Annotated in this window: 100 protein-coding genes, 1 tRNA gene and 5 pseudogenes (2 of these 106 running past the window's edge); 51 read left to right on the plus strand and 55 right to left on the minus strand. The window is 69.5% G+C overall.

Annotated elements, in window-relative coordinates; translation table 11 throughout:
• The 5 genes from H9L41_RS07475 to glpD all read right to left on the minus strand — a co-directional run.
• A protein-coding gene (locus tag H9L41_RS07475) for an ABC transporter ATP-binding protein (protein ID WP_308419617.1) crosses the window boundary here: on the minus strand, positions 1-846 show its 5' portion. Its footprint begins 93 nt before the window's first position; the window shows 846 of its 939 coding nt (coding positions 1-846); it begins with the start codon at positions 844-846; its stop codon lies off the left edge, out of view.
• A 12-nt stretch (positions 847-858) separates the two neighbouring features.
• The gene (locus tag H9L41_RS07480) at positions 859-1,953 is read right to left on the minus strand and encodes an ABC transporter ATP-binding protein (protein ID WP_028446385.1); all 1,095 of its coding nucleotides are present in this window, start codon (positions 1,951-1,953) and stop codon (positions 859-861) included.
• Between the two features lie 387 nt (positions 1,954-2,340).
• A complete protein-coding gene (locus H9L41_RS25610; protein WP_308419618.1) occupies positions 2,341-2,703 on the minus strand; it encodes a glycerol-3-phosphate dehydrogenase C-terminal domain-containing protein in 363 nt (120 codons plus the stop codon).
• A complete protein-coding gene (locus H9L41_RS25615; RefSeq protein WP_308419619.1) occupies positions 2,586-3,023 on the minus strand; it encodes a hypothetical protein in 438 nt (145 codons plus the stop codon). The genes H9L41_RS25610 and H9L41_RS25615 overlap by 118 nt, the downstream gene beginning before the upstream one ends.
• 41 nt (positions 3,024-3,064) lie before the next feature.
• Positions 3,065-3,874: a glycerol-3-phosphate dehydrogenase gene (gene glpD / locus H9L41_RS25620; RefSeq protein WP_308419620.1), complete on the minus strand. Its 810-nt coding sequence runs from the start codon at positions 3,872-3,874 to the stop codon at positions 3,065-3,067.
• 351 nt (positions 3,875-4,225) lie between these two features.
• Between glpD and H9L41_RS07490 the strand changes: the two genes are divergently transcribed.
• The 3 genes from H9L41_RS07490 to H9L41_RS07500 are packed head-to-tail and all read left to right on the plus strand — an operon-like array spanning position 4,226 to position 7,857.
• The gene (locus H9L41_RS07490; protein ID WP_308419621.1) at positions 4,226-5,104 is read left to right on the plus strand and encodes a DeoR/GlpR family DNA-binding transcription regulator; all 879 of its coding nucleotides are present in this window, start codon (positions 4,226-4,228) and stop codon (positions 5,102-5,104) included.
• Positions 5,101-6,654: a DUF1800 domain-containing protein gene (locus tag H9L41_RS07495; protein WP_028446387.1), complete on the plus strand. Its 1,554-nt coding sequence runs from the start codon at positions 5,101-5,103 to the stop codon at positions 6,652-6,654. Before H9L41_RS07490 ends, H9L41_RS07495 begins: the two co-directional genes overlap by 4 nt.
• Before the next feature lie 9 nt (positions 6,655-6,663).
• The gene (locus H9L41_RS07500; RefSeq protein WP_034607072.1) at positions 6,664-7,857 is read left to right on the plus strand and encodes a DUF1501 domain-containing protein; all 1,194 of its coding nucleotides are present in this window, start codon (positions 6,664-6,666) and stop codon (positions 7,855-7,857) included.
• A 154-nt stretch (positions 7,858-8,011) separates the two neighbouring features.
• On the opposite strand, the gene hslO is transcribed toward H9L41_RS07500, so the two are convergent.
• The 4 genes from hslO to orn form a co-directional block, all read right to left on the minus strand.
• The gene (gene hslO, locus H9L41_RS07505) at positions 8,012-8,890 is read right to left on the minus strand and encodes an Hsp33 family molecular chaperone HslO (RefSeq protein WP_028446389.1); all 879 of its coding nucleotides are present in this window, start codon (positions 8,888-8,890) and stop codon (positions 8,012-8,014) included.
• Between the two features lie 33 nt (positions 8,891-8,923).
• On the minus strand, positions 8,924-9,502 hold the full coding sequence (locus H9L41_RS07510) for an MFS transporter (RefSeq protein WP_028446390.1): 579 nt from the start codon (positions 9,500-9,502) through the stop codon (positions 8,924-8,926).
• Between the two features lies 1 nt (position 9,503).
• A complete protein-coding gene (locus H9L41_RS07515) occupies positions 9,504-9,989 on the minus strand; it encodes a CinA family protein (RefSeq protein WP_505625081.1) in 486 nt (161 codons plus the stop codon).
• Between the two features lie 210 nt (positions 9,990-10,199).
• Positions 10,200-10,754 (minus strand): oligoribonuclease, encoded by a 555-nt coding sequence (orn, locus tag H9L41_RS07520; protein WP_028446392.1) that lies wholly within the window; start codon positions 10,752-10,754, stop codon positions 10,200-10,202.
• Between the two features lie 85 nt (positions 10,755-10,839).
• Here orn and H9L41_RS07525 point away from each other — a divergent pair, with 85 nt between their 5' ends.
• From H9L41_RS07525 to H9L41_RS07570, 10 genes and pseudogenes are all read left to right on the plus strand, one after another.
• Positions 10,840-12,090, plus strand: a complete 1,251-nt coding sequence (locus H9L41_RS07525; RefSeq protein WP_028446393.1) for a M48 family metallopeptidase — start codon at positions 10,840-10,842, stop codon at positions 12,088-12,090.
• 49 nt (positions 12,091-12,139) lie between these two features.
• Positions 12,140-12,451, plus strand: a complete 312-nt coding sequence (locus tag H9L41_RS07530) for a 4a-hydroxytetrahydrobiopterin dehydratase (RefSeq protein ID WP_028446394.1) — start codon at positions 12,140-12,142, stop codon at positions 12,449-12,451.
• Positions 12,451-13,323: a ribosome small subunit-dependent GTPase A gene (gene rsgA, locus H9L41_RS07535; RefSeq protein ID WP_034607074.1), complete on the plus strand. Its 873-nt coding sequence runs from the start codon at positions 12,451-12,453 to the stop codon at positions 13,321-13,323. The genes H9L41_RS07530 and rsgA overlap by 1 nt, the downstream gene beginning before the upstream one ends.
• Positions 13,324-13,472: 149 nt before the next feature.
• Positions 13,473-13,685, plus strand: coding sequence for a 30S ribosomal protein S21 (gene rpsU, locus H9L41_RS07540; RefSeq protein WP_028446396.1), 213 nt, complete (start codon positions 13,473-13,475; stop codon positions 13,683-13,685).
• A 96-nt stretch (positions 13,686-13,781) separates the two neighbouring features.
• Positions 13,782-14,222 (plus strand): GatB/YqeY domain-containing protein, encoded by a 441-nt coding sequence (locus H9L41_RS07545; RefSeq protein WP_028446397.1) that lies wholly within the window; start codon positions 13,782-13,784, stop codon positions 14,220-14,222.
• A 39-nt stretch (positions 14,223-14,261) separates the two neighbouring features.
• Positions 14,262-16,142 (plus strand): DNA primase, encoded by a 1,881-nt coding sequence (gene dnaG / locus H9L41_RS07550; RefSeq protein ID WP_028446398.1) that lies wholly within the window; start codon positions 14,262-14,264, stop codon positions 16,140-16,142.
• A gap of 201 nt (positions 16,143-16,343) precedes the next feature.
• Positions 16,344-18,286, plus strand: a pseudogene (gene rpoD / locus H9L41_RS07555) (RNA polymerase sigma factor RpoD).
• Positions 18,287-18,294: 8 nt separating this feature from the next.
• A tRNA-Ile gene (locus H9L41_RS07560) sits at positions 18,295-18,371 on the plus strand.
• Positions 18,372-18,969: 598 nt separating this feature from the next.
• On the plus strand, positions 18,970-19,578 hold the full coding sequence (locus H9L41_RS07565; protein WP_028446400.1) for a hypothetical protein: 609 nt from the start codon (positions 18,970-18,972) through the stop codon (positions 19,576-19,578).
• A gap of 142 nt (positions 19,579-19,720) precedes the next feature.
• On the plus strand, positions 19,721-20,032 hold the full coding sequence (locus H9L41_RS07570; RefSeq protein WP_245589211.1) for a PepSY domain-containing protein: 312 nt from the start codon (positions 19,721-19,723) through the stop codon (positions 20,030-20,032).
• Here the strand turns inward: H9L41_RS07570 and H9L41_RS07575 are convergent.
• Complete coding sequence (locus tag H9L41_RS07575; RefSeq protein WP_028446402.1) at positions 20,010-21,623, minus strand: methyl-accepting chemotaxis protein; 1,614 nt, start codon at positions 21,621-21,623, stop codon at positions 20,010-20,012. The genes H9L41_RS07570 and H9L41_RS07575 overlap by 23 nt on opposite strands.
• Before the next feature lie 357 nt (positions 21,624-21,980).
• Between H9L41_RS07575 and H9L41_RS07580 the strand changes: the two genes are divergently transcribed.
• Both H9L41_RS07580 and H9L41_RS07585 read left to right on the plus strand, forming a co-directional pair.
• Positions 21,981-23,303 carry a diguanylate cyclase gene (locus H9L41_RS07580; RefSeq protein ID WP_028446403.1) on the plus strand — a complete coding sequence of 441 codons (1,323 nt, stop codon included), beginning with the start codon at positions 21,981-21,983 and terminating at the stop codon, positions 23,301-23,303.
• A 96-nt stretch (positions 23,304-23,399) separates the two neighbouring features.
• Positions 23,400-23,639, plus strand: a complete 240-nt coding sequence (locus H9L41_RS07585) for a hypothetical protein (RefSeq protein ID WP_028446404.1) — start codon at positions 23,400-23,402, stop codon at positions 23,637-23,639.
• A gap of 279 nt (positions 23,640-23,918) precedes the next feature.
• On the opposite strand, the gene H9L41_RS25625 is transcribed toward H9L41_RS07585, so the two are convergent.
• The 4 genes from H9L41_RS25625 to H9L41_RS07600 all read right to left on the minus strand — a co-directional run bounded on the left by H9L41_RS25625 (position 23,919) and on the right by H9L41_RS07600 (position 27,373).
• Entirely contained in the window at positions 23,919-24,056 is a 138-nt protein-coding gene (locus H9L41_RS25625) for a hypothetical protein (protein ID WP_308419622.1), read from the minus strand.
• Positions 24,053-25,159, minus strand: a complete 1,107-nt coding sequence (gene egtB / locus H9L41_RS07590) for an ergothioneine biosynthesis protein EgtB (protein WP_308419623.1) — start codon at positions 25,157-25,159, stop codon at positions 24,053-24,055. Before egtB ends, H9L41_RS25625 begins: the two co-directional genes overlap by 4 nt.
• A complete protein-coding gene (gene egtD / locus H9L41_RS07595; protein WP_051319040.1) occupies positions 25,156-26,169 on the minus strand; it encodes an L-histidine N(alpha)-methyltransferase in 1,014 nt (337 codons plus the stop codon). Before egtD ends, egtB begins: the two co-directional genes overlap by 4 nt.
• 316 nt (positions 26,170-26,485) lie before the next feature.
• Positions 26,486-27,373: an SDR family oxidoreductase gene (locus H9L41_RS07600; RefSeq protein ID WP_028446407.1), complete on the minus strand. Its 888-nt coding sequence runs from the start codon at positions 27,371-27,373 to the stop codon at positions 26,486-26,488.
• A 556-nt stretch (positions 27,374-27,929) separates the two neighbouring features.
• Between H9L41_RS07600 and H9L41_RS07605 the strand changes: the two genes are divergently transcribed.
• Positions 27,930-28,796 (plus strand): YihY/virulence factor BrkB family protein, encoded by an 867-nt coding sequence (locus H9L41_RS07605; protein ID WP_034607077.1) that lies wholly within the window; start codon positions 27,930-27,932, stop codon positions 28,794-28,796.
• Between the two features lie 200 nt (positions 28,797-28,996).
• Here H9L41_RS07605 and H9L41_RS07610 read toward each other — a convergent pair whose 3' ends face one another.
• Positions 28,997-29,260 carry a hypothetical protein gene (locus H9L41_RS07610; protein WP_034607079.1) on the minus strand — a complete coding sequence of 88 codons (264 nt, stop codon included), beginning with the start codon at positions 29,258-29,260 and terminating at the stop codon, positions 28,997-28,999.
• Between the two features lie 184 nt (positions 29,261-29,444).
• Here H9L41_RS07610 and H9L41_RS07615 point away from each other — a divergent pair, with 184 nt between their 5' ends.
• A complete protein-coding gene (locus H9L41_RS07615; protein ID WP_028446408.1) occupies positions 29,445-30,485 on the plus strand; it encodes a DNA topoisomerase IB in 1,041 nt (346 codons plus the stop codon).
• Between the two features lie 120 nt (positions 30,486-30,605).
• On the opposite strand, the gene katE is transcribed toward H9L41_RS07615, so the two are convergent.
• The 4 genes from katE to H9L41_RS07635 all read right to left on the minus strand — a co-directional run bounded on the left by katE (position 30,606) and on the right by H9L41_RS07635 (position 35,349).
• On the minus strand, positions 30,606-32,720 hold the full coding sequence (gene katE, locus H9L41_RS07620) for a catalase HPII (protein ID WP_051319041.1): 2,115 nt from the start codon (positions 32,718-32,720) through the stop codon (positions 30,606-30,608).
• A 181-nt stretch (positions 32,721-32,901) separates the two neighbouring features.
• A complete protein-coding gene (locus H9L41_RS07625) occupies positions 32,902-33,849 on the minus strand; it encodes a hypothetical protein (protein ID WP_028446409.1) in 948 nt (315 codons plus the stop codon).
• 463 nt (positions 33,850-34,312) lie between these two features.
• Positions 34,313-34,981, minus strand: a complete 669-nt coding sequence (locus H9L41_RS07630; protein WP_051319042.1) for a DUF4142 domain-containing protein — start codon at positions 34,979-34,981, stop codon at positions 34,313-34,315.
• A 65-nt stretch (positions 34,982-35,046) separates the two neighbouring features.
• Positions 35,047-35,349 (minus strand): hypothetical protein, encoded by a 303-nt coding sequence (locus tag H9L41_RS07635; protein ID WP_028446411.1) that lies wholly within the window; start codon positions 35,347-35,349, stop codon positions 35,047-35,049.
• Positions 35,350-35,721: 372 nt separating this feature from the next.
• Here H9L41_RS07635 and H9L41_RS07640 point away from each other — a divergent pair, with 372 nt between their 5' ends.
• The gene (locus tag H9L41_RS07640; RefSeq protein WP_028446412.1) at positions 35,722-36,159 is read left to right on the plus strand and encodes a hypothetical protein; all 438 of its coding nucleotides are present in this window, start codon (positions 35,722-35,724) and stop codon (positions 36,157-36,159) included.
• A 267-nt stretch (positions 36,160-36,426) separates the two neighbouring features.
• Here the strand turns inward: H9L41_RS07640 and H9L41_RS07645 are convergent, their stop codons facing one another.
• Positions 36,427-36,948, minus strand: coding sequence for a hypothetical protein (locus H9L41_RS07645; RefSeq protein ID WP_028446413.1), 522 nt, complete (start codon positions 36,946-36,948; stop codon positions 36,427-36,429).
• A 275-nt stretch (positions 36,949-37,223) separates the two neighbouring features.
• Here H9L41_RS07645 and H9L41_RS25630 point away from each other — a divergent pair.
• Positions 37,224-37,316 (plus strand): annotated as a pseudogene (locus H9L41_RS25630) (helix-turn-helix domain-containing protein); the annotation flags it as partial.
• Between the two features lie 195 nt (positions 37,317-37,511).
• Here the strand turns inward: H9L41_RS25630 and H9L41_RS07655 are convergent.
• Positions 37,512-37,856 (minus strand): antibiotic biosynthesis monooxygenase family protein, encoded by a 345-nt coding sequence (locus H9L41_RS07655; RefSeq protein ID WP_028446414.1) that lies wholly within the window; start codon positions 37,854-37,856, stop codon positions 37,512-37,514.
• On the minus strand, positions 37,853-38,200 hold the full coding sequence (locus tag H9L41_RS07660) for an NIPSNAP family protein (protein WP_028446415.1): 348 nt from the start codon (positions 38,198-38,200) through the stop codon (positions 37,853-37,855). Before H9L41_RS07660 ends, H9L41_RS07655 begins: the two co-directional genes overlap by 4 nt.
• A 74-nt stretch (positions 38,201-38,274) precedes the next feature.
• Here H9L41_RS07660 and H9L41_RS07665 point away from each other — a divergent pair, with 74 nt between their 5' ends.
• Positions 38,275-38,973 carry an ArsR/SmtB family transcription factor gene (locus tag H9L41_RS07665; protein ID WP_028446416.1) on the plus strand — a complete coding sequence of 233 codons (699 nt, stop codon included), beginning with the start codon at positions 38,275-38,277 and terminating at the stop codon, positions 38,971-38,973.
• A 635-nt stretch (positions 38,974-39,608) separates the two neighbouring features.
• Here the strand turns inward: H9L41_RS07665 and H9L41_RS07670 are convergent.
• The 3 genes from H9L41_RS07670 to H9L41_RS07680 form a co-directional block, all read right to left on the minus strand.
• A complete protein-coding gene (locus H9L41_RS07670) occupies positions 39,609-40,781 on the minus strand; it encodes an O-succinylhomoserine sulfhydrylase (protein ID WP_028446417.1) in 1,173 nt (390 codons plus the stop codon).
• 237 nt (positions 40,782-41,018) lie between these two features.
• Complete coding sequence (locus tag H9L41_RS07675) at positions 41,019-41,621, minus strand: LysE family translocator (protein ID WP_028446418.1); 603 nt, start codon at positions 41,619-41,621, stop codon at positions 41,019-41,021.
• A 193-nt stretch (positions 41,622-41,814) separates the two neighbouring features.
• On the minus strand, positions 41,815-42,942 hold the full coding sequence (locus tag H9L41_RS07680) for an aromatic ring-hydroxylating oxygenase subunit alpha (RefSeq protein WP_028446419.1): 1,128 nt from the start codon (positions 42,940-42,942) through the stop codon (positions 41,815-41,817).
• Between the two features lie 849 nt (positions 42,943-43,791).
• On the opposite strand from H9L41_RS07680, the gene H9L41_RS07685 reads away from it, so the two are divergent.
• Positions 43,792-45,183 (plus strand): DEAD/DEAH box helicase, encoded by a 1,392-nt coding sequence (locus tag H9L41_RS07685; RefSeq protein ID WP_051319043.1) that lies wholly within the window; start codon positions 43,792-43,794, stop codon positions 45,181-45,183.
• Between the two features lie 10 nt (positions 45,184-45,193).
• On the plus strand, positions 45,194-45,361 hold the full coding sequence (locus tag H9L41_RS07690; RefSeq protein ID WP_157461992.1) for a hypothetical protein: 168 nt from the start codon (positions 45,194-45,196) through the stop codon (positions 45,359-45,361).
• Between the two features lie 624 nt (positions 45,362-45,985).
• On the opposite strand, the gene H9L41_RS07695 is transcribed toward H9L41_RS07690, so the two are convergent.
• Complete coding sequence (locus tag H9L41_RS07695) at positions 45,986-47,605, minus strand: diguanylate cyclase (RefSeq protein WP_051319044.1); 1,620 nt, start codon at positions 47,603-47,605, stop codon at positions 45,986-45,988.
• A 135-nt stretch (positions 47,606-47,740) separates the two neighbouring features.
• Between H9L41_RS07695 and H9L41_RS07700 the strand changes: the two genes are divergently transcribed.
• The 9 genes and pseudogenes from H9L41_RS07700 to H9L41_RS07740 all read left to right on the plus strand — a co-directional run bounded on the left by H9L41_RS07700 (position 47,741) and on the right by H9L41_RS07740 (position 56,138).
• Complete coding sequence (locus H9L41_RS07700; protein WP_084300395.1) at positions 47,741-48,358, plus strand: response regulator; 618 nt, start codon at positions 47,741-47,743, stop codon at positions 48,356-48,358.
• Between the two features lie 73 nt (positions 48,359-48,431).
• Positions 48,432-48,875, plus strand: a complete 444-nt coding sequence (locus H9L41_RS07705; RefSeq protein ID WP_028446421.1) for a hypothetical protein — start codon at positions 48,432-48,434, stop codon at positions 48,873-48,875.
• 215 nt (positions 48,876-49,090) lie between these two features.
• Positions 49,091-49,453 (plus strand): response regulator, encoded by a 363-nt coding sequence (locus H9L41_RS07710; RefSeq protein ID WP_034607080.1) that lies wholly within the window; start codon positions 49,091-49,093, stop codon positions 49,451-49,453.
• A 21-nt stretch (positions 49,454-49,474) separates the two neighbouring features.
• On the plus strand, positions 49,475-51,241 hold the full coding sequence (locus H9L41_RS07715; protein ID WP_051319045.1) for a chemotaxis protein CheA: 1,767 nt from the start codon (positions 49,475-49,477) through the stop codon (positions 51,239-51,241).
• Entirely contained in the window at positions 51,238-51,720 is a 483-nt protein-coding gene (locus tag H9L41_RS07720) for a chemotaxis protein CheW (RefSeq protein ID WP_028446423.1), read from the plus strand. Before H9L41_RS07715 ends, H9L41_RS07720 begins: the two co-directional genes overlap by 4 nt.
• Positions 51,721-51,729: 9 nt before the next feature.
• A complete protein-coding gene (locus tag H9L41_RS25635; protein ID WP_028446424.1) occupies positions 51,730-53,442 on the plus strand; it encodes a methyl-accepting chemotaxis protein in 1,713 nt (570 codons plus the stop codon).
• Positions 53,443-53,450: 8 nt separating this feature from the next.
• A complete protein-coding gene (locus tag H9L41_RS07730; RefSeq protein WP_084300290.1) occupies positions 53,451-54,401 on the plus strand; it encodes a CheR family methyltransferase in 951 nt (316 codons plus the stop codon).
• The gene (gene cheD, locus H9L41_RS07735; RefSeq protein WP_034607203.1) at positions 54,376-54,984 is read left to right on the plus strand and encodes a chemoreceptor glutamine deamidase CheD; all 609 of its coding nucleotides are present in this window, start codon (positions 54,376-54,378) and stop codon (positions 54,982-54,984) included. Before H9L41_RS07730 ends, cheD begins: the two co-directional genes overlap by 26 nt.
• Positions 54,985-55,107: 123 nt before the next feature.
• Positions 55,108-56,138, plus strand: a pseudogene (locus H9L41_RS07740) (protein-glutamate methylesterase/protein-glutamine glutaminase).
• 235 nt (positions 56,139-56,373) lie between these two features.
• Here the strand turns inward: H9L41_RS07740 and H9L41_RS07745 are convergent.
• Positions 56,374-57,663, minus strand: a complete 1,290-nt coding sequence (locus H9L41_RS07745) for an NAD(P)/FAD-dependent oxidoreductase (protein WP_028446426.1) — start codon at positions 57,661-57,663, stop codon at positions 56,374-56,376.
• A 121-nt stretch (positions 57,664-57,784) separates the two neighbouring features.
• On the opposite strand from H9L41_RS07745, the gene H9L41_RS07750 reads away from it, so the two are divergent.
• Positions 57,785-58,918 (plus strand): type III PLP-dependent enzyme, encoded by a 1,134-nt coding sequence (locus H9L41_RS07750; RefSeq protein ID WP_028446427.1) that lies wholly within the window; start codon positions 57,785-57,787, stop codon positions 58,916-58,918.
• A 196-nt stretch (positions 58,919-59,114) separates the two neighbouring features.
• The gene (locus H9L41_RS07755) at positions 59,115-59,870 is read left to right on the plus strand and encodes a 3'-5' exonuclease (protein WP_211236880.1); all 756 of its coding nucleotides are present in this window, start codon (positions 59,115-59,117) and stop codon (positions 59,868-59,870) included.
• Positions 59,871-60,019: 149 nt separating this feature from the next.
• Here the strand turns inward: H9L41_RS07755 and H9L41_RS07760 are convergent, their stop codons facing one another.
• Complete coding sequence (locus tag H9L41_RS07760; RefSeq protein WP_028446429.1) at positions 60,020-60,952, minus strand: transporter substrate-binding domain-containing protein; 933 nt, start codon at positions 60,950-60,952, stop codon at positions 60,020-60,022.
• A gap of 72 nt (positions 60,953-61,024) precedes the next feature.
• Entirely contained in the window at positions 61,025-61,918 is an 894-nt protein-coding gene (locus H9L41_RS24445; protein WP_265583960.1) for a hypothetical protein, read from the minus strand.
• Between the two features lie 475 nt (positions 61,919-62,393).
• Between H9L41_RS24445 and H9L41_RS07770 the strand changes: the two genes are divergently transcribed.
• Entirely contained in the window at positions 62,394-63,896 is a 1,503-nt protein-coding gene (locus H9L41_RS07770) for an adenosine deaminase family protein (RefSeq protein WP_028446430.1), read from the plus strand.
• A 508-nt stretch (positions 63,897-64,404) separates the two neighbouring features.
• On the opposite strand, the gene H9L41_RS07775 is transcribed toward H9L41_RS07770, so the two are convergent.
• From H9L41_RS07775 to H9L41_RS07795, 5 genes are all read right to left on the minus strand, one after another.
• Positions 64,405-64,920, minus strand: a complete 516-nt coding sequence (locus H9L41_RS07775) for a MinD/ParA family ATP-binding protein (protein ID WP_187523744.1) — start codon at positions 64,918-64,920, stop codon at positions 64,405-64,407.
• Entirely contained in the window at positions 64,872-65,174 is a 303-nt protein-coding gene (locus H9L41_RS07780; RefSeq protein ID WP_187523745.1) for a MinD/ParA family ATP-binding protein, read from the minus strand. The genes H9L41_RS07775 and H9L41_RS07780 overlap by 49 nt, the downstream gene beginning before the upstream one ends.
• Entirely contained in the window at positions 65,098-67,011 is a 1,914-nt protein-coding gene (gene flhF, locus H9L41_RS07785; protein WP_265583961.1) for a flagellar biosynthesis GTPase FlhF, read from the minus strand. Before flhF ends, H9L41_RS07780 begins: the two co-directional genes overlap by 77 nt.
• A 222-nt stretch (positions 67,012-67,233) precedes the next feature.
• Positions 67,234-69,309 (minus strand): flagellar biosynthesis protein FlhA, encoded by a 2,076-nt coding sequence (gene flhA, locus H9L41_RS07790; RefSeq protein ID WP_028446432.1) that lies wholly within the window; start codon positions 69,307-69,309, stop codon positions 67,234-67,236.
• A gap of 67 nt (positions 69,310-69,376) precedes the next feature.
• Positions 69,377-70,177: a TetR/AcrR family transcriptional regulator gene (locus H9L41_RS07795; protein WP_187523746.1), complete on the minus strand. Its 801-nt coding sequence runs from the start codon at positions 70,175-70,177 to the stop codon at positions 69,377-69,379.
• A gap of 209 nt (positions 70,178-70,386) precedes the next feature.
• Here H9L41_RS07795 and H9L41_RS07800 point away from each other — a divergent pair, with 209 nt between their 5' ends.
• The 5 genes and pseudogenes from H9L41_RS07800 (at position 70,387) to H9L41_RS26420 (ending at position 75,381) form a co-directional block, all read left to right on the plus strand.
• Positions 70,387-72,000 carry a methyl-accepting chemotaxis protein gene (locus tag H9L41_RS07800; protein WP_028446434.1) on the plus strand — a complete coding sequence of 538 codons (1,614 nt, stop codon included), beginning with the start codon at positions 70,387-70,389 and terminating at the stop codon, positions 71,998-72,000.
• 230 nt (positions 72,001-72,230) lie between these two features.
• A complete protein-coding gene (locus H9L41_RS07805) occupies positions 72,231-72,845 on the plus strand; it encodes a chemotaxis protein CheC (protein ID WP_028446435.1) in 615 nt (204 codons plus the stop codon).
• Between the two features lie 5 nt (positions 72,846-72,850).
• Positions 72,851-73,813, plus strand: coding sequence for a GGDEF domain-containing protein (locus H9L41_RS07810; RefSeq protein ID WP_051319048.1), 963 nt, complete (start codon positions 72,851-72,853; stop codon positions 73,811-73,813).
• A 35-nt stretch (positions 73,814-73,848) separates the two neighbouring features.
• Positions 73,849-74,283: pseudogene (locus H9L41_RS26415) on the plus strand (Tar ligand binding domain-containing protein); the annotation flags it as partial.
• Positions 74,284-74,601: 318 nt separating this feature from the next.
• A complete protein-coding gene (locus tag H9L41_RS26420) occupies positions 74,602-75,381 on the plus strand; it encodes a methyl-accepting chemotaxis protein (protein WP_444542007.1) in 780 nt (259 codons plus the stop codon).
• 20 nt (positions 75,382-75,401) lie between these two features.
• Here the strand turns inward: H9L41_RS26420 and H9L41_RS07820 are convergent, their stop codons facing one another.
• From H9L41_RS07820 to H9L41_RS07835, 5 genes are all read right to left on the minus strand, one after another.
• Positions 75,402-76,598 (minus strand): DUF5009 domain-containing protein, encoded by a 1,197-nt coding sequence (locus H9L41_RS07820; RefSeq protein WP_028446437.1) that lies wholly within the window; start codon positions 76,596-76,598, stop codon positions 75,402-75,404.
• Positions 76,599-76,773: 175 nt separating this feature from the next.
• Positions 76,774-79,530 (minus strand): TonB-dependent receptor, encoded by a 2,757-nt coding sequence (locus H9L41_RS07825; protein WP_028446438.1) that lies wholly within the window; start codon positions 79,528-79,530, stop codon positions 76,774-76,776.
• Positions 79,531-79,615: 85 nt separating this feature from the next.
• On the minus strand, positions 79,616-79,720 hold the full coding sequence (locus H9L41_RS26090) for a carbohydrate-binding protein (RefSeq protein WP_373282102.1): 105 nt from the start codon (positions 79,718-79,720) through the stop codon (positions 79,616-79,618).
• Positions 79,717-80,682, minus strand: coding sequence for a glycosyl hydrolase family 8 (locus tag H9L41_RS07830; protein ID WP_187523747.1), 966 nt, complete (start codon positions 80,680-80,682; stop codon positions 79,717-79,719). Before H9L41_RS07830 ends, H9L41_RS26090 begins: the two co-directional genes overlap by 4 nt.
• Positions 80,622-81,203, minus strand: a complete 582-nt coding sequence (locus H9L41_RS07835) for a glycosyl hydrolase family 8 (protein ID WP_187523748.1) — start codon at positions 81,201-81,203, stop codon at positions 80,622-80,624. Before H9L41_RS07835 ends, H9L41_RS07830 begins: the two co-directional genes overlap by 61 nt.
• A 327-nt stretch (positions 81,204-81,530) precedes the next feature.
• Between H9L41_RS07835 and H9L41_RS07840 the strand changes: the two genes are divergently transcribed.
• Positions 81,531-83,948 carry a glycosyl hydrolase family 18 protein gene (locus tag H9L41_RS07840; protein ID WP_028446439.1) on the plus strand — a complete coding sequence of 806 codons (2,418 nt, stop codon included), beginning with the start codon at positions 81,531-81,533 and terminating at the stop codon, positions 83,946-83,948.
• A 164-nt stretch (positions 83,949-84,112) separates the two neighbouring features.
• Here H9L41_RS07840 and flhB read toward each other — a convergent pair whose 3' ends face one another.
• The 4 genes from flhB to H9L41_RS07860 form a co-directional block, all read right to left on the minus strand.
• A complete protein-coding gene (gene flhB / locus H9L41_RS07845) occupies positions 84,113-85,315 on the minus strand; it encodes a flagellar biosynthesis protein FlhB (RefSeq protein ID WP_187523749.1) in 1,203 nt (400 codons plus the stop codon).
• Positions 85,316-85,510: 195 nt separating this feature from the next.
• Complete coding sequence (locus H9L41_RS07850) at positions 85,511-86,473, minus strand: hypothetical protein (protein ID WP_028446441.1); 963 nt, start codon at positions 86,471-86,473, stop codon at positions 85,511-85,513.
• Positions 86,474-86,908: 435 nt separating this feature from the next.
• Entirely contained in the window at positions 86,909-88,204 is a 1,296-nt protein-coding gene (locus tag H9L41_RS07855; RefSeq protein WP_034607081.1) for a GGDEF domain-containing protein, read from the minus strand.
• A gap of 156 nt (positions 88,205-88,360) precedes the next feature.
• Positions 88,361-89,866, minus strand: coding sequence for a glycoside hydrolase family 13 protein (locus H9L41_RS07860; protein WP_051319051.1), 1,506 nt, complete (start codon positions 89,864-89,866; stop codon positions 88,361-88,363).
• A 96-nt stretch (positions 89,867-89,962) separates the two neighbouring features.
• Here H9L41_RS07860 and H9L41_RS07865 point away from each other — a divergent pair, with 96 nt between their 5' ends.
• Together H9L41_RS07865 and H9L41_RS07870 are read left to right on the plus strand one after the other, a co-directional pair.
• Positions 89,963-90,448, plus strand: coding sequence for a YajQ family cyclic di-GMP-binding protein (locus tag H9L41_RS07865; protein ID WP_028446443.1), 486 nt, complete (start codon positions 89,963-89,965; stop codon positions 90,446-90,448).
• Between the two features lie 31 nt (positions 90,449-90,479).
• Positions 90,480-90,683 (plus strand): PspC domain-containing protein, encoded by a 204-nt coding sequence (locus tag H9L41_RS07870; protein ID WP_051319052.1) that lies wholly within the window; start codon positions 90,480-90,482, stop codon positions 90,681-90,683.
• A 177-nt stretch (positions 90,684-90,860) separates the two neighbouring features.
• On the opposite strand, the gene waaF is transcribed toward H9L41_RS07870, so the two are convergent.
• The 3 genes from waaF to H9L41_RS07885 all read right to left on the minus strand — a co-directional run bounded on the left by waaF (position 90,861) and on the right by H9L41_RS07885 (position 93,215).
• On the minus strand, positions 90,861-91,919 hold the full coding sequence (gene waaF / locus H9L41_RS07875) for a lipopolysaccharide heptosyltransferase II (RefSeq protein ID WP_051319053.1): 1,059 nt from the start codon (positions 91,917-91,919) through the stop codon (positions 90,861-90,863).
• Positions 91,920-91,996: 77 nt separating this feature from the next.
• The gene (locus H9L41_RS07880; protein WP_373282103.1) at positions 91,997-92,215 is read right to left on the minus strand and encodes a zinc-finger domain-containing protein; all 219 of its coding nucleotides are present in this window, start codon (positions 92,213-92,215) and stop codon (positions 91,997-91,999) included.
• A gap of 79 nt (positions 92,216-92,294) precedes the next feature.
• A complete protein-coding gene (locus tag H9L41_RS07885) occupies positions 92,295-93,215 on the minus strand; it encodes a branched-chain amino acid transaminase (protein ID WP_028446445.1) in 921 nt (306 codons plus the stop codon).
• A gap of 278 nt (positions 93,216-93,493) precedes the next feature.
• On the opposite strand from H9L41_RS07885, the gene H9L41_RS07890 reads away from it, so the two are divergent.
• The gene (locus tag H9L41_RS07890) at positions 93,494-93,901 is read left to right on the plus strand and encodes an MAPEG family protein (protein ID WP_028446446.1); all 408 of its coding nucleotides are present in this window, start codon (positions 93,494-93,496) and stop codon (positions 93,899-93,901) included.
• Positions 93,902-94,196: 295 nt separating this feature from the next.
• On the opposite strand, the gene H9L41_RS07895 is transcribed toward H9L41_RS07890, so the two are convergent.
• Genes H9L41_RS07895 through H9L41_RS07905 form a run of 3 tightly spaced genes read right to left on the minus strand, consistent with a single transcriptional unit; the run spans position 94,197 to position 96,793 of the window.
• On the minus strand, positions 94,197-95,453 hold the full coding sequence (locus H9L41_RS07895; protein ID WP_051319054.1) for a diguanylate cyclase domain-containing protein: 1,257 nt from the start codon (positions 95,451-95,453) through the stop codon (positions 94,197-94,199).
• Between the two features lie 39 nt (positions 95,454-95,492).
• Positions 95,493-95,969, minus strand: coding sequence for a type 3 dihydrofolate reductase (gene folA, locus H9L41_RS07900; protein ID WP_034607083.1), 477 nt, complete (start codon positions 95,967-95,969; stop codon positions 95,493-95,495).
• 29 nt (positions 95,970-95,998) lie between these two features.
• Positions 95,999-96,793: a thymidylate synthase gene (locus tag H9L41_RS07905; RefSeq protein WP_028446448.1), complete on the minus strand. Its 795-nt coding sequence runs from the start codon at positions 96,791-96,793 to the stop codon at positions 95,999-96,001.
• A 270-nt stretch (positions 96,794-97,063) separates the two neighbouring features.
• Here H9L41_RS07905 and H9L41_RS07910 point away from each other — a divergent pair, with 270 nt between their 5' ends.
• Positions 97,064-98,161 carry an extracellular solute-binding protein gene (locus H9L41_RS07910; RefSeq protein ID WP_028446449.1) on the plus strand — a complete coding sequence of 366 codons (1,098 nt, stop codon included), beginning with the start codon at positions 97,064-97,066 and terminating at the stop codon, positions 98,159-98,161.
• Between the two features lie 87 nt (positions 98,162-98,248).
• Here the strand turns inward: H9L41_RS07910 and H9L41_RS07915 are convergent, their stop codons facing one another.
• The gene (locus H9L41_RS07915; RefSeq protein ID WP_028446450.1) at positions 98,249-99,061 is read right to left on the minus strand and encodes an SDR family NAD(P)-dependent oxidoreductase; all 813 of its coding nucleotides are present in this window, start codon (positions 99,059-99,061) and stop codon (positions 98,249-98,251) included.
• A gap of 141 nt (positions 99,062-99,202) precedes the next feature.
• Here H9L41_RS07915 and H9L41_RS07920 point away from each other — a divergent pair, with 141 nt between their 5' ends.
• Entirely contained in the window at positions 99,203-99,787 is a 585-nt protein-coding gene (locus tag H9L41_RS07920; protein ID WP_028446451.1) for a TetR/AcrR family transcriptional regulator, read from the plus strand.
• Positions 99,788-99,835: 48 nt separating this feature from the next.
• The gene (locus H9L41_RS07925) at positions 99,836-100,039 is read left to right on the plus strand and encodes a DUF3460 family protein (RefSeq protein ID WP_034607084.1); all 204 of its coding nucleotides are present in this window, start codon (positions 99,836-99,838) and stop codon (positions 100,037-100,039) included.
• Between the two features lie 72 nt (positions 100,040-100,111).
• On the opposite strand, the gene H9L41_RS07930 is transcribed toward H9L41_RS07925, so the two are convergent.
• The 5 genes from H9L41_RS07930 to H9L41_RS07950 all read right to left on the minus strand — a co-directional run bounded on the left by H9L41_RS07930 (position 100,112) and on the right by H9L41_RS07950 (position 105,427).
• Positions 100,112-100,858, minus strand: coding sequence for an SDR family oxidoreductase (locus H9L41_RS07930; protein WP_028446453.1), 747 nt, complete (start codon positions 100,856-100,858; stop codon positions 100,112-100,114).
• A 73-nt stretch (positions 100,859-100,931) separates the two neighbouring features.
• On the minus strand, positions 100,932-102,212 hold the full coding sequence (gene serS / locus H9L41_RS07935; RefSeq protein WP_028446454.1) for a serine--tRNA ligase: 1,281 nt from the start codon (positions 102,210-102,212) through the stop codon (positions 100,932-100,934).
• 324 nt (positions 102,213-102,536) lie between these two features.
• The gene (locus tag H9L41_RS07940) at positions 102,537-103,898 is read right to left on the minus strand and encodes a replication-associated recombination protein A (RefSeq protein ID WP_084300298.1); all 1,362 of its coding nucleotides are present in this window, start codon (positions 103,896-103,898) and stop codon (positions 102,537-102,539) included.
• Between the two features lie 87 nt (positions 103,899-103,985).
• Positions 103,986-104,600: an outer membrane lipoprotein periplasmic chaperone LolA gene (gene lolA, locus H9L41_RS07945; protein ID WP_028446455.1), complete on the minus strand. Its 615-nt coding sequence runs from the start codon at positions 104,598-104,600 to the stop codon at positions 103,986-103,988.
• A gap of 137 nt (positions 104,601-104,737) precedes the next feature.
• Complete coding sequence (locus H9L41_RS07950; RefSeq protein ID WP_051319055.1) at positions 104,738-105,427, minus strand: OmpA family protein; 690 nt, start codon at positions 105,425-105,427, stop codon at positions 104,738-104,740.
• A gap of 193 nt (positions 105,428-105,620) precedes the next feature.
• Between H9L41_RS07950 and gyrA the strand changes: the two genes are divergently transcribed.
• The 5 genes and pseudogenes from gyrA to pheA form a co-directional block, all read left to right on the plus strand.
• Positions 105,621-108,224 (plus strand): DNA gyrase subunit A, encoded by a 2,604-nt coding sequence (gyrA, locus tag H9L41_RS07955; protein ID WP_028446457.1) that lies wholly within the window; start codon positions 105,621-105,623, stop codon positions 108,222-108,224.
• A gap of 250 nt (positions 108,225-108,474) precedes the next feature.
• Positions 108,475-108,975: a PaaI family thioesterase gene (locus tag H9L41_RS07960; RefSeq protein WP_051319056.1), complete on the plus strand. Its 501-nt coding sequence runs from the start codon at positions 108,475-108,477 to the stop codon at positions 108,973-108,975.
• 1 nt (position 108,976) lies between these two features.
• A complete protein-coding gene (locus tag H9L41_RS07965) occupies positions 108,977-109,408 on the plus strand; it encodes a PaaI family thioesterase (protein WP_028446458.1) in 432 nt (143 codons plus the stop codon).
• Between the two features lie 414 nt (positions 109,409-109,822).
• Complete coding sequence (gene serC, locus H9L41_RS07970) at positions 109,823-110,911, plus strand: 3-phosphoserine/phosphohydroxythreonine transaminase (protein WP_028446459.1); 1,089 nt, start codon at positions 109,823-109,825, stop codon at positions 110,909-110,911.
• A gap of 349 nt (positions 110,912-111,260) precedes the next feature.
• Positions 111,261-111,943, plus strand: a pseudogene (gene pheA, locus H9L41_RS07975) (prephenate dehydratase); it runs 390 nt beyond the window's last position.

Raw genomic sequence — 111,943 nt, forward strand, 5'->3', positions numbered from 1 at the left:
GTACGCCAGCGTCAGCGGCTTGCCGACCTGGCCGAGCCGGGTGGCCAGCGCCGCGTCGATCGCCAGCGACTGCTCGCCGAGCCGGATCGACGCGCCGTTCAGTTCGCACGGCAGCAGGTTCATGCCCGGGCTGCCGATGAAGTGGCCGACGAAGGTATGCGCCGGCGTCTCGAACAGGTCCTGCGGCGTGCCCATCTGCACCACCTGGCCCTCGTACATCACCACCACCTGGTCGGCGAAGGTCAGCGCCTCGATCTGGTCGTGGGTCACGTAGATCAGCGACAGCCTGAGCTGCTGGTGGATCAGCTTGAGCTGGCGGCGCAGCAGCCACTTGACGTGCGGATCGATCACCGTCAGCGGCTCGTCGAACAGCACCGCCGCCACGTCCTTGCGCACCAGGCCGCGGCCCAGCGAGATGATCTGCTTCTCCTCGGCCGACAGGCCGGCGGCGCGGCGCTTGAGCTGGCCGGAGAGGTCGAGGATCTCGGCGATCTCCTGTACCCGGCTGCGCACCTCGGGCTCGGGCAGCTTGCGGTTGCGCAGCGGGAAGGCCAGGTTGTCGAACACCGTCATCGTGTCGTAGATGACCGGGAACTGGAAAACCTGGGCGATGTTGCGTTTCTCGGGCGGCAGCGCGGTCACGTCGCGGCCGTCGAACAGCACGCGGCCTTCGCTGGGGACCAGCAGGCCCGAGATGATGTTCAGCAGCGTGGTCTTGCCGCAGCCCGACGGGCCGAGCAGCGCGTAGGCGCCGCCGTCCTGCCAGGTCATGGTCTGCGGCTGCAGCGAGTAGCTCTCGTTGCCGGGGTAGCGGTGGCCGAGGCCGACCAGTTCGATCCTTGCCATGGTCGTCTCCTGTCAGGCCGGGTTGCGTTCGGGCGAGCCGGCCAGCCGGCCGTCGGCATCGAAGGCGAATACTTCGCGCGGGTCGATGTAGAGCTGCACCGTGCTGCCGGGCACCAGCTCGCGTACGCCGGGCAGTTGCGCCACCCAGTCGCTGCCGCCGTGGCGCGCGTGCAGATAGCTGTCCGAGCCGCTGATCTCGGCCAGCTCGACCTCGCAGTGCAGCGCCACGTCGTCGGGCGTGTTCGGCGCCAGCCGCAGGTGGCTGGGGCGGATGCCGAGCGTGTAGCCGCCGGCCGGCAGCCGGGCCAGGTGGCCGGCCAGCGGCAGCGCCAGGTCGGAGGCGAGGTGGACCTCGCGCGCCTCGCCGCGCACGGTGGCCGGGAACAGGTTCATCGGCGGATCGCTGAACACCTGCGCCACGCGGCGGGTGGCCGGGTGGTGGAACACCTCGAGCGTGGGCGCGAACTGCAGCAGCCGGCCCTCGTCGAGCACCGCGGTATGGCCGCCCAGCAGCAGCGCTTCCTGCGGCTCGGTGGTGGCGTAGACCACGGTGGTCTGGCCGCCGGTGAACAGTTCCTTCAATTCGGCGCGCAATTCCTCGCGCAGCTTGTAGTCGAGGTTGACCAGCGGCTCGTCGAGCAGCAGCAGCGGCGCGTTCTTGACCATCGCGCGCGCCATCGCGGTGCGCTGCTGCTGGCCGCCGGACAGCGCGCCGGGCAGGCGGTCGAGCAGGTGGGCGATATGCAGCTTCTCGGCGATCGCGCCGACGCGGGCGCGGATCTCGGCGTCGGACAGGCCGCCGGCCAGCCGCAGCGGCGAGGCGATGTTCTCGAACACCGTGAACGAGGGGTAATTGACGAACTGCTGGTAGACCATCGCCAGCTTGCGGCGCCGCACCGACACGCCGGTGACGTCGACGCCGTCGGCCAGCACGCGGCCCTGGCTCGGCCGGTCGAGGCCGGCCATCAGCCGCATCAGGGTGGTCTTGCCGGCCCGGGTCTGGCCGAGCAGCACGTTGATCTTGCCGGGTTGCAAGGTGAGGTCGAGCGGATGGATGTGCGTCTCCGCACCCACCAGCTTGCTCACCCCTTCGAGGTGTAGCTGCATGTGCTAGTCCAATGAAACAGAAGAATCGCACCCGCGCCGTGTCCTCCCGGCGGGTGCACGAAGGCGCGGGCCGCCACCCAGGCTGGACGCCTGGGCAAGGCTCGCAACGCGCGGGCGCGCGCCGGGAGGCCACGGCCCGGAGGGTGAGCGCCTGCCTGGGGCGCACTCGGCGTTGCCCATGCGCGCCGGGTGTTCAACCCGGCTGTGCTGGGCGCCTTGATTACGCCCCAAGCAGGCGCTCACGCGGGTGCGATTCTTCTGTTTCATTGGACTCGGTCTCCAGTCGCGTCGCCGTTCGTATGGTCGAACGGTCGCCGCGGTCTCCATCGGCCGCAGGGTCGGCGGCCGTCCTTCCGGGTGAGGCGTGCTGCGTCGATGCCGTAATGCTTACGCTTGCATTACAGGGTAATCGTTTTCGTTCGTTTCAGTAAGCTTTGCAACATTGTCTTGCAGCCAGGCCGCGATCCGCGTCGCCGCGTCGGCCGGCAGGTGCAGGCCGAGCTTGGACCGGCGCCACAGCACGTCGTCGGCGCGGCGGACGAATTCCTCGCGCACCAGGTAGCGCAGCTCGGCCTCGTACACGCCGGGCGCGATCTCGGCGCCGAGATCGGCCAGCGCGCCGGCCTCGCCGATCAGCCGGCCGGCGCGGCTGCCGTAGGTCCGCGCATACCGCCGCGCCAGCGCCGGCGGCAGCCAGGGCCAGCTCTGGCACAGGCCGGCGGCGAAGGCTTCGGCGTCGTTGCCCGGCAATTCGCCGCCGGGCAGCTTGGCGCGCTCGGTCCAGGCCCGCCGCCGTGGCCGATCAAGGCCTGCAGCCGGTCGGTGGCCTCCTCCGCCAGCTTGCGGAAGGTGGTGATCTTGCCGCCGAACACCGACAGCACCGGCGCGGACGACTGGTCGAGCACCAGCTCGTAGTCGCGCGTCACGCTGGCGGCGCTGGCCGACTCGTCGTCGAGCAGCGGCCGCACGCCCGAGTAGCTCCACACCACGTCGGCGACCGCCACCGGCCGCTTGAAGTAGCGGCTGGCCATCTCGCACAGGTAGGCGGTCTCGTCGGCGTCGATCGCCACCCGCGCCGGGTCGCCGTGGTACTCGACGTCGGTGGTGCCGATCAGGGTGTAATCGTCCTCGTAGGGATGGCGAAGATGATGCGCTTGTCGGGGTTCTGGAAAATATAGGCGTAAGGATGGTCGAACAGGCGCTTGACCACGATATGGCTGCCCTTGACCAGCCGCACCTGGCGGCGCGAGGCGACCTGGGCGATGCCGAGCAGCTCGCCGACCCAGGGGCCGGCCGCGTTGACCAGCAGGCGGCAGCCGACCTCGCGCTCCTTGCCCTGTTCGTCGCGCAGCGTCACGCGCCAGTCGCGCGGGCCGCGCCGGGCCGACACCACCGCGGTGCGGGTCAGCACGGTGGCGCCGCGTTCGCGCGCATCCATCGCGCACAGCGTGACCAGCCGGGCGTCCTGCACCCAGCCGTCGGAATAGATGAAGCCCTTGCGGAAATGGTCGCGCAGCGGCTCGCCGGTGGCGTGGCGGCGCAGGTTCACGCTGCGCGAGCCGGGCAGGATCTCGCGCCGGGCCAGGTGATCGTAGAGGAACATGCCGGCGCGGATCAGCCAGGCCGGCCGGAGATGGCTGTCGTGCGGCATCACGAAGCGCAGCGGCCACATGATGTGCGGCGCCGACTTGAGCAGCACCTCGCGCTCCTGCAGCGCCTTCCGCACCAGGCCGAACTCGTAGTACTCGAGGTAGCGCAGGCCGCCGTGGATCAGCTTGGTGCTGTTGGACGAGGTGTGCTGTGCCAGGTCGTCGCGCTCGCACAGCAGCACCGACAGGCCGCGGCCGGCCGCATCGCGGGCGATGCCGGCACCGTTGATGCCGCCGCCCACCACCAGTACGTCGTATTGAACAGCTTGCACGGCCTTCCTCCGCTGGAGCCGGCGCGATCTCGCCCGGCGTTGTTTCATGGCCGGCAAGATACGCCAAAAATTTCCTTTTGTGTGCGTTTGTGTTCGTTTTATTGCGATTTGAATGTTCGTTTTGCAGTGCATCAGATCGGATGCCGTATCTCGGAGGCGGCCGGGGCCGCTTGTCGGCGATGCGCGTGTTGCAGCTGCACATTGGCCTGGATTGCGACGGCGTGGCGTTGGCGGGCGGATTTCGGCGTCGCGCCGCGGCGCGATTAGTGTGCGAAAAGGAAAGGTGCTAAGTTTCGGCCGATCGTTTTTTCATCCGATCGTTTCCCTCATCAAGACAGGCGGAGGCCGCGCGTGAACCCGAGGCAGAGCGAACTCCTGGAACTGGTGCGCCAGCGCGGCTTCGTGTCGGTGGACGAGCTGGCGACCCATTTCGGCGTCACCATGCAGACCATCCGCCGCGACATCGCCCAGATGGACGAGGACAAGCTGGTGCAGCGCTACCATGGCGGCGTCGGCGTCCCGTCGAGCGTGCAGAACATCGCCTATCCGCAGCGCCAGGTGCTCAACAACGACGCCAAGCGCCGCATCGCCGCGCGGGTGGCGCAGGAGCTGCCGGACGGCAAGTCGCTGTTCATCAATATCGGCACCACCACCGAGGCGGTGGCCGAGGCGCTGCTGCACCACCGCGACCTGCACGTGGTCACCAACAACCTCAACGTGGCGATGACGCTGTCGGCCAATACCGACTGCGAAGTGATCGTGGCCGGCGGCGTGGTGCGCGCGCGCGACCGCGGCGTGGTCGGCGAGGCCACCATCGACTTCATCCGCCAGTTCCGCGTCGACATCGGCATCATCGGCATCTCCAGCATCGAGCCCGACGGCAGCCTGCGCGATTTCGACTACAAGGAGGTCAAGGTGGCGCAGACCATCATCGAGCAGTCGCGCCAGGTCTGGCTGGTGGCCGACCACACCAAGTTCGACCGCGAGGCGATGGTGCGGCTGGGCCACCTGGGCCAGATCGACTGCCTGTTCACCGATGCCTCCCGCCGGCCCACCTGGCCGCCGCGCTGCGCGAGGCGGGCACGCAGGTGTTCGTGGCCGAGGCCGCGACGGCGTAGCGCGGCACCCGGCCGGCCGGGGCGGGAACCCGGGCGCGGCTTCGCCTACCTAAACCTGCATCCCCAGGCAGATCCCGCCGGCGGGACCGATTCCCACGAGGCTTCCGCATGAATCCGATCTCCGTGCCGCAGGGCAGAGCGATGGGCCGCGCCCTGGTGCTGGTCGCCGCGGCGGCCGGCCTGTGGCTGCTCGCCGCGCCGGCCGGCGCCGCCGAGCGCGGCGACCGGCCGCAGATCGATCCGGTGCGCCTGCTCGATCGCCTCGGCTGGGGCGCGACCTCGTCGGACATGCGGCAGATCGCCCAGCTGGGCGTCGATCGCTACATCGAGGCACAGCTGCATCCCAAGCCGGCGACCCTGCCTGGACCGGTCGAGCGCCAGTTGGCGGCCATGACGCTGAGCCAGCGGCCGCTGGCCGAGCTGGTGCCGGAGCTCGAGCGGCAGCGCAAGACGGTGCAGGCCATGACCATGAGCGCCGACAAGGACGTCGCCACCGCGGCCTACCAGAAGGCGGCCACCGCGATCTACCGCGAGTTCGCCAGCCGGATGCTGCTGCGCAGCCTGTATTCGCCCAACCAGCTGCAGGAGCAGATGGCCTGGTTCTGGGCCAACCACTTCTCGGTGTTCCAGGGCAAGAGCGGGGTGATGCTGGGCGACTACGTCGACGCGGCGATCCGGCCGCGTGCGCTGGGGCGTTTCCGCGATCTGCTCGGCGCCACGCTGCGCCATCCCGCCATGTTGCGCTACCTCGACAACGAGCAGAACGTGGCTGGCCGCATCAACGAGAACTACGCGCGCGAGCTGCTCGAGCTGCATACCCTGGGCGTCGACGGCGGCTACAGCCAGCAGGACGTGCAGGAGCTGGCCCGCGTGCTGACCGGGGTCGGCATCAACCTGACCGCGGACGCGCCCAAGCTCAAGCCGGAACTCCAATCGCAGTATCTGCGCGACGGCTTGTTCGAATTCAATCCGGCGCGGCACGACTACGGCGACAAGGTGCTGCTCGGCCAGCCCCTGCGCGGCCGCGGCCTGGCCGAGGTGGACGAGGCGCTGGACCGGCTCGCCCGGCATCCGGCCACCGCGCGCTTCGTCTGCCGCAAGATGGCGCGCTATTTCCTCGCCGGCGATCCGTCGCCAGCGCTGGTCGAGCAGATGGCCGCCACCTTCCTGCGTAGCGACGGCCAGGTCGCGGACACCCTGCGCGTGCTGTTCCGCTCGTCCGAGTTCGCGCGTTCGCTCGGCAAGCAGTTCAAGGATCCGGTCCACTACGTGATCTCGGCGGTACGGCTGGCCTACGACGGCAGGCCCATCCTGAACACCGACCCGATGATCCAGTGGCTGATCCGCATGGGGCAGCCCTTGCACGGCCGGCAGACGCCGGACGGCTATCCGCTGTACGAATCGGCCTGGACCAGCCCGGGGCAGATGACCACCCGCTTCGAGATCGCCAGCGCGATCGGCAACGGCCGTGCCGGCCTGTTCCGCGGCGAGGCGGACCAGGGCGCGGAAGCGTCGGCCGTGCCGCAGCTTTCGGATTCGCTCTATTTCGAACGCATGCGCGGCCATCTGGGCGAGGCGACCCGCAAGGCGCTGGAGCAGGCGGGCTCGCCGCAGGAATGGAACGTGTTCCTGCTGTCCTCGCCCGAGTTCATGGACCGCTAGGAGGGGATCATGCCGACCAACCGGCGCCAATTCATCCGATCGCTGGCGGCCTTGCCGCTGCTGGCGGGGCCGGTGCGCCTGCTGGCCGCGCCGGCCGGCGGCAGCGCGCGTTTCGTGCTGGTCTTCCTGCGCGGCGGCTACGATGCGGCCAGCCTGCTGATCCCCTACCACAGCAGCGACTACTACGAGGCGCGTCCCACCCTCGCCCTGGCCCGGCCGGGCAGCGACCTGCAGGCCGCGCTGCCGGTCGATGGCGACTGGGCGCTGAACCCGGTGCTGCGCGAAAGCCTGTACCCGCTGTTCCAGCGCCGCCAGCTGGCCTTCGTCCCGTTCGCGGGGACCGACGACCTATCCCGCAGCCATTTCGAGACCCAGCAGTCGATCGAGCTGGGCCTGGCGGCCGGCGGTGCGCGCGACTATCGCTCGGGCTTCCTCAATCGCCTGGCCGGCGTGCTGGGCGGCCAGGGCGCGATCGCCTTCACCGACCAGTTGCCGCTGGTCATGAGCGGGCCGGCTGCGGTGCCCAACGTCGCGCTGCGCCAGGTCGCCAAGCCGGGCCTGAGCGTGCGGCAGAGCCAGATCATCGCTGGCATGTATCGCGGGAGCCGGTTGGCCGGCCAGGTCAGCGAGGGCTTCGGCATGCGCGACGAGGTGCTCAAGGCCTTCGCCGAGGAGATGGAGTCGTCCAGCCGCAATGCCGTGAGCGCACGCGGGTTCGAACTGGAAGCGCGGCGTATCGGCAAGTTGATGCGCGAGCGCTACCGCCTCGGTTTCGTCGATGTCGGCGGTTGGGACACCCATGTGAGCCAGGGCGGCAACGGCGGCTACCTGGCGTCGCGCTTCGACGAACTCGGCCGCGGCCTGGCGGCCTTCGCCGACGAGATGGGCAAGGCCTGGGACGACACGGTGGTGGTGGTGGTCAGCGAATTCGGCCGCACCTTCAGGGAGAACGGCAGCCGCGGTACCGATCATGGCCACGGCACGGTCTTCTGGGTGCTGGGCGGCAGCGTCGCCGGCGGCCGCGTCGCGGGAGAGCAGGTCGAGGTCCGCCGCTCGACGCTGCTGCAGGATCGCGACTTCCCGGTGCTCAACGACTATCGGCAGGTGCTCGGCGGATTGTTCCAGCGGCAATTCGGCCTGTCGGCCGAGCAATTGACCAAGGTCTTTCCCGGCGCGCGGTCCGTCGATCTCGAGCTGCTCTGAATCCGGCCTGCAGCCGTCGTGCCGTGGCTGGGTCGATCGCGCGGGCAGCCTGCGGTGGCGTGTCGCGCGGGCAGATTCCGCGGCGGATGCCGGCACGAAAAAAGGGGGCGTCCGCCCCCTTTGCATTCGCTACCGCCGCTGCGGACGGGGCGGCCTAGTGCCGCGTGTCGCCCGGCCCGGCCGTCGAATCGGTGGCGAACAGCTGCGCCACGTCGACCGCGTCGAAGCGGTAGTGCTGGTTGCAGAAGTCGCAGTTGATGTCGATGCCGCCGCGCTCGGCCACGATCGAGTCGGCTTCCTCCCGGCCCAGCATCTTCAGCATGTTGCCGACGCGCTCGCGGGTGCAGCGGCAGCCGAAGTGCGGATGCTCCTCGGCCATCACCCGCACGCTTTCCTGGTGGAACAGGCGGTAGAGCAGCTCTTCGGGCTGCAGGGTGCTCAGCTCGGCCGGCGTCAGCGTCTCGGCCAGCGTGGTCAGGTGCTCCCAGCCGTGCGGGTCGCCGTGGCCGGCCGGCAGCTTCTGCAGCATCATGCCGGCCGCCACGCCGTTGTCGCTGGACAGCCACAGCCGGGTGTCGAGCTGCTCCGAGCTCTGCATGTAGTGCTCGATGATGGCCGCCACGCTGGCGCCGGCCAGGCCGACGATGCCCTGGTAGCTCTGGCCGCCGTCGCGCGGATCGAGCGTGATGACGAACTTGCCGTCGCCGAGCAGCTCGGCCAGCGGCAGGTCGGGCAGGTCGCCGGCTTCCTCGTCCCAGCGCGCGGTGGCGCGCATGGTCAGGTCGGCTTCGCACTCGATCACCACCAGCTTGAGCCGGCCCTTGCCGTGCAGCTGCATGATCAGCGAGCCGTCGAACTTCAGCATCGCGCTCATCAGCGCCGAGGCGGCCAGCAGTTCACCGATCAGCTTCTGCAGCACTGGCGGGTAGTCGCGCCGCGCGAGCACCTGGCGCCAGGTGTCGCCCAGCCGGACCACTTCGCCGCGGACCGGGGCGGCGTCGAACAGGAAGCGTTGCAGGGTATCTTGGGTCATGTCGCGGGAAATCCTGGTGGTTCGGGTTGGGCGTCAGCCGGCCCTGGCCAGCTCGACGACGTGCAGCGTCAGCGGCAGCGAGGAGCTGACATCGAATTCGCAGCCGGTCTCGACGCCGATGCGGGCGATGGCGGCCGCGTCGAGTTCGGGCCGGTCGTAGACCGCCGCCATCGCGCCGACGGCGAAGTCGCGGCCGGAGCCGATCGCCCAGAAGTGGCGGTATTCGTAGACCTCGCGCATCGAGTAGACGCCGAAGATGCCGTGCGCATTGGCGATCAGCACCGTCATCTGGCTCGATTCGTACGGGTCGTCCTCTTCTTCCTCGGTCTTGAGGAAGAAGTCTTCCTTGAGCTTGGGATGCAGCTTGCGGAACGACTCGAAGATGGTGGCGCGGCTGGAGAAATCCAGTGTCCGCGTCTTGTGCAGCACCGACTGCAGCACCAGGTCGTGGGCGGCGGCGCCGCAGATGCCGAAGAAGCTGTCGTGCGAGGCGAAGATCTTTTCCGGCCGCGCATCGTGGCGGTGGCCGAGGCGGGTGTCGCCGAAGGTCGATTGGGTATCGGCGGCGATGGCGATCTGATTGCCTTTGCGCACCGCGACGAGTGTGGTCATGTCAGCCTTGTTGTTGTTCGGATTGGGTCTGGGCCAGCAGGCCGGCCAGGGCATGGACGACCGACTGGCGGCGCACGGCGGCGCGGTCGCCGGCGAAATGGCGGGTCTCGCTGCGGCTGCCGGCCGGGCCGGCCCAGGCGAAGCAGACCGTGCCGACCGGCTTGCCCGGCACCGCGCCGCCGGGGCCGGCGATGCCCGATACCGCCACGGCCAGATCGGCCTCGGCCGCCGCGCGGGCGCCCTCGGCCATCGCCCGCGCGACCGGCTCGCTGACGGCGCCGTGGGCGGCCAGCAGCCCGGCCGGCACGCCGACCAGCTTCTGCTTGGCGGCGTTGGAGTAGGTGACGAAGGCCTGGTCGAACCAGCCGGACGAACCGGCGATCTCGGTGATCGCGTGGGCGATGCCGCCGCCGGTGCAGCTCTCGGCGCTGGTCACGCGCCAGCCGCGTGCTTGCAGCGCCGTGCCGAGCAGCCGGGCGAGGTCGATGGGATCGGGGGCGGACATGCTCGGCGGGAGATCAGTGAGCATTCTGCGGGCGAAGCGAGGCTCCCTCTGGCCCGCCCCGCAAAGTCTCCGACTTTGCGGGGGCCCCTGGGTGGCGAGGGCGGGGGGAGTAGGAATGAATCAGGAGCGAGCCCGCGTTTGAGCACGCACCGATCGTAAGCGCCCGGCCTTGCCGGGCGGCTGCGCTGCCGGTCACGATGGGTTCGCTCGGAGGAAGTGCTCGCGGTAGTACTTGAGCTCGTTGATCGATTCGTAGATGTCGGCCAGCGCCTCGTGCTTGCCGGCCTTGACCAGGCCCTTGGCAATGTCGGGCCGCCAGCGCTTGCACAGCTCCTTGATCGTCGAGACGTCGAGGTTGCGGTAATGGAACCAGTCCTCGAGCTCGGGCATCCAGCGCGCCATGAAGCGGCGGTCCTGATGGATGGTGTTGCCGCACATCGGCGAGGCGCCCTTGGGGACGTGCAGTGCCAGGAAATCGAGCAGCGTGCGGCTGGCGGCCGCTTCGTCGATCGTCGAGGCGCGCACCTTGTCGACCAGGCCCGACTTGCCGTGGGTGTTGCGGTTCCAGTCGTCCATCGCGTCGAGCACCGCGTCGGGCTGGTGCACCACCAGCACAGGGCCTTCGGCCACGGTGTCGAGGTTGGCGTCGGTGATCACCACGGCGAGTTCGATGATGCGTTCGCGCTCGGGGTCCAGGCCGGTCATTTCCATGTCGAGCCAGATGAGCCGGTTTTGGTCTTGTGCCATACTCTGCCGCCGTCTTTCTGCCCGCGCGTCTTCGGATGCCGCCGGGCGTCGATATTAAAAGCGCTCCATTTTCGCATACCCCGGCATGACCGCCCACGCCTTCAGTCTCGTCTTCCTGGCCTTTCTCCTGTTCTCCACCGGCCTGCAGCTCTGGCTCAAGACCCGGCACCTGCGCCACGTGCTGGCCCACCGCGCCGCGGTACCGGCCGATTTCGCCAGCCAGATCGATCTCGCCGCCCATCAGAAGGCCGCCGACTACACCGCCGCCAAGGTGCGCTTCGCCCGCCTGGCGATCGGCTGGGACGCGCTCCTGCTGGCCGGCTTCACGCTCGGCGGCGTGCTGGGCCTGTTCGACCAGCTCGCGCGCGGCTGGCTCGGCTCGGGCATCGGCGCCGGCCTGGCGCTGATCGCGCTGCTGACCGTCGCCAACGGCATCCTGACGTTGCCGTTCTCGCTGTATTCGACCTTCGTGCTCGAGGCGCGCTTCGGCTTCAACAAGGTCACGCCGCTGCTGTTCGTGGTCGACCTGGTCAAGTCGACGGTGCTCGGCGCCTTGCTCGGCCTGCCGCTGGTGGCGCTGGTGCTGTGGCTGATGGAGGCGGCCGGCGCGCTGTGGTGGCTGTACGCCTGGGCCGCCTGGGTGGTCTTCGGCCTCGCGGTGATGGCGATCTACCCGACCTTCATCGCGCCGCTGTTCAACAAGTTCACCCCGCTGGCCGACGCGGCGCTGAAGGACCGCATCGACGCGCTGCTGCGCAAGTGCGGCTTCGCCTCCAACGGCGTGTTCGTGATGGACGGCAGCAAGCGCAGCAGTCACGGCAACGCCTACTTCACCGGCTTCGGCCGGACCAAGCGCATCGTGTTCTTCGACACCCTGGTCGAGCGCCTCGAACCGCTCGAGGTCGAGGCGGTGCTGGCGCACGAGCTCGGCCATTACAAGCGCCGCCACATCGTCAAGCGCATGGCGACGATGTATGCGCTCGGCCTCGCCACGCTGGCGCTGCTCGGCCTGCTCAAGGATTCGGACTGGTTCTACGCTGGCCTCGGCGTGGCCGCGCCGTCGACCGCGGCGGCGCTGCTGCTGTTCTTCCTGGCGCTGCCGGTGTTCACCTTCCCGTTCGCCTGGCTGGCCAGCCGCGGCTCGCGCAAGCACGAGTACGAGGCCGATGCCTACGCCGCCGAAGTCAGCGACGGCGCGGCGCTGGTGTCCGGCCTGGTCAAGCTCTACCGCGACAATGCCTCGACGCTGACGCCCGATCCGTTGCATTCGCTGTTCTACGATTCCCATCCGCCGGCCGCGCTGCGCATCGCCGCGTTGCGGCGCGCCGCCGCCTGAACCCCGCCGGCCGCGCCTGCGGCCGGCATCGCCATATAGGAGCAATGCCATGAGTCTCGCCCAGGAACGCTGCCAGGCCGTGGTGCCCAACCTGACCGAGGACGAGCGCCGCGCGCTCTTGGCCGAGGTGTCGGGCTGGGCCATCGAGGCCGGCAAGCTGCGCAAGACCTTCCGCTTCGCCAACTATTACGAGACGCTGGCCTTCGTGAACGCCTCGGCCTGGATCTCGCACCGCGAGGACCATCACCCCGAGCTGCACGTCACCTACAACAGCGTGGCCGTGGCCTACGACACCCATTCCTGCAACGGCATCAGCCGCAACGATTTCGTCTGCGCCGCCCAGCTCGACGCGCTGGTCTGATGGTCGATACCGCGCGCATCGTCCAGTCGCACGGCAAGGCCTTCATCGTCGACGTCGGCGGCCGCCGCTATACCGCCAGCGCGCGCAAGAAGAAGACCGACTTCGCGGTCGGCGACCGGGTCGAGGTCGGCCTGCTCAACGACGAGCAGGCGGTGATCGAGCGCGCCTTGCCGCGAGTGAGCCTGCTCTACCGTTCCGACCTGTTCCGCGAGAAGCTGATCGCCGCCAACGTCACCCAGATCGCGGTGGTGCTGGCGGCCGTGCCGAGCTTCTACGAGGAGCTGCTGAGCCGTTGCCTGGTGGCGGCCGAGGACGCCGACATCCGCGCGCTGATCGTGCTCAACAAGGCCGACCTGGCCGAGACCGCCGCGGCCCGCCGGCAGCTCGAGCCGTATCGCGCGCTCGGCTACCCGATGGTCGAGCTGTCGGCGCGCGAGGATGTCGGCCCGCTGTGGCCGCACCTGGAAGACCAGGTCACCGTCTTCGTCGGCCAGAGCGGCATGGGCAAGTCGACGCTGGTCAACGCGCTGGTGCCGGCCGCCAATGCGCGTACCAACGAGATTTCCGAGGCGCTCGATTCGGGCAAGCACACCACCACCCACGCCACGCTCTACCCCTTGGCCAACGGCGGCGAGCTGATCGATTCGCCGGGCCTGCAGGAATTCGGCCTGCGTCACCTGCCGGCCGACCGGCTGGCGCCGCTGTTCCCGGAATTCCGCCGCTACATCGGCCAGTGCCGCTTCCACAATTGCCGCCACGACCGCGAACCGGGCTGCGCGCTGATCGCAGCGCTCGAAGGCGGCGAGATTCTGCCGCAGCGGCTGCAACTGTTGCGCAAGCTGCGTGCGGAGTGCGACGCGCGGGCGCCTTGAGCCTTGCTACGGTGTGCCGGATCGCCCTTGGCGGCGGCCGCCGCGGAAAAAAGATCGCAAAAACAGACTTCTAATCCGGCCCGGCCGGCGTTAGAATGTGGGCCCTTTTTCCCATTAACCTATCACTTACGAAAGTAGGACTGATATTCATGCCTAGCGTACGCGTCAAAGAAAACGAGCCGTTTGAGGTAGCCATGCGCCGCTTCAAGCGGGCGGTGGAAAAAACCGGCCTGCTCACCGAACTCCGTGCTCGCGAGTTCTACGAGAAGCCGACCACCGAACGCAAGCGCAAGCTGGCCGCTGCCGTGAAGCGCCATTACAAGCGCATCCGCAGCCAGCAACTGCCGAAAAAGTACTACTAAGCAGCTGCGTTTTCTGCGTACCCACGCGCCCAAGGCCGCCGGTCTATACTGGCGGCCTTGTGTTTTTCGACCGTCCCAACTCTTCAGGGCAAGCTCATGAGCCTCAAGCAACGCATCACCGACGACATGAAAACCGCCATGCGCCAGAAGGAGACTGCCCGCCTGGGCACCATCCGCCTCTTGCTGGCCGCCATGAAGCAGAAGGAAGTCGACGAACGCATCGAATTGAGCGACGAGCAGATCGTCGCCATCATCGACAAGATGCAGAAGCAGCGCCGCGATTCGATCGGCCAGTACGAGGCCGCCGGTCGGCAGGACCTGGCCGACGTCGAGAAAGCCGAGATGGCGGTGCTGGAAGGCTATATGCCGCAGCAGGCCGACGAGGCCGAGATCGCTGCGACCGTCGAAGCCGCGGTGGCGGCCCATGGCGCCACGGTGGCCGCGATGGGCAAGATCATGGCCGAGGTGAAGGCCAAGCTGGCCGGCCGTGCCGACCTGAGCAAGGTATCCGCGCTGGTCAAGGCGCGCCTGCAGTAAAGGATTGCCGCAGCGGCCGCCCCGGTCGCCGCGTCCACGATGGCCCGTATTCCCGACGAATTCGTCCAGGACCTGCTCAATCGCCTCGACATCGTCGAGGTGGTCGAGCGCTATCTGCCGCTCAAGAAGGCGGGGCAGAACTACGCTGCCTGCTGCCCCTTCCACAAGGAAAAATCGCCGTCCTTCACGGTGAGCCCGACCAAGCAGTTCTACCACTGCTTCGGCTGCGGCGCGCACGGCTCGGCCATCGGCTTCGTGATGGAATATGAGGGTATGGGCTTCATCGACACGGTCGAGAAGCTGGCCGAGTCGATCGGCATGCAGGTGCCGCGCAGCGAGGGCCGCGCCGACGACGCGCCGCGCCGGCAGCAGCAGACCAGCCTGGTCGAGCTCAATACCCGGGCGATGCATTTCTACCGCGAGCAGCTCAAGCAGAGCCCGCGCGCGATCGATTACCTCAAGCGGCGCGGCCTGACCGGCCAGATCGCCGCGCGCTTCGGCCTCGGCTATGCGCCGGGCGACTGGCATCCGCTGGCCGCCTGCTTCAGCGACTACGCCACCAATCCGCAGCTCAACGAAGTCGGCCTGGTGATCGACCACGCCGACAGCGGCCGCCGCTACGACCGCTTCCGCGACCGCGTGCTGTTCCCGATCCTCGACGGCAAGGGCCAGGTGATCGGCTTCGGCGGCCGGGTGATCGACCAGGGCGAGCCGAAGTACCTGAATTCGCCGGAAACCCCGCTGTTCCAGAAGGGGCTCGAGCTCTACGGCCTGCCGCAGGCGCGCCAGGCGATCCGCGCCAAGAACCGGGTGCTGGTGGTCGAGGGCTACATGGACGTGGTCGCGCTGGCCCAGCACGGCGTCGAGTACGCGGTGGCCACGCTCGGCACCGCCTGCACGCCCGAGCATGTGAAAAAGCTGATGCGGCTGGCCGACCAGGTGGTGTTCAGCTTCGACGGCGACCGCGCCGGCCGCAAGGCGGCCTGGCGTGCGCTGGAGAACAGCCTGGCGCTGGCCAGCGACGGCAAGACGCTGAGCTTCCTGTTCCTGCCGGCCGAGCATGACCCGGACAGCTATATCCGCGAATTCGGCCACGAGGCCTTCGAGGCGCTGATCGACCGCGACGCGCTCGGCCTGGTGGCGTTCCTCGCGCGCGAGCTGGCCGCCCAGGTCGATCTCGCCAGCGACGAGGGCAAGGCGCGCTTCCTGCACTTGGCCCGGCCGCTGGTCGAGCAGATCCGGGCGCCGGCGCTCGGCGTGCTGGTGCGCAAGAAGCTGGCCGAGCTGGCCGGCCTCGAGATGGCCGAGGCGGTGCAACTGCTCGGCGGTGCGATGCCGGCGCCGGCGGCGCCCTATGAGGTTCCGCAGCCGTCGCGTCAAGGCGAGGGTTGGTCGGGCAAGGGAAAGGGCGGCGGAGGAGGCTGGAAGAAGACCGGCGGCAAGTGGAGCAAGCGCGACGAGTTGCCGCCGATCACCACGCCGCGGCCGAATGCCGACCTGGGCCGCGAGCTCTTGCAAATCCTGATGATCGCCCCCAGGTTTGCCTTGGAGCTGCCCCAGTTCGAACTGACGTCCGAGGCATTGAGCCCGAGCCTGCGCGCGGTGCTGCGGGTGGTCGACTACGTGCACGGGTTGGACCAGCCGCCGGCGTCCGGCCACCTGCTCGAGGCGATGCGCGGCGATGAGGTCTACCCCTTGCTGGCCGAGGCGATGACCAAGGGCGAATTCGCCTATGGCCACGGCGACCCGGAGGCCCTGGCCGAAACCTGGCGCGGCGCGCTCGAGCGGGTACTGCTGCAGCTCGAAAGGCCGCGCGTGAAGCGCCGGCTGAGCGAGCTCGAGGCCAAGGGCTTCGGCAACCTGAGCCCGGCCGAGAAGGACGAATACGGCCGGCTTTCGCTGCTCGGCCGCGCGATATAAACCCGGCAGCGCGCCCCGTCGGCAACTAGACTGAAATCGCGGCGCCGGAACGGCGGCCCGGCGCGGCAGTCCAAGCGCTGGACCCCGGCGCAAACGCAGGCCGATGGCGAAGTGACTGTTTTGAGAGCGGATTACGTCGAAGAGACGGTAATCCGTGATACTATCCCACGTTTCCCCGTACCCAGATCCGAGATATCACCGATGGCGGCAGATCAAGAACTCGACAAGTCCGAAGCCAAGCGTGACGCGGAATCGCGTCTCGACAGCGAGGCGCGCAAGGCACGCTTCAAGAACCTGATCGTGCTCGGCAAAGAGCGTGGCTACCTGACCTACGCCGAGATCAACGATCACCTGCCGGAAGACATGCTCGACGCCGAACAGATCGAAGGCGTCATCAGCATGATCACCAATATGGGCATCCAGGTCTACGACGAGGCGCCCGATGCCGAATCGTTGCTGATGTCCGACGCCACGCCGGCCGCGGTGGCCGACGACGACGTCGCCGAAGAGGCCGAGGCCGCGCTGTCGACGGTGGATTCCGAATTCGGCCGCACCACCGATCCGGTGCGGATGTACATGCGCGAGATGGGACGGTCGAGCTCCTGACCCGCGAGGGCGAGATCGAGATCGCCAAGCGCATCGAGGACGGCCTCAAGCACATGATCCAGGCGATCACCGCCTGCCCGACCACGGTCGGCGACATCCTTGGCATGGTCGACAAGGCCCTGGCCGACGAGATCCGCATCGACGAGGTGGTCGACGATTTCATCGATCCGAACGCGGTCGAGGAAGAGGCCGCCGCGCCGGCGGCGCCCGAGCTGACCGATGCCGAAGGCGAAGAGGACGTGCCGATCGAGGGCGCCGAAGAGGAAGACGAAGACGGCGACGGCAGCGCCGCCGCGGCCGCCAACCTCGAAGAGCTCAAGAACAAGGCGCGCGAGCACTTCGCCGTCATCCGCGACATCTACGACCGCATGCTCAAGGCGCTGGCCAAGCACGGCCCGCACGCCAAGCAGTACACCCAGCTGCAGGAAGAGCTGTCGGCCGAGTTCCTGAAGATCCGCTTCTCGGCCCGCCAGGTCGAGAACCTGTGCGACAGCCTGCGCAACATGGTCGACGAGATCCGCGGCTTCGAGCGCGAGATCATGGACATCTGCGTGCAGAAGGTGAAGATGCCGCGCGAGCACTTCATCAAGGTGTTCCCCGGCAACGAGGACAACCCGGACTGGGTGAAGAACGAAATCGGTTCGGGCAAGAGCTACGCCGCCATCCTCGAGCGCTACCAGCACGCGGTGATGGAGAAGCAGTCCAAGCTGGCCGAGCTGCAGCAGCGCGCCATGCTGCCGATCAAGGACCTGAAGGAGATCAACCGCCAGATGTCGACCGGCGAGGCCAAGGCCCGCCGCGCCAAGCGCGAGATGATCGAGGCCAACCTGCGTCTGGTGATCTCGATCGCCAAGAAGTACACCAATCGCGGCCTGCAGTTCCTCGACCTGATCCAGGAAGGCAACATCGGCCTGATGAAGGCGGTGGACAAGTTCGAATACCGCCGCGGCTACAAGTTCTCGACCTACGCGACCTGGTGGATCCGCCAGGCCATCACGCGCTCGATCGCCGACCAGGCGCGCACCATCCGCATCCCGGTGCACATGATCGAGACGATCAACAAGATGAACCGCATCTCGCGGCAGATCCTGCAGGAAACCGGCATCGAGCCGGATCCGGCCACGCTGGCCGCCCGCATGGACATGCCCGAGGACAAGATCCGCAAGATCCTCAAGATCGCCAAGGAGCCGATCTCGATGGAGACGCCGATCGGCGACGACGACGATTCGCACCTGGGCGATTTCATCGAGGACCAGAACAACCTGGCCCCGGTGGATGCGGCGGTGTACGCCAGCCTGCGCGACGCGACCCGCGACGTGCTCGACACGCTGACGCCGCGCGAAGCCAAGGTGCTGCGCATGCGCTTCGGCATCGAGATGAATACCGACCACACGCTGGAAGAGGTCGGCAAGCAGTTCGACGTGACGCGTGAGCGGATCCGCCAGATCGAAGCCAAGGCGCTGCGCAAGCTGCGCCACCCGACGCGGTCCGAGCGGCTCAAGAGCTTCCTCGACAGCCTGGCGAGCGAGGGCGGCTGACCGGTTCTGGGCCTTTAGCTCAGTCGGTTAGAGCAGGGGACTCATAATCCCTTGGTCCCGGGTTCGAGCCCCGGAGGGCCCACCAAGCAGGACGGGGCTTGCAGCGATGCAAGCCCCTTTTGTTTTGCACCGCAATTCTTGGCTTGCTCCGCAATCCGCCTGAATTGACGGCATGACGCGCCGTACGTCTTCTTCCCCGACGCTCCAGCTGGGCCACGCCTCCTATTCTTCGACCGGTTTCGAAATACTGAAGACCGACTCTGTACTCCGCGCCGGGTGATCTACCCGCTGCGCGTCCTTCACCGCACTGCCGAGCCTAGTCGCAAGGCGGGCAGTTTTTACTGTCCGCCGCGTCAACATTGCAACGAGCTCGGCCTTGGCGCGACTCGCGCCACCGACGCGCAGGCATCGCTTCGCAGGCGTTGCCCACGGCATCGCGGCCCGGCAGAGCCGCCCTCTGTGCACGCATGCTCGATCACCTCGCTGCCGAATCCTCCGCTGCGATCGCCACCGGCAGCCCGCCTTGGTCACGCCGGCACCGGCCGGTGCCTCGCCTGGCCCGACAGGAGCCTCGTCCTTTCCCGATCTCGTCGCGGCGATCATCGTGCCGCGCCGCCGCTGGCATGCGACCTGCTATTCCTGCTCCAGTCGCGGCATCAACCCCATGAACAGGAGCAAACGACATGGCCAAGCCTGGATACGATCCGCAGCAGCTCGAAGAACTGCTGCTGCAAGCCCTGCAGACCGAACTCGGCGGCATCGAGGTCTACACCGCCGCGGTGTCGGTCGCGATCAACGAGGACCTGCGCAAGGAATGGACCGGCTACCTCGAGGAGACCCACACCCACCGCGATGTCCTGCTGAACGTGTTCGAGGAGCTGGGCCTCGATCCCGAGAAGACGACGCCGGGCCGCATGGTCGTGAAGCATCACGGCGAATCGCTGGTGCAGGCGATCATGATGGCGAAGCAGGACGGCACGCCCGAGGCGGCGCAACTGGTCGCCGGGGAGTGCGTCGTGCTGGCCGAGACCAAGGATCACCAGAACTGGTCGCTGATCGGCCTCCTGGTGGAAAAGTCGAGCGGCGAGGCGCTCAAGGTGCTCAAGCGTGCCTACGAGGCGGTGGAGGCCGACGAGGACCATCACCTGTTCCACACCAAGGGCTGGACGCGCGAGCTGTGGATCGAGTCGCTCGGCCTGCCCGCCGTGCTGCCGCCGCCCGAAGAGATCAAGCACGTCGAGACGGCGATCGGCGCGGCGCGCGCGGAACAGGCGCGCGACTCGATGATGTAGTCGCCGGCCGCCCGCCTGCTTCGGTCGCACATGGCCCCGTGGATTCGTCGTCCATGGGGCCGTTCATTGGGCGCCCTTGCAGCTTCGCTCCGGGCGAGCCCGCTCTGCCCGGCGGGCATGACGGCTGTTCAAGCCGGTGCTGGTGGGCGCCTCCACCGCCGAGGCCACCGGCAGCCGCGACCTGCCGTGGTATCCGGCCGGCCTGCCGATCTCGCAGCCGCTGCACTTCGGCGACTACGGCGGCAAGCCGATGCAGCCCATCTGGGCGCTGCTGGAGCTGACCGCCGTCGTCGTGCTCGGCAGCGGGCCGTACCTGTGGCTGGCCAAGCGCAGGCAGGCCGCCGACGCGTCGGCGGCATTGCCCTGCCGGCTGTCGGCCGGTGAGCCGCCGCCGCTGGCCTCGGCCATTCGCCTGCCGATCCGGCGGCCGCCTAGGCGAAGCGGAAGTGGTTGATCTCCGCCTGCAGTTGCTGCGTCATCTGACCCAGCGTATTGGCGGTCTGGTTCATCGCCGCCGCCGCCGCGGTGTTCTCCTCGCTGATCTGCGCCACCTTCTCGACCTGGCGGGCGATCTGCTGGGTGCCGGCCTTATGCTCGTGCAGCGCCTCGGCGATGCTGGCGACCGCCTGCTCGCTGGCGTCGGCGCCGCGGGTGATGGCGGCGATCGAGGCGCCGGCGCGGTTGGCCATGTCGGCGCACTCGTGGGCGTAGTTGACCGTCACCGAGATCGCCTGCACCGCCTCGTTGCTGTTGCCGCCGATCCGGCTGGCCATCTGCTGGATGTCCATCGTCGCGCTGGCGGTGCGCTCGGCCAGCTTGCGCACCTCGTCGGCCACCACCGCGAAGCCGCGACCCTGCTCGCCGGCGCGCGCCGCTTCGATCGCGGCGTTGAGCGCCAGGAGGTTGGTCTGGTCGGCCACGTCCTTGATCACGCCGACCACCGAGCTGATGCGCTGCGCTTCCTGGCCCAGCGTGTTGACCTTGCCGGCCGCCTCGGCGACCGCGGTGTCGATGGCCTGCATATGGTCGATCGTCGCCTGGATCTGGCCGGCGCCGGCGATCGCCTCGCGCTTGCTGCTGCTGCCCAGCTCGTGCGCCTCCTGGGCGTTGTCGGCGACGTGGGCGATGCTGACCGTCACCTGCTCCACCGCGGCCGCCATGGCGCTGGTCGCCTCCGAGCCGGCGTTGGAGGCCTGGGCGACCTGCTGGGTGGTGGTCGCCAGGTGCCCGGCCTCGCGGTTGACGGTGTCGACCGCGCCGGCCACCGTGCGCACCAGCGACTGCATGTGGTCGGTCAGGGTGTTGTAGGCGCGCGCGATGCTGTCGATCTCGTCGTTGCCGCTGACCGGCACCCGCAGCGTCAGGTCGCGCTGGTCGCGCGCCTGCCGCAGCGTGGCGCGCAGGATGGAAATCTTGCGGTTCATGCCGATCACCAGCCAGGCCGACAGGCCGCTGCCGAAGCCGATCGCCAGCAGCAGCGTGATCCAGGTCGTGGTGCGGGTGTGGGCGTAGTCGTCCTGCGCTGCCAGGTAGTTGCGCTTGGCCTCGCGCAACTGCAGCTCCACCAGCGCCGAGATGCGGCCGGACACCGGGTCGATCGCCGGGTACAGCGCGGTGCGGGCGAAGTTGTCGAGGCCCGCCGCATCGCCGCTGGCGAGCAGCTGCTCGAGCTTGGCCACGGCCGTGTCGGCCACCCGCATGGTGGTCTCGGTCTCCTGCACCAGCTTCTTCTCCTCCTCGGTCAGCTCGGTGCCGGTATAGGCCTGCCATTGCTCCTTGATGCGCCGGCCGGCCTCGGCCACCGCGCGGCCGGCGTCGGCGGCGCTCAGGGTCTGGTGGTTGGCCTTGTGGGTGGTGTCGACGATGTTGACGGCGTACATGTCGGCGACCACCTTGAGCTGGTTCAGCGGCACCACGCGGTCGTTGTAGGTGGTGGCGAAGTGGTCGTTGGTGCTGGCCAGCCGGGCCAGGTTGTTGATGCCGAGGAACAGCAGCAGGGCCAGCAGGACGGTGACGAGGATCAGCAGTTTGGTGCGCAGGCTCATTTGTTCTTGCTCCAACGACGTTCCGATAGCGGTGCGATGCCGGGGGGACCGATATATAAATGCCCGGTGGCTTCAAACATAGCTCACATGGGGGATGACTGCGCATGCGGCCGGCGGTACCACCGTCAAGCCGTACCGCCGGTCGGCCGCACGCAGATCGTCCGGGTCTGCCCGACCGGCCCGGATGTGATATTCCTTTTAGATGGGCGTGCTGCCCGGTCCTGCGGCCCCTGCGCCCGCTCGCCGGCCGGGCCGAAACGGCCGGCGGGCGGGCGCAGGGCAATATATATTTCGATGAAGGGGCAGTAGTGCGATCTCGCAAGCAGGCATCCATCGGTTCGTCCGGGGAGTGGCGAAGTGAGTGAAATCTATCTTCTGTACGTCGAGGACGACCCCACCGCTTCGGAACTGGTGCAGCACGCGCTGCGCGGCGAGGGCGTGCAGGCGCAGCTGGCGCGTAGCGGCGAGGACGGCATCGTGGCGCTGGCCAATGCCCAGTTCGACCTGGTGATCACCGACTACCGGCTGCCGCGCTGTTCCGGCCTCGACGTGGTGCGCGCGGCGGCCGCGGCCGGCGTGCCGGTCATCATGCTGTCGGGCTCGGACGACCTGGGCGTGGTGGTGCAGGCGATCCGGCTCGGCGCCAGCGACTACCTGATCAAGGACGACCGCAACGCCTATCTCGACCTCCTGCCCACCGTGGTGCGGCGGGTGCTCGGCATCCAGCGGCTGGAGCGCGAGAAGCAGGCGGTCGAGGCCGCGCTCGAGGCCGAGCGGCACTGGTCGCGGCTGGCGATCGACCGCATCCACCAGGGCGTGTCGGTGTTCGACGCCGAACTGCGGCTGCAGCTGTGCAACCGCCAGTTCCTCGCCTATTGCGGCTATCCGGCCGAGCTGGGCCAGCGCGGCACGCCGCTCGAGGCGCTGCTGCGCTTCAATGCGCTGCGCGGCGACTACGGCGAGACGGTCGGCGAGGCCGATATCCGGCGCCGGCTGGCGCGCGCGCTCGGCGCCGACAGCTTCCGCTACGAGCGGCGCTCGGGCGACGCGATGATCCAGATCTGCCGCGAGCCGCTGGCCACCGGCGGCTTCGTGGTCACCTACACCGACATCACCGAGCACTGGCACGCCGAGCAGCGCGCGCGCCACCAGGCCTACCACGATGCGCTGACCGGCCTGCCCAACCGGGTGCTGTTCCACGAATTGCTGCAGCACGAGCTGGCCCATGCCCAGCGCTATGCCGGCGGGCTGGCCGTGCTGTTCATCGACCTGGACGGCTTCAAGCTGGTGAACGACGTGCACGGCCACCGCGCCGGCGACGCGGTACTGGTGGCGGTGGCGACGCGGCTGAGGCAGCACCTGCGCGCCTCCGACGTGGTGGCGCGGCGCAGCGGCGACGAATTCCTGGCCCTGCTCCCCGACGCGACCGAGCCGCAGGCCTGCGCGGTGGCCGCGGCGCTGATCGCGGCGCTGTCCTTGCCCTACGAGCTGGACGGCGGCCACGCCGGGGTGTCGGCCAGCATCGGCATCGCCCATTTCCCCGAGGCCGGCACCAACGAAGAGGCGCTGCTGCGCGCCGCCGACGAGGCGATGTACCGCGCCAAGGCGGCCGGCAAGGGCTGCTACCGCTCGACCACCGCCTTCGACGCGGCCAACCCGATGGTGACGACCGGTTCCTAGCGGCCCGCCGGCCGCGCCGCAGGTGGCATGCGCCTTGCAGGCATAGACGGAGCGGGAGGGCGCGGTGCCGTCCCGACCGGCCGCAAGGAGCGCCCCATGAATCCGTCCACCCCCCGATCCGACCCCGACCGCAGCGTACCGGCCGACGGCGATGCGGCCCGCCGCCACGACCTCGAACGGACCGACGCCTCGCCTGATTCGACCGGAGACATCGAGCAGGTGCGGCAGAAGCCGGCCCAGCGCAGCAGCATCGAGGAGTCGGATGTGCCGCCCGACGGCGATCCGCTGATCCACGACCAGAACAAGTACGTGTCCGATACGCCGTATCACCGTTGAGGCGCGGCCGTTCGACGCATGGCTGGAAGAGGCTGCAGGCCGGACTTCGGTCCGACCGCGGCCGTCGAGGCAGTGCGGCTGTTCGATGCGCGGCCGGAAGGGGTTGTAGGAGCGGCTTCAGCCGCGAATGGTGATCGCAGCCACGACGGCCATTCGCGGCTGAAGCCGCTCCTACGGGGCTTGGCGTCGTTGGCGCAGGTCGGACTTCAGTCCGACAGCGGTCCTAGTCCGTGGCTCTTCGGTAGATCAGCATGGGTGCATGGAATGTGCGTGGGGCGCTCAGCCCGGATCGCGCGCCAGCCGCAAGCCGCTGCACTGCCAGCGCGTGGCGGCCGGGAAGAAGTTGCGGTAGCCGGGCCGTGCATGGCCGGGCGGGGTGAAGACCGAGCTGCCGCGCAGCACCATCTGGTCGATCATGAACTTGCCGTTGTATTCGCCGACCGCGCCGGCGTCGGGCGGAAGCCCGGGTAGGGCAGGTAGGCGCTGGCGGTCCATTGCCAGGCCCGGCCGAACAACTGTAGCGGCGCCGGTTCTGCGCCGGCCGAGGCTAGGCGCGCCGCGTGTTCCCATTCCGCCTCGGTCGGCAGCCGCGCGCCGGCCCAGCGCGCATAGGCGTCGGCCTCGTAGTAGCTCAGGTGGCAGACCGGCCGGTCGGGCGGCAGCAGCTCGTCGCCGTGCAGCGTGAACAGCCGCCAGCCGCCGTGGCCCTCGGCCGGCTGCCAGTACAGCGGCGCCTGCCACTGGCCGCGCCGGCAGGCCTCCCAGCCATCCGACAGCCACAGCTCGGGCCGCGCATAGCCGCCGTCGCGCATGAACTCCAGGTACTCCGCGTTGCAGACCAGCCGCGAAGCCAGCGCATACGGCGCCAGCCAGCAGCGGTGGACCGGCCGTTCGTTGTCGAAGGAGAAATCGCTGCCCGGCCGCAACTGGCCGCCGTGGCCGATCTCGACCAGGCCGCCGGCGTAGTCAATGAACTCCAGCGGGCCGGCCGCCGGATCGGCCGCGGCCGGCGCCGGCCGGTAGGCCGGGTGCAGCGGATTGCGCCAGAAGTGATGCTTGAGGTCGGTCAGCATCAATTCCTGGTGCTGCTGCTCGTGCTGCAGGCCCAGCTCGATCAGCTCGCGCCAATCGGCGCCGGCCGCCGAGTCGAGCAGCGCCAGCACCCGCTGGTCGATCCAGCCGCGGTAGGCCAGCACCTCGTCCAGCGGCGGCCGCGACAGCATGCCGCGCTCGGGCCGCGGCATGCGCTCGCCGACGCCGACGTAGTAGGAGTTGAACAGCATGCGGTAGTCGGGCCGGAACGGCGCATGGTCGGCCAGCGCGCGCTCGAGCACGAAGGTCTCGAAGAACCAGCTGGTATGCGCCAGGTGCCACTTGAGCGGGCTGGCCTCGGGCATCGACTGCAGCAGGCAGTCCTCGGCGCTGAGCCCGTCGATCAGCGCCTCGCTGTGCCGGCGCACCGCCCGGTAGCGCTCGCTCGGCGAGGGCGGCCGGGCCGTATCCTGGTCGACGGCGTTCATGCGCCGGCCACGAATACGTTGAACCAGCCGCGGTCGTCGCTCCAGCGCCGGATGTCCGTGTAGCCGGCCTTTTCCAGCAGCGCCTCGAACTGCCCGGCGGCGTACTTGTAGGAATACTCGGTGACGATCACGTCGCCGCGCTCGAAGCGCCGGCTGCCGCCGCCGATGCGCACGGCGTGGTTCTCGTTCGCCACCAGGTGCATCTCGACCCGGCCCTCGGCTTCGTTGTACCAGGCGCGGTGATTGAAGCGGCCGGGCACGAAGTCGCTGCCCAGCTCGCGGTTGACCACCCGCAGCACGTTGCGGTTGAAGGCGGCGGTGACGCCGAGCGCGTCGTCGTAGGCCGCCTGCAGCACCTCGGGCGCCTTGGGCGCGTCGACGCCGATCAGCAGCCGGCCGTGCCGGCCCAGGTGGGCGCGGATGCCGCGCAGCAGCCGCTCGGCCTCGTCGGGCACGAAGTTGCCGATCGACGAGCCGGGGTAGAACACCGTCGGCGGCAGGCCGGCGTTGGAACGCAGCACGGTGTTCAGCTGCAGCGGCCGGTTGAAGTCGGTCACCACGCCGAGGCATTCGACCTCGGGGCAGCGCAGCTGGCCGGCCCGCAGCGTCTGCTCGAGCCAGGTCGGCGCGATGTCGACGCCGACGTAGCGCACCGCCTCCACCACCGGCAGCCAGGGCCAGGACTTGGCGCCGTCGCCGCAGCCGAGGTCGACCCACTGGCCGCCGCGCGGCAGGTGGCGGGCGATGTCGGCGCGGTGGGTGGCGAAGATCGCCTGCTCGGTGCGGGTCGGGTAGTACTCGTCGAGGTTGCAGATCGCCTGGTACAGCGCGCAGCCCTGCTCGTCGTAGAAGAACTTGGGCGAAATCTGCGGCGGCTGCGCCGCCAGCCCGGCCTCGAGGCCGCGCCGGCGCTCCTCGTCGGCCTCGATCGATTCGACCAGGATGCGCGAGCGCTGCAGCGCGGCGTGGGGGAGGGCGATGCGCTCGGTCGGGCGGGTCAGGGTCAGCATGGCGGTTCCAATCTTGATGTCGGCTGAAGCGGCGATTGCTAGGGCTTTGCTCGTTGGCTCGAGTCTTCGGGTCGGCGGAGCAAAGTTTGTGCACCTGCGGTGATGGAAGAAGCACCAAACGAGCGAAGCGAGGCCCCCTCTGGTCCACCCCACAAAGCCTTCGACTTTGCGGGGGCCCCGGGGCGGCGAGGGCGGGGGAGTAGGACTGGATCAGATAAGCCTGCTCGGCGAACACCACTGCAGATGAACCCCCGGCTTCGCCGGGGCTGATCCTGAAAGTCGATTTCTCATGGTCATCTGAAGAGGCATGGCAGGCTCACCCGTTGATCGGTTCGCCGCCATTGGGATGCAGCACCTGGCCGGCCATGTAGGACGCGTCGAGCGAGGCCAGGAACACGTAGGACGGCGCGATCTCGTCGGGCTGGCCGGCGCGCTTCATCGGCGCCTGGCTGCCGAAGGCGGCGACCTCCCCGGCGCTGAAGGTCGAGGCGATCAGCGGCGTCCAGACCGGGCCGGGCGCCACCGCGTTGACGCGGATCCCGTCCTCGAGCAGCGCCTTGGCCAGCGAGCGGGTGAAGGCCACTACGGCGCCCTTGCTGGCCGAGTAGTCGAGCAGCCTGGGGCTGCCGCGGTAGGCGGTGACCGAGGCGGTGTTGATGATGCGGCCGCCGCCGCGCAGGTAGGGCACGGCGGCCTGGCTCAGGTAGAACATGGCGAACACATTGGTGCGGAAGGTCTGCTCCAGCTGCTCGGCGTCGATGTCGGCCAGCTCCTTCTGCGGGTGCTGTTCGCCGGCGTTGTTGACCAGGATGTCGAGCCGCTCGTAGTGCTCGAGCGCCTGTTCGATCGCCTCGGTGCAGAATTTCTTCGAGCCGATGTCGCCGCGCAGCAAGAGGCAGCGGCGGCCGGTCTGCTCGACCAGGCGGCGGGTCTCCTGGGCGTCCTCCTCCTCGTTCAGGTAGACCACCACCACGTCGGCGCCCTCCTTGGCGAAGGCCACCGCCACCGCGCGGCCGATGCCGCTGTCGCCGCCGGTGATCAGCGCCACGTCGCCCTCGAGCTTGCCGCTGCCCCGGTAGCCAGCCATGGCCGATTGCGGCGGCGGCGTCATCTCGGCCTCGCTGCCGGGTTGGACGTCCTGGTGCTGGGGCGGCCGCTGGCGAAGCTTGTCGTCCGGTTTTGCCTGGTGTTCGGGATGGGCCATCGCTGCTGTCCTCGCGCGGGAATCGGAATCGTCGGAGGCGAGCAGCAAGGCATGTGCCTGTCGGGTCGGACGGGCCGTGAAAGGTGAAGCGCGAAACGCGAGGCCGCGGCGCGTGGAAGCCCGATGGCGTGCCTTGTAGGAGCGGCTTCAGCCGCGAATGGCCGGGGTTGCTCCTCCGTCAATCGCGGCTGAAGCCGCTCCTACAAGTGATGCCGCGTGTTCTTGCACGCCGCGCCGCGGCCTCGCGTTTCACCTTTCACCGATGAGGGACGGGCAAAGCTTGCACACCGCGATGTAATTCTTACGGCGGGGCTGGCCGCGCCAGGCCGTGCGACCGATGGCTATCGCATCCGTAGGCCGGCATTCGTTCCGGCCGCGTCCTTGGCCGGCGTCGCCGTCGGAATGAATTCCGACCTGCCGAGGGCGACGGCGGCCCGAGCACCGCGATCACAGTGTCGCATTCGTATCGGCATCGACTCTGGCCGCCCCGGCCGCCGCGCAACCGGCGCGCAATTTGCCTGGGGCCGGGCATGACCCCGCCCGCCAAGCCTCCCCCATGCTGCCGCTGCGCCTGCGCCGCGGGCTGCGCCTCTTGTACGACGCCGCGCTGTCGTGGAGCGAACACCGCGCCGCCACCATGGGCGCGGCGATCGCTTTCTACACGCTGTTCTCGATGGGGCCGGTGCTGGTGATCGCGATCATGATCGCCGGCTCGATCTACGGCGAGGCGACCGCGCGGGCAGGCCTGCTGGTCGAGGTGCGCACGCTGCTCGGCGCCGAGGCGGCCGAGGCGGTCGGCGCGGTGATCCGCAGCGCCCGCTTCGAGCCGCAGGCGCCGTGGCAGACCTTGCTCACCGTGGCCGCCAGCCTGTTCGCCGCAACCACGGTGTTCACCGAACTCAAGAGCAGCCTCGACCTGATCTGGGACACGCCGGCGCCGCCCGACGAGGGCATCCTGGCGCTGCTGCGCAGCCGCCTCTTGTCGTTCGGCATCGTGCTCGGGGTGGGCTTCGTGCTGCTGGTGTCGCTGGTGTTCTCGGCGGTGATCGCGGCGGTGCAGCATCGCTACGGCGACTGGCTCAGCGACTCGGTCTGGCTGCTGTCGGCGGCCGGCAACATGGTCACGCTGGTGGTGGTCACGCTGCTGTTCGCCGCCATCTTCAAGCTCTTGCCCGAGCGCGGGGTCGACTGGCGCGACGTCTGGCGCAGCGCGCTGCTGACCGCCGGGCTGTTCATGCTGGGCAAGGGGCTGATCGCGGCCTACCTCGGCACCACCGCGCTGGCCTCGTCCTACGGCGCGGCCGGTACGCTGGTGCTGGTGCTGCTGTGGACCTACTACTCGGCCCAGGTCTTCCTCTACGGCGCCGCGCTGTCGCGCGAGATGGCGCGGGCGCGGGAGCGCGACGAGGCAGGCGATGCGTAGGGGGCCATGGCGGGAGGATGCGGGCCGGACGTGGCCAAGCGTGCCTGATGCCGGCCAAGTCGATGCAGGCCGGGTCGATGTAGGTCGGGCTTCATGCCCGACAGCGCCCTTGATCGGCAGCGCTGTCGGGCATGAAGCCCGACCTACGTTTGAGGCCGCCGGGCATGGCGCCTGGCGAGGCGTGGCCGGCGGCGATCCCCTCAGATCGTGCAGCCGCCGCGCCGATCGGGCCGGCCCCAGACGATCAGCGGCCGGGCCGGCTCGTTCGGCGCCGGCGGGTCTTCGACCGGTTTCGGCGGCCGGTTCAGGCCCGGCTCGGGCGTGTCGCCGGGCGGCGCCTCGTGCGGCGGCAAGTCGGGCAGCGGCTGCGGTTCGGGCTTGTCCGGCTCGGGCCCGGGCGGCAGGCCGGGCAGACGGGACAGCAGGGTACGGGCTCGGATGGGCAGTGCGGTACGGTCGGGCATGGCGGTGTTTCCTTTCGATGGAACCGATGCCGCGCAGGGCGCGGCACGACGCACCGCAGCAAGATGGATACCACCGGGACGGGCCGCGCTCGATCGGGCCACGATCGGTCGGGCCGCACTCGGCCGCGCCGCATCCGGTCGGGTCGGGTTCGGCCGCGCCGCCGGGGGCCGCGCGATGACGCCGATGCGCGACGGCCGCCGTTCGGCGCGGCGGGCCGGCTTGCACTACGTCGGCGACGATGGTCCGGGCATCGTGCGGCGGCGCTGCGGCCGCGGTTTCCGCTATCTCGGTCCGGATGGCCGCTGCCTGCGCGACCCGGCTACGCTGCGCCGCATCCGCGCGCTGGCGATCCCGCCGGCCTGGCGCGAGGTGTGGATCAACGCCGATCCGCTCGGCCACATCCAGGCCACCGCGCGCGACGCGCGCAGCCGCAAGCAGTACCGCTACCACCCGCGCTGGCAGGAATGGCGCAGCGCGCGCAAGTACGACCGGCTGCTGGCCTTCGCCGACGCGCTGGGCGCCTTGCGCGCGCGGGTGGCGGCCGACCTGGCGCGGCCGGGGCTGGCGCGGCGCACCGTATTGGCCGGCGTGGTGCGGCTGCTCGACGCCTCCTGCGTGCGCATCGGCAACAGCGCCTATGCGCGCGACAACGGTTCCTACGGCCTGACCACGCTGCAGCGCCACCATGTCGCGGTCGAGGGCGAGCGCATCGTGCTGTCCTTCCGCGGAAAATCGGGCCGCCGCCACCGCATCGAGGTGCGCGACGCGCGGCTGGCCGCGCTGATCGGGCGCTGCCGCAAGCTGCCCGGCGCGACGCTGTTCAAGTATCTCGATGTGCACGGCCGGCGCCGGACGGTCGACGCGGCCGCGGTGAACGCCTATCTGCGCGAGGCCTGCGGCGGGGATTTCTCGGCCAAGGATTTCCGCACCTGGGCCGGCACCCGTGCCGCGGTCGCCGCGCTGGCCCGCGCCGACCTGGAACGCGCGGCTGGTGCGCAGTTGAAGCAGGCGCTCGAGCAGGTGGCGGCGCAGTTGGGCAACACGGTGGCGGTGTGCCGGCGCTGCTACGTGCACCCGGCGGTGTTCGCCGCGCACGGCGGCGGCTGGCTGGCCGCAGCGGCGGCGCATCCGGTCGAGCGGGCAGGGCGGATGCGCGGATTGCGGGTGGATGAACGGGCGATGGTGGCGGTGTTGCGGGCGGCGGCCGGGCGATCGGACGAATAAATGCTGCGGAAATGAAATCGGGGCCATGTTCTGGCCCCGATCTTTTCTGGATTGGGAGGCGCCGCGCCTTTCACGCGCCGCGCAGCGGCCTCACGTTTCACCTTTCGCGTTCCACGGCCGTCAACAGCTCGCCGGCAACTCCGCCCGCTGCCAATGCCGATGCTGCGCGATCGCCGCGATGAAGTCCTCGCCGACCTGCTCCAGCGTCGCCCCGCCGGCCTGGCACACCACGCCGGGCGGCGCGCCGGCCGGGCCGGTGCAGGGGATGCCGGCGGCGTCGAGCAGGCGCAGGCCCTGGCCGGTCGCCGCCACCGTCTTGAAGTGGCGGTAGGCCTCGCGCAGGTAGCGCACCGCCTGGCCTTCGGCGCACAGCGCGTCGAGGCTGGCCTCGCCGCCGGGCACGCAGACCGCGTCGAAGGTCACCGAGGGCATCAGCGCGAAGGTGGCGTCGACCGGCAGCGCGGGGCCGGCGGCCGCCGTCACCTTGCCGAGCCGCGGAGCGATCAGCTTCACTCGGGCGCCGGCGCCTTCCAGCTGCGCGCGCAGCGCGGCCACCTCGTCGCCGTCCACGCCGTCGGCCACCAGGAAGGCGATCTTGCGGGTGCGGATCGAGCCGTCGCCGCTGCCCATCATGCTCAGTTCGGGCGAGGGCGGCAGCGGGCAGTCGACCTCGTCGACGCCGCTCGGCGCCGGCAGGCCGAGGTTGCCCGCGACGCGGCCGGCCAGGTCGGCGTCGACGCGCGCCAGCGTGGCCACCATGCGCTCGCGGATCGCCACCGTCTCGACCTTGCCCAGCTCGAAGCTGAAGGCCGCCACGATATGGTCCTGCTCGACCGCGCTCTGGCTCAGCCAGAACAGCCGCGCCTGGGCGAAGTGCTCGCCGAAGCTGGCGCTGCGCACGCGGATCTTGGGCGAGGCGAGCGGCTCGGGCACGCTGACGAAACCGCCGTCGGCCGCCGGCACCTCGCGCGGCAGGCCGCCGGCCAGCGAGTTGGGCTCGTAGGCGACGCGGCCCGCCACGATGCCGTGGCGCGCGATGCCGTCGCGCTGGTTGTTGTGGAAGGGGCAGATCGGCCGGTTGATCGGGATCTCGTGGAAATTCGGCCCGCCCAGGCGCGACAGCTGGGTGTCGAGGTAGGAGAACAGCCGGCCCTGCAGCAGCGGGTCGGCGCTGAAGTCGATGCCGGGCACGATATGGCCGGGATGGAAGGCCACCTGCTCGGTCTCGGCGAAGAAGTTGTCGGGGTTGCGGTCCAGCGTCAGCTTGCCGATGCGGCGCACCGGCACCCGGTTCTCCGGGATCAGCTTGGTGGCGTCGAGCAGGTCGAAGCCGAGCTGTTCGGCCTCGTCCTCCTCGACCACCTGTACGCCGAGCTCCCATTCGGGGAAATCGCCCTGCTCGATCGCTTCCCACAGATCGCGGCGGTGGAAATCCGCATCGCGGCCGGCGATCGCCTGCGCCTCGTCCCACACCAGCGCGTGCATGCCCAAGAGCGGCTTCCAGTGGAACTTGACGAAGCGGGCCCGGCCGGCGGCGTCGACCAGCCGGAAGGTATGCACGCCGAAGCCCTCCATCATGCGCAGGCTGCGCGGGATGGCGCGGTCGGACATCACCCACATCAGCATGTGGGTGCTCTCCGGCATCAGCGAGACGAAGTCCCAGAAAGTGTCGTGCGCGCTGGCCGCCTGCGGCATCTCGTGGTGGGGCTCGGGCTTCACGGCGTGGATCAGGTCGGGGAACTTGATCGCGTCCTGGATGAAGAACACCGGGATGTTGTTGCCGACCAGGTCGAACACGCCCTCGCGGGTATAGAACTTGACCGCGAAGCCGCGCACGTCCCGCACCGTGTCGGCCGAGCCGCGCGAGCCGGCCACGGTGGAGAAGCGCACGAACACCGGCGTGCGCTCGGCCGGATCCTGCAGGAAGGCGGCGCAGCTCAGCTCGCTCTGCGGCGCGTAGACCTGGAAGTGGCCGTGCGCGCCTTCGCCGCGCGCATGCACCACCCGTTCGGGGATGCGCTCGTGGTCGAAGTGGGTGATCTTCTCGCGCAGGATGAAGTCTTCCAGCAGCGTCGGGCCGCGCGCGCCGGCCCGCAGCGAGTTCTGGTTGTCGCTGATGCGGACGCCCTGGTCGGTGGTCAGCGCCTCGCCTTCGCCGCAGTGGTCGGGCAGCAGCGATTCGGTCTTGGCGTTGTGCGGCGCGGGGACGGGCGGCGGGCTGGATGGGGTGGCCATGCGAATCTCCTGACGACGATGCCGCCGTATGGCGGTCTGGACAAGAACGCGCCCTGCGGCGATCCCCGATCGGGGTGCGCAGGGCGCGGATGGGTTGGGCGGTGGGCAGGCGGGGGACCGCGGGCGGTTCAGCGCCCGCGGCCGGGCCGCCTGGCCACGGCCCGGAAGGGACTAGGCCCGCTTACCTGGTCTTGCCGATATTGGTCGAGTCCTTGCTCTGCTTGGACGTCTCGTTGTCCTGCGCGCTGGAGCCGAAGCTGCCGCTGCTGCCGGCGCCGCTGGTGGTGCCGCTGCGGTTCTCGTTCTTGTCGCCGGACGACGAGCCGCCCGCGTGCGACGCGCCGGCGCGCTGCTGGCGCCATTGGTCGAACTCGGTGGCGAACTTGCCGTAGCGTTCGTTGCGCCAGCTGTCGTAGTCCTCGTCGAGCTTGCGCACCTGCTCGCTGCGCCATTGGGCGTAGTCGGGGTCGTACTGCTGCTGGCGGCCTTCGGTGCGGCCGTAGTTGCCCTGCTGCTGGCCGAAGCCGTCCTGTTCCCGGTAGCCGCCGCCTTGGTAGCCGCCGCGGTATTCGTCGCCGCGATAGCCGGAGCCCTGGCCGCCGAAGCTGCGGCCGTAATCGCCGCGGCCCTGGTCACCGCGGCCGTAGTCGCCGCCCCAGCTCTGGCTGCCGCCGTAGTGGCGCGGGCCGGCCTGCGGGCCGTACTGCTCGCCGCTGCCGTAGTGGCCGGGGTAGGACGACTGGCCCTGCGAGGCCCAGTTGCGCGATTCCTGGCCCGAGCCGTAGTTGCCGTAGTCGGGCTGGCCCGACTGGCCGTACTGCTGGCCGGGTTGGCCATACGGCTGCTGGTGCGACGGCTGGCCGTAGGAAGGCTGACCATGGGATTGGCCGTAGCGCTGGTTGTCCTGGTTCTGGCCGTACTGCTCGTAGTCGCGGCCGCCCTGGTAGTTGCCTTGATTACCCTGATTGCCCGGGTAGCCGCCTTGGCCGGCACCGCCGCGCTGCGACTCGAAATAGTGTTCTCCCCGCTGCGGGTAGGTGTTGCCCTGCCCTTGTTGGCCCTGTCCCTGGTAGCCCTGGTCGGCTTGGTACTGCGGGTTCTGGCCTTGGTAATGATCGCGTTGGTTCATCGTGATTTCCTTCCGGTTTTGACAGAGGATCGTTCGCTGCGCCGTCGGCGTTGGGGAGCCGGGCGGCGTGTGCAGCTGCAGCAAGGGCCGTTCCCGCGTGCCGGCCGCGGCCGTGAAAAGTACCGCCGAGGCCCGCCGCTGGCGGATCGCGGGCGGTGGGGCGGAATACGGCTGAGCGCGCTGCCGGATGGGCTGCCGGTGTCAGATTGACAAGGCCGGCGGGTAAGATTTTCAAGTTCGGGCGGGGCGTGGAGACCGATGCGGCCAGGAGCGCGAAGCGCCTGCTTTGCAGCTGCGGCTTCGTGCGGAAAGCGGTTTCTTTCCAGAGCGGCATGCGGACGCAACGCGCCGTAGGAGCGGCTTCAGCCGCCGGGTCCATGCGCGGCTGAAGCCGCTCCTGCAAAGGCGGTGCCGATGCGGCGCGGCGGAGGAGGGGACGGGCGGCGCGGCGGGGGAGGGCGGGTCAGCGCGCGGTCTGGCCGTCGGTGACCAGCTTCCTGGCCATGACCAGGTGGTGCCTGAGCGTCGGCAACGCATAGTCGGCCAGCGCGCGCAGGCTGGCGTTGCTGCCGGACTGCGACTGGCGGCCGAACAGTTCGACCGCTTCCTCGTGGCTCCTGAGCACCACCTCGGCATAGCTGCGGTCGAAGTCTCGGCCCTTGAGCGCCTTGAGCTTGGCCATCACCGCGGCATCGGTGCCGCCGGGCGCCGGGGTCACGCCCTGGGCGGCGGCGGTGCGCGCCAGCTCGCCGGCCAGCTTGCCGTGGTCGGCGATCATGGTGCGGGCGAAATCCTTCACGTCCGGGTCGGTCGCCAGCTGCAGCGCCAGCTGCGCAGCGGCGATCTCGGTACTGCCGGCCACGACGGCGGCGTCGACGAAGGCCTGGTCGGTGGCGGCGATGGCGGCGGCCGGCGTGGCGGGCGCGATGGGCGCGGCGGGCTCGGCCGCGGCGATCCGTTCGGGAGCGGCCCGGTCTAGCGCGACCCGGTCGAGCGCGATGCGATAGAGCGCGGCGGCGCGGTCGTTGGGACCGGGTCGCAAAGGGGTGGAGGCTGCTTCGTCGAGCGCCCCCGCCGGCGTGCCCAGCAGCAGGGTGAAGGCCGAGATGAAGAGTCCGAAGCGCGTTTTCATGTCGTTCTCCTTGTCCTTGCCCGAAACCCCGCCCGAAGGCGGGGCCGAGGCGTGCGGATACCCGCTCAGTGGCCCTTGTCCTCGTTGTCCTTGGCGCTCTTGCGGCCGAGCGAACCGTGCGGATCGCCGGCACCGCCGCGGCTGCTTTCGCTGCGCTCTTCGCCACGGCCGGCGGTCGAGCGCTCGCTGGAATCGCGCCGGCTGCCGGCGCCGGCGGCCGCATGGCTGCGCTCGCTGCTCTTGCGCGACGCGTCCTGGCTCGCGGTGCTCTTCTCCTGCGCTTGTCCGCCCTTGGCGGCCTTGGCCTTGTCCTGCTCCATCGCGGCGTTCTCACGCTTGCTGCTGTCCTTGCCTTGGTTGGAAGCCATGGTGTCGTTCCTTTCGGTGAACGTCCTGTCCCGGGAGCCGGCGGCTGAAGGCGGGGGGCCGGATCGAAGGGGCGGACGGATCGGCCTTCAGCAAGCCTGGCGTCGCAACCGGCATGCCCAGCCGGCGGCGCGATGCGGCGGAGCGAGCGCGAAGCCCAGCACGGACGACGATTCGCGCCGTTTTGCGATCGGCGCGGCGCCGTGCTCGAGCTCGCCGGCCCGATCGGAAAATTGTTCAAGCCGGGCTTGAAAACTTTATACGGGGCGCCCGGTGGAGCGCCCGGCGCGGCGGCCGTCGCGGCTGTGGCCGCTCCGCTCGCGGCAGGGCATGCAAATTGCGCGGGTCAGGGTCCCAAAACCAAGGAGAACGACATGACCACCATCGCATGGGACGGCAAGACCGTCGCGGCCGACACCCAGGCCAACAACACCGGCCTGCGCTCCTACACCAAGAAGCTGTACCGGCTGGCGGACGGCCGCATCTACGGCTTCACCGGCGAGATCCAGGATGGCGTGTCGGTCTACGAGTGGCTCAACGCCGGCGGCCGCGATGCGAGGCCGCACGTGTCGTCGAGCTTCGCCGCGCTGCTGGTCTGCCCTGACGGCCGCGCCTACACGATGGAAGACAAGCTGGTGCTGCTGGCGGTGTACGAGACCTTCCGGGCGATCGGCTCGGGCCGCAATTTCGCCATGGGCGCGCTGGTGGTGGGCGCCGACGCGGTCCAGGCGGTCAAGGCGGCGATCCGGCTCGACGTCTATTCGGGCGGCGACATCGATGCGCTGGAGGTGGAGGGGGCGGGGCGGCGCTGAGGCGGCTCGAGCGGCGGTCGACAAGGTGGATGCACCCGTAGGCGCGGCTTCAGCCGCGAATGGCGCGGTGTGCACGAATGCCATTGGCGGCTGAAGCCGCTCCTGCGCCTGGGTCCGGGCATTGCGCCAGTCGGGTACGAAGGCTGGTTTCGTAACACCGGCCGGGCTTCATGCCCGGTAGCGCCGCTCCAGCGGGGGCGCTGCCGGGCATGCAGCCCGACCTGCCAGATCTTCGGCCGCTGCGCGCGGCCGGTACGAGCCGACCGGCTAGGCCAGCCGCATGACGCGTCGGCTGCGCGTGGCCGACTTGCCCGGATATTCGGCCGTCGACAGCCCGGCCAGCAGCGCCAGCGTCGAGCCGCGCCGCAGCACCGCAGGCGCGTCGGCCTCCTCGGCCTCGATGCACGTCAGCAGGTAGGCGCCGAGTTCGGGGCTCAGCACCAGGTGGTCCTGGCGCCGGCTGTTGCGGTACTGCACCACCAGGTGCAGGTGGTGATCGCGGGCGACCACGCTGCAGATGTCCTCCACCTCGATCGGCGGCAGCTCGAACTCGCGTTCGAGCGGCATCTCGTTCGCCAGGGCGCGGACGATGGCCTCGATCGGCTCGAGGATGCCGTTGGCGTGCAGATAGTGTTCGTAGCCGCTGAGCACCCGGCGCAGGAAACCGAGCTGGTTCTCGCTCCACAGCGCGAGGTGCTCGCCGTCGTCGAAGGCGAGCACGAGCGCGAGGGCGGCACCGGAGCGGTGACCTGCCGGTGCGACGGCGAAGTTGCGGACGGGGTATTCCATCTTGTTCTCCTGGTCGGGCCTGGCCCGTGCGGTTCGGGGGGCGTCCGCACCGGCTTGCGGTGCGGGATCGAGCAGGCATCAGCAAACTCCGGGCCAGGGTGAAGGGCTGCGCGGATGTGGCGCAGACGATGGATCACGGGGATCGGGATGGGCGGGCGCCGCAAGATGCGACCGGCCGGCCGGACTGGGTGAACTGGCCGACAGCGGCCTGTCGGGTCAGCGCGATCACCCGGTGTGACCGATCGCTGGAAGCGAGCGGCGCGATCGTTCCGGCCATGGGCGAGGAAGCAGGCTTCGCGGCCGGCGCCCGACGGCTCGGCCTGTCGGCGCCGGCGGTGACGCGCGCCGTCGCGGCGCTCGAGGCGCGGCTGGGCGTGAAGCTGCGGGACCGCACCACCCGCCACGTGCGGCTGACCGAGGCGGGCCGGCGCTATCTCGACGCTGCGCGCTGCACCCTGGCCGAAGTCGACGAGGCCGACGAGGCCGCGGCCGGCATCGAGGCGGCCCGATGCGGCTTTGCCATCACCCGCCTGCTGTCCTATCAAGTCGCCGCCGAGCTGGCGTCAGCCGTGCCGGCTCCGCGAGTCTTCCGGCGCCTGCTCGCGCGCCGCCATGCCGTAGTTGCGCAGCACCGCCGCCACCCGCAGCCGGTAGTCGGCGAACAGGTGCTGCCGGCCGGCATCCTGGGCGGTGCGGTGGGCTTCCAGCCGGCGCCACTGCGCGACCGCCGCCTCGTCGCGCCAGAACGACAGCGACAGCAGCTTGCCCGGCTGGCTCAGGCTGGCGAAGCGTTCGATCGAGACGAAGCCGTCGATCCGCTCCAGCTCGGGGCGCAGCGCGGCGGCCAGGTCGAGGTAGGCCTGCTGCCGGCCTTCCTGCGGCAGCACTTCGAAGATCACGGCGATCATCGCGCCGCCTCCACCGCCAGGGCCGGTACGCCGAAGGTGCCGTCGACCGCCGTGACGAAGCTGCGCTCCTCGCGCAGGATGAAGCGCCGTTCCTGCGCGAAGGCGAAGTTGGCGCGGCCCTCGGGATCGGCCTTGAGGCGGGCGCGATAGGCCTCGTAGGCGGCCAGCGAGTCGAAGGCGATCAGGCCCCAGGCGATGTCGTTGCTGCCTTCGTGCGGCAGGAAGTAGCCGACCAGGTGGCCGCCGCAGCGCGGGATGATGCGGCCCCATTGCTCGGCGTAGCGGCGGAAGGCGTCGTGCTGGAACGGGTCGATCTGGTAGCGGATGAAGCAGGTGACGGTCATGGCGGGGCTCCGCGGTGGACATGGCCGCACGATAGCGCCTGGCGGCGGCGAGATGGTTCGCTTAGGATCGAACCATGAGAGACGGTCCCAACATCGCCCGCATCGCCGCGCTGATCGGCGAACCGGCCCGCGCCGAAGTGCTGACCGCGCTGATGGCCGACCGCGCGCTGACCGCCACCGAGCTGGCCGCGGTCGCCGGCGTGACCAAGCAGACCGCGAGCGCGCACCTGGCCAAGCTGCTCGACGCCGGCCTGGTCGCGGTCGAGAGCCAGGGCCGCCACCGCTACTTCCGCCTGGCCGGGCCGGACGTGGCGCAGCTGCTCGAATCGCTGATGGGCGTGGCCTTCCGCACCGGCGCGGTGCGGCTGCGTTCGAGCCCGCGCGAGCCGGCCTTGCGCCGCGCCCGGGTCTGCTACGACCACCTGGCCGGCGCGCTTGGCGTGGCGGCCTTCGATGCGATGGTGCGGCAGGGGCTGCTGCGGACCGGGGACGGCGGCGCGGCGCCGACCGAGGCCGGCCAGGCCTGGTTCGCGGCCTTCGGCATCGACGTCGCGGCGCTCGCGAGCGGCCGGCGCGCCTGTTGCCGGCCTTGCCTGGACTGGGGCGAGCGGCGCCATCACCTGGCCGGCGCGCTCGGCGCGGCCTTCCTGCAGCGGATCTTCGCGCTCGGCTGGGCGGCACGCGCGCCCGATTCGCGCGTGGTCGTCTTCACGCCGCGCGGCGAGCAGGCCTTCCTGGCGCTGATCGGGTCGCGCGAGGCCGTGGCGGCTTGATTGGCCATCGAGCGGCGGCGGCGCGGTCCGGCCGGGATCCGGGCCTGCGGTTCACGGTTTGCGGTGAATTGCGTGGATTAGTTAATTGGCCTCGATCCTGGCCGAAGATTGGGTGCTCGAATCGGAATGGCGGAGCCGGGTCGGGATTTTCATGCGCCCAGTCAATTGACGGATCGATTAATGGTGCGATTGGCCGGTATTTAATCGGGCGATATAGGCGCGAATCATGATTCGGCCTGGCAAGCTGATAGTCCTGACAGATTTACCCTCGGTGGCAAAAGGCCGATAGTGCGGCTGTCCGAAGCCGGTACCTCCCTGGCCGGCCTAGGGCGATGCACTACGTCTTGCTGCAATCCGTTGCTCCTTAGAAGCAAGGCAATTCGCGGCCGCGATGCGGCCGCGTTTTTTGTTTCGATGCACCGAATGTAATTGCCGTGTAATTCTGTCGGAAGCCTGGTGTAAATGAAGCGGGCGGCCAAATAGGGCAGGGCGGTAATTGACCATGGAATATCGGCCGGCCGAATCGCTTCGAATCCGCCATCGAAACGATTCGGCCGGCCGATGGCGCGCTCGGGCGCGAATCGGCCGGAACCTGCCCGGTCGAGCGCGGCCCGACCGGACGCGGCCCGACCGTCCTACAGTCCGCGCAGCAGGTCGCGCTGCAGGTCCTCGACGTGCTCGAGCCCGACCGAGATCCGCACCAGGCCCTGGCGGATGCCGGCGGCGGCCTTGGCCTCCGGGCTGATGCGGCCGTGGGTGGTGGTGTAGGGATGGGTGATGGTGGTCTTGGCGTCGCCGAGATTGGCGGTGCGGCTCATCAACTGCACGCGGTCGATCAGCTTCCAGGCCGCGTCCTGGCCGCCCGCCAGCTCGAACGAGACGATGCCGCCGCCGCCCGACTGCTGGCGCTGCGCCAGCGCGTACTGCGGATGCGATTCGAGGCCGGGATAGTAGACGCGCTCGACCGCCGGCTGCGCCTCGAGCCAGCGCGCCAGCGCCAGCGCGTTGTCGCAGTGCGCCTTCATGCGCAGGCCCAGCGTCTCCAGGCCCTTGACCAGCACCCAGGCGTTGAAGGCCGACAGCGTCGGTCCGGCGGTGCGCAGGAACAGGTAGACCGGCTCGATCAAGGCCTTGCTGCCGACCACCGCGCCGCCGAGCACGCGGCCCTGGCCGTCGATGTACTTGGTGGCCGAGTGGATCACCAGGTCGGCGCCGAGCGCCAGCGGCCGCTGCAGCGCCGGCGAGCAGAAGCAGTTGTCGACCGCCAGGATCGCGCCGCGGCGATGGGCGACCTCGGCGATGGCGGCGATGTCGGCGATCTCGGTCAGCGGGTTGGACGGCGTCTCGAGATAGAACAGTTTCGTTTCGGGCCGCACCGCCGCGTCCCAGGCCGCCGGATCGGTGGCCGGCACGTAGCTGACGGCGACGCCGAACTTGGCCAGCCAGGTCGAGAACAGCTGGATGGTGGCGCCGAACAGGCCGGCCGAGGCCACGATATGGTCGCCGGCCTTGAGGTGGCCCATGCACAGCGCCAGGATGGCCGACATGCCGCTGGCGGTGGCGACCGCGGTCTCGCCGCCTTCGAGCGCGGCCAGGCGGTCCTGGAACAGCGTGACGGTCGGATTGGTGAAGCGCGAGTAGATGAAGCCGGGCTCGGCGCCGGTGAAGCGCGCGGCCGCCTGGGCGGCGTTGTCGGCGACGAAGCTGGAGCTCAGGTAGAGCGCTTCGGAGTGCTCGCCGTACTGGCTGCGTTCCTGGCCGGCGCGGACCGCCAGGGTTTCGAGGTGGTATTCGAATTCGTCGTTCATGGCGGTGGTCTTGGGCGGGTTTCGGGGTTTTTGGGTATCGGGTGAGTGTTGCGACTGTTTATCGTGCCTGTGGCCGGCGGGCGACAGGGACGGCCGGCACGGCCGGCGGCCAAACTGTCTGCCGGGCCGGCGGCACGGCGCCACGGCGGCCCTGTAGGTCGGGCTTTATGCCCGACGGCGGTCTTCGATCGGCGGCGCTGTCGGGCATAAAGCCCGACCTACGTTGCCGCGGACCGTTCAACCGATCGCCAGCTTCAGGCCGAACAGGATGAACACCGCGCCGAGCAGGCGGTTGATCCACAGCGCGTAGTGCGGCGCCTCGTCGAGGTGGCGGATCACGAAGCTGGCGCCCGAGATCAGCAGCGCCTGGTAGAGGCAGTTCAGCGTGATGAACACCAGGCCGAGGATCACGAAGGCGCTCGGGCTGGCGCCCGGCAGCACGAACTGCGGGAAGAAGGCCATGAAGAACACGATGGCCTTGGGATTGAGCAGGGTGACCAGCAGGCTGCGGCGGAAGGCGTCGCCCTCGGCCGGCGCGGTGATGGCGAGGCCCTGTTCCTTCGACAGCAGGCTCTTGATGCCGAGCCAGACCAGGTAGGCGCCGCCGCCGTAGCGCAGCAGGTTGAAGGCGGCCGGGTTGGCGGCCAGCAGCGCGGCGGCGCCGACCGCGGCGGCGGCCATCAGGAGCGCATCGCCGGTGCTGGTGCCGGCCAGCGCGGCGAAGCCTGCGCGGCGCGAGCCGGTGGCCGAGCCGAGGATGGCCAGCGTGCCGGGGCCGGGCGACAGGATCAGCAGGGTGGAGGCGAGCAGGAAGGCGGGGAAGTCGGTGATGCCGTACATGGGTCGGGCGCTGGCTGGAGTTCGGCCGGCCAGTGTAAGGGCTGCGCCGTGAAACGTGAAAGGTGACTCGCCGCTGCGCGGCATTGGTGAAACGTGCGCGGCATCGCCGTGCTGCACCTCGCCGCTCAAGCGGCGAGCCACGTTTCACATTTTACGTTTCACATTTCACTTCACATTCCCGCCATGCGGGGCGTCAGCCGCGCATGGCGGGAATGTGATCCGCCATCTCCCGCCGCATGAACTCATGGAAGTGCAGCATGCCGTCCTCCATCGGGCTCTGGTACGGGCCCCATTCGTCGCGGCCCTCGCGGTGCAGCCGTTCGCGGCCTTCTTCCATGCGGCGGATGATCTCCATGTCCTCGACCGCGGTCTCCTGGTAGGCCTTCTGCTCGGCCGCCATGAAGTCGGGCTCGAACAGCGCGATCTCCTCGGGGTAGTAGAACTCGCAGATGTTGACGTACTCGCGCGGGCCGCGCGGCAGCAGCGTCGACACCACCAGCGTGTGCGGATACCACTCGACCATCACGTTCGGGTAGTAGGTCAGCCAGATCGCGCCGTAGGGCGGCAGCTCGCCGCGGTAGAAGTCGAGCACCTGCTTGTGCCACTCGCCGTAGCTCTTGGAGCCGGGCCGCGCCAGCGCGTTGTTGAGGCCGACGGTCTGCACCGAGTACCAGTCGGCGAACTCCCACTTCAGGTCGTCGCAGGTGACGAAGCGGCCGAGCCCGGGGTGGAACGGGTCGACGTGGTAGTCCTCGAGGTAGACCTCGATGAAGGTCTTCCAGTTGCCGGCGTAGGTGTCGACCGTGACGTTGTGCAGCATGTAGTTGCTGAAGTCGAGGTCCTTGCGTACGCCCAGGTCCTTGAGATCGGCCTCGACGTCGCGGCCGCCGGTGCCGAGCTCGAACAGCATGCCGTTCCAGTTCTGCAGACCGGTGTTGGGCAGGTTGAGGCAGGGCTTGTCGGGGAAGTGCGGCGCGCCGATCAGCGTGCCCCGGTTGTCGTAGGTCCAGCGGTGCAGCGGGCAGACGATGTGGGTGCCGTTGCCGCGGCCGTCGAGCATCAGCGCCTGGCGGTGGCGGCAGATGTTGGACAAGAGCTGCACGCCGCCCTCGGTGCGCTTGAGCATGCGGGCGCGGTCGTACATGTCGAGCACCTGATAGTCGCCCAGCTCGGGCACCATCAGTTCGTGGCCGACGTAGCGCGGGCCGCGGGCGAACAGATGTTCCTGCTCGAGCTTGTAGAAATCTTCGTCGAAATAGACGGATACCGGCAGTTGCGACTGCGCGGCGCGGAGCAGATGGTTGGATTCCAGGTTGGACATATCCCACACCCCCAAGTAGTCAGGGTGAGGCGCAATCCAGCCCGGACCGGCGCCCCAACACCCGAAGGTCTAAGAACGTCTTGCCTTGATGGATTACGAGTCGGGCCGGCGCGGTGTCGGTCCGGAACGGGAAAGGCTCCCCGCCCCCTAGCCTCATGGCCCTTTGGGCAAGCACCGGGGCCGCCTCGCGACGCCCCAATACCCGCGCCGGACGAGGTGTCGCGACGCTAAAAAACGAGGGGCGGATTCTGGCCGAAATCAAGACCCCCCGCAAGGCCAGGTGGCTAATATTTTCCGCAAAACTGCCTTATGGATGAGGGCCTTAGCCATCGGCCGCAGGCGCAGGCATGAAAAAAGCCGCGCGGCCGATGCCGTCGCGGCTTTTCGTCGAGCCCCGCGGGCGGGGCAGCTCCGGTCGGGCCAATGCTGCTGGCGCCGGAGAACGACTCAACGTCGGAACAGGTAGACGAGCCAACCCATTTGAACGCTCCTTTCACTTTCGGCATCACGTCCACCGCTCGTGGCGGCGACGTTTAGCTGTACGCGGGCGGTTGCAACCCTTGCCTCATTTCAACGACAACCACCGGCCGCAGGCACATAGCCAATGTACTTCCTCGCCTGCTCCGGCCCACGGCGCCCCAGTGGCGCCGCGCTTTCGCTGCGCCTTTGTCAAGCGCAACGCGCCGATTATACGGATTTGTTGCAAGACAGCAAAATGCTGCAGCGCAACTTGCTGCTACAATGCCGGCCGCGGGCGCGCTCCAGTCTTCGCGCCGCGTTCCATGTTCACCTCATTCATCTGCCGAAGACGGGCGCGCGAGCGCCGGCCGATGTGCTTCGGAGCTTTGCATGTCCTTCGCTTCCCTGGGTCTCGCCGACGAGATCCTCCGTGCCGTGGCCGAACTCGGCTACGACCAGCCCACCCCGATCCAGCTGCAGGCCATCCCGGCCGTGCTGACCGGCCGCGACCTGATGGCCGGCGCCCAGACCGGCACCGGCAAGACCGCCGGCTTCACGCTGCCGATCCTGCACCGCCTGTCCGACAAGGCCGTCAAGGGCCCGTCCGCCGGCCGCCCGCCGGTGCGCGCGCTGATCCTGACGCCGACCCGCGAGCTCGCCGCCCAGGTCGAGGAATCGGTGCAGAACTACGGCAAGTACCTCAAGCTCGAGTCGATGACCATGTTCGGCGGCGTCAGCATCAATCCGCAGATCAAGCGCCTCAAGAGCCGCGTCGACATCCTGGTGGCGACGCCGGGCCGGCTGCTCGACCACGTCCAGCAGGGCACGCTCGACCTGTCGCGCGTCGAGATCCTGGTGCTGGACGAGGCCGACCGCATGCTCGACATGGGCTTCATCCGCGACATCAAGAAGATCCTCGCCCTGCTGCCCAAGCAGCGGCAGAACCTGCTGTTCTCGGCCACCTTCTCGGACGACATCAAGGCGCTGGCCGAAGGCCTGCTGCACGATCCGCTGCTGATCGAAGTGGCGCGCCGCAACGCCACGGCCGACACCATCGCGCAGAAGGTCTACCCGGTCGACCGCGAGCGCAAGCGCCAGCTGCTGGCCCACCTGATCAAGGAAAACAACTGGTTCCAGGTGCTGGTGTTCACCCGCACCAAGCACGGCGCCAACCGGCTGGCCGAGCAGCTCGACAAGGACGGCATCAGCGCGCTGGCGATCCACGGCAACAAGAGCCAGGGCGCGCGCACGCGGGCGCTGGCCGAGTTCAAGGACGGTACGCTGCAGGTGCTGGTGGCGACCGACATCGCCGCCCGCGGCATCGACATCGACCAGCTGCCGCACGTGGTGAACTACGAGCTGCCCAACGTGCCGGAGGATTACGTCCACCGCATCGGCCGCACCGGCCGCGCCGGCGCCGAGGGCGAGGCGGTGTCGCTGGTCTGCGTCGACGAGAAGAAGCTGCTGGCCGACATCGAGAAGGTGATCAAGCGCGAACTGCCGCGCGAGATCGTGCCCGGCTTCGAGCCCGATCCGAGCATCAAGCCCGAGCCGATCCAGCAGCGCTCGCAGGGCCGCCAGGGCCAGGGCCAGGGTCGTCCGGGCAGCGGCGGCGGTCGCCAGGGCCAAGGCCGTCAGGGCGAGCCCAAGGCCGGCGGTCAGCCGCGCCAGCCGGCCGGCCAGGACAAGCAGAAGCAGCAGGCCCGCCAGCCGGCCGCGCAGGCCGGCAACCATAACAGCCGTGGCCAGGGCGCGCGCCGCCCGACCGGCCGCCACCACTGAGGAGCGCGCGATGAAACGCACCGACCTGGAAAAGCTCAGGGGCCTGAAGATCGCCGGCAAGCTGGCCGGCGAGCGCACGCCCGACCGCTTCGGCAAGGCCTCGACCGGCAAGCAGGAAGACGCCAAGCCCAAGGGTTTGATGGGCGCGCTGCTCAAGAAGACGCAGAACGGCGACTGAGGTAGGACCGACCCCCGCCCGGTCCGCGTTGGGCGGCACGGTTCCGTAGGAGCGGCTTCAGCCGCGAATGGCGATGGTGGAACATCGACGATTCGCGGCTGAAGCCGCTCCTACGCATTCGATGGGCCGTGTTCGGACGTCCGCGAGGGCTGGATGCGGACATTGACGACGGAGAGCGAACGAGCGAAGCGAGGCCCCTCGCGGCGGCGAGGGCGGGGGAGTCGGGGTGAATAAAGGATCGGGCGGGCTGTTCGGACGTCCGCGACACCGGGCTCTTCCCTTACGCAGGGTTGGATGCGGATATTGCGACGGAGAGCGAACGAGCGAAGCGAGGCTCCCTCGCGGCGGCGAGGGCGGGGGAGTCGGGGTGAATAAAGGATCGGGCGGGCTGTTCGGACGTCCGCGATACCGCGCTCTTCCCTTACGCAGGGTTGGATGCGGACATTGCGACGGAGAGCGAACGAGCGAAGCGAGGCTCCCTCGCGGCGGCGAGGGCGGGGGGAGTCGGGGTGGATCAAGGATCGCCGGCGCCCGCCGAGCATTCACCGCCCGCGAGCGCCCGGCTTCGCCGGGTGCCTGAACTGTCGGTCGATCTACCGCCCAAGCCAATTCAACGGCAGGCGATCACCCGTGAGCCACCACCCGGTTGCGCCCGGCCCGCTTGGCCTCGTACACGCGCACGTCGGCGCGCTCGATCAGCGCCTCGGCGTGGTCGGCGGCCGGGAAGCCCGCGATGCCGCAGCTGAAGGTCGCGTGCAGCTCGGCGCCGCCCTGGCCGTGGTTGAGCTTCTCGAACGATTCGCGCATGCGTTCCATCAGCACCGCCGCGGTCTCGGCCGTGGTGCCGGGCAGCACCACCAGGAATTCCTCGCCGCCGTAGCGGCCGACCAGGTCGTACTTGCGCAGCCGCTGGCGCAGCAGGTGGGCCAGGTTCTTGATCACGCGGTCACCGACCGGATGGCCGTGGGTATCGTTGATCGCCTTGAAGTGGTCGATGTCGATCATCGCGACCGCGAAGCTGCTGCGCTCGCGCCGCGCGCGCTCGATCTCGAGCGCCACCGATTCCTTGATGCGGGTGTGGTTGAGGCAATGGGTCAGGCTGTCGCGCGTCATCAGGCTGCGCAGCGTGCGGTGGCGACTGGCGCGGCCGGCCACCTTGGCGGTCAGCAGCGCGCTGTCGAGCGGCTTGGCCAGGTAGTCGTCGCCCGAGGCGAGGATGCTGGGCAGGAAGTCGGCGATGCGCGCCTCGGTCGAGCAGAAGATCAGCGGCAGGCTGATGTACTCGGCCTGCTGGCGGATCACCGCGGCCAGCTCCATGCCGTCGCAGTCGGGCATGTCGATGTCGAGCAGGATCAGGTCGGGGAAGAATTCCTGCAGCGAGGCCGCGACCGCGAACGGGTCGTTGATCACCCGGGTGACCATGCCGGCGGTCTGCAGCCAGGTCGCGTGCAGCTCGGACATCGCCGCCGAGTCGTCGACGATCATCACCCGCAGCGCCTCGCTGGCGCTGCGGCCGGTCAGCACCTCGATGCGGTCGACCAGCGCCGGCACGTCGAGCGGCTTGGGCAGGAAGCTCTGGCCGCCGGCGCGTACCGCCTCCAGCCGGGTCGGGAAATCGCCGTAGGACGACATGAAGACGATCGGCGGCAGCGCGCCGCGGTCGGCCATCTTCGACACCACCGCGGCCGAGGTGGCGCAGTCGGCGCCGAGCACCATGTCCATCACCGCCACGTCGAAGCCGCCGTCGCGCAGCAGCGCCTCCAGCCCCGCCGGCTCGTGGTGCACGATGACGCGGTAGCCGAAGTATTCGAGCTGCAGCGCCAGTTCGGCGGCGAACGGCCGGTCGTCCTCGACGATCAGCACCGATTGCCCGGCCGGCGCCGCCTCGGCCGGCGTCGGCCGGGTGGCGGCCAGCACCGGCGCACCCGGCGAGCCGGCGGCCAGCAGGGCGCCGAGCCGGACCAGGCGCTGGCCGTCGCGCTCGGCGGCCGGCGCCGCGGCCAGCCGGGCCGCCTCGCGCTCGATCATGGCCAGCGCTTCGCCGATCTCGGCATGGCCGTAGGAGGCCGCGGTGCCGGCCAGGGTATGGGCGGTCTGGCGCAGCCGCTGCAGCGCGTCCGGCTCGCGGCCGGCCGCGTCGACCAGTTGCCGGATCTCGCCCAGCCGGGCCGGCAGCGCGGCCTGGAATTGCAGGCGCAGGGCTTCGAGCCTGCGGGTGAATTCGCTACGGGTGTCTTCGCTCATGGGAGTGCCTGCCGCGCCGCCCGGCCCGTGGCACGGGTGGTGGGCGGCGCTGAATCGGAGGGGGTTGGCCGGATATATATTAGATGGAAATGCGAATAACTTGAATACGCGAAAAACACGAATAAAATGCGAAATATGGAAAAAACCCGGCCCCGTTCCGGCAGTCCCGCTGCCAGCGCCATCGCGCCGCCCGAGCCGACCGTGTCGAGCAGCGAGGCGGCGCGCCTGCTCGGCGTGTCGGTGCGCACCGTCCAGCTGTGGCTCGGCCAGGGCAAGCTGCAGGGCTGGCGCACCGCCGGCGGTCATCGCCGGGTCTACACCGCCTCGCTGCAGCCCTTCCTGGGCCAGTCCGCCGCGCCGCCGCGCGACGGCCTGCGCCTCTTGATCGTCGAGGACGATCCGGACCTGCTCGAACTGTATGTATTGACCATTGCCAGCTGGGGCCTGGCGCTCGAGGTGCGCACCGCCGGCAACGGCGTCGATGCGCTGCTGATGCTGGGCCAATGGCGGCCCGACGTGCTGCTGACCGATCTCGACATGCCGGCGGTCGACGGCGTGCAGATGATCCGCAGCCTGCGCGCCAGCGCCGACCATGCCGCGCTGAGGATCCTGGTGGTGACCGGCCTCGACGCCGCCGCGATGCGCCGGCTCGGCACCCTGCCGGCCGACGTGCCGGTAATGCGCAAGCCGCTGTCGTTCGACTGGCTGCGCGGCTTCCTCGAAGCCTCCCTGCTGTGCGCCTGCCATGACTGACGCCGGCGATCCCGCGGCGGGCGATCCTGCGGCGGGCGTTCCCGCGGCGGGCGCTCCCGCGGCGAACGAGCGGATGGCGGCGCTGCTGCTGCTGCAGGCCGGCCAGTCGCGTGCCGAGATCGACCAGGTGGCGGCGCTGCTCGACGATGCGATCGGCCGGCTGGGCCTCGCCTTCGGCCGGCTCGACGCGCTGATCGCCTCGCAGGGCGCGCTGGTGCAGCACGCCATCGGCGGCGGCGCGCAGGCGCTGGCCGGGCCGCTGGCCGAGGTCGCCGCCCAGGTGCGGCGCGAGACGGAGCAGGCGGTGCAGGCGCTGCAGTTCCAGGATCTGAGCGCGCAGTTGCTGGCGCGGCTGGCCGAGCGGATCGACGGCTTTGCCGCGCTGGCCGAGCTGCTGCGGCTGCCCGGCCCGGACGCCGAGGCGCAGTGGCGGGCGGTCGAGGCCCGTTTCGAGGCGCTCGAGCGCCGCACCGTCGCCCAGTCGGACCTGGCCGGCGGCGACATAGAGCTATTCTGAGCGCCCGCCGTGAAGCCGAGGCCGCACGCATTCCATCGACCCCCGGCGCCGCCGCGCCGGGCGGTCATGCGCCGAGGCGCGGCCCCGGCCGGCGCGCTCGTCGATTTACCTATGCACATCAAGGCCTCCGTGATTTCGTCGGCTATACCTGCTGATGAATGCGCAGGGCGGACCCGCGGCCATGCGCCCGCATGGCGCGGCGACCAGGAGAACCCATGAAGACGATCCTCTCGGTAGACGACTCGCCGTCGATCCGGCAGATGGTGAACTACACGCTGGAAAGCGCCGGCTACGCGGTGGTGTCCGCCGCCGACGGCGAGGAGGGCCTGGCGCAGGCGCTGGCCAGGCCGTGCGACCTGGTGCTGACCGACCAGAACATGCCGGGCATGGACGGCCTCGCGCTGATCCGCGCCCTGCGCGCGCTGCCGGCCTACCAGAAGGTGCCGATCCTGATGCTGACCACCGAGTCGAGCGACCAGATGAAGGCGGCCGGCCGCGCCGCCGGGGCGACCGGCTGGCTGGTCAAGCCGTTCGAGCCGCAGCGGCTGCTCGACGTCGTGCGGCGCGTGCTGCCCTGACCCCGGTTGGCGAGCCGCCGCATGCAGATCGACATCACCCAGTTCCACGGCATCTACTTCGACGAGACGGCCGAGCACATCGCCGCCATCGAGCAGGTGCTGCTGGCGATCGATCCGGCCGGCCCCTCGCGCGCCCAGCTCGACCAGATCTTCCGCGCCGCCCATTCGATCAAGGGCGCCAGCGCCACCTTCGGCTTCGGCGACCTGGCCCGCGTCACCCACATCCTCGAATCCCTGCTCGGCGCGGTGCGCGAGGGGCGGCTGCCGCTGTCCACCCCGATCATCGACAACGTGCTGCAGGCCAACGACCTGCTCAAGACCCTGCTCGACGACGCGCGCGCCTATCGCGCCAGCAACCGCATCGACATCGACGCGATGTGCGCGCGGCTCAACAAGCTCAGCCGCGGCACGGCCACGGCCGCGCCCCTCCCGGCCGAGGCCGAGCCGTTCGGCTTCTTCGACGACGAGCCGGCCGCGCCCGCAGCGCCGGCCGGCGAGGCGGACGAGGGCTTCGGCTTCTTCGCCGACGCGTTCGAGCCGGTGGCCGACCTGCCGGCGTCCTCCCTGGCCATCGCCGCCGCCGCCGTGGCCGCCGAAACCCGGCCGCCGGTACCGGCCGAGGCCTCGTCGATCCGCGTCGGCGTCGAGCGCGTCGACCAACTGATCAACCTGGTCGGCGAGCTGGTCATCACCCAGTCGATGCTCAACGAGGCCGGCGCGCGGCTCGAGCCGGCGCTGCACGAGCAGCTGCACCGGGCGCTCGGCCTGTTGCAGCGCAATACCCGCGATCTGCAGGACGTGGTGATGAGCATCCGCATGCTGCCGATCGCCTTCGTCTTCAACCGTTTCCCGCGGCTGGCGCGCGACCTGGCGGCGCGGCTGGGCAAGCAGGTCGAGCTGACCATGTACGGCGAGGCGACCGAGCTCGACCGCAGCGTGATCGAGCACATCGCCGATCCGCTGACCCATATCGTGCGCAACAGCATCGACCACGGCGTGGAGCTGCCCGAGGCGCGCATCGCCGCCGGCAAGCCGCCGGCCGGCCGGGTGCTGCTGACCGCCTACCAGCAGGGCGGCAGCATCGCGGTCGAGGTGTCGGACGACGGCGCCGGCCTGCAGCGCGAGCGCATCCTGGCCAAGGCGCGCGCGCTCGGCATGCCGCTGCCGGCCGAGATGAGCGACCAGGAGGTCTGGCAGCTGATCTTCGCGCCGGGCTTCTCCACCGCCGAGGCGGTCACCGACGTGTCGGGCCGCGGCGTCGGCATGGACGTGGTCCGGCGCAACATCCAGGAGATCGGCGGCCGCATCGAGATCGAATCGCAGGCCGGCCAGGGCACCCGGCTGACCATCCGGCTGCCGCTCACGCTGGCCATCGTCGACGGCATGGTGGTGCGGGTCGGCGGCGCCACCTACATCCTGCCGCTGGGCAGCATCGTCGAGACCCTGCTGCCCGACGCCACCCAGTGCCGCACCGTGGCCGGCGCCGGCGAGGTGGTGCTGGTGCGCGGCGAATACATCCCGGTGGTGGCGCTGCGCGAGGCCTTCGGCATCGCGCCGGACCCGGCTGCCGCCGGCATCGTGGTGCTGGTCGAGATCGGCGCGCGCCGCGCGGCGCTGCGCGTCGACGAGATCCTGGGCGACCGCCAGGTGGTGGTGAAGAGCCTGGAGACCAATTACCGCAAGGTGGCCGGCCTGTCCGGCGCCACCATCATGGGCGATGGCCACGTCGCGCTGATCCTCGACGTCGCCGAGCTGATCCATCGCACGCCGCAGATAGGAAGACCATGACCGAAACCACTCCCGGCACGAGGCCGGCCGCCGGCGAATTCCTCTCCTTCACGCTGGGCCACGAGGAATACGGCATCGACATCCTCAAGGTGCAGGAGATCCGCGGCTACGACGCGGTGACCCCGATCGCCAACGCGCCCGACTTCATGAAGGGCGTGATGAACCTGCGCGGCGTGATCGTGCCGCTCTTGGACCTGCGGCTGAAGTTCAAGGTCGGCCAGCCGACCTACGACCAGTTCACCATCGTCATCGTGCTCAACGTCGGCACGCGGGTGGTCGGCATCGTGGTCGACGCGGTGTCCGACGTGATCACGCTGGCGCCCGAGCAGATCCGCACGCTGCCCGAATTCAGCTCGGCCATCGACATCGGCTACGTGCGCGGCCTCGCCACGGTGGACGAGCGCATGGTCATCCTGATCGAGATCGAACAATTGCTGCTGGGCCCGGAAATGGGCCTCTGCGACGCCCCGGACGCATAGGAGGAAGGCATGTCCAATTCACTCACCATCTCGCAGAAGCTGGCGCTCGGCTTTTCCGCGGTCATCGCCCTGTTGCTGGTGCTGGCCGGGGTGGCCTACGTCAACGTCATCCGGCTGTCCGACGCGGTGCGCTGGAACAACCACACCTACGAGGTGATCCGCGAGGGACAGAGCATGCTGGAGCACATGCTCAACGTGCAGACCGGCGCGCGCGGCTACCTGCTGACCGCCGACGAACGCTTCCTCGAGCCGTTCAGGCTCGGCCGCGAATCGGTGCTGCGGCACTACGAGCGGATCAGGACGTTGACCGCCGACAACCCGGTCCAGCAGCAGCGGCTGGCCAAGATCTACCAGCTGCAGGGCGAGCTGATCGGCTTTTCGCAGCAGCTGATCGACCTGCGCCGTGCTGCCCAGCGCGACCTGCGCAAGCAGCAGGCGGTGACGGCAATGGTCGCCGCCGGCCGCGGCAAGGAACTGATGGACGCCTTCCGCAAGGAGGTCGGCGACTTCACCGACACCGAGCAGGCGCTGCTGGGCACACGCCAGGCCGACGTGAAGGAGCGCGAGCAGGCCACCCGGCTGATCCTGTCGCTCGGCTGCGCGCTGGCCATCGTGCTGGCCGGGCTGATCGCCTGGGCCATCATCCGCGGCCTGTCGCGCCAGCTCGGCGGCGAGCCGGCCTACGCCTCCGAGGTCGCCCGCCGCATCGCCCAGGGCGATTTCAGCCACCCGGTGACGCTGCGCCGCGACGACCGCGACAGCCTGCTGGCCCACATGGCGCAGATGCAGGACGGCCTGTCGCGGCTGATCGCACGGATCAAGCAGGCGGCCGAGGCGATCAACGTCGGTGCGCAGGAGATCGCGATGGGCAACAACGACCTGTCGCGCCGCACCGAGCAGCAGGCCGCCGCGCTGGAGGAGACCGCCTCGTCGATGGAGGAGCTGACGGTGACGGTGAAGCAGAACGCCGACAGCGCGCGCCAGGGCAAGACCGTGGCCGAGCACGCCTCGGGCGTGGCCGGCCGCGGCGGCGAGGTGATGCAGCAGGTGGTGCACACCATGGGCTCGATCACCGACAGCTCGCGCAAGATCGTCGACATCATCGGCGTGATCGACACCATCGCCTTCCAGACCAACATCCTGGCGCTCAACGCCGCGGTCGAGGCGGCGCGCGCCGGCGAGCAGGGCCGCGGCTTCGCGGTGGTGGCCGGCGAGGTGCGCACGCTGGCGCAGCGCTCGGCGGCGGCGGCGAAGGAGATCAAGGGCCTGATCGGCGCCTCGGTCGACAAGGTCGAGGGCGGCAACCGGCTGGTCGAATCGGCCGGCCAGACCATCCACGAGGTGGTGGTGGCGATCCACCGCGTGACCGAGCTGATGAACGACGTGTCCGACGCCTCCTACGAGCAGAGCAACGGCATCCAGCAGGTCAACACCACGGTGATCCAGATGGACGAGGTGACCCAGCAGAACGCCGCGCTGGTCGAGGAGGTGGCGTCGGCCAGCGAATCGCTGGCGCAGCAGTCGCGCGCGCTGGCCGACGCGGTCAGCCGCTTCCGCCTGCCCGACGGCCTGGCGGTCGCGCCGGCCGCCGCGCCGGTGGCGCGGCCGGCGATGCATGCGGCCCACCTGGCGCCGCTGACGCAGCGCCGGCGCGAGGCCGCCGCCGCGGTCGAGCTGCCCAAGCGGGCGCAGCCGGCCGACGAGGACTGGACGGAATTCTAGGAACCGGTATGGATCGTCCGGCTTGCTCCGGCCCGGCGGGCCTGCCCGCACCGCGCGCCGCCGAGCGCCGCTCGCCGCTGCGCACGGCCGCGGCTGCCGCGACGCCGTGGCCGGAGGTGCGCGAGTTCCACCTGTCCGACCGCGATTTCCAGCAGATCCGCAGCCTGATCCACGCCCACGCCGGCATCTCGCTGTCCGAGCACAAGCGCGGCATGGTCTACGCCCGGCTGGTGCGGCGGCTGCGCGCGCTGCGGCTCGATTCCTTCGCCGCCTACCTCGGCCGGCTCGAGCGCGATCCGGCCGAGTGGGAACACTTCACCAACGCGCTGACCACCAACCTGACGCGTTTCTTCCGCGAGCCGCACCACTTCGACCAGCTGCGGCAGGCGCTCGAGCGGCGCGGCGGCGAGCCGGCGCGGATCTGGTCGGCCGCCTGCGCCAGCGGCGAGGAAGCCTATTCGCTGGCCATCACTGCCTACGAGGCCGGCTGCCCGGCGCGCATCCTGGCCAGCGACGTCGACACCCGCGCGCTGGACCAGGCGCGCGCCGGCATCTACGAGCGCGCCCGGCTCGACGGCGTGCCGGTGCACCTGCAGCAGCGCTACTTCCTGCGCGGCCGCAACGCCAGCGAGGGGCTGGTGCGCGCGCGGCCCGAGCTGGCCGCCGCCATCGCCTTCCGCCAGCTCAACCTGCGCGAGACGCAATGGCCGATGCGGCGGCGCTTCGACGCGATCTTCTGCCGCAACGCGCTGATCTATTTCGACCGCCCGACCCAGGCCGAGGTGCTGCAGCGCATGCTCGGCCTCCTGGCGCCGGGCGGGCTGCTGTTCCTCGGCCATTCCGAGACGCTGCACGGCTTCGACCTGCCGCTGCGGCCGGTCGGCACCACGGTCTACCAGCACGAGCCGGCGGGGCCGGCAGGGAGCGGGCACGATGGCGCGCCGGCTGAACGAGGGTAGCGAGGGGCGCCCCAACGCCTATTTCGACCACCGCTTCCACATGGAGGCGGTGAAGCTCTTGCCGGCGCAGTACTACGCCACCCCGCGCGACGTGATGATCGTGACGGTGCTCGGCTCCTGCGTCTCGGTCTGCCTGCGCGACCCGGTCGCCGGCGTCGGCGGCATGAACCACTTCATGTTGCCGGCCAGCCAGGACGACGGCCTCTTGAGCCAGTCGGCGCGCTACGGCGTGCACGCGATGGAACTGCTGGTGAACCAGCTGATGAAGCTCGGCGCCCGGCGCGAGCGCTTCGAGGCCAAGGTGTTCGGCGCCGGCAACGTGATCCCGGCCATGACCTCGCTGCGGGTGGGCCAGCGCAACGCCGACTTCGTGCTCGACTACCTGCGCACCGAGCGCATCGCGCTCTTGGCGCAGGACCTGCTCGACGACTACGCGCGCAAGCTGCACTACTTCCCGCACAGCGGCCGGGTGCTGATGCGGCGGCTGACCAAGTTCAACAACGACACGCTGATCGCGCGCGAAATCGCCTACTCGCGCCAGTTGCAGGATCAGCGGCCCGGCGGCGACGTGGACTTGTTCTAGCCCTGCGGGGCGCGGAACCGCGGCCCGCCGCGGGCGACAGACTGGAAAGAGGAGGAGCGGGGAAATGGGCAGGCAGGCCTTTCCGGATCGGCAGGGATGCGACTGCGTTCAGGCGGGTGCGGCATGAGCATCCGGGTGCTGATCGTCGACGATTCGGCCGCCTACCGCGGCCTGCTGACGCGGCTGCTGGCCCAGGCGCCGGGCATCGAGGTGGTCGGCGAGGCCGGCGACGCCGCCGAGGCGCGCGCGGCGATCAAGCGGCTGGCGCCCGACGTGCTGACGCTCGACATCGAGATGCCGGGCATGAACGGGCTCGATTTCCTCGAACGGCTGATGCGGCTGCATCCGCTGCCGGTGGTGATGGTGTCGGCGCTGGGCCGCCAGCAGGCCGAGGTGGCGCTGCAGGCGATCGCGCTCGGCGCCGTCGATTTCGTGATCAAGCCCGACCAGGCCGATGCGCGCGTGCTGTCCGAATTCGCCGAGCGGCTGGCGGCGCTGCTGCGCACCGCCGCCGGGGTCCGGCCACCGGTGCGGCCTGCCGTGCTGCCCGTCGCAGCCATTGCGCCGGCGAGCTGCCGCAGCGGCAGCCTGATCGCGATCGGCGCCTCGACCGGCGGCACCGAGGCGATCCGCGCCATCCTGGCTGCGCTGCCGGCCAAGGTGCCGCCGATCCTGATCGTGCAGCACCTGCCCGAGCGCTTCGTGGCGCCCTTCGCCGCGCGGCTGGACGACGGCAGCGCGCTGACGGTACGGCTGGCGCAGGATGGCGAGCCGCTGCGCGCGGGCCATGCCTACCTGTCGCCGGGCCGCCGCCACCTCGCCGTGGCGCAGCGCGGCGATCGCCTGGTCGCCAGCCTGGTCGACGCGCCCAAGGTGAATTTCCACCGCCCTCGGTCGACGTGCTGTTCGAATCGGTGGCCCGCGTCGCCGGGCCGCTCGGGGTGGCGCTGCTGCTGACCGGCATGGGCAAGGACGGCGCCGCCGGCCTGGCGCAGGTGCGCGCCGCCGGCGGCTACACGCTGGCGCAGGACGAGGCCAGCAGCGTGGTGTTCGGCATGCCGGCCGAGGCGATCCGGCTCGAGGCGGCCTGCGAGGTGGCCGAGCTCGGCGCGATGGCGGCCAGCGTGTGCCGGCGGCTGGCGGCGCTGGGCTAGCGTTTCCGGCCGATGTGCGGATGTCTGGCGGTGGAATGCCTGACCGCGGAGGACGCCGAGGACGCGGAGCAACTGCGAACCCCTCCGCGGCGGCATCCGTAGGAGCGGCTTCAGCCGCGAACGGTCGGGCCATCCACCCTCGCGGCAAGCTCCACGATTCGCGGCTGAAGCCGCTCCTGCGACAGCCATCCCGCAGTGCGCCCATCCTCCGCGGTGAAATGCCTTCCAACGGCGTTCAGAAATAGTCGCGCAGCCGATACCACGACATCCCCAGCACCTGCAGCAGCGCACCCACCGTCTCGCCGCCCGGGAACGGCGGGTTGCGCAGCGCGGTGAACAGCGCCAGGTGGGTCTCGTCGCCGCGGATCGCCTCGGCCAACACGCGGCCGGCCACGCAGGTCGGCACGATGCCGTGGCCGGAGAAGCCCTGTGCCCAGTACACCGGCCCGGCGCGGCCGAAGTCGGGCGTGCGCGGCAGCGTGATGTCGATGTGGCCGCCCCAGCAGTGCGCGATGCGCAGGTCGGCCAGCTGCGGGAAGACCTTGAGCATGTCGCGCCGCATGCCCTCGGCCAGGTTGCGCGGCGTGCGGCCGGTGTAGGTGCACTTGCCGCCGAACAGCAGCCGGCGGTCGGCCGAGAGGCGGAAGTAGTCGAGGATGAACTGGTTGTCGGTCACCGCACGGTTGCTCGGCAGCAGCGCCCGGGCGCGCTCGGCCGACAGTGGCTCGGTGGCGATGATGTAGGTGCCGACCGGCAGCACGCGCGCCTGCAGCGCCGGCGCCAGCCGGTCGACGTAGGCGTTGCAGGCCAGCACCAGCTTGTGCGCATGCAGGCGGCCCTGCGCGGTCTCCACTGTCACGCCGTCGGGCCGCTCGACGTAGCGCACGGCCTTCGAATCCTCGTAGATCCGCACGCCGAGCGACTCGGCCGCGTGCGCCAGGCCCAGCACGTACTTGAGCGGATGCAGGTGGCCGCCCTCGGGGTCGAGCAGCGCCGCCTGGTAACGGTCGGACTCGATATGGCCGCGCAGCTCGTCGCGGCCGATGAAGCGCAGCGCGTCGTAACCCCACTTGCGCGCGGCCTCCTCCTGCCAGTCGGTCAGCAGCTGCACCCGGCGCGGCAGCACCGAGGTCCACAGGTGGCCGCCGGCCAGGTCGCAGTCGATCGCCTGTTCGGCGATGCGGCGGCGGATCTCGGCTGCCGCCTCGCGCACCAGGCGCCACACCTCGCGCGCGCCGTCGAGGCCGAGCGCCGCCTCGAACGGCGGCATGTCGCAGGAGAAGCCGAGGATGATCTGGCCGCCGTTGCGGCCCGAGGCGCCCCAGCCGACGCGGCTGGATTCGACGATGGCGACCGAATGGCCGGCCTCGGCCAAGTTCAGCGCGGTGTAGAGCCCGGTGAAACCGGCGCCGACGATGGCCACGTCGACCTCGCGCTCGCCTTCGAGCGCCGGCCGGCGCTGCTGCGCCTCGCGGCTCGATGCGGCGTAGTAGCTGTCGGGATAGTCGCGGGCTTGTTCGAACACTGTGGCAGCTCCCTGTCGTGTGGCGGCCGATTATGGGCGAAGCGCGCGGGGCTGTCGTGGCGCGGCGGCAGCGGCGTCGCGGCTGGCCTACACTGTGCCGGTCTTCCCGCCCGAGCCCGCCATGACCCGCTTCGATCCCGCCCGTGAACCGCAACCCGATTTCGACGCCGTGCGCGCCCGCGTGGCGCGCGGCTACGACGGCCCGCTGCTGCTGGCCGACCGCGCCGTGCTGCGCGAGAAGGTGCGGCGCTTCAAGGCCGCCATGCCGCGCGTGCAGCCGCACTACGCGGTCAAGTGCAATCCCGATCCGGCCGTGCTGCGCATCCTGCGCGAGGAGGGCTGCGGCTTCGAGATCGCCTCGCCGGCCGAGCTGGCGCTGTGCCGCGAACTGGGCGTGCCGGCCGCCGAGCTGTACTTCAGCAACCCGATGCGGGCGCGCGCGGCGGTGATGGAGGCGGCCGCGGCCGGCGTGCGCTGGTACGTGGTCGATTCGGTCAGCGAGCTGCGCAAGGTGCACGAGGTCGCGCCGCAGGCGAGCTTCTACCTGCGGCTGCACACCTCGAACGAGGGCTCGGTGTCGCCGTTGTCGGAGAAATTCGGCGTGTTCGAGGAGGAGGTCGAAGCCATCGTCGACGAGGCGCTGCGGCTCGGCGCCGACCTGTGCGGCGCCACCTTCCACGCCGGCTCGCAATGCCTGAACCCGGCCAACTGGCGCAGCGGCATCGAGGCGGCGCTGGCGCTGTTCGAGACCTTGCGCGGCCGCGGCCTCGCGCCGCGGCTGCTGAACCTCGGCGGCGGCTTCCCGGTCGAGCACCGCGACCCGGTGCCCTCGATCGGCCACATCGGCGAGGTCATCAACGCCGCGCTGGCCGCGGTGCCCGATTCGATCCGGGTGATGGCGGAGCCGGGGCGCTTCCTGGTGTCGGATTCGGCCTACCTGGTCTGCCGCGTGATCGGCACCACGGTGCGGCGCGGCCAGCGCTGGGCCTATCTCGACGCCGGCGTGTTCAACGGCCTGCTGGAGACCACCACCGGCATCGACTACGACATGCGCAGCGACCGCCGCGGCGACATCGTGCCCTGGGTGGTGGCCGGCCCGACCTGCGATTCGATGGACATCTGCGCGCGCAGCCAGCCGCTGCCGGACGACCTGCGCGAAGGCGATTTCATCTACGTGCGCAACGCCGGCGCCTACAGCCAGGCCTGCGGCTCGACCTTCAACGGCTTCGCGCTGCCGCAGGTGGAGCTGTTCTAGTCGCGGCCGAGTGACGTTTTTGGGCAGCGGACTGACGCCATACGGTCAGATTGTGACGATCGGCGGCATTGGAAATGCCATCATCATGCTATATTGCCGCGCCTGAACCCTCTGACGACGACCCGCGATGAACCGCCATGACCCTGCCCGAATCGAATCCACGCCGCGCCGGACTGCCAGCCCGGAGGGCGCAGCCATGAGCAGGACGCAGGGTTTGCTGGCCGGCCTGGTCCGTTTCTTCACCCGCCGCCGGCGGCTGATCGGCACCGGCGCCCCGACCGAGGTCATGACCCGCCAGGCGCCGCGGCGCAAGCCGCAGGAACGCAGCCAGCGCGCCGACATCCCGCCGCGGCTGGCCCAGGTCGGCGTGCAGCGCTTCGACAAGGCGGCGATCCAGGCGATGCCCGATTTCGACGGCCTGCCGCCGACCGCGATCGAAGTCGTGCGCAGCCTGGATGCGGCGGCGGCGGCCTGCCGCGAGCTGACCGAGGCGGCGGTGGTCGGTTTCGACACCGAATCGAAGCCGACCTTCAACAAGGGCGAGCGCTCGCAGGGGCCGCATCTGGTGCAGTTGAGCACCGCGACGCGCGCCTACCTGTTCCCGCTGCAGGGCGGCCGCATGGCAGAGCCGTTGCGCGCGCTGCTGGCCTCGCCCGACGTGCGCAAGGTCGGCTTCGACCTGCGTTCGGACAAGCAGCAACTGGCCGACAACTACGGCCTGCGCTGCCAGGGCATCGAGGACCTGGTGCCGATGTTCCGCAAGGCCGGCTTCCGCAGCACGGTCGGCGCGGTGCAGGCGGTGGCGCTGCTGTTCGGCCGCTACTACCGCAAGTCCAAGAGCGCCAAGATGTCGAACTGGGCCGCGCCGGCGCTGAGCGAGAGCCAGAAGCGCTATGCCGCCAACGACGCCTACGTGGCGCTGCGGGTCTACCTGGCGCTGACCGCCCGCTAGGACATCGCCGCGATCGCGGCGTCGAAGAATCGATCGCCGCAAGGCGGCAAGCAAGGCCCACGCAGCAAGACCGCCCGGCATCTCGCCGGCCGGTTTCGCTGCGTGGGCCTTGGTTTTTGGGGTGGTCGGGTGACGAGTGACGGGCGGGCCTAGCGCGGATTCAGCAGGCGCCAGTCCGCCGTGCGCCGCTGGATGAAGCCCGATTCCTCGTAGGCGCGGCGCAGCAGGCCCTGGCGGCGCAGCACGGCCAGGCCGCGGTTGAGCAGCTCGCCGGCCTGGCGGTGCCCGGCGCTGCTGCGCGAGATCGGCAGGTGGCGGCTGCCGGGCAGGGCCAGCTTGACGCCGGGGATCGGCACCAGCCGGATGTCCTCGCTGAAGAGGCTGCCGTCGGGCGTGCCCTGGAACGGCGCGAGCAGGAAATCGACGCGGCCGGCCGCCACCATCCGCACCATCGACGGCCAGACCGGCACGTTCTCCAGCCTTCGCACGCCCAGTTCCGTCAGCACCGCCCAGTCGGCCGACCAGGCGCGGTTCGATACCGCGCGCAGCTTGCGCACCGCGGCCGGCGTGGTGCTGGCCAGCGCGGCGCGGTTGGTCGGCAGGGTGAACAGGCCGGCCTCGAACTGGCCGTCCTCGATCAGCGGATCGCTGACGTCGAGCGGCTTGCCGGCCAGGTCGTCGAGCCAGGCCGTGGTGCCGCCGATGTCGGCGTGGCCGATCTGCAGTTCGGCCAGGATGCGCTCGTAGGAATCGGCCGGGATCATCTCGATCGGGCCGCGGTAGCCGGCCGCGCGCAGCGCCTGCCAGGTCAGCAGCAGCTCGACCGTGTCGCGCCGGCTGTAGGGGCCGCCGTAGTCGCCGACCTGCTCGGGCATGCGCTCGCCCAGCAGCAGCTGGTAGTCGGCGATCACGTCGCTGGGCGCCACGATCACGATGGCGTTCGCCGCGGCCGCCGGCACGGGCTGGGCAGCGGCACCGCCGCTCGCCGCCGGGGTGCCCGCGGCCAGGCTCAGCACGGCCCAGGCGGCCAGCAGCAGCTGGGCGGCGAGGCGATGCGGGCGGCGGGCGGGCAGCGAGGACATGGATATATTCTAGGCAGGTCGGCGGCGTGGCCGCAGGCGAATCCAGCGGGTGCCGCCGCCATGCGTCGGCGGTCAGTTCCCGTTGCGGCCGCCGTCGGCGCCGAAGAATTCACGCATCAGGAAGGCCTCGAGCCCGGCGTTGTCCTCCAGCCGGGCCGACAGCACCACCACCCGGCCCAGCCGGTGCGAATCCCAATTGAAGTCGCCGCTGTAGTAGCGCCGGATCAGCTGGATCATGCGCTGCACGATGGCCAGGTCGATGTCGCCGCCCGGCGCGACCTCGACCTCGATCAGTTCGCGCCGCGAATTGCTGAAGCCGCCGGTCCAGCCGCGGAAGGTGAACTGCGCGGTGCGCGCGCCCTTGCTGACGATCTGGAACACGCCGCTGGCGCCGTCCTGCTGCAGGTTGCGCATGATCTTGGCGGTGCGGCTCTCGGCCGTCACCGCGGCCGGCGGCGGCGGTTCGGGCGCCAGGCCCAACTGGCGGTCGACCGCCGCGCGGCGTTCGCGTTCGGCTTCCATATAGGCGGCCAGGTCGCTGGCCGGCGGCTTGGCCACCGGCGCCGGCGTCGGTTCGGCGGGCTTGACGGTGATGCTGCGCTGCGGGTGCGGCACCGGCTCGGCCGGATGGATCGCCCGCGGGTTGGCCGGCTGGCGCGGCTGCGGCGCCGGCCGCGGCCTAGGCTTCTCGGCCTTTTCCTGCTTGCTCGGCAGGTCGAGCAGGGTCAGCGGGCTCAGGTTCACCTCGACCTCGTTGCGGCGCGGCAAGGGCTGGCCGTTGTTCAGGTTGGGCCGGGTGAGGGGGATGAACAGCAGCAGGTGTACCAGCAGCACGACGCCGGCGCCGACCAGGCTGCGCTGGCGGATGGTGATGACCGGTTCGACCCGCCGCCAGTGCGGCAGCCGCCAGGGCAGGACGGGCGGGCGGGGTCGGCGGTGAGGCTCTGCATGGGGATGTCGTTCCATCGCGTCGCGGGTGCGCCGCGGGCCGGCCCGGCGGTGCCGGACCAGGCAATCGGAGCGGGGAGGGGGGAATAAGTTTCGCTCACGGCGGCGGTCGGGCTGGCGGGTCGGTGCGGATGGACGAGGCGCGGTATTTTGCACTGCGCCATGCCGGCCTGGATAGGCGAGCGGGGCGCCGGAGCCGGTCATTTACACTCGGTTTACATCTGGCCGTTCGGAAACTCCGAACAATTGCGCTGGCGCGCGTCAGCGCGGTTCCTCCGCGGCGGCCAGGACGGACGAGGGGGATAAATCCGTAAGGAATCACTCGAGTACCGCTGTAGGTTGGCGCCCGGCTTTGCCGGGTGCGAGCCGATCGTCGAAATCCTGATTTGTTCGACGATTCCTTTGGTGTCCGCCCGGCCAGCTTCTACGATCAAGCCGGGCCGGCGCACCGACCGGCGCGAACGACGAGACGAACCCCACGGAGGAAACCCCCATGACCCAGCGATTCGGGTTGGCCGCCTGCCTGGCCGCCGCGCTGCTCGGCGCCGCCGCCACGGCGCAGGCGGACGAGCGCGGCAAGGCGCAGCAGCGGCGCGACTACCAGGCCACCCGCGCCTATTACGCCCGGCTGATCGCCGGCACGCCGCAACTGGCCGAACTGACCCTGTTCACCACCCGGCTGCCCAAGGGCGGCGACATCCACCACCACTACACCGGCGCGCTCTACGTCGAGACCTACCTCGACTGGGTCGACAAGCAGGGCTTCTGCGTCTACCGCGCCACGCTGCGCATCGAAACCAGGCCGCCGGCCGGCGAGCCGGGCAAGGACTGCCTGACGGCCGCCGCGGTGCGCGCCGACAACGCGCTCTACCGCAACGTGCTCAAGCGCTGGTCGGACAAGGATTTCGACAACCACTACCACGAGCAGCCGGCGCCCGATCAGCAGTTCTTCGACACCTTCGGCTATTTCGGCCCGGCCGCCGGCTACAAGCCGAACGAAGGTCTGCAGCTGCTGCGCCAGCGCGCCAAGGCCGAGAACCTGCAATACCTCGAGACCATGCTCGGCGGCGCACCGACGCTGGACAAGCCGGCGCCGGGCGAGGCGCCGCCGGCGGCCGCCAGCCGGCTCGACGCGCTGGCGCCCGACGCCGGCGACGCGGCGGTCGACGCCGCGCTCGGCGAGCTGGCCGCCTACCTGGACCAGGATGCGCGCACCCAGCAGAAGCTCGCCGCTTACAAGTCCGACCTGGCCGGCTACGCCCAGGGCATCGACGACGCCGACTTCACGCTGCGGCTGCAGGCCTACACCTCGCGCAACAACCCGCCCTCGACGGTGTTCTCCGGCCTCTACACCGGCTTCGCGGCGGCGCAGGGCAATCCGCTGATCGTCGGCGTCAACATCGTCGGGCCCGAGAACGGCGTGGTGGCGATGCGCGACTACGGTCTGCACATGCGGATGTTCCGCTTCCTCAAGAAGCGCTGGCCGGACACGCACCTGTCGCTGCACGCCGGCGAGCTGGCGCTCGGCATGGTGCCGCCCGAGGGCCTGCAGAACCATATCCGCGACGCGGTCGAGATCGCCGGCGCCGAGCGCATCGGCCACGGCATCGACGTGGTGCACGAGGCCGACGCGGCCGGCCTGCTGCAACTGCTGAAGCGGCGCAACGTGGCGATCGAGATCAACCTGAGCAGCAACGCCTTCATCCTCGGCATCGCCCGCGAAGCGCACCCGCTGACGGTCTACCGCCGCCACGGCGTGCCGATGGTGATCTCGACCGACGACGCCGGCGTCTCGCGCAACAACCTCAGCGGCGAATACCTGCTGTTCGCCAGCCGCTACAAGCCGAGCTACGACGAGCTCAAGCAGGTGGTCTACGCCAGCATCCGCCATGCCTTCCTGGCTCCGGCCGACCGCGCCGAGCAACTGCGCCGGCTCGACGCGCGCTTCGCCCGGTTCGAGGCGGAGATCGCGGCGATGAGCCGGCGGTTGAAGTAGGGCGGCAAGTCGACGTCCGAGCGAGGTGAAACGGGCTGACGCCGTGACCCCATCCCCACCCCGGCCTCCCCTTGAAGGGGAGGGAGCAGGGCGCGCCAGGTTCCGCATTCAGGCCGCCGAACGGAGGATGTTCGCGGCTGAAGCCGCTCCTACATCCGTGGTTTGCTGATGCCGGGTGCAGATGTCAGAGACCAAAGACCAAAGACCAAAGACCAAAGACCAGAGACCAGAGACCAGAGACCAGAGATCAGAGACCAGAGATCAGAGATCAGATGACTGGTGCCTGGGTGTTCAGGGCCGATATGCGCGGAGGGTTGAAGGGTTCACTGACGAGCGCCAGCGAGGCTCCCTCTGGACCACCCCACGAAGTCTGCGACTTCGCGGGGACCCCGGGGCGGCGAGGGCGGGGGAGTAGGGGTGGATCAGGGGAGCCGGCGCCGGTTCAGCATTCACCGAATGCAAAGCGCCCGGCTTTGCCGGGCGCCTGCTCCAACGGTTCAGTGAGCCACTAACGTACGGCAGCCAACCGGCGACTCACATCCAGCGCCCGGTACAGCAAGTTGGCCCGGTCGGCGCTCGCCGCCCGCCGCGGCCAGCGCCGCATGGCTGCGGCGAGCTGGTCGAAGGCCACGCTGGCCTCGCTGTTGGGGAAGGTCTGGATCACCGGTTGGCCGAGCCGGTCGGCGCGCGCCAGCGGTTCGTCCTCGGGCACGAAGCCGATCAGCTTGAGCTTGACGTCGAGGTAGCGGCTGGCCACTTCCTTGACCCGCTTGAACAGCGCCATCGCGGTTTCCAGCGTGCGCACCCGGTTGGCCAGCAGGCGGAAGTCGCGCCGGCCGTATTCGGTGTGCAGCCGCTTGATCGCGGCATAGGCGGCGGTGATCGATTCGCCCGACGGGGTGATCACCACCACCACGTCGTCGGCCGACAGCGCCAGGCTCGGCGCGTGGTCGTCGGCCACCGGCCGCGCATCGATCAGCACCCAGTCGATGCGGGCGACCAGCGAGTCGTATTCGTCGGCCAACTGCTCGGCCCGGCCGGCGGCAGGAAGCCGGCCGGCGCGGCGCCGGGCCGCACCGGCATCAGCTCGAAGCCGGGCGCGGCCAGCAGCAGTTCGTCGAGCCGCACCTCGCGCGCGCAGGCGTGTTCGAAGGCGTAGCGCTGGCGCAGCTGCAGCCGGTTGATCGCGTTGCGGCGGCTGTCATCCTCGTCCAGCAGCAGCACGCGCTGGTCGGTGGCGCCGATGGCGGCGGCCAGGTTCAGCGACAGCGTGGTCACGCCGGTGCCGCTGCCGCCGGTCAGCGCCACCGCGCGGCCGCCGGGGCCGCCCACCAGCCGGCGCAGGCTGGCGGCCTGGTCGCTGGCGACGGTGGCGACGGAGTTGGCGAATCGGTCCACGATCATCCCCGGCGGCCTCGCGCCAGGAGAAGTCGAGCGAAGGCGCCTGCGCTCCCATGAACAGCGGGTATTCCTCGTGCTTGAGCCGGTAGGCCGGCGCCTCGGGCGGCGTCTTGAACACCCGGTCGACCAGGTAGAGGCTGCTGGCCATGTGCAGGTCCTCGGGCACGCGCTGGCCGTTGGTGATGTAGTACAGCGGCAGCTTGTAGCGAATGATCACGTCGAGCCCGCTGCCGAGCGAGAAGGCCTCGTCGGTCTTGGTGAAGATGCAGCCCGACAGCCCCTCGCCGTGGTAGCGCCGCACCACGTCGTCCAGCGTGGTGCCCTGGGCGTTGGCGCTGAGCAGCAGCAGCCGCTTGACCGGCGTGGTCTGGCCGGCCAGCAGGGCGATCTGCTCGACCACGCGCTGGTCGCGCTGGCTCATGCCGACGGTGTCGATCAGCACCATGTGGCGGTTGCGCAGGTCGGCCAGCGTCTGCGCCAGGTCGGTCTCGTCGGTGACGGCGTAGACCGGCACGCCGAGGATCTTGCCGTAGATGCGCAGCTGGTCCTGTGCGCCGATCCGGTAGCCGTCGGTGGTGATCAGCGCGACGCGGGCGGCGCCGTGCTTGAGCGTGGCGCGGGCGGCCAGCTTGGCCACGGTGGTGGTCTTGCCGACGCCGGTCGGGCCGACCAGTGCGTAGACGCCGCCGGCCTCGACGATGTCGGCGCCGGGGCCGACCGTGGGCAGGTTGTGCTGCAGCGCGGTACGGGCCCATTTCATGCCGCGCTCGGTGCTGTAGCCGGCCGGCATGTGCTCGACGATCTGGCGGCTCAGCGCCGGGCTGAAGCCGACCGACAGCAGCCGCCGCAGCACTTCGAGCCGTTCGGGCGCGTGGCGCTTCAGCTCGTTCCAGGCCAGGCCCGCCAGCTGGCCTTCGAGCAGGCTGCGCAAGAGCTTGATCTCGCCCGAGATGTCCTCGACCTCCTGGCTGATGCTGTCGATCTTGCGACCCTGTTCGGCCGCTTCCGGCCGCATGGGCGCCGGCGCCTCGGCCGGGCGGGCCGGCTCGGCGCGGACGGTTTCGACCAGCAGCGGCGGCTCGGCGGCGCGCGGCGCCTCGGCCATCGGCTGGGCCTGCGGCAGCGCCGCCGGCGGGATGCCGAGCGTGGGTTCGAGCCGCTGGCCGGCGGGTGGCGGCAGGTCTTCCTCGGGCGGCTCGTAGCGGTAGCGCGGGCTGAAACCGGGCGTGGCGGCCGGGCCGGGGTGGTCGTCCGGCAGCACGTCGCCGCCGACGCGCGGCGCCGCCATCATCATCGGCGCGCTCGGGCGCGGCGCGGCGGCGCGCGGAGCGGGCTGGCCCGGCGTGGCTTGGTTCTGTGCGCCCGGACGCGGTGCGGCCTGGCGCGGCGCGGCCGGTTGCGGCATCGGACGCACGTCGTCGAGCGTCGGCTCCTCGTCGTCGTCGAGCTCGGGCGGCAGCGCGTAGGTGCGCTGCACCGCCTTGTTGGCCGCGGCCGGCGCGCGCGGCGGCTGGGCGGCCGGGCGCGCGGCGGGCTTGGCCACGACGGCGCCGCCGGCCAGCGCGGCGACCTCGGTATCGGCGACCGCCATGATCTCGATATTGCCGTCCGGCAACTGCCGGTTCGACAGGATCAGGGCATCGGGCCCGAGCTCGTCGCGCACCTGCTTGAGCACTTCGCGCGTGGTGGCGCCGTGGAATTTCTTGACGACCATGGTCGTGTTCCTTTGTGGTCGATCTACTTCGGTGAAACGTGAAATGTGAAAGGTGAAACGTGACCCCCATCCCCTCCCAACCTCCCCTTGAAGGGGGGAGGGGCAGGGTGGTGCGGCCTCTGCCGTTTGAGGCCTCGCTGCGTTACTCCCTCCCCTTCAAGGGAGGGCCGGGGTGGGGATGGGGTTACGTTTCACCTTTCACCTTTCACGTTTCACATGTCTTCAAGCCGCCACCCGTCCGCCCAGCACCCCCACGATCCGGATCGTCTTGTTGTCCGGAATCTCGCTGTGCGAGAGCACCCGGAACTGCGGGATCGAGCGGCGCAGGAAGCGGCTCAGCAGCGGCCGCAGCTGGGCCGGCGTGATCAGCACGCTGTTCAGGCCCTGGTTTTCCATCTGTTCGGTAAGTTGGCTGGCCTGCTGCAGGATGGTTTCCGCCAGGCCCGGCTCGAGCCCGCCGCCGCGGCCCTGGCTGGCCTGCAGCAGCACCTGTTCGAGCCCCGGGTCGAGCGCGATGACCTGCAGCTCGGTCTCGCCGGGGAACAGCTGGTGGACGATGGCCCGGCCCAGCCCGACGCGCACCGCCGAGGTCAGCTCGTCGACGTCGGCGGTCTTGTTCACGTGCTCGGCCAGCGTCTCCAGGATGGTGCGCATGTCGCGGATGTGCATGCCCTCGTCGAGCAGGCCCTGCAGCACCTTCTGCAGCACGTTCAGCGGCACCACCTTGGGCACGATGTCCTCGACCAGCTTGGGGAATTCCTTGGACAGGTGGTCGAGCAGCTGCTGCACCTCTTCGCGGCCGAGCAGTTCGGCGGCGTGGCCCTGCAGCAGGTTGGAGATATGGGTGGCGACCACCGTGCTGGCGTCGACCACGGTGTAGCCGAGCGACTGCGCCTGTTCCTTCAGGTGGGCATCGATCCAGGTGGCCGGCAGGCCGAAGGTCGGGTCGGTGGTCGGCGTGCCGGGCAGCGGGCCGAGCACCCGGCCCGGGTTGATGGCGAGGAACTGGCCGAGGTAGGCCTCGCCCTCGCCGACGTCGACGCCCTTGAGCTGGATGCGGTAGGCGTTGGGCTTGAGCTCGAGGTTGTCGCGGATGTGGATCGGCGGCACCAGGAAGCCGAGCTCCTGGGCGATCTTCTTGCGGATGCCGCGGATGCGGCGCAGCAGCTCGCCGTCCTGGTTGCGGTCGACCAGCGGGATGATGCGGTAGCCGACCTCGAGGCCGACCGGGTCGACCGGCGCGACGTCGTGCCAGCCGACTTCCTGCATCTGCTGCTCCTGCGCCTGCTGGGCGGCCTGGGCCGCGGCCACCTGCTCGGGCGGGACTTCCTGCGCGCGCTCGCGGCTGCGCTTTTCGGTCCAGTAGGCGATGCTGGCGATGCCGGCCGCCATCATCAGGAAGGCGACGTGCGGCATGTTGGGAATCAGGCCGAACACGCCGATCACCGCGGCGGTGATGTAGAGCGTGGTCGGCTTGGAGAACAGCTGGCCCAGCAGCTGCTCGGACAGGTCGTTGTCGCCGACGCGCGAGACCACGATGCCGGCCGCGGTCGAGATGATCAGCCCGGGGATCTGCGCCACCAGGCCGTCGCCGATCGACAGCAGGGTGTAGGTCTTGCCGGCCTGGGCGAAGGGCATGTCGTGCGAGATCACGCCGACGATCATGCCGGCCACCAGGTTGATCACGATGATCAGGATGCCGGCCACCGCGTCGCCGCGGACGAACTTGGATGCACCGTCCATCGAGCCGAAGAAGTCGGCTTCTTGGGCGATCGTCTTGCGGCGGCGGCGCGCTTCTTCCTCGCCGATCAGGCCGGCGTTGAGGTCGGCGTCGATCGCCATCTGCTTGCCGGGCATGGCGTCGAGGGTGAAGCGGGCGCTCACTTCGGCGATCCGGCCTGCGCCCTTGGTGATCACCACGAAGTTGATGATGGTGAGGATGACGAACACCACGATGCCCACCGCGATGTTGCCGCCGATCAGGAAGTGGCCGAAGGCCTCGATCACCTTGCCGGCGGCCGCCTCGCCCTGGTTGCCGTTGGTGAGGATGATGCGGGTCGAGGCGACGTTGAGCGCCAGCCGCAGCAGGGTGGTCATCAGCAGCACCACCGGGAAGGCCGAGAAGTCGAGCGGTTCCTTGGTGTTGATCGACACCATCAGCACGATGATGGCGACCGCGATGTTGAAGGTGAAGAACAGATCGAGCAGGAACGGCGGCAGCGGCAGGATGAACAGCGTCAGCACCATCAGCACGAGGATGGGGCCGGCCAGCGAAGTCAGATTGAGACGAGAAAACATGGGGATGCGGCTGCCGCCTGAGTACGACTTGACAAAGCGGTTGCAAAAACCGCGCTTCTTCTTTGAATTATCTCATTTTTTTGGGTTTGTCACCTGCGGCGTGCAGTTTCGGGCGCGGCGTGGGCAAAAAGCCATGCCGGCGACGGCCGCGGCGGGACGAGCCGGCCGGCCGCGGCCGGGAGGCCGGGGAGTGCCTTCGGCGGGGCGGGCTAGGGGCCGGCAGCGGGCCGCTCAGGCCGCCGACCAGGTAGTCGTGCAGCGCCGGCGCCAGTTGTTCGACCGACTGCACCGAAGCCGGCCACAGCTGCGGGCTGTCCCAGTGCGCCAGGGTCTGCAGCAGGGTATTGAAGCCGAACACGACCCGCAGGCCCAGGCTCGCCGCGGGCACGTCGGGCCTGCTGGCGGCCAGCAGCGCGATGAGCCGGTGGGTCGCCGGGGTCAGCTCGCGGGTGATCAGCGGCAGGCCGTATTCGCCGGCGCTGCTGGCCACGCGCGAGACGAACTTCAGCTCGATCAGGCCGCTCGGGCGCGCCGCCATCGCCATCATCGGATCGAGCATGGCGGCGGCCAGCTCGGCCACCGGCACGGCGTCGGCCGGGTGGCGTTCCAGCAAGGCGTCCAGCCGCGCGCCGAGGGCCGCCACGTAGGGCTGCAGCGCCTGCAGCAGGCCGGCCTGCAACAGGCCCTCCATGCTGCCGAAGTGGTAGCTGATGGCCATCTGGTTGCGCGCGCCCGCGGCCTTGTTGATGACTCGGAAGGACAGGTTCTGCAGGCCGTGTTCCGCGATCAGCGGGATCGCGGCGTTGATCAACCTTTGCTGGGTTGATTGCGCATTGCGATCGGCGGAGAGGTCGCTGGTCTGGGCCAAGGTGGATCGGATCCGGAAAGTGCAGGTCCGCAGGTCCGGACCGGTGATGCGAATGGCATCGGGGCCGACACTGTATAGCAAAGCCGATCGGCCGCAATCGTGGCTGACCCGCTGCCTGATGCACTCAAGATTAATACGTCCGTATTGAAATGTATTCCAGAGTTGGCTAATGTAGCCGGGATATTTTTTTGCCCCACCCGGACCGCTTCATGACCCTGCGTACCAAATTCATCGCCCTCGTCACCTTGCTGCTGCTGTTGATGCTGGCGCTGGGCATCAACAGCATGGCCGGCCTGGCCGAGACCAACGCGCGCTTCGCCGACGCCTACCACGACCGCATGGTGCCGCTGACCCAGCTCAAGGTCGTGGCCGACATGTACGCCGTCAACGTGGTCGACACCACCCACAAAGCCAATCACCGGACGCTGCAACCGGGCCAGGCGCTGGAGCTGGTGCGCGAGGCCAAGGTCCGCATCGACCAGGAGTGGGCGGCCTACAGCGCGACCGAACTGACCGAGGAGGAGAAGGAGCTGGTGGCCGAGGCCAACGCCGCGCGGCAGAAGGCCGACGCGGCGATCGGGCAGCTCGAGGCGCTGCTGCAGGGCCAGGACGCCGCGGCCCTCGACGGTTTCGCCCGCAGCCAGCTGTATGCGGCGATCGACCCGGTCTCGGCGGTGGTGTCCAAGCTGGCGGCGCTGCAGCTGCGCGAGGCGACCCGCCAGTTCGAGGCGTCCCAGGCCGGCTATGGCCGGCTGCGCGCCTTCACCATCGGTTCCCTGCTGGTGGCGTTGCTGCTGGCGGCCGGGGTGTCGTACTGGGTGCTGCAGGGCATGTCGCGCAAGATCGGCGCGCTCAACGCCGTGATCGGCCGTGCGCGCGACCAGAACGATCTCACCTGCCGGGTGCAGGTCGACGGGCGCGACGAGATCGGCAGCATCGCGCAGGCCTACAACCGGCTGGCCGAGAACATGCAGGGCCTGGTCCAGGCCGCGGCCCGGGCGGTGGAGGAGGTCCGCGCCGAATCGAGCCAGCTGGCGGTGGCGGCCAACCAGGTGGCGGCTTCGACCCTGGTGGGCGCCGAGTCCACCAACTCGATGGCGGCGGCGGTGGAGCAGGTGACGGTCAGCATCGCCCACGTGGCCGACGGCGCCCAGGACGCCAACCAGCTCGGCGTCAGCACCCAGCAGCAGGCCCAGGCCGGCGCCGAGCAGATCCGCGCCACCATGGCCCGGATCGCGGCGATCGACGAGGCGGTCAACCTGGCGGCCGGGCGGGTCTCCACGCTGGGGCAGGACGCGGGCCGCATCAGCTCGGTGGTCGGGGTGATCAAGGACGTGGCCGAGCAGACCAATCTGCTGGCGCTGAACGCCGCCATCGAGGCGGCCCGGGCCGGCGAGCAGGGGCGCGGCTTCGCCGTGGTGGCCGACGAGGTGCGCAAGCTGGCCGAGCGCACCGCCCGCGCCACCGTCGACATCCAGGCCATGGCGGTGCAGATCGGCCAGAACAGCCAGCACGCGGTGGCGGCCATGCAGGACACCGTGACGCGCGCGCGCGAATGCACCGAGATGGCCGGCGAGGCCGGCCGCTGCATCGAGGCCATCACCCGGCATGCCAACGACGAGGCGCTGGCGATCGCCAATATCTCGTCCGCCCTGCAGGAGCACAAGTCGGGCACCCAGCTGATCGCCCAGCAGGTCGAGCGGGTCGCCCAGACCACCGAGGAGAACACCGCCGCGATCGGTGCGATCACCGAGACGGCGTCGATTCTGGAACAGCTCACCGGGCGCCTGCATCGCGACATCAACCGCTTTCAATACCGCTAAGCTGGAAGCGGCGGTCCGCCGGGCCGCCGTGCGCATCCCGCGGATGCCGACCGTTCCAGACCCTCATCCCGGCGTGCGCCGCCAGCCGCCAACGAACAGGTACCGATGCCTCTCACCCTGACGACCGTCGTTCCTGCTCCGCAACCGTCGACGCGGAGCCGCCCGGCCCGGTCGGGCGGGCCGGTTCCTGCCGCCGCCTGCCGCTTCCCCGCATCGATCCGATCCTTCCCATGTTCGCGCTGAGCCCGCTGCAACGAGATGCCCTGTGCGAGATCTTCAATATCGGGGTCGGCCAGGCCGCCAGCCTGATGAGCGACATGCTGGACGAGGAGATCCTGCTGTCGGTGCCGCAGCTGGCCTTCCTCGACATGGCGGCCGCCACGGCCGGCCTGGGCGCGCTCGGCCCGCGCATGTGCAGCGTGCGGCAGCCGTTCGAGGGCCCGTTCAGCGGCGACGCGGTGCTGGTGTTCCCCGAGGACAAGAGCATCGACATCGTCCGGCGCATGCTCAGCAAGGCCGTGCCGCTGGCTCACTTCACCGAGCTGGAGCAGGACGCGCTGACCGAGGTCGGCAACATCATCCTCAATGCCTGCATCGCCACCCTGGCCGACGTGTTCCAGCTGAGCTTCGACTGCGGCCTGCCCTACCTCGAGGTGGGCAGCAGCCGGCAGGCGCTGGGCGCCGCTCCGCTGGGCCACATGGTCCTGCTCCTGCATATCGACTTCGAACTGGCGCACTGCCAGGTCGACGGATTCGTGGTCTTCGTCCTCAACACCACCTCGCTGGACCGCCTGCGCCAGGCGGTCGACCGCTTCCTCGGCGAATTGCCGTCCTTGCCGCGCTGATCGCCATGCTCGCCGAACCTGCCCTCCTGCTGACCGCCCTGCTCGACAAACTCGGTACCGGCGTCTTCGTGCTGGATGCCGACCAGACCATCGTGCTGTGGAACCGCTGGCTGGAGGTGGCCTCGGAGCATCGCGCCGAGTCGGTGGTCGGGCGGCGCCTGACCGAGGTCTTCCCCACCCTGGCCGGCACCCGCCTGGTCGGCGCCATCGAAGCGGTGCTGCAGCGCGGCCTGCCGGCGGTGCTGTCGCCCGCGCTCAATCCCGCCCCGCTCGACCTGCGCCGGCCGAGCTTCAAGGACAAGGCGCGGATACGCATGCAGCAGAGCATCCTGCTGGCGCCGATCCGCGCGGGCGGGCGGCTGTATTGCCTGGGCCAGGTGCAGGACGTGACGGCGGCGGTGCAGAAGGAAGACCTGCTGCGCGAGCAGGCGGAGGAGCTGCGCCGGCTGGCCTACCTGGACGCGCTGACCGGCATCGCCAACCGGCGCCAGTTCGACGAGGCCCTGCACGAGGAATGGCAGCAGGCCGCCCGGCACGGCGCCGGCCTCGGCCTCTTGATGGTCAGCGCCGACGATTTCCGCCGCTACAACGCCTTGTTCGGCCATCTGCGCGCCGACCAGGGCCTGCGCCTGCTGGCCGACTGCCTGGCCCGGCAGTTGCCCGGCCTGGCCGACCTGCTGGCGCGCTTCGACGGCAAGCAGTTCGTGCTGCTGCTGCCCCAGGCCGACCAGGCCGGCTGCCAGGCCCTGGCCGACCGGCTGCTGGCGGCGGTGCGGGCGCTGGCGCTGCCGTTCCCGGACGCGCGCCACGGCGTGCTCAGCGTCAGCATCGGCGTGGCCTGCCTGCGGCCGACGGCGGACGGCGATGCGGACCGGTTGCTGCTGCTGGCGGAACGCGGCCTGCTGCTGGCCAGGCAGCGCGGCAAGGATCAATGGGCCAGCGAGACGAGCGGCGGCGTGGACCGCTAGCCCGTCCAACCAGGGAGGAAACGATGCTGGAAAACATGCGCGTAGCGAGCCGTCTGGGCTGGCTGGCCGGCGGCCTGACCGCCTTGATCATGCTGGTGGGCGGGCTGGGCATCCAGGGCATGCACGATGCCTACGCGGGCATGCGCAGTGTCTATCTCGACCGGGTGGTGCCGCTGCGCGATCTCAAGCGGATCGCCGACCTCTACGCGGTCAACATCGTCGATACCGCGCACAAGGTCCGCAACGGCAGGCTGGCCTGGGCCGAGGCGCTGGCCAACGTCCGCGAGGCCCAGCGGGGGATCGCCGCCGGCTGGCAGGCCTACCGCAGCACCGGCATGAGCGGCGAGGAGAGCCGGCTGATCGCCGAGATCACGCCGCTGCTGGAACAGGCCGACGCCGAGGTCGTCCGGCTGGAGGGCATCCTGCGCAGCAGCGACGGCGCCGGCCTCGACGATTTCGTGCTGAACCGGCTGTACCAGCGCATCGACCCGGTCTCGGCCCGCTTCATCCGGCTGACCGACCTGCAGCTGCACATGGCCGAGCAGGAATACCGGCGCGCGGCCGGCCGCTACGACCGGACGCTGCTGATCAATTCCAGCGCGATGGCGGCCAGCGTGCTGATCGCCCTGCTGCTGGGCGGCTTGATCGCCCGCAGCCTGCTGCGCCAGCTCGGCGGCGAGCCGGCCAGCGCGGCGAAGCTCCTGCAGGCGGTGGCGCACGGCGACCTGACGGTGCAGCCCCGGCTGCGTCCCGGCGACCGCAGCAGCATGCTGTACTCGCTGCAGCAGATGCTGGTCCGGCTGACGACGGTGATCGGCGACATCCACGAGACCGCCAACGTGCTGGCCGCGGCCTCGGAGGAAGTGGCCGAGTCGGCCCAGTCGCTGGCCCAGAGCGCCAGCGAGCAGGCCGCCAGCGTGGAGGAGACCAGCGCCGCGGTGGACCAGATCCATGCCGCCGTGCAGCAGAACGCCGAACACGCGCAGGCCTCGGACGAAATCGCCCAGGCCGGCCTGGCCGGCGTCGACGAAGGCGGCCAGGCGGTGCACCGGGCCAATGCGGCGATGCAGGACATCGCCGGCAAGATCGCGCTGATCGACGACATCGCGCACCGGACCAATCTGCTGGCGCTCAACGCCACCATCGAAGCCGCCCGCGCCGGCGCCGCCGGCCGCGGCTTCGCGGTGGTTGCCGGCGAGGTGCGCAAGCTGGCCGAGCGCTCGCAGCATTCGGCCCGCCAGGTCGGCACCGCCGCCAGCCAGGGCATGGCGATGGCCGAGGTGGCCGGCCGGCGCTTCGAGCAGATGCGCCCCGGCATCTACCAGACCGCCAGCCTGCTCGGCCAGATCAACCTGGCCTCGCGCGAGCAGTCGGCCGGCCTGGGCCAGATCAGCGGCGCCATCAACCAGATGGCCCAGCTGACCCACGTCAACGCGGCGTCGGCCGAGAACCTGTCGTCGACCGCCGAGCGGATGAGCGCGCAGGCGATGCAGTTGCGCGACCTGGTGGCGTATTTCCGGCTCGAGGTGCTGGAGGCCGGCGGTCTGCGGGTGTCGCCGGCCCGGTAGCGGCCCCGGCCGATGCCGCCCTACAGCTGCAGCCGCAAGCCGGTCCGCGCCAGCCGCGACACCAGCCAGACCACCAGCGCCGCATAGGCCATCGCCCAGGCGATGCCGAGCGCGCCGTAGCGCAGCGGCGCCGGGATGGCCAGGCCGGCCAGCGCCAGCGCGGCCTCGATCACGAAGGGCAGCAGGTAGGTGAGCAGCGGGTGGCTGGCCGCCGGCTCGACCCAGCGGATCCAGCCGGTGGCCTGGCGCAGGTCGACCAGCAGGTGGAGCGCGCCGAAGACCAGCACCGCGATGGCGGCGCTGATGAGGCACCAGCTCGGCGTGGCGTAGATCTTGGAGATGCCGAACCACGGCCGCAGCAGCCAGCCGGCCGCCAGCAGCGCGGCGGCGAAGGCGGCGGCTTCGGCCAGCCGGCGGCGGCTATCCGCCGGACGACCGGTGTCGAAGAAGATCAGCGTGCAGACCACGCCGCACAGCACGATCGAGCCGTGCGCGGCATGGTCGGGCTGGGCCAGCAGCCATTGCAGCGCCGGCGGCAGGCCGTCGATGCGGTTGGCCGACCAATAGGCCACGCAGGCGGCGATCAGGCCGATCAGCACGGCGACGCGGCCGCGGGCGAGCTGGTAGAGCAGCGCGGCGATCAGGTAGGACCAGCCGATCAGGCCGAGGATGCCCCACCACTGCGGCGTCATCCAGCCGCCGCCTTGTGGGCCGCCGCGGTAGAGCAGGGCCAGCAGCACGATCAGGCCGATGCCGGCCAGCCGCAGCGCCTGGCGCAGCGTGGCCGAAGCGAACGGCAGCGTGCCCCAGACCAGCAGCACGGCGGCGTAGAACAGCAGCGACCACAGCGCGATCGGGAGCGCCATCGCCGCGGCGTCGAAGCCTTCCTCGGCGTTGACCATGAAGAAGCCCAGCACGATCAGCGCGAAGGCGCGCGCGGCGATGTGGCGGTTCAGCCGCCAGGCGTCGTCGCCGCGGCGCAGCCGGCCGGCGATGGCGAACGGGATCGACATGCCGACGATGAACAGGAAGCAGGGGAAGACCACGTCGGGGAAGCTCATCGCGTCGGCGTCGGCCGGCATGTGCTTGAGCCAGGCCGGGATGCCGCCGACCGGGCCGAGCTCGTTGACGAAGATCATCACCAGGAAGGTGAGGCCGCGGAAGGCGTCGATGGACAGGCTGCGGCCGGCGGCGGGCGGGGTGAAGTGGGGTTGCATTGCGGTGGATCCGGAGTGGTGGCGGGTGCGATCGGTAGGCGGGAGTCTGTAGGAGCGGCTTCAGCCGCGAATGGCCGTCGGCGAACCGGCCACCATTCGCGGCTGAAGCCGCTCCTACATCGCTCCTACATCGTTCCTACCTGGTGCCTGCGTGGTACGGGCGTCGGCGCGGCGCTCACAGCGAGGCGCGCAGGCCGAGGAAGTACTGCCGCCCGTTGCTGTAGAAGGCGCGCGGCTGGTCGCGGTTGTCGCCGTAGTACTTGAGCGTCGGGTTGTTGAGGTTGAGCGCGTCGAAGGTCAGCGTGAAATGGTCGTTCAGCTTGTAGTTGAGCGAGGCCGCCAGGTTGCCGACGCCGGCGGCGTACTGAGTGGAGGCCCGGTCCAGCCCGACCAGGAAGGCCGAGCGCCAGGTGTAGGCCAGCCGCGCGCTGAAGGCCTCGTTCTCGTAGTAGCTCTCGAGGTTCCAGGTGTCGCGCGAGGAGCCGACCAGGCCGCCGCCCTGCGCATCCTTGCCGTCGGTATAGGTGTAGTTGGCCGACAGCCCGAAGCCGCCCGGCAAAGGCTGCTGCCAGCCGAGTTCGAAGCCCTGGTTGCGCGCGGCGACGTTGACCGGCGAGGTGATCGCATAGGCCTCGATCGCGTTGTGGTTGCTGCTGTTGGCCAGCATCCGGGTCGAGGTGCCGTAGCTCACGTAGGACGACAGGTCCATGTAGAACAGGCCGAGCGACAGCATGGCCTTGGGCGCGAAATACCACTCGAGCGAGGCGTCGTAGTTGGTCGAGCGCACCGGGTCGAGACCGGCATTGCCGCCGGTGCCCGAGTGGGTCAGGTTGTCGATGCTGGTGATCGCGCCGGCCAGCGAGCTGTAGTCGACCCGGGTCATGGTCCGCGCCACCGCCAGCCGGCCGACCAGCGTGGGCGACAGCTCGAAGCGGAAGTTGCCGCTCGGCAGCGCGTCGAGGTATTCGCGCGCCTCGACCGTCGGCGTGAAATCGCCGAAGTTGGGCGAGGACACCGGGGCGGGGCCGCCGGGCATGTTGTATTGCACCTTCTGCCGCGTCTGCACCAGCCGCAGGCCGACGTTGCCGCGCCAGTCCTCGCCGGCCAGGTCGACCATCGCATAGGCCGCCGCGGTCTTCTCGCGCACGCTGAACTGGCCGGGCCAGTAGCTCTCGGTGCGGCTGGCGTTGGCGCGCACATAGGCCTCGACCGCGTCGGGCCCGATCAGCCACAGGTCGCGCAGGAGGCCGGCGCCGCCGAAATCGCGGCCGTAGTCGGCCGGGTAGCGGCCGCCGTCCCAGGCGATCTCGCCGTGGCAGGCGGTCGGATCGTCGGGCGCGACGCCCCAGCCGCAGCCGCCGTTCTGCGGGTAATGCAGCTGGCGCTCGTGGTCGGCGTAGCGCAGGCCGAAGCGGGCCGCTTCCCAGATGCCGTCGTCGAGCTTGAGATCGGCGTCGAGATGGCCGTAGCGCTCCTGGTCGACCGCCTTGACGGTCGCGTACCACACGCCGAGCAGGCTCGAGGCGCGCTGGTCGGCCGGGTCGGCGCCGGGGAAGCCGATCCGCGTGGGCGAGGACAGGCCGTCCATGGCATAGCTCAGGCCCGAGGCCGGCAGCAGCGATTCGTAACCGAGGTCGCCCGGCGTCGAGCCGAGGCCGCGGGTGGTACCGAGCTTGCCGCCGAGGGTGAGCCGGTCGCTCGCCTTGTACTTGCCGTTGAAGTCGGCGTACCAGGTTTCGGAGGCGGCGCCGGGCCGGTACATGCTGTCGGCGAAGCCGGCCGGCAGGTCGGCGGTGGCCGGGAACTCGGCCGCCACCAGCGTGCCGTTGCGCACCGTATAGCGGTGCGGCGCGATGCCGGCGTCGATGAACTGCTGCGGCGCGGCCAGGTAGCTGTGGTCGTAGTTGGTGGCCGACATGTGCGAGTAGAAGCCGTTGAAATCGAGCGTCAGGCCGGCGAAGGGCTTCAGTTCCAGGTCGACCACGCCGCCCTGGCGCACGCGCTTCTGGGTGAAGAGGTTCGAGTTGATCAGCTGCGGATAGAGCACGTCGGCGAGGTCCGGGTGGGCCGCCACCAGCGGGTTGGGAATCTGCCGGCCGGGGTTGTCCGGGTCGTCGACCATGGCGTGGATGCGGTCGTAGCCGAGGAATTCCTGCGCATCGCGGCGCTCGTGGCGGGTCTCGGAGAACAGCTGGACCAGGATGCCGAGATCCTTGGCCTCGCTGCGCCAGTTGAACAGCGCGTTGAGCTGCGGATCGCTCTTCTTCGGCAGCGTCGAATGGATCGCCTGCAAGGACACTTCGGCGGTGAACGGCTTGGCGAAGCCCAGCGGCCGCCGCGTCTCGATGTCGACCGCGCCCGAGACGCCGCCCTCGACCAGGTCGGCGGTCTGGCTCTTGTGCACCTTGATGCGGCCGACGATCTCGGACGGCAGCAGCGCGTAGCTGACGCTGCGGCCCATCGCCTCGGTCTGGCTCAGCACGAACCAGTCGCCGGTGCCGACGCTGTGGCCGTTGATCAGCGTCTGGGTCAGGCTCGGGCTGGTGCCGCGGATGCTGACGCGGTCGTTCTCGGAGAAGCCGCCTTCGCCGCCGGCCATCGAGCTGATGTTGACGCCGGGCACGCGCTGGATCGCGTCGGCCACGTTCTTGTCCGGCAGCTTGCCCAGGTCCTCGGCGGTGATGACCTCGAGCACCGAGCCGGCATTGCGCTTCTGGTTCAGCGACTGCTCGCGCGAGGCGCGGATGCCGGTGACGACGATGCTGGTCCCCTCGGCCGCTTGTGCGGCCTTGGGCGGGCTGGCGGCGTCGGTATCGGCGGGCCTGGCCTTGGCCGGCGGGGCGGCGGGCGGCTCTTCGGCCCGGCCGGGCAGGGCGGCGCTCATCAGGGCCAGTGCGACGGCCGCGGCGATCGGGGTCGGTTGAATCCTCACATCGTTTCCTTGTCGTGTGATGGTCGGGCGGTCCGGATCGCCCACGCCGCCGCCTCGCGGCGCGGCATGGGCGGGACGGCGCGGCTTACTTCAGTTTCCACAGGGTCGGTGCGGCGGCCGGGTTCCAGCCGGCGCCGACGTAGGGCGTATGCGTCACCAGCGCGACGTAGTTCTTGCCGCCGTAGCTCACGCAGGTGCCGGCCGTGTAGACGACGCTGTTGCTTTCGGCCCAGGCGGCGCAGCTCGCCGGGGCGTCGGGGTGGGGGTCGGGACGGGCGTGGGTGTCGGGGCGGGTGTCGGCGTGGGCGTCGGTACCGGGGTCGGGGTGGGCGACGGCTTGGGCGTAGGTGCGGGTGTCGGGGTGGCCGTCGGAGTCGGGGTAGGCGTCGGAGTGGGAGCCGGCGTTGGAGTGGGCGTCGCGCCCGCGCCCGGCTGCTGCCACAGGCCGGCCGCCGCGATCATCGACAAGAGGCGGATCGAATCGCCGTAGTAGTCGTTGCTCGGGCCCTGGGCGATGCGGGTCCACAGCGCGTTGAGCCAGGCCTGGTTGCTGCCGTCGATGGCGGCGCTGACGGCGAACGGCGCGGCGAAGGCCATTTCGAAGTCGCTGCTGATCGCGGTGCCGTTGAGCTCGTAGCCGCCGACGATGCGGTTCGGGTCGCCGGCGGTGGCGGTGGTGCGCACCCAGCTGTTCAGCTTCTGCAGCAGCGCCAGCGCGCGGGTGTCGCCGTTGATCAGGTAGTCCAGGCTGAAGCGCCACGGCACCCGGCAGTTGTTCCAGCTGTACTTGCCGTCGGTGTCGGCCTCGAGGAAGTTGGCCGGCGCCGGCTTGTAGCCGCTGCCGTTCTTGACCATGAAGTCGGGCAACAGGCCGGTGTTCGGCGCATAGCCGCGGTAGACGCTGTCGGCGATGGCGTAGGCCTTGTCGAGCACCTGCTTCCAGCGATCGTCGCCGGTCGCCGCGTAGAAGGCGCGCAGATGGGTGAACATGAAGTCCGAGCCGCGCGTGCTGATGCCGTAGGTGGGGTCGCTGTCCGCCACCCAGTCGCCGAGCTTGAGGGTGAGGTCGGTCTTGTGGACGGTCTTGTCCATCAGCGCGTTGATGGTCTTCTTCGCCTCGGCGAGGTAATTGATGCTGCCGGCCGAGCCCATAGCCTGTCGGCCAGCAGGAGCGCGTAGGCGGCGTCGAGGTCGCCGTCGGTGGCCGAGTCCGAGCCCTCGGTGTCGACCAGCGCGCCGCCCGACAGCTTCTGCGCCCAGGCCATCATGGCCGGGCTGTTGACGCTCGGATGGGCGCGGTAATAGCGGTAGAGCTTGTCGAAGGTGGTGCGCGCGCCGCTGTCGCGGCCGGCCATCTGGGTCACCGCCACCATGCCGAAGCCCTGGCCTTCCGAGGTCACCTGGATGCCCGAGGACGAGCCGAACCAGATGTACTGCCGATTGGCGTCCTTCGGATCGGTGCGCACGTAGCGGCTCTTCCAGGCGCTGTAGGCGGCGTCGACCTGGCTCTGCAACTGGCTGGCCGTCACGTTGTTGGGCGCGATGGCGCCGCTGACGTAGGCGATCGACAGCAGCGGTGCGGCCTGCGTCTGCACCGCGGCGGGCAGCGCGCCGACGGCCAGCAGCAGCGACAGGGCCAGCGGCCGGAGCCGGGCGGGGTGGCGTTTCAGCATGATGGATGGTCTCCTCGTGGGTGTAGTGGGGAGGCCGGAACCGCCCGCCGGATCGGCATGGCGGCGAGCTCCGGGCCGCCGCCAGCTTCGGCGCCGCGACTTTCGCCCACAAGCGGCCGGCCCGGCCGGTTTCACCGGAGCGCAGTGCGGAAATAATATAATCAATGACTTGGGTGTCGATTCGGCGGTCCCGGATTTCACGGATGACACGCCGATGACACCCAAATGGCATGGATTTCAGGCCGTTCCGATGCCACATTGAGCGGGATGCCGACGAGCTGGACTTACAATGGTCAGCATGGTCGACCGATCCGATACGAGGTCAGGATGAGGAACGCGGGGTGTGGCCGGCAGTGCCGCCGGCTGGGTCTGTGGCTGGCGCTGCTGCTGTCGGCGCTGGTCGTGCGCGCCGCGCCGGAGCGGCCGCTGCTGGTCGGCTACTACGCCTTCTGGACGCTCTACCAGAATCAGAACTCGCTCGAACAGCTGCCGCTCGGCCAGCTCGACTACCTGGTCTACGCCTATGCCCGGCCTCGCGCCGATGCGACCGTCGTGCCGGGCGACTACGTGGCCGACCTGAGCTTCGCCTACGGCGGCGAGGACGGGCCCGGTTCGCTGCGCGGCACCTACGCCAAGCTGCGCGAGCTCAAGGCCGGCCATCCGCGGCTGCGCACCGTGCTGTCGATCGGCGGCTGGCTGTGGTCCACGCCGTTCCCGATGCTGGCGGCCGACCCGGCGCTGCGCGCGCGCTTCGCCCGCAATGCACTCGACTTCATCGACCGGCACGGCTTCGACGGCATCGAGATCGACTGGAAATACCCGGTGGTCGGCGGCGCCGTGGGCCTCGCGCCGCGGCCGGACGACCAGGCCAACAAGGCGCTGCTGCTGCAGGATCTGCGCCGCGCGATGGACGAGCGCGGCGCCAGCAGCGGCCGCCGCTACGTGCTGGCCACCACGCTCGGCGTCAACGGCGTGCAGCTGGCGCCGCCGCTGAGCCGCGACGAGGTGGCGCCGGTCGATTTCGCGGTGGTGTCGGCCTACGACTTCCACGGCGACGACCCGCGCCGCGCCGGCCACAGCGCGCCCCTGTACGGCCGCGACGCGGCCGACCCGCGCAGCGTCGACTTCGCTGCCCGCGAGCTGGCGCGGCGCGGCGTGCCGGCCGCCAAGCTGGTGCTGGCGCTCGACCTGGAGGCGACCAGCTGGATCGGCGTGCCGCCGGCCGGCCACGGTATCGGCCAGCCGGCCGGCGGCATGCCCTTCGGCAGCTGGGACGACACCGAGACCGGCCCCACCGGCGCCAGCACGGTCGCCGAGGTGCAGCACATGCAGACCGACCCGGCCTATGTCGAACACTGGGATGAGCAGGCGCACGAGAGCTCGCTGTACCACGCCGCCCGGCGCCAGTTCGTCACCTTCGAGAGCCCGCGCGCGGTGGCCGACAAGCTGGCCTGGGCCGATCGCGCCGGCTATGCCGGGGTGGCGCTGTGGCAGCTCGGCAGCGACGCGCCGAGCGAGCGCAGCGTGCTGCGGCAGGTCTACCGCCACTATCACCCCTGGCGCGGCGGCTTCGACCGGCTCGGCCTGGCCTGGCAGGGTCGGCCGGCCTGGCTCGATCCGCTGCTGTGGGCGCTGGCCACCGTGACGGCGCTGGCGCTGGGCGCCGGCTGGCATCGGCGGCGGCGTCTGCGCGAGGCATCGCAGCGCGAGGCGGCGCTGGCCGCCGACCTGCGCACGCGGCTGTGGCTGCTGCTGCCGCTGCTGGCGCGGCTGCAGGCCGAGCTGCGGCCGGATTCGGCGCGCGAGGGCGTTCCGTCGCGGCCGCGGCTGCCGGCCTTCGTCGATGGCCTGGGCCGCCAGCTCGGCCTGGTCGAGCGGCAACTGGCGCCGCTGGCGCTGGCGGCACGGCCGCCGCTCGAAGGCGAGCGGATCGAGGAGGGGCCACCGTCACCGCCGCCGTCCGGCGAGGCGCCGGCTCCGGCCGAAATGCGGCCGGCCGCCGGCCGCACGCCGCAGCTGGTCGAGCGGCTCGAAGGCCTGAACCGGCTGACGCTGGCGCTGGGCGAGCAGCGTAGCGTCGAGAAGATGCTGGAGACGGTGATGGCCTTCCTGGCCGAGGAGGCGCGGGTGCGCGGCGTGGCGCTGTTGCACGGCGGCGAGGTGGTGCAGCGCGCCGGCGACTGGCCGGCCGAGCCGGCCGACGACGGAGCCGAGGCCACGGCCGGCGGTGTGCCGCTGCGGTTCAGCGCCGACCGGGCGCAGGCCTGGCTCGGCACCGAGCTCGACGCCGACAGCCGGCTGGCGGTGGCCTACCACGCTCCAGCCGACGCCGAGGACGAGGCGCTGCTGCGCCACCTGCTGGCCCAGATCGCCGTGGTGCGCCAGCACCTGACCGAGCTGACGCGGCAGCCGCACGTGCTGTCCGAGCTGTACGAGATCGCCTCGCGCCGGGACAGGCTGCTGTTCATCCGTGCCGACAAGGGCTACAGCGGCATCCACTGCCAGGACGGCGCCATGCCGCTCTACGTCACGCTGCGGCTGCGCACCATCCGGCTGTACTTTCCCGACGAGATGCTGCTGCAGGTGCACCGCTCCTACCTGGTCAATCCCAAGCGGGTGAGCAAGGCGGAGTACAAGGGCAAGGGGCAGTACGAACTGCGCATCGGCAAGGAGAGCGTGCCGGTGCGGCGGCAGTATCTGGGACGGTTGCGGGAGCTGTATCCGGCTTGGTTCGAAGAGGTGTGAGGTAGGGAAGAGAGAAGGGGAAGGGGGAAGAGAGAAGGGGGAAGGGTCACCCCCATCCCCTGCCTACGCCGGCCGCCCCAGCCCTCCCTTGAAGGGGGAGGGGCAGGCAGCAAAGTATCCACGGCCTGCGATCGTCATGAGGTCGCTACACGGCTCCCTCCCCTTCAAGGGGAGGGCTGGGGTGGGGATGGGGTGACCCTTCCCCCTTCTCTCTTCCCCCTTCCCGCTCTATTCCTCGCCCCCGGATCCAGCTCCGCCGGCACCGGCAGCGCCGTCGACAGGCTCGGCTCCGCCCCGCCGTAGCGGCGGAAGTGGTTGAGCTGGAAGATATAGGCCAGCACCTCGGCCACCGCGGTATAGAGCGCGGTCGGGATGTCCTCGCCGAGGTCGGCGTGGTGGTACAGCGCGCGGGCCAGCGGCGGCGTGCGCAGGATCGGCACCTTGTGCTCGCGGCCCAGCTCGATGATGCGCTCGGCCAGCAGGAAGGAGCCCTTGGCCACCACCTTCGGCGCCTTCATCTTCTTCTCGTCGTACTGCAGCGCCACCGCGTAGTGGGTCGGGTTGGTGACGATCACGTTGGCCTTGGGAATCTCGCTCATCATGCGCTGGCGCGCCGCCTGCATCTGCAATTGGCGGATGCGGCCCTTCACCTGCGGATCGCCCTCGGATTCCTTCATCTCCTGCTTGACCTCTTCCTTGGTCATGCGCAGGTTGCGCTTGTAGTCCCACAGCTGGAACGGCACGTCGATCGCCACGATCAGCGCCATCGAGCCGGCCACGATGAGCAGCGTGGTGCGCGCCAGTTCCCACAGGTAGCTCAGGCCGCTCAGCGGCGACATGGCGACCAGCTGGAGCAGTTCGTCGCGGTCGGACCACAGCGCGATCACCGCCACCCCGCCGATCAGCGAGGACTTGAGGATGGCCTTGACCATCTCGACCAGGCTGCGCACCGAGAACATGCGGCCGATGCCGGACATCGGGTTGAGCTTCTCGAACTTCGGCGCCAGCGATTCGAAGGTGAACAGCCAGCCCGACAGCGAGATCGAGGCGATGATGGCCGCCACCACGGTGGCCGTCATGATCGGCAGCACCGCCATCAGCGCGTCGCTGGCGGCGGCCGACAGGTGCTGCAGCATCTGGTCCGGGTCGCCCAGCGTGGCGCGGTCGAACTGCAGGTTGCCGCTGACCACCCGCTTGAGCGTATCGAGCAGGCTGGCGCCGAAGCCGATCACCGAGCCGATGCCGGCCATCAGCACCGAGAAGGTGACGAGTTCCTGCGAGCGCGCCACCTGGCCGCGGTTGCGCGCTTCCTCCAGTCGTCGGGGACTAGGGTCTTCAGTGCGTTCTAAATCGCTATCTTCGGCCATGTCCTGGTTTTAGCGCCTGGGATGAACGATGGCTAGCATCGATCCGGCCACGCAGCCGGGCTGCCCGGCGCGTATCGATCGATTTCGGAGCCGATTTCACCGCCGTGGACGCCGAGGACACGGAGGAAAGCGAAGCGGGCCAGTGTTTGCCGTACCCTACCTCAGCGTCCTCCGCGGTGAATGTTTTTGCCGTATTTACTTGGCGGCGCGGATCTCGGCGCCGAGCTGCTCGCGGCTGACCTTGACCAGGTCGGCCGGCCGCTGGCGGATCATGTCGGCGTAGCGGGCCTTCTTCTTGACCTGGAAGCGCTCGACCAGCAGCCAGCCGGCCAGCCGCGCGGTGGCGCGCTTGTCGCCGGCGTAGAGCGCCAGCGTGTCGGCGCTGCCGTCGGCGAGCTTGTCCTGCAGCGCGCGGAAGTCGGTCTTCAGCGCGGCGCGGGCCTGGGCCAGCTCTTCGGCGCTGAGGTCGAGATAGGCTTCGAGCGGGCGGCCGGGCACCACCGTCCTGAGCGCCTGGGCCAGCACGCCTTCGGCGATCACCTGCTCGGCCAGGTTGCGCGGCTGCGCGCCCCAGCCTGCGCTCTTGGCCAGGATCGCGCCGCCCAGCACGCGGGCGGTCGGCAGCGCGCGGGCAGCGGCATCGACTTCGAGCGGCAGGTAGACGTTGAGCGCGTCCGGCTCGGCGCGGCTCCAGACCTTGCCCTCGAAGGCGCCGACGTAGGTGACCAGCCGCAGCGACATCGGCTGGCCGAGGAAGAACTGCTTGGACAGCTGGTCGATCAGCGTGGTCGGCTCGCTGGCGATGCCGTCGAAGCCGGCCTCGATGCGCGGCAGCGCGGCCGCGTAGCGCGGCCAGGCCGCCTCGAGCGCGGCGCGGGCGGCGGCTTCGTCGGGCTGGGCGCTGAAATCGTAGTCGCGCTTGAACAGGCGCCAGCGGCGGTCGCCTTCGCTTTCGACCGGCGCGTTCGCGTCGGCAGGGGCGGGAGCCGGCTTGCCGGCCGTTTCGTAGAACTCGAGGAAGCGCGGCGACAGGTCGCGCACCTTCACGTCGAGCGCGACGCTCTGTTGCTGTGCGGCCGGCTTGGCGGTCGCCGCTTGAACGGTGGGCGCGGACAGGCCGATGGCGGCCACCAGGGCGGCCAGTACGATTTGACGCATGGGGACTCCGTTGCTTTTTTGGAATGCTCGTCCGGGACCGGGCGAAGTGGCCGGCATTCTACCGAGGTCACCCCTGCCGCGCTGCATCCGGATGCCTGGCAGGGCGCAAATATGTAGCGAAATGGAACGGGACTACGATAGGAGGCTTCACGCCCGAGGAGGGCATGAAGCCCGGCTTGCGGCGACCGGTGGCCTGAACGCTTTGCCGCAGCGGATTCGGCCGCGAGCGAATTTGCGCCAAGTCGGTTATTCGCGGCTGAAGCCGCGCCTGCGAAGTGCTAACGCGCGCCGGCGAGGCTTCCCCGCGGCGGCGGGGACGGGAGGGGTGGGGATCGATCAGGAAGGGCCGCTGCGCCAGCGTTCACGAACGATGAGCGCCAGGGTTGCCCTGGCGCCTGCACTGCGGATGATGCCCGCGCAAATGGCGGCGATGCCTTACAGGCCCGCGATCCGGTTGCGGCCCGATTGCTTGGCGACGTAGAGCTGCGCATCGGCGCGCAGGAACAGTTCGTTCTCGGTGCGGTGCGGCGGGAAGCTGGCCAGGCCGCCGCTGAACGAGAAATGGCGCTCGTCGCCGGGCTCGACCTCGAACACCAGCTCGCCGAAGGCCTGCCGCATCCGCTCCAGCCGCTCCATCGCGGCCGCTGGCGGGCAGTTCCACAGCAGCATCACGAATTCCTCGCCGCCGAAGCGGCTCAGCAGGTCGTCGGCGTCGACGTGGGCCTGCAAGAGCAGCGACAGCCGCTTGATCACGATGTCGCCGAAGTAGTGGCCCCAGGTGTCGTTGATGGTCTTGAACTTGTCGATGTCGATGATCGCCAGCGACAGCGGCAGGCCGTCCTTCTCGGCACGCCGGATCGCCTCCTGCGCGCGGGTCTGGAAGCCGATCTTGTTCAGCAGGCCGGTGGCGCGGTCGCGGCTGATCAGGCGCTTGTTGACGCGGATCTTGTCGATGCGGTTGAGCAGCTGCCGCGTCAGCACGTCGGCCTCCTGCAGCAGCAGGATCTCGTCGAAGCCGCTGTCGATCGCGCGGCGCGCCAGCGAGCTGTCGGGCTTGCCCTGCAGGAGCACGATCTCCAGGCTCGGATCGGCCTCGATGTTCTTCTTCAGCACGCGGGCGACCACCTCGGTGCGCTGGTAATGGCTGTCCTCGATCACCACCACGTCGGGCCGCAGCTGGCGCACCAGCAGGTGCAGCGTCTGGGCGTCCTCGTGGCGGACCAGCTCGACCCGGCGGTCGGCCAGCCGGGCCGCGTCGAAGCGGGTGTAGTCGCCGAGGTAGATCACCCGGCTCGCCTCGTCGCGCTTGTTGGCGGCGAACAGGTTGAACAGCTTGTCGACCAGGATGTCGTTGGCGATCGGCTTTTCGGCGTAGGCCAGGCAGTTGTGGTCGACCAGCATCTTCTGCAAGAGGAAGCGGCCGCTCTGGCGTTCGGTCTGCAGGTAGACGTAGCGGCGCGCGTCGGGCAGGCGCTTGAGCAGGTCGCCGAGGAACATGGTGCGGTTCTGGTCGTGCTGCATGTTGTACAGCACGTCGAGGTCGACCACGAACAGGTCGTCGGGCTCGGCCTGGCCGACCGCGATCACGAAATCGGCCATCTGGTCGAAGAACTCGATGTCGAAGTCGTACTTGTGGGCGCAGAGCAGCAGCTCCGCGCGGTTGTCCTTGATGAAGAAGGTCTGGGCGAAGTAGCAGACCTTCCGTTTGAATAGCGCGTCTCTGTCCGTCACGATCGTTTTCGTCCGCCATGCCGTGCCGCCGTCGCGACCGGGAGGTTCTGATTACACCCGGCCTGGCCGGGCAGCCGAGCGGGGCAGCCCGCTCGCCTCGGCGGGCGGCCGCGTTCCATCCGTCGGGGGAGGGCGTGCGGCCGGGCTGTCCTGCTCTCAGCCGCGATTGCGCGGCTTGAAGAAAGTGTAGTTCGCGTACGGTTCGTAGGCTTCATATATTGCGGCCTCGCCGGGCGCCACATCGAGCGCCACGCTGGCCGCCTGTACCCGCATCTCGGCCGAGCGGCCCAGCGCGTCGCGCAACGGCACGCCATCGTACCAGTGCGAGTAGGGCAGCAACAGCCTGGCCTCGAGCGGCGCGTCGCCGAGGTTGACCACCACCAGCGCCGCTTCGCCGGGCCGGCCGGTATGGCGCAGGAACACCAGCGCATTGCCGGGCAGCCGGTCGCCGAGCACGGTCACGTCGCCGTACTGCAATGCCGGGTTGGCCTGGCGGATCGCGATCAGCCGCTTTACCCAGTCGCGCTGGGCGTGATTCCAGTCGGCCTCGTTCCAGCGCATCGGCCGGCGGCAATCGGGGTCGGCGCCGCCTTCCATGCCGATCTCCTCGCCGTAGTAGATCAGCGGCACGCCGGGCATGGTCAGCTGCATGGCCAGCGCCAGCCGGGCCTTCTCGACGCTGCCGACGGTGGTGATCAGCCGCGGCGTGTCGTGGCTGGACAGCATGTTCCACGAACACAGCAGGCCCGCCAGGCCATAGCCGGCGCGCGCGTCGGCCAGCGCGCGGTTCATCTGCAGCGCGTCGATCTCGCCGGCCAGCCAGGCCAGTGTGGCGGTGCGGTACCAGTAGTTCATCATGCCGTGGAAGCCCGGCGCCTGGCCGCGGCCGGCCAGCCAGCTGGCCGAGAAGCCGTTGAGCTCGCCCAGCAGCGAGGCGTCCGGGAAACGCTCGGCCACGCAGGTCGCCATCTCGGCCGCGACCTCGGTGCCGACGTCCTGCGCTACGTCGAAGCGCCAGTTGTCGACGCCCTGCGCCAGCCAGTGCTGCACCAGGCTGTCGGGCTTGCGGTAGAGCACGTCGCGCACGGCCGGATTGGCCAGGTTCAGTTCCGGCATCAGGCCGTAGTCCTGCCAGCACTGGTGGCGGCCTTCTGCGTCGAAGGTGAACCAGTCGCGGTAGGCCGGGTCGCCGGCCTGGGCGGCGAGGAACCATGGATGGCGGTCGGACACGTGGTTGAGCACCGCGTCGAGCGTCAGCGTCATGCCGCGCGCGTGCAGCGCCTCGATCAGCCGCCGGAGCGCCGGCTCGCCGCCGAACATCGGGTCGATCGTGAAGAAGTCGGTGGCATCGTACTTGTGGTTGCTCGGCGCGCTGAACACCGGGGTCAGGTAGACGCCGGTGACGCCGAGGCCGGTCAGGTAGTCGAGCTTGTCGGCGATGCCGTCGAGGTCGCCGCCGAAGAACTGCTGGCCCCAGGGCTGCTCCATCGTGCTGTCGTCCCAGCCGCGGCGGACGGCGCCGGGGATGTCGTAGGCCGGCTGGGCCAGCTTCTCGGCGCTGCCGAGCCCGCCGCCGATGGCGAAGCGCTCGGGAAAGATCTGGTAGATCACCTGGCTGGCGGTGCGGCGGGTGAAATCGTCGACGGGTTCGGCGTGGTACATGGACGGGCTCGGGTAAAATCGCGGTTTTATTGGATGGGCATCGCTGTGCGATGCCTCGGTCGTGGCCGGTAGTACCGGTCTTGGGAGGATAGGATTATGCCGTCATTCGACATCGTCTCCGAAGTGAACGAAGTGGAAGTCAAGAACGCCGTCGAGCAGGCCAACAAGGAAGTGGGCAACCGCTTCGACTTCAAGGGCTCGGACGCGCGCATCGAGCAGGCCGAGAAGGTGCTGACGGTGTACGCCGACGACGAGTTCAAGCTCGACCAGGTGAAGGAAGTGCTGGTCGCCAAGCTGGTCAAGCGCAACGTCGACGTGCGCTGCCTCGACGAGGGCAAGATCGACAAGGTCAGCGGCAACAAGGTCAAACAGGCGGTGACGGTGAAGGTCGGCATCGAGAGCGAGCTGGCCAAGAAGATCGTCCGCCTGATCAAGGATTCCAAGCTCAAGGTGCAGGCCAGCATCCAGGGCGACACGGTGCGGGTGACCGGCCCCAAGCGCGACAATCTGCAGGAAGCGATCGCGCTGGTGCGCAAGTCGATCGACGACTTCCCGCTGCAATACCAGAACTTCCGCGACTGAGCGGAACCCCAACCGGAAGGAGGACGATGCGATGGACGATTGGAAAGCCAAGCTGCAAGGCCTGAAGCGCACGCGCGGCGACCGCATGGTGGCCGGCGTCTGCGGCGGCCTGGGCCGTGCGACCGAATTGCCGTCGTGGATCTGGCGGGCGGGATTTCTCGCCTCGCTGTTCCTGGGCGGCCTGGGCGCCGTGATCTACCTGATCCTGGCCTTCACCATGCCCGAGGGTGATTGAAGGCCGGTTGCGCCGCAGTGCCGTTTCATCCGTAGGCCACCGGGCTTATATCCGTAGGTCGGGCTTTTGCCCGACAGCGCGCTTGATCCGAGGCCGCTGTCGGGCATGAAGCCCGACCTACGTTTGCTTGGACAGGTCCGCGTCGGCTCGAACCGTTGACCGGCGTAGACGGCCGGATCAGACCGGCTGGACGCGGATATAGGGGCTGCCCGGCGTGCCCGGCGGCTTGGTCAGCACGCGGGCGATCGCGCTTTCGACCAGCTCGGCGCCGAGCTTTTCCATGCAGTCGAAATGCTTGAGCGGGCATTTGCGCTCGAAGCAGGGGCTGCAGTCGAGGTCGAGCGTGACGATCTCGGCGCGTTCGTTCAAGGGCGGGGTGAATTCGGGGCTGCTCGAGCCGTACAGCGCCACCAGCGGCCGCTCGAGCGCGGCGGCGACGTGCATCAGGCCCGAGTCGTTGGTGACCACCAGGTGGGCCAGCGACAGCAGGTCGATCGCCTGCGCCAGCGAGGTGCGGCCGGCCAGGTCGACCAGCGGCACGCCGGCCTCGATCGCGATGGCGGCGGTCTCGGGCTGGTCCTTGGCCGAGCCGAACAGCCACACCGCATAGCCCTGCGACACCAGCCGCCGCGCCAGCTCGGCGAAGTGGCGCGCCGGCCAGCGCTTGGCCGGGCCGTATTCGGCGCCGGGGCAGAAGGCCACCACCGGGCGGTCGACGTCGAGGCCGAGCGCCTGCACCGCCTGGTCGCGGGTCTGCGGGTCGACCGTCATGCGCGGCGCCGGCACCGGCCGCGGCAAGGGACGGCCGGCGGTCTCGGCCAGGATGGCGAAGCGCTCGACCATCTGCGGCAGCGCCTTGGGATCGAGCGTGCGCGCGTCGTTGAGCAGGCCGTAGCGCGATTCGCCGACGAAGCCGGTGCGCTGCGGGATGCGGGCGAACCACGGGATCAGCGCCGACTTGAACGAGTTCGGCAGCACGATCGCCTGGTCGTACTGGCCGCGCAGCCGGCGGCCGAGCTGGTAGCGGCTGCCGAGCCTGAGCGCGCCGTGGCCGAACGGGTTGCGCAGCGTGGCGTCGACCTCGGCCATGCGGTCGAGCAGCGGCAGCGTCCAGTCGGGCGCCATCACGGTGATGTGGGTATCGGGCCGGTAGCCCTTCAGCCGGCGATAGAGCGGCTGGGCCATGACGCTGTCGCCGACCCAGGCCGGCGCGATGACGAGAATGCGATGGGGCATGTGGGCTTCCCTGTAGGAGCGGCTTCAGCCGCGAACGCGCTGGCTGGGCGATCCGCGATTCGCGGCTGAAGCCGCTCCTACGGGGAGGTGTTCCTAGTGATGGTGGCCGGCTGCGCCGCCCTTGAGCGTGTACAGCGTGCCGCAGTAGGGCAGCGCGCCTCGCCGGTGGCCTCGATCGGCAGGTAGACGCGCGGGTGGGCGTTCCACTTGACCATGTCGGGCATCGGGCAGTGCAGCGGCAGATCCTTGGCCTCGACCTCGATCTTGGTCTGCGTGTTTTCCTTGAGCTGGCTCATGTCGGTAGTTCCTCGACCGTCGTTGCGGCCTCGATTGTTCGGGAAACGGCGGCGTCCGGCCGGACGCCGCCGCGATGGATCAGACCTGGGTCAGCCAGCCCAGATGCGCCTCGGTCTCGCCCTTGACCGCGGCGAAGTAGCGGCGCTGGATCTCGCCGGTGATCGGACCGCGCTTGCCCTCGCCGATGCTGCGGCCGTCGAGCTCGCGGATCGGCGTGATTTCGGCGGCGGTGCCGGTGAAGAAGGCTTCGTCGGCGATGTACAGCTCGTCGCGGGTGATGCGCTTCTCGGTCACCGTCAGGCCCATCTCGGCGGCCAGCTTGAACACCGTGTCGCGGGTGATGCCGGCGAGGCAGGAGGTCAGGTCCGGCGTGTAGATGCGGCCGTCGCGGATCACGAACACGTTCTCGCCCGAGCCTTCGGCGACGTAGCCGTCGACGTCGAGCAGCAGCGCTTCCTCGTAGCCGTCGCGCACCGCCTCGGTGTTGGCCAGGATCGAGTTCATGTAGTTGCCGTTGGCCTTGGCCTTGCACATCGTCACGTTGACGTGGTGGCGGGTGAAGGACGAGGTCTTGACCCGGATGCCCTTCTCCAGGCCGTCGGCGCCGAGGTAGGCGCCCCAGGGCCAGGCGGCCACGATCACGTGCACGTCGCCCGCCGGCGGCGCGATGCCGAGCTTGCCCGAGCCGTAGAAGGCCATCGGGCGGAAGTAGCAGCTCTTGAGGCCGTTCTCGCGCACCACCTGCTTGTGCGCTTCGTTGATCTCGTCCTTGGAGTACGGCAGCTGCATGCCGAGGATCTTGGCCGAGTTGAACAGCCGGTCGGTGTGGTCCTGCAGGCGGAAGATCGCCGGGCCGCGCGCGGTCTCGTAGGCGCGCACGCCTTCGAACACGCCGAGGCCGTAGTGCAGGGTGTGGGTCAGCACGTGGGTATTGGCTTCGCGCCAATCCACCAGCTTGCCGTCGTACCAGATGACGCCGTCGCGGTCGGCCATGGACATCGGAAATCTCCTCGTTCGGGTTGGCGACGCGCGCGTCGCTGCGAATCTTGCCGCCGGGCGTTCCGCGGCGGCAGCCGGGCAGGGCCGGGATGCCTGCCGCAGAACGTCCGGCGCGGTCGGCCCGCCGCGGAACGTCCGGCGGGCGAAGACCGGTATTTTAGCCGGTTCGGCCGGCATGCTCCACGCGGCGTCGCGCGGCGGCCGGCCCGGCGCGCGCGGTCCGGCCGCATCGACTACCATTCGGGCGCATCCCATCCCCAACCAACCGGATTCCTCCCATGGCCATCGCCTACAGCTGCATCCTGATCGCGGTCCTGCTGCCCTATCTGTGGACTTTCTGCGCCAAGTTCGGCAAATCCGACGACGGCATCGCCCAGCGTTACGACAACCGCGAGCCGCGCGCGCAGCAGGCCCTGCTCAAGGGCTACCGCGCCCGCGCCAACTGGGCCCAGCTCAATGCCTTCGAAGCGATGCCGGGCTTCATCGGCGCGGTGCTGGCGGCGATCCAGACCGGCGTGCCGGCCGACCGGGTCGACACCGCCGCGCTGGTCTTCGTCGTCGCCCGCGTGCTGCACGGCGTGTTCTACCTGGCCAACCTGGCCTGGCAGCGTTCGGCGGCGTGGATGGTCGGGCTGGGCGCGGTGATCTGGCTGCTGGTGCAGGCCATCCTGCGCGTGGCGGGCTGATCGGCCGGCATCCTGTCGGCGCGGTTGCAGGAGCGGCTTCAGCCGCGATTGGGTCCGTGATCGCCGAACCCGTTCGCGGCTGAAGCCGCTCCTACATCGTCTGATCCACGGTGTTCGGTGCGGCCGGCGTGTTCCGGATCCTCGCCCGTGGTCTCGCCCTCGACCCGGTAGGTCGGGTTTTATACCCGACAGCGACTTCGATTCGCGGCGCTGCCGGGTATGCCCGATCAGACGGGACAGGCTCTCAAACCCGACCTGCGGGAGCGCCCGGCGGCGCCGTTCAGCTCGCGTCGGTTCAGCCCTCGTCGCTGTACACCGCATGGCGGTGCTTGCCGCCGAACTTGGCCTGGTACATCGCGATGTCGGCATGGCGGCGCAGCAGCGCGGCGGTGTTGCCGTGCTCGGGGCACAGCGCGATGCCGATGCTGGCGCGCACCGTGAATTCGGCCGCCTCGAGCCGGAACGGCTCGGCCAGCGCGGCCAGCATCTTGTCGGCCACCTGGATCGCGTCGGCCTCGTCCGACACCTCGGGCAGCAGCACCATGAATTCGTCGCCGCCCTGGCGCGACACGGTGTCGGAGGCGCGCACGCAGGCCACCAGCCGCTGCGCCACTTCCTTGAGCAGGGTGTCGCCGGCGTCATGGCCCCAGCGGTCGTTCACCAGCTTGAAATCGTCGAGGTCGATGAACAGCAGCGCCAGGCCCTTGCCGTTGCGCGCGTGCTGGCGCAGCGCCTGCTCCATGTGCTCGCCGAACAGGAAACGGTTGGGCAGCGCGGTCAGCGTGTCGTAGAAGGCCAGGTAGAGCACCCGCTCCTCGTTGAGCTTGCGCGCGGTGATGTCGCTGACCAGCGCGAACACCGAGGTGACCCGGCCGTCCTGGTCCGACAGCGCGGCCACGCTGACCTCGACCGTGATGCGCTCGCCGGTGGCGCGGCGCAGGCCGAGCTCGATCTTGTGGTGCGGCGAGCCGTTCCAGCGCACGCGCTGTTCCTGCAGGTTGGCCAGGCTGTCCTCGGTGACCACCTCCTCGGGCGCCATCTGCAGCAGCGCGTCGCGCGGGTAGCACAAGAGCTCGCACAGCGCCGGGTTGACGTCGAGCAGCTCGCCGGTGCCGGAGTCGAACAGCGCATAGCCCTCGTTGGCGGTCTCGAGCACGCGGCGGTGGCGCATCTCGCTCTCGCGTAGCGCCTCCTCGTTGATGCGGCGTTCGTGGATGTCGGTGAAGCTGACGATCAGCGTATTGCGCTCGTCCTGCTCGACCAGCCGGGCCGCCATCAGCACCCAGACGCGCTGGCCGCCGGTCAGCCGCAGCCGGGTCTCGAACTGGCGCACGAAGCCGTTGTTGCGGGCGATCAGCAGGAACTGGCGGGCCAGGCTCGGATTGTCGAACAGCTCGCGCAGCGAGGGCTTGTCGCTGCTCAGGCCCAGCATGTCGCGGGCCAGCTGGTTCATGGCGAGGATCTGGCCCGATTCGGCCTCGACTGCCAGGATGGGCAGCGGGGCCAGGCGGGCCATGTCGGCGATGAGGGAGTGGGGATCGTGTTCGGCCATGCTGCCTGCGGGGTCGCCGCGACGGGCGGCCTTTTTCGCTCAGCTTAGACGCTCGTACACCGCGAAGCTATACGAGAAGGTATCGGTCTCATGCCGTTCGCGGCGGATTTCGCGGAACGCGGTGCGTGGCCAGTCGGGGAAGAAGGCGTCGCCCTGGAACTCGGCGTCGATCTCGGTCAGGTAGAGCCGGTCGGCGCGCGGCAGCGCTTCGGCGTAGAGCGTGGCGCCGCCGATCAGGAACACCTCGGCGGCATCGCCGGCGGCGGCCAGCGCGGCGTCGATTGAATGGACCACCGTCACGCCGTCGGCGCGCCAGTCGGCGTTGCGGGTGACCACGATGTTGTGGCGGCCCGGCAGCGGCCGGCCGATCGAATCGTAGGTCTTGCGGCCCATGATGATCGGGTGGCCGCTGGTGGTGGCCTTGAAGTACTTGAGGTCGGCCGGCAGGTGCCAGGGCAGCTTGTTGTCGATGCCGACGGCGTGATTGCGCGAGAGCGCGGCGATGAGCGAGAGCATGGCGGTCCGGGCGGGTCGGAGGAGGGCGGTCAGACCGCCACCGGGGCCTTGATCGCGGGGTGCGATTCATAGCCTTCGAGCGTGAAATCCTCGAAGCGGAAGGCGAACAGGTCCTTCACCGCCGGGTTCAGCCGCATGGTCGGCAAGGGCAGCGGCTGGCGCGACAGCTGCAGCTGCACCTGTTCCATATGGTTCGAGTAGATATGGCAGTCGCCGCCGGTCCAGACGAAGTCGCCGGGCTCCAGGCCGCAGACCTGCGCCACCATCAAGACCAGCAGCGCGTAGGAGGCGATGTTGAACGGCACGCCGAGGAACAGGTCGGCCGAGCGCTGGTAGAGCTGGCACGACAGCTTGCCGCCGGCGACGTAGAACTGGAAGAAGGCGTGGCACGGCGGCAGCGCCATGTGCTCGATCTCGCCGACGTTCCAGGCCGACACGATGAGCCGGCGCGAATCGGGATTGCGGCGGATCTGGTCGATCAGCTGCGAGATCTGGTCGATGTGGCGGCCGTCGGCGGTCGGCCAGCTGCGCCACTGCACGCCGTAGACCGGGCCGAGGTTGCCGGCCTCGTCGGCCCATTCGTCCCAGATGGTGACGCCGTGCTCCTTCAGGTAGCCGATATTGGCGTCGCCGCGCAGGAACCACAGCAGCTCGTGGATGATGGACTTGAGGTGGACCTTCTTGGTGGTGACCAGCGGAAAGCCCTGCGCCAGGTCGAAGCGCAGCTGGTGGCCGAACACCGAACGGGTGCCGGTGCCGGTGCGGTCGGTCTTGTCGACGCCGTGGGCGAGCACGTGCTGGAGGAGATCGAGATAGGCGCGCATGGGAACATCCTGGAGCTGCTGGAAGGGCGGCCGGCGAAGCGGCGCCGCCCGGGCGGACCGCAATCTTACCAGCCGGGCGGGCCGGCACGCTGTAGCGGACGCGCCACAGCGCTGCCGGGCGGCCGACGCCATCGTCATGTTGCGGCGCGAAATTCGCTCGCCCGCGCGGGGCTGCCGTGGTGTAATACCGCCCGCCGAAATCCGCTTCGGCCAAGGGTTTCGACGGGTTGTCCGTCGTGTTTACCGCCTCGCTCCTGGAGTCCTCCCCCCATGGCTAAATTCTCCTTCGCGCCGAAGCTCGTCGGCGCGGCCCTCGTCCTCGCCGCCGCAGGCGTAGAGGCCGCCGGCAACGTGAACGTGTACAACTGGAACGACTACATCGCCGACGACACCATCGCCAACTTCGAGAAGTCGAGCGGCGTGAAGGCCAAGTACGACGTGTTCGACAGCATCGAGACGCTGCAGTCGAAGCTCCTGACCGGCAAGTCCGGCTACGACGTGGTCTATCCGTCGGCCGACTACGCCGGCAAGTGGATCGGCGCCAACGTGTTCCTGCCGATCGACAAGACCAAGCTGCCGAACCTGGCCAACCTGAACCCCGAATTCCTCAAGAAGCTCGAGACGGTCGACCCGGGCAACAAGTACCTGGTGCCGTACATGTGGGGCACCATGGCCTTCGGCATCAACGTCGACAAGGTCAAGAAGGCGCTGGGCAACGAGCCGATGCCGGCCGACCAGTGGGAGCTGGTGTTCAACCCGAAGTACACCTCCAAGCTCAAGAGCTGCGGCATCTCCTTCATCACCATGACCAAGAACCTGTTCGCCATGGTCAACGTGTACAACGGCAAGCCGGCCAACGACTTCTCGAAGGACAATGTGGCGGCGGCGCTGACCACGCTGAAGGCGGTGCGCAAGGACGTGCGCGTGTTCAACGACAGCCCGATCGACCTGTTGGCCAACGGCGACGTCTGCGTCGGCATGGCCTACAACGGCGACGTCTACATGGCCAAGGACCGCGCCGCCCAGGCCAAGAAGCCGCAGAACATCGAATACGTCGTGCCGTCCAAGGGCACCATCCTGTGGATCGACGTGATGGCGATCCCGAAGGACGCCAAGAACGCCGACAACGGCTACAAGTGGATCAACAACATCCTCGATCCGAAGGTGGTGGCCGCGATCTCGAACAAGGTCAGCTACGCCAACCCGAACGCCAAGGCCACCCCGCTGGTCGACAAGGCGATCACCGGCGACGCCAAGGTCTACCTGAGCGACGCCGCGCTGAAGACGCTGCAGCCGCTGGCCGTGATCGACCAGCCGACGCAGATGGCGCTGACCAAGGCGTTCAACCAGTTCAAGACCGCGAAGTAAGCAGGACGCGGTCCGCAGCATGAAGAACGGCCGGGGCGACCCGGCCGTTTTTCTTTGCGCGGCATCGGCGGGGATGCCGCGCCGGGCTCAGGCCGGTGCGAACGCTTCGCGGTAGCGCGGCGCCGCATGGTCGTGCGACAGGTTGGGGCCGAGCGCGCCGCGCGCGGCGTCGAGGGCCTCCCAGTCGGCCGGATCGGGCAGCGAGGGGATGGTGACCCGTTCGCCGCGGTCGAGCCCGACCAGCGCCGCCGCGACCAGCTCGTCCGCCTCCATGAACATCGAGTCCGGCACCTGGCTGGCGTCGAGGCCGCTGCTGGCCCAGATCTCGGTCCGCGTCGCGCCCGGCAGCACCGCCTGCACCTGGACGCCGCGCGAAGCCAGCTCGGCCTGCAGTGTCTGGCTCAGGCTCAGCACATAGGCCTTGCTGGCGCTGTAGACGGCATTGAAGCGCTCGGGCAGCAGCGCCACGATCGAGCCGATATTGACGATCGCGCCGCGACCGCGCGCGCCGAAGCGGGCCGCCGCCACGCCGGCCAGGCGGGTCAGCGCCAGCACGTTGAGCGCGATCAGCGCGTCCAGCGCGGCGGGGTCGGCCTCGGCCAGGGGGCCGCTGGCGGCGATGCCGGCATTGTTGACCAGCAGGGCGATGGTCTCGTCGTCGCGCAGCTTCTGCTCGACGCGGGCGAGATCGTCGCGGACGGCCAGGTCGGCGCGCAGCACCTCGACCCGGACGCCGGCCTGCTCGCGCAGCCGGGCGGCCAGCGCGTCCAGCCTGGCCTGGTCGCGCGCCACCAGGATCAGGTCGTGGCCGCGCCGGGCCAGTTGTTCGGCATAGCGGGCGCCGATGCCGCTCGATGCGCCGGTGATCAGTGCGCTGCCCTTGGGATTCGATGTGCTCATGGTCGGTGGTCCTTGCGGTTGGTCGTCGGAGGGTGTCGCTCGACGGCAGGTCTTTTAAATGTCGATCAACATGAATACATTAATGACGAACATAATCTATAATGTCAAGCAGATCGCGAATCGAAGCGCAGGAGCAGACAGATGAAAGTCAGCAGGGAACAGGCCGCCGCCAACCGCGAACGGGTGCTCGACACCGCTGCGCGGCTGTATCGCGAGAACGGTTTCGGCGGGATCGGCGTGGCCGACATCATGAAGGCCGCGGGCCTGACCCACGGCGGCTTCTACGGCCAGTTCGGCTCGAAGGACGAATTGATGGCGCAGGCCGGCGAGCGCGCGCTGACCGAGGCGCGCGAACGCTGGGAGAGGCTGCTCGAGGATGTGCCCGGCGATCCGTTCGCGGCGGTCGCCGCCGCCTACCTGTCGCCGCTGCATCGCGACACGCCCGGCGCCGGCTGCGCGATCGCGGCGCTCGGGCCGGAGCTGGCGCGCCAGTCGCCGCCGGTGCGCCATGCCTTCACCGAGGGCTTCCGCAGCCTGCTCGAGCTGCTGGCCGGCCTCTTGCCCGGCCGCTCGAAGGCGGCGCGGCGCGACAAGGCGCTGGCGGCCTATGCCGCCATGGTCGGCGCGGTGGTGCTGGCACGCATGGTCGACGACGCGGCGCTGTCGGACGAGATCCTGCGCGCGGTGGCCGCCTCGCTGCCCAAGGGCGCCGCGGTGGAGCCCTGACGGCCGCCGCCGGTTATAATCACGGTCTGGATTTGCCTGGAGAAGACCATGCCGCTGCTGTTCAAAGATACGACCTACGTTTCCGAAACCACCCAGTTCCTGCGCGAATTCCTCGAGCAGCACCCCGACGTCGCCCAGGGCCAGGTCGAAGGCCGTGCGCTGCTGTGGGACAAGCAGGTCGACCGCGGCTTCCAGCGCGATGCCGACGCCGGCCGCGTCAAGCAGAAGGCCTACGTCTACCAGCCCGAGTGAGCGGGCCGTCACGGACGACGAAAAACGCCGGCAGCGATGCCGGCGTTTTTCATGGCCAAGCCGCGGCTGCGGCTAGCGCCCGCCGCTGACCTCGATGAAGCTCGCGGTGGTATAGGACGCCTCGTCCGACAGCAGCCACAGGATGGCGGCCGCCACCTCCTCGGCCTGGCCGCCGCGCCGCATCGGCACGCTGCCCTTGAGCCGCTCGATGCGGCCCGGCTCGCCGCCGCTGGCGTGCATGTCGGTATGGATCAGGCCCGGCCGCACCGCGTTGACGCGGATGCCGTCGGCGGCGACTTCGCGCGCCAGGCCCAGCGTGAAGCTGTCGATCGCGCCCTTGCTGGCGGCGTAGTCGACGTACTCGTTGGCCGAACCGAGCCGCGCGGCCATCGACGAGACGTTGACGATCGCGCCGCCCGGGCCGCCGTGGCGGGTCGACAGCCGCTTCACCGCCTCGCGCGCGCACAGCAAACTGCCGATCACATTGGTGGCGAACACCCGCTGCAACCGCTCCGCGCTCATGGTCTCGAGGGTCATCTGGGGTTCCAGGATGGCGGCGTTGTTGACCAGGGCGGACAGCGGGCCGAGCTGTCGTTCGGTTTCCTCGAACAAGTGCAGCACCTCGGTTTCGGCCGCGACGTCGGCGCGGATCGCGACGGCGCGGCCGCCGGCGGCCTCGATGCGGCTCACCACATCGGCCGCGGCGGCGGCGTCGCTGCGATAGTTGACGGCCACGGCGTAGCCGCGCTGCACGGCCATCAGCGCGGTGGCGGCACCGATGCCGCGGCTGGCGCCGGTGATCAGGACGGTCTTCTGCATCGTCTTCCCTCGTCGAAAGGCGGCCGGCCGTTGCGGCCAAAGAGAAACGGCCCTTGCGGGCCGTTTGCCTGGATCATGCGAGCCGGTCGATGCCGCCCAGGTAGGGCCGCAGCGCCTCGGGCACGGTGATGCTGCCGTCGGCGTTCTGGTAGTTCTCCAGCACCGCCACCAGCGTGCGGCCGACCGCCAGGCCCGAGCCGTTCAAGGTATGCACCAGCTCGTTCTTGCCGGCCTCGTTCTTCACCCGCGCCTGCATGCGGCGCGCCTGGAAGGCCTCGCAGTTCGACACCGAGCTGATCTCGCGGTAGGTGTCCTGCGCCGGCAGCCAGACTTCGAGGTCATAGGTCTTGGTCGCGCCGAAGCCCATGTCGCCGGTGCACAGCGTGACCACGCGGTAGGGCAGGCCGAGCCGCTGCAGCACGTTCTCGGCGTGCTGGCGCATCTCCTCCAGCGTCTCGTAGCTGCGTTCCGGCGCCACGATCTGCACCATCTCCACCTTGTCGAACTGGTGCTGGCGGATCATGCCGCGGGTATCGCGGCCGTAGCTGCCGGCCTCCGAGCGGAAGCAGGGCGAATGCGCGGTCAGCTTGATCGGCAGTTCCTCGGCCTTGAGGAGGCTGTCGCGCACGGTATTGGTCAGCGAGATCTCCGAGGTCGAGATCAGGTACTGGGTATGGCTGTCCTCGCCGCCGCGCTCGACGCGGAACATGTCCTCGGCGAACTTGGGCAGCTGGCCGGTGCCGTACAGCACTTCCGGATTGACGATATAGGGCGTGTAGACCTCGGTGTAGCCGTGCTCGTTGGTCTGGATGTCGAGCATGAACTGGGCGAGCGCGCGGTGCAGCCGGGCGATCTGGCCGCGCAGCACGGTGAAGCGCGCGCCCGACAGCTTGGCGCCGGTCTCGAAATCGAGGCCCAGCGGCGTACCGAGGTCGACGTGGTCCTTCACCGCGAAGTCGAAGGTGCGCGGCGTGCCCCAGCGGTGCAGCTCGACGTTGCCGCTCTCGTCGCGGCCGGCCGGCACCGATTCGTGCGGCAGGTTGGGGATGCGCAGCAAGAGGTCGTTGATCTTGTCCTGCAGCGCGGCCAGGTTCTGTTCGGCGGCCTTCAGCTCGTCGCCGAGGTGGGCGACGCTGGCCAGGATCGGCGCGGCGTCCTCGCCGCGGGCCTTGGCCTGGCCGATGGCCTTGGACTTGGCGTTGCGTTCGGCCTGCAGTTCTTGAGTGCGGGTCTGCAGCGCCTTGCGCTCGTGTTCGAGCGCGGCGAAGGCGGCGGTGTCGAGTTCGAAGCCGCGCTCGGCCAGGCGGGCGGCGACGGCGTCGAGGTCGTTGCGGAGCAGTTGGATGTCGAGCATGGGAAAACCTTGTGCGTAGCGAAGCGTACGGGCGCCGGGCCGGATCGGCCGAAGCGCGGATTGTATAGATCGTTCGGGGATTCGGGCAGCGGCTGCGAGGCGACAGCGTCTATTTATCAGGCGAGCTCGAGCCCTGCGAGGCTCCCTCTGGCCCGCCCCGCGAAGTCTTTGACTTCGCGGGGACCCCGGGCGGCGAGGGCGGGGGAGTCGGGTTGGATCAGGGGAGCGCCCAACGTTTGGACACCTTCGACTCCCAAGCGCCCGGCTGTGCCGGGTGCCTGCGCTACGGGCGGGGCTGCGACGGACGAAGCTCATTGCTGGCGCTCAGTCGCTGCCCTGGCTAGATCGCGTCTGGGCGGGCTGCGCCTGGGCCGACTGCGATGGAGCCGACTGCGACTGGCGATCGAGATCGCGCAGGTGGCCGAGCTTCTCGGCGATCTTGGCCTCGAGCCCGCGCGCGACCGGCCGGTACCAGCCCGGTTCGTCCATGCCGTCGGGCAGGTAGCGTTCGCCGGCGGCGTAGCCCTCGTCCTCGTCGTGGGCATAGCGGTACTCGGCGCCGTAGCCGAGCTGCTTCATGAGCTTGGTCGGCGCGTTGCGCAGGTGCTCGGGCACCGGCCGCGACTGGTCGCGGGCGACGAAGGCGGCGGCCTGCTTGTAGGCCTTGTAGCCGGCGTTGCTCTTGGGCGCGACGGCCAGGTAGATCACCGCCTGCGCCAGCGCCAGCTCGCCTTCGGGGCTGCCGAGCCGCTCGTAGGCGTCGGCCGCCTGCAGCGTGAGCTGCGACGCGCGCGGATCGGCCAGGCCGATGTCCTCCCAGGCCATGCGCACGATGCGGCGCGCCAGGTAGCGCGGGTCGGCGCCGCCGTCGAGCATGCGGCAGAACCAGTACAGCGCCGCGTCCGGATTGGAGCCGCGCACCGACTTGTGCAGCGCCGAGATCTGGTCGTAGAAGGCGTCGCCGCCCTTGTCGAAGCGGCGGGTATTGAGGCTCAGCGCGTTCTGCACGAAGTCGCCGTCGATGCGCCGGGTGCCGGCCGCGGCGGCCGCGGTGTCGGCCTGCTCGAGCAGGTTGAGCAGCCGCCGCGCGTCGCCGTCGGCATAGCCGACCAGGGTGGCGATGGCGGCCTCGTCGAATTCGAGATGGCCGAGCGTCTGCCCGCGTGCGCGCTCGATCAGCTCGCGCAGCTCCTCCGCGTCGAGCGCCTTGAGCACGTAGACCTGGGCGCGCGACAGCAGCGCCGAGTTGACCTCGAACGACGGGTTTTCGGTGGTGGCGCCGATGAAGGTGATCAGGCCCGATTCGACGAAGGGCAGGAAGGCGTCCTGCTGGCTCTTGTTGAAGCGGTGGACTTCGTCGACGAACAGGATGGTGGCGCGGCCGCGGTCGAGATTGCGCTGCGCCTCGTCCATCGCGGCGCGGATGTCCTTCACGCCCGAGAACACCGCCGACAGCGGGATGAACTCGGCATCGAAGCCCTTGGCCATCAGCCGCGCCAGCGTGGTCTTGCCGACGCCGGGCGGGCCCCACAGGATCATCGAATGCGGCCGGCCTGCCTCGAATGCCAGCCGCAGCGGCTTGCCCGGGCCGAGCAGCTGCTTCTGGCCGATCACCTGGTCCAGCGTGGCGGGACGCAGGGCTTCGGCGAGCGGCGGGCGAGGGGTCTGGGTGAACAGGTCGGCCATGGCCTTTTGGACTGCGGGAACGGCCGGACAGTTTAACGGATGGTGCGCCTGCCGGCCTCGAAAAGGCGTGGGCTCAGGGCTTGGCGCTCAATCGGCGCTCACGACGTCGGCGCCCTTGGGCGGCACGAAGCGGAAGCGTGCCGGGTCGAGCTTGGGATTGGCGACCGTGCCGGCGAAGCGGATGCGGGTGGTCTGGCCGAAGCTGTCGCTCAGCTCCATCGCCATCGGCAGGCTGTTCTTGAAGCCGATGCGCACCTGGTCGAAACCGCTGTCGCGGTTCTTCGGCGTCGCCTCGATCCAGTCGAGCCCGTCGCGGCTGCCGCGTTCGGCCAGCGTGTAGGACTTCTCCAGCTCGTTGCTGCCGGCCAAGAGCGCCGCCGGACTGTCGCCGAGCGCGCGGTCGAGCCGCTTGGAGGTCACCTGGTTCAGGTCGGGGTCGTAGACCCACAGCTGCTTGCCGTCGCCGACCACGCGCTGCTCGTAGGGCTTGGCGTACTGCCAGTCGAACTTGCCGGGCCGCTGGATGGCGACCTGGCCGCTGGCCTGCTGCTGCTTGCCGCTCTTCTGCGTCACGGTCTGCTCGAAGCCGGCGGTGAACGACTGGGTCTGGGCCAGGAAGGATTTGAGCTGGTCGAGGCCGCCGCCGACGGCGGGCAGCAGGAGGGCGGGCAGGCACAGGGCGAGAGGCAGGAGACGGCGCATGGCGTGGGTCCTTCGATGCTTGGCCGGGCAGTCTAGCACGGCGCCCTGAACCGGCCGTGAACCTGGCCTGGCGGCGCGCAGGCAAGAAAAAGGCCCCGCATCGCGGGGCCCATGGGGTGCTGCCTGAAGCGTGAAGCTTACTGCTCGACGGTCGCGTAGATTTCCACTTCGACGCGGCGATCGGGTGCGTAGCACTCGATCAGCTTCTTGCGGTTCTTCAGCACCTTCTTGCAGTCTTCCGGCTTGGTCACGGGCTCGTCGAAGCCCAGACCCTTGGAAGTGATCATCTCGGCGGGGATGCCCTTGGTGACCAGGTACTCGCGAGCCGAAGCGGCGCGCTCTTCCGACAGCTTCTTGTTGTAGTCGGCCTTGCCGATGCGGTCGGTGTGGCCTTCCACTTCGATCTTGGTCTTGCTGGGCTCGTACTTGCGCTCGAGCAGCACGCCGGCGACGGCGTCCAGCGCCTGCTTGCCTTCTTCCTTCAGCACGGCCTTGTTGAATTCGAACAGGGCGGCGGCGTTCAGGGTCAGGGTTTCCAGCTTCTTCGGCACGGCCAGCGGCACGGGCTTCGGCGCCTGCACTTCGGGCTTCGGCGGTTCGACCGCGGCGGCCACGACCTGCTTGGGGACCAGATCCGGATCGCACTCGGCGATCGCCTTGTCCTTGCTCCAGGAGGAGGTACGCCAGCACAGGCCGAAACCGCTCTTGACAACGGCGCTACGGCTGTCGATCGCATAGCCGTCCTTGTCGGCGTAAGCCGACAGGGCAGCTACGCCCAGGACGGCACAAACGGCCGACTGAACCAGGGTACGCTTCATCTTCTGCATCGTTATTCTCCATGGGTAGAGAGGAAATTATGCGACGGTCAATCAAAATTTCTAAACCGACGTCTTGGCCGAGTTTACTTGACGCGTCCCGCGCGCCGCAATCCAGAGATTATGACAATTGCGCGCTAATTGGAGAGGACAGCGGCGGCGTGATAAAATTTCCTGCATTTTTGCCCGCTTCGATACCTGACCAATGACCGATTTGCAACAATTTGCCAAAGAAACGATTCCGGTAAGTCTCGAAGAGGAAATGCGCCGCTCCTATCTCGATTACGCCATGAGCGTGATCGTGGGGCGGGCGCTGCCGGACGTGCGGGATGGTCTGAAGCCGGTTCATCGCCGCGTGCTGTTCGCCATGCAGGAGGTGAACAACCACTGGAACCGGCCCTACGTGAAATGCGCGCGCATCGTCGGCGACGTGATGGGTAAGTACCACCCGCACGGCGATGCCTCGATCTACGACACGCTGGTGCGGATGGCGCAGGACTTTTCCATGCGCTACACGCTGGTCGACGGCCAGGGCAACTTCGGCTCGATCGACGGCGACAACGCCGCCGCCATGCGTTACACCGAGTGCCGGCTGGAGAAGATCTCCGGCGAATTGATGGCCGACATCGACAAGGAAACCGTCGATTTCGTGCCCAACTACGACGGCAAGGAACTCGAACCGTCGGTCCTGCCGACCCGCCTGCCCAACCTGCTGGTCAACGGCGCCACCGGCATCGCGGTCGGCATGGCCACCAACATCCCGCCGCACAATCTCGGCGAAGTCGTCGACGCCGCGCTGGCGCTGCTGGCCAATTCCGACCTCAGCATCGACGAGCTGATCGACCTGATCCCGGCGCCCGACTTCCCCACCGCCGGCATCATCTACGGCATCGCCGGCGTGCGCGAAGGCTACCGCACCGGCCGCGGCCGGGTGGTGATGCGCGCGCGCACCCATATCGAGGAAGTCAGCCGCGACAAGCAGGCGATCATCGTCGACGAGCTGCCCTACCAGGTGAACAAGAAGTCGCTGATCGAGAAGATCGCCGACCTGGTGCGCGAGAAGTCCATCGACGGCATCGCCGACCTGCGCGACGAGTCCGACAAGTCGGGCATGCGCATCTATATCGAACTCAAGCGCGGCGAGATGCCCGAGGTGGTGCTCAACCATCTCTACAAGCAGACCGAGCTGCAGTCGAGCTTCGGCATGAACATGGTGGCGCTGGTCGACGGCCAGCCGCGCCTGCTCAACCTCAAGCAGATCCTCGAATCCTTCCTGCGCCACCGCCGCGAAGTGGTGACGCGCCGTACGGTGTTCGAGCTGAAGAAGGCGCGCGAGCGCGCCCATGTGCTCGAAGGCCTGGCGGTCGCGCTGTCCAACGTCGACGAGATCATCGCGCTGATCAAGGCGGCCGCCACGCCGGCCGAGGCCAAGGTCGGGCTGATGGCGCGCGAATGGCGCTCGCAGCTGGTCGAGGAGATGCTCGCCCGCGTCGCCGGCGACGCGGGCCGGCCCGAATGGCTGGCGGCCGAGTTCGGCCTCAAGGCCAACGGCTATCGCCTGTCCGAGACCCAGGCCCAGGCCATCCTCGACATGCGCCTGCAGAAGCTCACCGGCCTGGAGCAGGACAAGCTGGCCGGCGAGTACCGCGAAGTGATGGACGAGATCGTCGACCTGATCGACATCCTGGCCAAGCCCGAGCGCATCACCCAGATCATCGCCGACGAGCTGGCGATGCTGAAGACGCAGTTCGGCGACGCCCGCAAGTCCGAGATCATCCCGTTCGGCGAGGACATCAGCCTCGAAGACCTGATCACCCCGCAGGAGATGGTGGTCACGCTGTCGCACGGCGGCTACATGAAGGCCCAGCCGCTCGACGAGTACCGCGCCCAGAAGCGCGGCGGCCGCGGCAAGCAGGCGACCGCGACCAAGGAAGACGACTTCATCGACAACCTGTTCGTCGCCAATACCCACGACTACGTGCTGTGCTTCTCGTCGCTGGGCCGGGTCTACTGGCTCAAGGTCTATGAAGTGCCGCAGGGCGGCCGCGCCTCGCGCGGCAAGCCGATCGTCAACCTCCTGCCGCTGCAGGATGGCGAGAAGATCAACGCGATCCTGCCGGTCAAGGAATTCACCGAGGACCATTACGTCTTCATGGCCACCCAGCGCGGCACGGTGAAGAAGACGCCGCTGTCGGCCTTCTCCAACCCGCGCAAGCTCGGCATCATCGCGGTCAGCCTCGACGAGGGCGACCAGCTGGTCGGCGTGGCGATCACCTCGGGCCGCCACCAGATCATGCTGTTCTCCGACGGCGGCAAGGCGGTGCGCTTCGACGAGGACGACGTGCGGCCGATGGGCCGCGACACCCGCGGCGTGCGCGGCATGTCGCTGGCCGACGACCAGCAGGTGATCTCGCTGCTGGTGGCCGATTCGGAGCAGTGGCAGGTGCTGACCGCCAGCGACGGCGGTTACGGCAAGCGCACCCCGATCGCCGAATTCCGCCACACCAGCCGTGGCACCATGGGCGTGATCGCCATGGAGCTGACCGAGAAGACCGGCTTCAAGCTGGTGGCGGCCTCGCTGGTGCAGGAGAGCGACGGCCTGATGCTGATCACCACCGGCGGCGTGCTGATCCGCACTTCGGTGGCCGAGGTGCGCGAGACCGGCCGCAGCGCCCAGGGCGTGCGGCTGATCAACCTCGACGCCGGCGAGAAGCTGTCGGGCATCGAGAAGGTGGTCGAAACAGAAGAAGAAGGAACGGAGGAGCTGGACGACGTGGCGGGCGACGCAGTCGCCGGCGACGAGGCTTAATGCTGTCGAGGAGGTATCGCGGTACCGAGTTTTGCGATCCGCCCGGCAAGGCCGGGCGCTTGGGTGCATTTGGAAATCAAAGTGTTATCGCTTTTTTATTCCACGCCCCCCGCCCTCGCCGCCCGGGGTCCCGCAAAGTCGGGGACTTTGTGGGGTAGGCCAGAGGGGGCCTCGCTGACGCGAGGTTCGCGGCTTTCTCGACGGCCTGCTAAACCGTGAGGGGCGCGTGAGCGCCCCAGTGAGACCTTCGATGCAAGACTTGCCCCTGCCGGTACGCAATCCGGCGCTGTTCGAGGACGTGGCGCGCTGGTTCTGCCAGATCCCGCATTCGGCCACCATCGGCCTCGAGTTCGTCAACGGCTGGCGCGGCCAGGCCACGCTGCGCGTGCCCTACAACACCGCGCTGGTCGGCAATCCGCGCACCGGCGTGCTGCACGGCGGCGTGATCACCTCGCTGATCGACACCACCAGCGCGCTGTCGGTGTTCTCGATGCTGGACGAGCGCGAGGCGATCGCCACGCTCGACCTGCGCATCGACTACCTGCGCGGCGCCACGCCGGGCGAGACGGTCTACTGCACCGCCGAGTGCTACCGGCTCGGCCGTCAGATCGCCTTCACCCGCGCCACCGCCTACCAGGAAGGCAACGACCAGCCGATCGCCCACGGCGTCGGCACCTTCATGCGCGATTCGAGCCCGGCCCAGCTGGGTTCGCGCCAGGTCTTGCCGGCCGAAGCGCCGAAGGAGGTCTGAGATGGTCGAGCTCACCTATCTGCACGCCGCCAAGGAAAGCGGCGACTACGCCGGCATCATCGACCAGATCCCGTATGCGCGGCTCTTGGGCGTGGTGATGAAGGAAGTCGACGGCGAGCCGCTGTTCGAGCTGCCCTTCGTCGATCGCAACATCGGCAACACCCACCTGCCGGCGCTGCACGGCGGCGTGATCGGCGGCTTCCTCGAGAATGCCGCGCTGCTGCACCTGGTGTGGGCGCGCGAATCGGCCGAGGTGCCGCGCACCATCGATTTCTCGCTCGATTTCCTGCGCTCGGGCCGGGCCCAGACTCTGTTCGCGCGCTGCGACATCACCAAGCAGGGCAAGCGCGTGGCCAATGTGCGCATGACCGCCTGGCAGGACGACGAGCGAAAGCCGATCGCCGTGGCGCGCGCGCACTTCCTGCTGTCGTAGCCTTTATAGAATTGACGGATGTCTGTGGGCGGATGACTTCGGTCCAGGCACCCGGGAAACCCGGGTGCTGGACCTTGGCGAGGACTGAAGCAGCGGCTCCCCCTGTTTCATCCCGCCCCTCCCGTCCCCGCCGCCTGCGGGGGCCCGATGGCGGTCCCCCACGAAGTCGCAGGCTTCGTGGGATGGTCCAGGGGGAAGCCTCGCTGGCGCTCGTGCGTGATTTGAACGGGATGACCGCTTTTTCGATCATCCGAGCTCGTAACACGCTCTAGGCTTAGTACATAGATGAATCGGGCCGGCGCGTTCGTCGGCCGTCCCGCCGCGCCGGTCGCGGCGCGAAAAATGGCTGCCGCCCGGCCCAAACTCGCCTTCGGCCCGGCGGTCTGAACACCATCCTCACCTCCTGGAGCGTCCATGTCCCCCGTTTTCAATTTCAGCGCCGGTCCCGCCGTCCTGCCGCGTGAAGTCCTGCTCGAAGTGCAGAACGAGCTGCTCAACTGGCACGGCAGCGGCATGTCGGTGATGGAGATGAGCCACCGCGGCAAGGAATTCATGCAGATCGCCGCCGAGGCCGAGGAGGACCTGCGCGCGGTGATGGGCATCCCGTCCGGCTACAAGGTGCTGTTCCTGCAGGGCGGCGCCACCGCGCAGTTCGCCATGGTGCCGATGAACCTGATCCGCGGCCGCAGCAGCATCGACTTCATCGACACCGGCCACTGGTCCAAGCTGGCGATGAAAGAGGCGCGCAAGTTCAACGTCGCCGTGCGCGTCGCCGCCAGCGCCGAGGACCGCGGCTACAGCTATGTGCCGGCCGAGGAGACCTGGCAGCGCGATCCCGACGCGGCCTACCTGCACTACACCTCGAACGAGACGCTCGGCGGCGTCGAATTCCCCTTCGTGCCCAGTACCGGCGATGTTCCGCTGGTGTGCGACATGTCGTCGAACTTCCTCTCCAGACCGGTCGACGTCAGCAAGTTCGGCCTGATCTACGGCGGCGCGCAGAAGAACATCGGCCCGGCCGGCCTGACCATCGTGATCGTGCGCGAGGACCTGCTGGGCCAGGCGCTGCCGGGCACGCCGACCATGTTCGACTACAAGATCCAGGCCGAGGGCGACTCGATGTACAACACGCCGCCGACCTTCGCCATCTACGTGGCCGGCCTGGTGTTCAAGTGGATGCAGCGGCAGGGCGGCCTCAAGGCGATCGAGCAGCGCAATATCGAGAAGGCGGCGCTGCTGTACGAGACCATCGATACCTCGGCCGGCTTCTACGCCTGCCCGGTCGAGAAGCCGTTCCGCTCGCGCATGAACGTGCCGTTCCGGCTGGCCGACCCGGCGCTCGACGAGGCCTTCGTCAAGGAAGCGCGCGCGCGCAACCTGCTGCAGCTCAAGGGCCACCGCGCCATGGGCGGCATGCGGGCGAGCATCTACAACGCCATGCCGCTCGAGGGCGTGAAGGCGCTGACCGTGTTCATGCAGGACTTTGCGCGCAGCCACGGTTGAGCCTTCCTCACTTGCACGCATCGGTGTGCAGGTAAATGCAGTTCAGGCACCCGGGGAACCCGGGTGCTTGCCATTTGTGGGGGTTGAAGCAGCGGCTCTTCCTGATTCGACCCTACCCCTCCCGTCCCGCCGCCGCGGGGAAGCCTCGCTGGCGCTCGTCAGTGAATCTTTATTTTATTGGTGCGGCGCTTATGACTCCCGGCTGCTGCAACTACGTTCCTGAAACCTAGGCCCCTTCCATCGCTTGCGACCGCCCGGACATAGTGCCGCTCGGCATAAGGCCGGCCGGGCCGGCCATGCTATGCTCGGCCATCCCTGCGCAAGCCGCATTCCCACGCCCCGCCACCCCATGTCCGACGAGCAACTGAAATCCCACCGTGACGCCATCGACGCCGTCGATGTCCAGATCCTCGAACTCTTGAACCTGCGTGCCGGCCATGCGCGCGCCATCGGTGAGCTCAAGGGCGGCGGCCTGGTCTACCGGCCCGAGCGCGAGGCACAGGTGCTGGCGCGCATCAAGCAGCTCAATCCCGGCCCGCTGCCGGACGAATCGGTGGCCAAGCTGTTCCGCGAGATCATGTCGGCCTGCCTCAGCATCGAGCGGCCGCTGACCATCGCCTACCTCGGCCCGAGGGCACCTTCAGCCAGTCGGCCGCCATCAAGCATTTCGGCCATGCCGCCACCACCCTGGCCTGCGCCAGCATCGACGAGGCCTTCCGGGTGGTCGAGGCGCGCAGCGCCGACTACGTGGTGGCGCCGGTCGAGAATTCGACCGAGGGCGCGGTCGGCCGCACGCTGGACCTGATGGTCAACACCCCGCTCAAGGTCTGCGGCGAAGTGGTGCTGCGCATCCATCACCACCTGCTGCGCGCCGAGGCCGGCTTCGACGGCATCCGCCGTGTCTATTCGCATGCGCAGTCGCTGGCGCAGTGCCACGAATGGCTGAACAAGAACCTGCCGGCCGAGGTCGAGCGGGTGTCGGTGTCGAGCAATGCCGAGGCGGCGCGGCTGGCCAGCCTCGACGCCGGCTGC

Source organism: Chitinimonas koreensis, assembly GCF_014353015.1.
Taxonomy (GTDB): Bacteria; Pseudomonadota; Gammaproteobacteria; order Burkholderiales; family Chitinimonadaceae; genus Chitinimonas; species Chitinimonas koreensis.

What these genes read in the sequence shown, in the direction of transcription:
- folA (WP_034607083.1), bottom strand. Translation starts at nt 95,969, where the DNA reads ATGCTCTCGCTCATCGCCGCGCTCTCGCGCAATCACGCCGTCGGCATC.
- H9L41_RS07760 (WP_028446429.1), bottom strand. Translation starts at nt 60,952, where the DNA reads ATGTCCTCGCTGCCCGCCCGCCGCCCGCATCGCCTCGCCGCCCAGCTG.
- H9L41_RS07500 (WP_034607072.1), top strand. Translation starts at nt 6,664, where the DNA reads ATGCCGACCAACCGGCGCCAATTCATCCGATCGCTGGCGGCCTTGCCG.
- H9L41_RS07920 (WP_028446451.1), top strand. Translation starts at nt 99,203, where the DNA reads ATGAAAGTCAGCAGGGAACAGGCCGCCGCCAACCGCGAACGGGTGCTC.
- egtB (WP_308419623.1), bottom strand. Translation starts at nt 25,159, where the DNA reads ATGAACGCCGTCGACCAGGATACGGCCCGGCCGCCCTCGCCGAGCGAG.
- H9L41_RS07940 (WP_084300298.1), bottom strand. Translation starts at nt 103,898, where the DNA reads ATGGCCGACCTGTTCACCCAGACCCCTCGCCCGCCGCTCGCCGAAGCC.
- H9L41_RS07545 (WP_028446397.1), top strand. Translation starts at nt 13,782, where the DNA reads ATGAGCCTCAAGCAACGCATCACCGACGACATGAAAACCGCCATGCGC.
- H9L41_RS07885 (WP_028446445.1), bottom strand. Translation starts at nt 93,215, where the DNA reads ATGTCCATGGCCGACCGCGACGGCGTCATCTGGTACGACGGCAAGCTG.
- H9L41_RS07530 (WP_028446394.1), top strand. Translation starts at nt 12,140, where the DNA reads ATGAGTCTCGCCCAGGAACGCTGCCAGGCCGTGGTGCCCAACCTGACC.
- H9L41_RS07625 (WP_028446409.1), bottom strand. Translation starts at nt 33,849, where the DNA reads ATGAACCAACGCGATCATTACCAAGGCCAGAACCCGCAGTACCAAGCC.
- lolA (WP_028446455.1), bottom strand. Translation starts at nt 104,600, where the DNA reads ATGCGCCGTCTCCTGCCTCTCGCCCTGTGCCTGCCCGCCCTCCTGCTG.
- dnaG (WP_028446398.1), top strand. Translation starts at nt 14,262, where the DNA reads ATGGCCCGTATTCCCGACGAATTCGTCCAGGACCTGCTCAATCGCCTC.
- H9L41_RS07750 (WP_028446427.1), top strand. Translation starts at nt 57,785, where the DNA reads ATGACCCGCTTCGATCCCGCCCGTGAACCGCAACCCGATTTCGACGCC.
- H9L41_RS07835 (WP_187523748.1), bottom strand. Translation starts at nt 81,203, where the DNA reads ATGCTGAAACGCCACCCCGCCCGGCTCCGGCCGCTGGCCCTGTCGCTG.
- H9L41_RS07730 (WP_084300290.1), top strand. Translation starts at nt 53,451, where the DNA reads ATGGATCGTCCGGCTTGCTCCGGCCCGGCGGGCCTGCCCGCACCGCGC.
- H9L41_RS26420 (WP_444542007.1), top strand. Translation starts at nt 74,602, where the DNA reads ATGCTGGTCCGGCTGACGACGGTGATCGGCGACATCCACGAGACCGCC.
- H9L41_RS07910 (WP_028446449.1), top strand. Translation starts at nt 97,064, where the DNA reads ATGGCTAAATTCTCCTTCGCGCCGAAGCTCGTCGGCGCGGCCCTCGTC.
- H9L41_RS07720 (WP_028446423.1), top strand. Translation starts at nt 51,238, where the DNA reads ATGACCGAAACCACTCCCGGCACGAGGCCGGCCGCCGGCGAATTCCTC.
- flhF (WP_265583961.1), bottom strand. Translation starts at nt 67,011, where the DNA reads ATGGTCGTCAAGAAATTCCACGGCGCCACCACGCGCGAAGTGCTCAAG.
- H9L41_RS07630 (WP_051319042.1), bottom strand. Translation starts at nt 34,981, where the DNA reads ATGAAAACGCGCTTCGGACTCTTCATCTCGGCCTTCACCCTGCTGCTG.
- H9L41_RS07860 (WP_051319051.1), bottom strand. Translation starts at nt 89,866, where the DNA reads ATGTACCACGCCGAACCCGTCGACGATTTCACCCGCCGCACCGCCAGC.
- H9L41_RS07705 (WP_028446421.1), top strand. Translation starts at nt 48,432, where the DNA reads ATGGCGGCGCTGCTGCTGCTGCAGGCCGGCCAGTCGCGTGCCGAGATC.
- H9L41_RS07950 (WP_051319055.1), bottom strand. Translation starts at nt 105,427, where the DNA reads ATGCAGAAGATGAAGCGTACCCTGGTTCAGTCGGCCGTTTGTGCCGTC.
- hslO (WP_028446389.1), bottom strand. Translation starts at nt 8,890, where the DNA reads ATGACCCAAGATACCCTGCAACGCTTCCTGTTCGACGCCGCCCCGGTC.
- H9L41_RS07675 (WP_028446418.1), bottom strand. Translation starts at nt 41,621, where the DNA reads ATGTACGGCATCACCGACTTCCCCGCCTTCCTGCTCGCCTCCACCCTG.
- H9L41_RS07615 (WP_028446408.1), top strand. Translation starts at nt 29,445, where the DNA reads ATGCGCGACGGCCGCCGTTCGGCGCGGCGGGCCGGCTTGCACTACGTC.
- H9L41_RS07865 (WP_028446443.1), top strand. Translation starts at nt 89,963, where the DNA reads ATGCCGTCATTCGACATCGTCTCCGAAGTGAACGAAGTGGAAGTCAAG.
- flhB (WP_187523749.1), bottom strand. Translation starts at nt 85,315, where the DNA reads ATGGCCGAAGATAGCGATTTAGAACGCACTGAAGACCCTAGTCCCCGA.
- egtD (WP_051319040.1), bottom strand. Translation starts at nt 26,169, where the DNA reads ATGCTGACCCTGACCCGCCCGACCGAGCGCATCGCCCTCCCCCACGCC.
- H9L41_RS07565 (WP_028446400.1), top strand. Translation starts at nt 18,970, where the DNA reads ATGGCCAAGCCTGGATACGATCCGCAGCAGCTCGAAGAACTGCTGCTG.
- H9L41_RS25625 (WP_308419622.1), bottom strand. Translation starts at nt 24,056, where the DNA reads ATGATCGACCAGATGGTGCTGCGCGGCAGCTCGGTCTTCACCCCGCCC.
- katE (WP_051319041.1), bottom strand. Translation starts at nt 32,720, where the DNA reads ATGGCCACCCCATCCAGCCCGCCGCCCGTCCCCGCGCCGCACAACGCC.
- H9L41_RS07525 (WP_028446393.1), top strand. Translation starts at nt 10,840, where the DNA reads ATGACCGCCCACGCCTTCAGTCTCGTCTTCCTGGCCTTTCTCCTGTTC.
- H9L41_RS07960 (WP_051319056.1), top strand. Translation starts at nt 108,475, where the DNA reads ATGCAAGACTTGCCCCTGCCGGTACGCAATCCGGCGCTGTTCGAGGAC.
- H9L41_RS07680 (WP_028446419.1), bottom strand. Translation starts at nt 42,942, where the DNA reads ATGTCCAACCTGGAATCCAACCATCTGCTCCGCGCCGCGCAGTCGCAA.
- H9L41_RS07930 (WP_028446453.1), bottom strand. Translation starts at nt 100,858, where the DNA reads ATGCAGAAGACCGTCCTGATCACCGGCGCCAGCCGCGGCATCGGTGCC.
- H9L41_RS07755 (WP_211236880.1), top strand. Translation starts at nt 59,115, where the DNA reads ATGAGCAGGACGCAGGGTTTGCTGGCCGGCCTGGTCCGTTTCTTCACC.
- H9L41_RS07575 (WP_028446402.1), bottom strand. Translation starts at nt 21,623, where the DNA reads ATGAGCCTGCGCACCAAACTGCTGATCCTCGTCACCGTCCTGCTGGCC.
- H9L41_RS07495 (WP_028446387.1), top strand. Translation starts at nt 5,101, where the DNA reads ATGAATCCGATCTCCGTGCCGCAGGGCAGAGCGATGGGCCGCGCCCTG.
- H9L41_RS07600 (WP_028446407.1), bottom strand. Translation starts at nt 27,373, where the DNA reads ATGGCCCATCCCGAACACCAGGCAAAACCGGACGACAAGCTTCGCCAG.
- H9L41_RS07690 (WP_157461992.1), top strand. Translation starts at nt 45,194, where the DNA reads ATGAAACGCACCGACCTGGAAAAGCTCAGGGGCCTGAAGATCGCCGGC.
- H9L41_RS07635 (WP_028446411.1), bottom strand. Translation starts at nt 35,349, where the DNA reads ATGGCTTCCAACCAAGGCAAGGACAGCAGCAAGCGTGAGAACGCCGCG.
- H9L41_RS07830 (WP_187523747.1), bottom strand. Translation starts at nt 80,682, where the DNA reads ATGGGCTCGGCCGGCAGCATCAATTACCTCGCCGAGGCGAAGAAGACC.
- H9L41_RS07610 (WP_034607079.1), bottom strand. Translation starts at nt 29,260, where the DNA reads ATGCCCGACCGTACCGCACTGCCCATCCGAGCCCGTACCCTGCTGTCC.
- H9L41_RS07695 (WP_051319044.1), bottom strand. Translation starts at nt 47,605, where the DNA reads ATGAGCGAAGACACCCGTAGCGAATTCACCCGCAGGCTCGAAGCCCTG.
- H9L41_RS07700 (WP_084300395.1), top strand. Translation starts at nt 47,741, where the DNA reads ATGGAAAAAACCCGGCCCCGTTCCGGCAGTCCCGCTGCCAGCGCCATC.
- H9L41_RS07585 (WP_028446404.1), top strand. Translation starts at nt 23,400, where the DNA reads ATGAATCCGTCCACCCCCCGATCCGACCCCGACCGCAGCGTACCGGCC.
- H9L41_RS07660 (WP_028446415.1), bottom strand. Translation starts at nt 38,200, where the DNA reads ATGACCGTCACCTGCTTCATCCGCTACCAGATCGACCCGTTCCAGCAC.
- H9L41_RS24445 (WP_265583960.1), bottom strand. Translation starts at nt 61,918, where the DNA reads ATGGAACGACATCCCCATGCAGAGCCTCACCGCCGACCCCGCCCGCCC.
- H9L41_RS07840 (WP_028446439.1), top strand. Translation starts at nt 81,531, where the DNA reads ATGAGGAACGCGGGGTGTGGCCGGCAGTGCCGCCGGCTGGGTCTGTGG.
- rpsU (WP_028446396.1), top strand. Translation starts at nt 13,473, where the DNA reads ATGCCTAGCGTACGCGTCAAAGAAAACGAGCCGTTTGAGGTAGCCATG.
- H9L41_RS07670 (WP_028446417.1), bottom strand. Translation starts at nt 40,781, where the DNA reads ATGAACGACGAATTCGAATACCACCTCGAAACCCTGGCGGTCCGCGCC.
- H9L41_RS07605 (WP_034607077.1), top strand. Translation starts at nt 27,930, where the DNA reads ATGCTGCCGCTGCGCCTGCGCCGCGGGCTGCGCCTCTTGTACGACGCC.
- H9L41_RS25635 (WP_028446424.1), top strand. Translation starts at nt 51,730, where the DNA reads ATGTCCAATTCACTCACCATCTCGCAGAAGCTGGCGCTCGGCTTTTCC.
- rsgA (WP_034607074.1), top strand. Translation starts at nt 12,451, where the DNA reads ATGGTCGATACCGCGCGCATCGTCCAGTCGCACGGCAAGGCCTTCATC.
- H9L41_RS07805 (WP_028446435.1), top strand. Translation starts at nt 72,231, where the DNA reads ATGTTCGCGCTGAGCCCGCTGCAACGAGATGCCCTGTGCGAGATCTTC.
- H9L41_RS07820 (WP_028446437.1), bottom strand. Translation starts at nt 76,598, where the DNA reads ATGCAACCCCACTTCACCCCGCCCGCCGCCGGCCGCAGCCTGTCCATC.
- gyrA (WP_028446457.1), top strand. Translation starts at nt 105,621, where the DNA reads ATGACCGATTTGCAACAATTTGCCAAAGAAACGATTCCGGTAAGTCTC.
- H9L41_RS07870 (WP_051319052.1), top strand. Translation starts at nt 90,480, where the DNA reads ATGGACGATTGGAAAGCCAAGCTGCAAGGCCTGAAGCGCACGCGCGGC.
- H9L41_RS07645 (WP_028446413.1), bottom strand. Translation starts at nt 36,948, where the DNA reads ATGGAATACCCCGTCCGCAACTTCGCCGTCGCACCGGCAGGTCACCGC.
- H9L41_RS07480 (WP_028446385.1), bottom strand. Translation starts at nt 1,953, where the DNA reads ATGCAGCTACACCTCGAAGGGGTGAGCAAGCTGGTGGGTGCGGAGACG.
- H9L41_RS07655 (WP_028446414.1), bottom strand. Translation starts at nt 37,856, where the DNA reads ATGATCGCCGTGATCTTCGAAGTGCTGCCGCAGGAAGGCCGGCAGCAG.
- H9L41_RS07800 (WP_028446434.1), top strand. Translation starts at nt 70,387, where the DNA reads ATGACCCTGCGTACCAAATTCATCGCCCTCGTCACCTTGCTGCTGCTG.
- H9L41_RS07850 (WP_028446441.1), bottom strand. Translation starts at nt 86,473, where the DNA reads ATGCGTCAAATCGTACTGGCCGCCCTGGTGGCCGCCATCGGCCTGTCC.
- H9L41_RS07925 (WP_034607084.1), top strand. Translation starts at nt 99,836, where the DNA reads ATGCCGCTGCTGTTCAAAGATACGACCTACGTTTCCGAAACCACCCAG.
- H9L41_RS07510 (WP_028446390.1), bottom strand. Translation starts at nt 9,502, where the DNA reads ATGACCACACTCGTCGCGGTGCGCAAAGGCAATCAGATCGCCATCGCC.
- H9L41_RS07905 (WP_028446448.1), bottom strand. Translation starts at nt 96,793, where the DNA reads ATGCGCGCCTATCTCGATCTCCTCCAGCACGTGCTCGCCCACGGCGTC.
- waaF (WP_051319053.1), bottom strand. Translation starts at nt 91,919, where the DNA reads ATGCCCCATCGCATTCTCGTCATCGCGCCGGCCTGGGTCGGCGACAGC.
- H9L41_RS07665 (WP_028446416.1), top strand. Translation starts at nt 38,275, where the DNA reads ATGAGAGACGGTCCCAACATCGCCCGCATCGCCGCGCTGATCGGCGAA.
- H9L41_RS07770 (WP_028446430.1), top strand. Translation starts at nt 62,394, where the DNA reads ATGACCCAGCGATTCGGGTTGGCCGCCTGCCTGGCCGCCGCGCTGCTC.
- H9L41_RS07710 (WP_034607080.1), top strand. Translation starts at nt 49,091, where the DNA reads ATGAAGACGATCCTCTCGGTAGACGACTCGCCGTCGATCCGGCAGATG.
- serS (WP_028446454.1), bottom strand. Translation starts at nt 102,212, where the DNA reads ATGCTCGACATCCAACTGCTCCGCAACGACCTCGACGCCGTCGCCGCC.
- H9L41_RS07890 (WP_028446446.1), top strand. Translation starts at nt 93,494, where the DNA reads ATGGCCATCGCCTACAGCTGCATCCTGATCGCGGTCCTGCTGCCCTAT.
- H9L41_RS07880 (WP_373282103.1), bottom strand. Translation starts at nt 92,215, where the DNA reads ATGAGCCAGCTCAAGGAAAACACGCAGACCAAGATCGAGGTCGAGGCC.
- H9L41_RS07965 (WP_028446458.1), top strand. Translation starts at nt 108,977, where the DNA reads ATGGTCGAGCTCACCTATCTGCACGCCGCCAAGGAAAGCGGCGACTAC.
- H9L41_RS07810 (WP_051319048.1), top strand. Translation starts at nt 72,851, where the DNA reads ATGCTCGCCGAACCTGCCCTCCTGCTGACCGCCCTGCTCGACAAACTC.
- flhA (WP_028446432.1), bottom strand. Translation starts at nt 69,309, where the DNA reads ATGTTTTCTCGTCTCAATCTGACTTCGCTGGCCGGCCCCATCCTCGTG.
- H9L41_RS07715 (WP_051319045.1), top strand. Translation starts at nt 49,475, where the DNA reads ATGCAGATCGACATCACCCAGTTCCACGGCATCTACTTCGACGAGACG.
- orn (WP_028446392.1), bottom strand. Translation starts at nt 10,754, where the DNA reads ATGGCACAAGACCAAAACCGGCTCATCTGGCTCGACATGGAAATGACC.
- H9L41_RS07915 (WP_028446450.1), bottom strand. Translation starts at nt 99,061, where the DNA reads ATGAGCACATCGAATCCCAAGGGCAGCGCACTGATCACCGGCGCATCG.
- H9L41_RS07685 (WP_051319043.1), top strand. Translation starts at nt 43,792, where the DNA reads ATGTCCTTCGCTTCCCTGGGTCTCGCCGACGAGATCCTCCGTGCCGTG.
- serC (WP_028446459.1), top strand. Translation starts at nt 109,823, where the DNA reads ATGTCCCCCGTTTTCAATTTCAGCGCCGGTCCCGCCGTCCTGCCGCGT.
- cheD (WP_034607203.1), top strand. Translation starts at nt 54,376, where the DNA reads ATGGCGCGCCGGCTGAACGAGGGTAGCGAGGGGCGCCCCAACGCCTAT.
- H9L41_RS07640 (WP_028446412.1), top strand. Translation starts at nt 35,722, where the DNA reads ATGACCACCATCGCATGGGACGGCAAGACCGTCGCGGCCGACACCCAG.
- H9L41_RS07895 (WP_051319054.1), bottom strand. Translation starts at nt 95,453, where the DNA reads ATGGCCGAACACGATCCCCACTCCCTCATCGCCGACATGGCCCGCCTG.